The sequence below is a fragment of the Pseudomonas sp. FP603 genome (assembly GCF_030687415.1).
Taxonomy (GTDB): domain Bacteria; phylum Pseudomonadota; class Gammaproteobacteria; order Pseudomonadales; family Pseudomonadaceae; genus Aquipseudomonas; species Aquipseudomonas wuhanensis.
On sequence record NZ_CP117431.1, the window covers coordinates 5,793,812 to 5,909,154 of the forward strand.

Genomic DNA, 115,343 nt, shown 5'->3' on the forward strand with positions numbered 1-115,343 from the left:
CGACCACCGTGGTCTGCTCCATCGTCGAAATGTCCGATGAGCTGCTGGTCAAGAGCCTCTGGAAACGCATGAACCCACCACCACGGGTCAAGCTCGACTTCGTGCGCATTCCCGGCACCGGCAAACGCGATGGCCTTGCCTACGGTTTCCGCGCCATTTCACGCCACCTGCCGGACGATCGCGCCGTGGTTGCCGTGATCGATGGCGACACCGTATTGGCCGAAGGCGTTGTGCTCAAGACCGTGCCGTGGTTCCAGATGTTCGGCAATGTCGGCGGCCTGACCACCAACGAGTTCTGTGAAGTGCGCGGCGGCTACATCATGAGCGAATGGCACAAACTGCGATTCGCCCAGCGCCACATCAACATGTGCTCCATGGCCCTGTCCAAGCGCGTGTTGACCATGACCGGCCGGATGTCGGTATTCCGCGCCACCGTGGTCACCAATCCGGACTTCATCGCCGATGTGGAAAGCGACTCGCTGCAACATTGGCGCCTGGGTCGCTTCAAGTTCCTGACTGGCGATGACAAGTCGAGCTGGTTCAGCCTGATGCGCCTGGGCTACGACACCTTCTACGTGCCCGATGCGGCGATCAACACCGTGGAACACCCGCCGGAGAAGAGCTTCATCAAGGCCAGCCGCAAACTGATGTTCCGCTGGTATGGCAACAACCTGCGACAGAACTCCCGCGCCCTGGGCCTGGGGATGAAACGCCTCGGCCTGTTCACCTCCGTGGTGCTGTTCGATCAGCGCGTGTCGATGTGGACGTCCTTGCTGGGCCTGACCGTGGCAATCCTCGCCACCTTCAAGTACGGCAGCGCGTTCATCCTGGTTTACCTGCTGTGGATCGGCATCACCCGCCTGATCCTTACCGTGCTGCTGTCCTGTTCCGGTCACCGGATCGGCCCGGCCTACCCGGCGATTCTCTATTACAACCAGATCGTCGGCGCGCTGGTGAAGATCTACGTGTTCTTCCGCCTCGATCAACAGTCCTGGACTCGCCAGCCCACTTCTCTGACCCGTGATCTCGCCAGCTTTCAACGTTGGTTCAACACTTGGTCGTCTCGGACCATGACCTTCTCCGCCGGCAGCATTTTTGTCGCCGTGCTGCTGCTGATGGTCTGACCGAACTCGCCTGAATTAACTAGGAAATCGCCCATATGAATACCGCCGTCAACTCCAACGTAGTGCACGAATCCGAAGCCCAGCGCCAACACGCTCGTGTGAAAATCCCGGCCAAGCTGCGTTTCTTCGGTCCAGACCGGACTCCGGTTGAAGCCCGGGTCATCGACCTTTCCGCTGGCGGCCTGGCGTTCAACGCCGGTCAGCTGCCGCTGAAGGTCGGCGATGTGCACAAGGCCCGCCTGCAATTCGTGATCGATAACCTCGGCCTGGCCATGGACGTGGAATTGCAAATCCGCTCCGTCGATCGCCAGACCGGTCGCACCGGTTGCCAGTTCCAGAACCTGGAGCCCCGTGACATTTCCACCCTGCGCCACTTGATCACCTCGCACCTGGCTGGCGACATCGTCAGCGTGGGTGAAATGCTGGCGACCCTGCAGCGCGACAACTTCACCAAGGCGCGCAAGGTCAAGGATGGCGGCCACGGCATGACCCCGCTCGGGCGCCTGAAAGCGGTGACCTTCAGCGCCGGTATTTTCGTGGTCGGCCTGGTGGCATTCGGTTTCATTTTCAAATCGGTGTACGGCATGTACTTCGTCAGCCACGCCCAGGCCGGTCTGGTCAGCGTGCAAGGCATGAACATCACCATGCCCCGCGACGGCACCGTGCAGAGCCTGATCAAGGCTGACGGCGTTGCCGCCAAAGGCGCACCGCTGGCGACCTTCAGCACCAGCATGCTCGACGTACTCAAGGGCCATCTGGACGAAGACCAACTGAAACCGTCCAAGGTTGAAGAGCTGTTCGGCAAGCAAATGACCGGCACCCTGACTTCGCCGTGCGATTGCACCGTGTCTCAGCAACTGGTGGCTAACGGTCAGTACGCCAGCAAAGGCGACGTGATCTTCCAACTGGTGCCGCGCAACACCGAAGCCAACGTTGAAGCACGCTTCTCTTATCGCCAGTTCGACGATGTGCGTCCAGGCACCACCGTCAGCTTCCAGATCGCCGGTGAAGACCAAACCCGTACCGGCAAGATTGTCAGCAGCACCAGCCTGAAAAGTGCCGACCTGTCGTCCGACATCCGCGTGCAGATCAAACCTGACGAGCCACTGGACAGCGCTTTCGCCGGTCGCCCAGTGGAAGTGAACAGCACTCGTGGCCCGAACCTGAACTGGCTGATCAACAAAGCCATGGCCGCCGGTCTTTAAACAGAGGACATGCCCGTGACCCTATTCAGTCTCCTGAAAACACCGCGAACCCTGTGGGAGCGGGCTTGCCCGCGATCGGAACAACGCGGTCTTTCTGAAGTACCGAGTCGCCTGAATCGCGGGCAAGCCCGCTCCCACAGTGGTTATGTGGTGTGCTCACTCGCGCTGGCCGTGAGCCTGGCCGGCTGCGCCGGCCTGCCCGACCAGCGTCTGGCCAATGAAGCCCTCAAGCGCGGCGACACCACGCTGGCGGCGCAGAACTACCAGCAACTGGCAGACCTGGGTTACAGCGAAGCTCAGGTTGGCCTGGCCGATCTGCAAGTCGACAGCCGTGACCCGGCGCAAATCAAAAAGGCCGAGGCGACTTACCGCGCCGCGGCCAGCGTCTCGCCGCGGGCTCAGGCTCGCCTGGGTCGTCTGCTGGTGGCCAAACCCGGCGCCACCGAAGCCGAACATCACGAAGCCGAAGCGCTGTTGAAAAAAGCCTCGGCGAATGGCGAAGGCAACACCCTGATCCCGCTGGCAATGCTGTACCTGCAATACCCGCACAGTTTCCCGAACGTCAACGCGCAGCAGCAGATCAGCCAATGGCGCACCGAAGGCAAACCGGAAGCCGGTCTGGCGCAAGTGCTGCTCTATCGCACCCAGGGCACTTACGACCAACACCTGGATGACGTGGAAAAGATCTGCAAAGCGGCGTTGAACACCACCGACATCTGCTACGTCGAACTGGCCACGGTCTATCAGAAACGCGGCCAGCCAGAGCAACAGGCCGAACTGATCAAGCAGATGCAGGCCGCTCAAAGCCGTGGCGTCGTCTCTGCGCAACGTGTGGACAGCGTGGCCCGCGTGCTGGGCGACGCAAGCCTGGGCAAGACCGACGAGAAAACCGCTCAGTCGCTGCTCGAAGGCATCGCACCTGGCTATCCGGCGTCCTGGGTCAGCCTCGCGCAATTGCTCTACGACTTCCCTGAACTGGGCGACGTCGACACCCTGATGAAGTACCTGGACAACGGCCGCGCCGCTGATCAGCCGCGTGCCGAACTGTTGCTGGGCAAGCTCTACTTCGAAGGAAAAATGGTGCCCGCCGACGCCAAGGTCGCCGAAGAGCACTTCAAGAAAGCCGTCGGCCGTGAGGTCGCCGCCGATTACTACCTCGGTCAGATTTACCGTCGTGGTTACCTGGGCAAGGTCTATCCGCAGAAGGCTCTGGATCACCTGCTGACCGCTGCACGCAACGGCCAGAACAGCGCCGATTTCGCCATTGCCCAATTGTTCTCCCAAGGCAAGGGCACCCGGCCCGACCCGGTCAACGCTTATGTCTTCAGCCAATTGGCGAAGGCTCAAAACACCCCGCAAGCCAATGAGCTTGCGCAAACCATCGAAGCGCAACTGCCGCCTGACCGGCTGGCCGAGGCCCAACGCCTGCTGAAACAAGAGCAGGCCATTCGTAGCGCTGTGAGTTCGGACACGCTGGAACTGCACGCCCTGCAAGAAGAAGACGGCGAGGAATCCCTATGAAGCTCAATCCATTCGTGAAGGCCGGTATTGGCCTGACATTCGCCCTGCTGTGGTCGTGCCCGACCCTGGCAGCCCTGACCGAAGACAAGAACTTCGGCCTCGAAGTCAAAGTTACCGGCCAGTCCGAAGACGACCGTGACCTGGGCACTGCCAGCGGCGGCGACGTTTCCGGCGTCGGCCTCGACCTGCGTCCATGGGTATACGGCGAAAGCGGCGCATGGAGCGCCTACGCCATGGGCCAGGCCGTGACGTCCACCGACATCATCGAAACGGACACCCTGCAACAGTCCGACAGCGACGGTACCCAGACCACCGACAACGGTGATCGCAAAACCAAGAAGAACTACCTGGCGATGCGCGAGTTCTGGGTCGGCTACAGCGGCCTCACGCCCTACCCTGGCGAGATCCTCAAGCTCGGTCGCCAACGCCTGCGCAACGACGATGGCCAATGGCGCGACACCAACATCGAAGCCCTGAACTGGACTTTCGACACCACCCTGTTGCGCGCCAACGTCGGTATCGCCGAACGCTTCAGCGAATACCGCACCGACTTGAAAGAGCTGGCGCCCAAGGACAAGGATCGCCTGCACGTTTTCGGCGACGTTGCCGGCCAATGGTCGCCGGGTAACTGGGTCGGCATTCGCGGTCATCACACCCACGATGACGGCAAGCTCGACTATCCGGAGCCGGGTGTGGCCGGCGATTCGCTGGATAAAAAGCAGAACGGCGACATCAGCTGGCTCGGCCTTACCGCCGACAGCGATGCCTACAACTGGCGCAACACCAACACCGTCAATTACTGGGGCAGCATCACCGGCATGAGCGGCGACACCGACACGGTCAACCCGCTGAACGCCGATGGCACGCGTCCGACCGAAGCCAAACGTGGTGAAGACCTCAATGGCTGGGCCACCGATATCGGCCTGCGTTTGCGCCTTGATCCGCAGTGGCAAGTCGGTGCGGCGTATGCCCGTGCCAGCGCCGAGTACGAACAGACCGGCCTGGAAAGCAATCGCTCGAACTACACCGGTACACGCTCGCGGGTTCACCGTTTCGGCGAAGCCTTCCGTGGCGAAATGAACAACATGCAGACCGCTACCCTGTTCGGCTCGTGGATGCTCAACGACGAATACGACGCCAGCTTGATCTACCACAAGTTCTGGCGCGTCGACGGCAACAAGCCGGTGGGCAGCAATGGCATCAACGCCGTCGAAAACAACACCGACGACGTGACCGGCGCGATCCTCTCCAGCACCTCCCTGCCGCTGGAAGATGGCAACAAGGACCTCGGTCAGGAAATGGACCTGGTGGTCACCAAGTACTTCAAGCAAGGCCTGCTGCCAGCGTCGTTGAGTCAGTCGATCGATGAGCCGTCGGCACTGGTACGGTTCCGTGGCGGTGTGTTCAAGCCTGGCGATGCGTATGGCAAAGAAGTCGATTCGTACATGCACCGCGCGTTTGTCGACGTGGTCTGGCGCTTCTGATGCAAACCGCGAAGGGAGTGCCCGACATGAACAGTGCCAAGAAAGGCTCGATCAGCCTGCTGGCCGGCGCGCTGCTGCTCGCCAGCGCAGCCGCCTTCGCCACCGTCGAACCGGCCAAGCCTGTGCAACAGGGTAAATCGACGACCATGGCCAAAGGGCTGCAACAGGCCAAGACCTACACCGTCAGCAGCGCGCCAACCGCGCCGCTGGACCTGGCCAAGCCGAAACTGCCGGACACCTCTGGCTACACCAGCGACGCCATCGCCGCGAAAATCGTGCGCACCCAGCCCGGCAAAATCAGCGTGCGCCGGATGATGCAGGAAAACGCCCTGAAGGACTTCATCGGCGGCGACAACAAGATGGCCGAGTGGGTGGTGCGTCAGCACGGCATCCCGCAGGCGATCTTCATCGACGACGGCTACATGAACCTCAAGGATCTGACCAAGAAGCTGCCCAAGCAGTACTTCAGTGAAACTTCGCCGGGCGTGTTCCTGGCGAAGCTGCCGATCGTGGTCGGGCAAAAAGGCATCCTCGAAATCGACAAGCAGACCGAGGAGTTGCGCCTGTCCCAAGAGGCCGGTTCGTTCCTGGTCAACGACGGCCAGCTGTTTGTGCGTAACACCAAGATCACCGGTTGGAGCGAGAAGGCCAACGGCCCGGCGGCCTTCAAGTCGCCCAAGGAATTCCGTCCGTTCCTGCTGTCCTGGGGTGGCACCGAGACCTACATCGCCGACAGCAAGATCGCCAGTTTCGGTTACGCCAACAGTAAGTCCTATGGCGTGAGTATTTCCCAATACACGCCGAACATGGCCAAGGTGCTCAAGCGCCCTGAACCGTCCGGCTGGATCATCGGCTCCGAGTTCTCGGACATGTGGTACGGCTTCTACTGCTACGAAACCCGCGACTTCGTGGTCAAGAGCAACACCTACAAAGACAACATCGTCTACGGCATCGACCCCCATGACCGTTCCCACGGTCTGATCATCGCCGACAACACGGTGTACGGGACCAAGAAGAAGCACGGGATCATTATTTCCCGTGAGGTCAACGACAGCTTCATCTTCAACAACCGCAGCTACGACAACAAGCTGTCGGGCCTGGTGATCGACCGTAACAGCGTGAACAACCTGATCGCCTACAACGAGATCTACAAGAACCACACCGACGGCATCACCCTCTACGAGAGTGCCGACAACCTGTTGTGGGGCAACAAGGTGATCAGCAACCGACGCCACGGCATTCGTATTCGTAACAGCGTGAACATTCGCCTGTATGAAAACGTCTCGATGGCCAACGGCCTGACCGGTGTCTACGGGCACATCAAAGACCTGACCGACACCGACCGGGACATCAAGCTCGATCCGTTCGACGCTCAGGTGTCGCTGATCGTGGTCGGTGGTGAACTGGCCGCCAATGGCAGCGGACCACTGTCGATCGACTCGCCGTTGAGCGTGGAGTTGTATCGCGTATCGATGCTCGCACCAACCAAATCCAGCGGCATCAGCTTCTCGGGGATTCTCGGCGAGCGCCAGGATGAAATTCTCGACCTGCTGGTGCGCCAGCAGAAAGCCGTGCTGATCGACCCTGTCGAACGCCAGACCGAAATGCGGGACTGAGGATAATTTTATGCACTCACACTTGATCAAATTACTCAGCCTGTCGGCCCTGACCGCGGGCATTCTCGCGGCCAGTGGTGGCGTACGTGCCGAAGACGCCAAAGCACCCAGCTTCAAGGCCGAGGATTGCTGCAGCCTGTGCCCCGCCGCCCATGACCCGAAGAACTACACCACCCGCTATCAGCAGAACTTCACCACGCTCGTGCAGGCGCAGGGCGATTGGCTATTCCGTACGCAAGAAGACTTGCGCACCGAGTTCGACACCACGCCCGCTGGCTACAAACGCATGAAACAACTGCACGATGCGTTCAAGAGCAAAGGCGTGGAACTGGTCATCGTTTACCAGCCGACCCGTGGCCTGGTGAACCGCAACAAGCTGAACCCGGCCGAGAAGGCGAGCTACGACTTCGACAAGGCGCTGAAGAACTACAAAACCATGCTCGGGCGTTTCGCGCAGATGGGTTACGTGGTCCCGGACCTGTCGCCGCTGACCAACGAATCGTTGCCCGAGACCCTGCCAGCCCACGACTTCTACTTCCGCGGCGACCAACACTGGACGCCGTATGGCGCCCAGCGCACAGCGAAAATTGTCGCCGAGAAGGTCAAGCAATTGCCGGCCTTCGCCGACGTTCCCAAGCGTGAATTCGAGACCCATAAGTCGGGTCGCATGGGCAAGACCGGAACGTTACACAACATGGCTGGTCAACTCTGTGGCACCAGCTACGCGATCCAGTACATGGATCAGTTCACCACCGAGCCAAAGGGCGAAGCGGGCGATGGCGATCTGTTCAGTGATTCCGGCAATCCGGAAATCACCCTGGTCGGCACCAGCCACAGTGGCAAGAACTACAACTTCGCCGGTTTCCTCGAAGAGGCCATCGGCGCCGACATCCTCAACGTGGCATTCCCCGGTGGTGGCTTCGAAGGTTCGATGCTGCAGTACCTGGGCAGCGAAGAGTTCCAGACCAAACCACCGAAAATCCTCATCTGGGAATTCTCGCCGCTTTATCGCCTCGATCAGGAAACCATCTACCGCCAAATGATGGCGCTGCTGGACAACGGTTGCGAAGGTAAAGATGCACAGATGAGCGCCAGCGCCACGCTGAAACCGGGCAAAAACGAATTGATGGTCAACAGCAAGAACCTGGACCTGCGCAACAGCAGCCACCAGGTCGACATCCGCTTCGCCGACACCTCGGTGAAAACCTTGCAAGCCACCCTCTGGTACATGAATGGGCGCCACGAGGACATCAAGATCGAAAAACCGGAAACCTCCGATACCGACGGGCGTTTCGCCTTCGAGTTGCGCACGGACGAAGACTGGGCCTCGCAGAATCTGCTGGCCGTCGAAGTCCAGGGGCCTGAAAAAGCAGGTGCCGCGCCTCAGAAAGTCGAAGCGAAAATCTGCAAACGCAACGTGTTCTCCGGCGCCGGGCAGCGTACCGCTCAAGCCGGGCAATGAGGCTACCTCTTATGAACTGCATGCAAACCCGAACGCTGAAAAAGTTACTCGCGCCCTCCCTGCTGACGCTGGCGATGTTCGCCGGCGCCACCCAGGCCGCCGCGCCACTTCGCCCGCCCCAGGGTTACTTCGCGCCCATTGAAAAAGTCAAAACCGGTGGCAAGAGTGAAGGCTGCGACGCGATGCCGACGCCCTACACCGGCGCCCTGCAGTTTCGCAGCAAATACGAAGGCTCCGACAAGGCCCGTTCGACCCTGAACGAGGCATCGGAAAAAGCCTTCCGCGAGACCACCGCCGACATCACCAAGATTGAGCGCGCGACCAGCAAGCAGGTGATGCAGTTCATGCGTGACGGTCGTCCGGAACAACTGGAATGCACCCTCAACTGGTTGACTGCCTGGGCCAAGGCTGACGCGTTGATGTCCAAGGACTTCAACCACACCGGCAAGTCCATGCGCAAATGGGCCTTGGGCAGCATGGCTTCGTCCTATGTACGCCTGAAGTTCTCTGACTCGCATCCGCTGGCGACCCACCAGCAAGAAGCGCAAGTGATTGAAGCCTGGTTCAGCAAAATGGCTGATCAGGTGGTCAGCGATTGGGACAACCTTCCGCTCGAGCAAACCAACAACCACTCGTACTGGGCCGCCTGGTCGGTGATGGCCACGTCGGTCGCCACCAACCGCCGCGACCTGTTCGATTGGGCCGTCAAGGAATACAAGGTCGGCGTCAATCAGGTCGACGCCCAAGGCTTCCTGCCCAACGAGCTCAAGCGCCAGCAACGCGCCCTCGCCTATCACAACTATGCCCTGCCGCCACTGGCGATGATCGCCAGTTTCGCCCAGGTCAACGGTGTCGATTTGCGCCAGGAAAACAACGGTGCCTTGAAACGCTTGGGTGATCGCGTGCTTGCAGGCGTGGAAGACCCGGATGAATTCGAGGAGAAGAACGGTAAAGAACAGGACATGACCGACCTCAAGGTCGATTCGAAATTCGCCTGGCTCGAACCGTTCTGCTCGCTCTACACCTGCACGCCAGACGTGCTGGCGCAGAAACACAAAATGCAGCCGTTCAAGACCTTCCGCCTCGGCGGGGATTTGACCAAGGTCTACGACCCGGCCAGCGAGAAAGGCAACAAGGGGAGCTGACAAAAATCCCCCTGTGGAGTTCGGTTAAATGTGGGAGCTGGCTTGCCTGCGATAGCGGTTTATCAGTCGACATCAATGCTGAATGTCAGACCGTAATCGCAGGCAAGCCAGCTCCCACAGGGACCCGGTTCCAATAGCGAAAAAGTAATACAACCCACCTGATTTTTCATGGGGGGTTTGGGGGGGCCTTGGCCCTTGACTGTTGGTTAAACATGGAGAGATCGGGATGGTATTTTCATCCAACGTGTTCCTGTTTCTGTTCTTGCCGATCTTTCTCGGCATGTACTACTTGAGCGGAATACGCTATCGCAACTTGCTGCTGCTGATCGCCAGCTACGTGTTCTACGCCTGGTGGCGTGTGGACTTCCTTGCGCTGTTCGCAGCCGTCACGCTGTGGAACTACTGGATCGGCCTGAAAGTCGGTGCGGCAGGCGTTCGGACCAAACCGGCCCAGCGCTGGCTGCTCCTGGGCGTCGGGGTGGATCTGTGCATCCTCGGCTACTTCAAGTACGCCAACTTCGGTGTGGACAGTATCAACGCGATGATGACCTCGGTCGGTCTGTCGCCGTTCATCCTGACCCACGTGCTGTTGCCGATCGGGATCTCGTTCTACATCTTCGAGTCCATCAGCTACATCATCGACGTCTACCGTGGTGATACCCCGGCGACCCGCAACCTGATCGACTTTGCCGCATTCGTGGCGATCTTCCCGCACTTGATCGCGGGCCCCGTGTTGCGTTTCCGTGACCTGGCCGACCAGTTCAACAACCGCACCCACACCCTCGACAAGTTCTCCGAAGGTGCCACGCGGTTCATGCAGGGCTTCATCAAGAAGGTCTTCATCGCCGACACCCTGGCGGTCGTGGCCGACCATTGCTTCGCCTTGCAGAACCCGACCACGGGCGACGCCTGGCTCGGCGCCCTGGCCTACACCGCGCAGCTGTACTTCGACTTCTCCGGCTACAGCGACATGGCGATTGGTCTGGGCTTGATGATGGGTTTCCGCTTCATGGAAAACTTCAAACAGCCGTACATCAGCCAGTCGATCACCGAGTTCTGGCGTCGCTGGCACATCAGCCTGTCGACCTGGTTGCGTGACTATCTGTACATCACCCTCGGCGGTAACCGTAAAGGCACGCTGATGACTTATCGCAACCTGTTCCTGACCATGCTGCTCGGTGGTCTGTGGCACGGCGCGAACATCACCTACATCATCTGGGGTGCCTGGCACGGCATGTGGCTGGCGATCGAAAAGGCCCTCGGCCTGAATACCTCGCCGCGCAGCATCAACCCGATCCGTTGGGCGCTGACCTTCCTGCTTGTGGTCATGGGCTGGGTGATCTTCCGCGCAGAAAACCTGCACGTCGCCGGTCGCATGTATGGCGCGATGTTCAGCTTCGGCGAATGGTCGCTGTCGGAACTCAACCAGGCCAGCCTCACCGGTCTGCAAGTGGCAACCCTGGTGGTGGCTTACGCAACCCTGGCGTTCTTCGGCATCCGTGATTTCTACACCAACCGGCCACCGGTCAAGACCAAGCCTGCTGCCAACGTCGAGGCCGATGGCCCTGCCGCGGCTACTCCTGGAATGATCAAAGCCGTACCGGGTGACAACCCGGCCAGCATCCACGAACCGGGTTACACCGTCGGCGTTGACGCGACTGTGCAACCGGCCTACTGGACCGCTGACTGGTCCCGTTACGTGATGCGCGCCCTGGTACTGCTGCTGTTCATTGCCTCGATTCTCAAACTCTCGGCGCAAAGCTTCTCGCCGTTCCTTTACTTCCAGTTCTGAGGGATCTGACTATGACCCGCTCATTACGCATCTTCTACATCGCCCTGTTCCTGGTGACCTTGCTGGTCCTGGGCGTGTGGTCGGTACGCAGCTTCTTCGGCTTCAGTACCAACGCCGATGCGACCGTGCTCAACGGTCGCTGGAGCAAAGCCGTCGAGACGCACTACGACGACGAGTTCCCGATCAAGCGCCTGGGCACCAATCTTTGGGCCGCGCTGGATTTCAAACTGTTCAATGAAGGTCGTCCGGGCGTGGTGCTCGGTCGCGATCAGTGGCTCTATAGCGATGAAGAGTTCCACCCGATCGTCAACGAAGAGTTGAACCTGCAAGGCAACTACGCGCTGGTCGAAGGCGTGCGCCAGGAACTGAAAAAGCAAGGCGTGCAACTGGTGATGGCGATTGTTCCGGCCAAGACGCGTCTGTACCCGGAACACCTGGGTGAAGCGAAGCCGGCGAGTATCCACGCCAACCTGTACAAGGACTTCCACGCTCGTGTGGCGGCCGACAAGATCCTCGCCCCTGACCTGCTCGGCCCGCTGCAAAAGGCCAAGCAAGACGGTCAGCAAGTGTTCCTGCGTACCGACACCCACTGGACCCCGGAAGGCGCGCAAGTCGCTGCCCAGGCCCTGGCCAAAACCATTGCCGACAAGGCACCGCTCAGCGGCGAACCGCAAAACTTCGTCACCGAACCGGCGGAGAAGGTGACGCACAAGGGCGACCTGCGGTTGTTCCTGCCGCTGGACCCGCTGTTCGAAAACCTGATGCCGGCGCCAGAGCCTTTGCAGAAGCGCAACACCGTGACGGCCCAGGACCAGCCTGCCGGCGATGACGCGTTGTTCGCCAACACTGAAGTGCCGGTGGCCCTGATCGGCACCAGCTACAGCGCCAATCCGAACTGGAACTTCATCGGCGCGCTGAAAGAAGCGCTGCACAGCGACGTGGTCAGTTACGCCGAAGACGGCCATGGCCCGATTCTGCCGATGCTCAGCTACCTCAAAAGCGATGCTTTCAAGAACAGCCCGCCACAAGTGCTGATCTGGGAGTTCCCTGAACGATATCTGCCCGTGAACAACGAAATCGGCGACGCCGACCCGCAGTGGGTCGCAGAGCTTAAACAAGCCGGCGCACGCCAACAAAACGTAGCTGCAAACACTAAATCCGAGACGCCCGACCGGGCGCAAAACTGAAAGAGAGGTACACCATGACTTTCACTACTACTCCTCGCCGTCTCGCCAAGACCTTTGCTCTCGTCGCCGGCATGAGCGTGCTGTCGATGCAAGCCTTCGCCGGTGACGGCGCACTCTACGGCCCGACCGCACCCAAAGGCTCCAGTTTCGTGCGGGTCTACAACGCCGCTAACGCTGAAGTCAGCGCCACTGTTGGCACCACCAACCTGAGCGAAGTCGCGCCGCTGTCCAGCACCGACTTCAGCTTCATGCCGGGCGGCGATTACAGCGCCAAGGTCGGCAGCCAGACCCTGCCGGTGAAACTGGCCGGCGACCACTATTACACCCTGGTCAACAACGCCAGCGGCGCACCGCAACTGATCGAAGAGCCGCCGTTCAAGAACAAGCAGAAATCCCTGGTGCGCGTGCAGAATCTGAGCGATAAGGCCCTGACCCTGAAAACCGCCGACGGCAAGACCGAAGTCGTCCCGTCCGTAGCTGCCAAAGGCCGTGGCGAGCGTGAGATCAACCCGGTGAAAGTCAGCCTGGCGCTGTATGACGGCGCCACCAAAGTCGGCGACGTGAAGCCGGTTGCCCTGGAACGAGGCGAAGCCGCGGTGCTGTACGTCACCGGCAGCGGCAGCAGCCTGTCGCCAGTGTGGGTGAAACGCCCGGTTTCGACGCGCTAACACATTTGTCGGATTGACCCATATCCCTGTGGGAGCCGGGATTGCCCGCGATGCAGACAACTCGGTGCAACAGATACTCCGAGGTGATGCCATCGCAGGCAAGCCAGCTCCCACAGAGGACCGAGGCGTCAATTCGGACACGGAACAAGAACAAGAGTGAAACGACAGAACGCAGTAGCTCTGACCCAATCGATTTAAAGGAGTAACAACATGATTCCGGTGATCTTGTCAGGTGGTAGCGGCTCACGTCTTTGGCCGCTTTCGCGTAAGCAATTCCCCAAGCAATTCCTCGCCCTGACCGGCGAACAAACGCTGTTCCAGCAAACCCTCGAACGCCTGGTGTTCGAAGGCATGGACACCCCGATCGTGGTGTGTAACAAGGAACACCGTTTCATCGTCAACGAACAGTTGAGCGCCCGCAACCTGGACGTGCAGCGCGTGCTGATGGAACCCTTCGGCCGCAACACCTCGCCAGCAGTGGCCCTGACCGCAATGATGCTGGTCAATGAAGGTCGCGACGAGTTGATGCTGGTGCTGCCGGCCGACCACGTGCTGGAAGACCAGAAAGCCCTGCAACGCGCCCTGGCCCTGGCCACCGTAGCGGCCGAGCGTGGCGAAATGGTGCTGTTCGGCGTGCCGGCGACCAAACCGGAAACCGGTTACGGCTACATCAAGTCCACCAACGATGCCCTGCTGCCGGAAGGCGTCAGCCGTGTCTCGCACTTCGTCGAAAAACCCGACGTGAAACGCGCCACCGAGTTCGTCCAGTCCGGTGGTTACTTCTGGAACAGCGGCATGTTCCTGTTCCGTGCCAGCCGCTTCCTCGAAGAACTGAAAAAACACGATCCGGACATCTACGACACTTGCGTGCTGACCCTGGAACGTAGCGCACAGGATGCCGACACCGTCGACATCGACCCCGCCACCTTCGCCTGCTGCCCGGACAACTCCATCGACTACTCGGTGATGGAAAAAACCCAGCGTGCCTGCGTGGTGCCGCTGACCGCAGGCTGGAGCGATGTCGGTTGCTGGTCGTCGCTGTGGGAAGTCAATAAAAAAGATGCCAACGGTAACGTCACCAAAGGCGACGTGGTCATCCAGGACAGCAAGAACTGCATGATCCATGGCAACGGCAAACTGGTGTCGGTGATCGGCCTGGAAAACATCGTGGTCGTCGAAACCAAGGACGCCATGATGATCGTCCACAAGGACAAGGTCCAAGGCGTCAAACAGATGGTCAACACCCTCAATGAGCAGGGTCGCAGCGAAACCCAGAACCACTGCGAAGTCTATCGCCCGTGGGGCTCCTACGACTCGGTGGACATGGGCGGCCGCTTCCAGGTCAAGCGCATCTCGGTCAAGCCAGGTGCGTGCCTGTCGCTGCAGATGCACCACCACCGCGCCGAACACTGGATCGTGGTCAGCGGCACCGCCGAAGTGACCTGTGACGAAAACGTGTTCCTGCTCACTGAAAACCAGTCGACCTACATCCCGATCGCCTCGGTCCACCGCTTGCGCAATCCGGGCAAGATCTCGCTGGAAATCATCGAAGTGCAATCGGGCAGCTACTTGGGTGAAGACGATATCGAGCGTTTTGAAGATATCTACGGTCGCTCCACCCCGATCGAGCGCGGCGTGTCGGTGAAAACCATCGCGCAGTAACGAGCAGCAAAACAAGCCCCCGTCCAGCCCGCTGCGTCTCCTATCCGCAGTGGGTTGGGCGGGGGCTTCTTACATCCGGGTCATCATGGTTGAAAAGATATCCATTGATTGCTCTTCGCCGGCCTGTAAGCAACGATGAAGGCGCTCGGAATTGGAGTAATGAAGGTCATTTCCACCGTCAATGGCGGAATCATCGCAACGAATTTGGACTGATCGAGCGTGTTACCACTCATCAAAAGTCTGGTATCCAACCTTCCTTTGGGAGTGAATTTGAAAGGCGACCCGAGCCCCAGCGTTTGATCATTGACGGCTTGCTCTTTCAAACCCGGAATTTCCATCCGGTAGAGGTAGGCTCTCGTGTCACCGTACCCTCCTGAGTCTTCATCCATGCCGGTGGACACGTAACCCGCAATGGGACTTCTAACGTGCTCCTGGGCCTGGGTGTTAATCCCTTTGGTCACAGCGGCTTGCCTGAACTCTTCTTTGATTTTTGGCCCTCTGTTATCCCTGGGGAAAAAACCACCCGCTGTACGGATCTGGTCGGGGGTACGATCGTCCCCCCTCATAGCCACAATCCCCCCTTGTTGACCAATCAACAATGAATGCGAGCCGACAACCATTGAACCGGTCGCATATGAAGGGAGTGCCCCTGTCGACGGAGACGCCGTGGGTAAGGCAACTGGCGCCGGTGGTCGTGGGGGAGCTTCCTTTTTCGCTGGCGCAGCTACATTCATCTGAACCGGGCTGGATTGCGTGGGCACGGGTGGGCGGGGCGGAGGAGCAGACGGAAGAGTTCCCGGCCTCGACGGGATCGGAGGACGTGCAGGTGCCGGGGCCCCGGATACATTGGCTCCATTAAAAAGCCCGGTCATTCTTGCAACTAAACTGCCATTTGCCTTGTTGGGATTAAGCCCGTTTTCATCAACCAGGCTTACCGGGTTGTTTCGAACCATCCGATACAGGTTCAAACCGTCAACTGTTCCTGCCGGATCCGGATTCAACCATCGCTGCAACCACGAGATGTAAAAGCGGTATCCATAGTAATAAAGCCCGGTCGCATCCCGCTCCTTGCCCGAGTAACGAATGGTTTTGTAGCTCGCTTCAATCATGTCAGTGCCGGCAAACCACGCCGTCTCGCCAAAGGGATAGTAGGTTTCCCAGCTGATGATTCGCGCGTCGCCTGCCAATTCCAGGGTGCAAGAGTTCAGGTGATCAACCAGGCCGTAGCGGTACTGATCGTTGCTGATACCGGACTGTGGAGTTGTTTCCCAATGCAGCACACGCACGCTATTGAGTCCCGCCTGGGCGGTGATGACCTGCAGCACCTCTCCGGTTCCACTCTCGGTACGAAGTTCCAGTCCCGGCAAGTAACGCACTTCAGCCGTCACGGTGCGGGCATTGGTCTGCAACGAGCGAATTTTACGTACCCGCTGGCCACCGCCATCGTAGAGATACGACTCTCGGTCATTGAGCCCGGAAGCGCGTTCCACCGGGCTGACCGATTGCAGTTGATTGCGCAGAGCCCACGCCAAGACGCGTCCCTGATCCAGCTCCAGCAAATTGCCGTTGGTGTCGAACGCGGTAGCGATTTGTTCTTCGGTGGGCGGCACGCCGTTGCGCCAGGGCAAGCAGCGATTACTGTATCGGGCCACTTTCAGGTCGCGCCCGTGGTTTTGCGCGCCAACGTGGGTCAGTTTCAGCAGATTACCGCCTGCATCGTAGCTGTAGGTCTGCCGGTAATTGCTCACCGCCGCCGGATCGACCCGTCCAATCGATGCCGGTCCCTGATTGGCGCTGCCTGCCTCCCAACCAGAGGCTTCGATCAACTGATAGAGGCTGTCATAGTTGAAGCGACTGACCGGCTCGATACGCTGGTTGGCGAAGTAACGCACTGGCAGAGCCTTATCCTCGATGCTCAAGACATTACCCATCCGGTCATAGTCGTAGATCAGATGCTGCAACATCCCCGCACTGGCATCCTGTGACCTGCGTTCCATCAATAAGCCGTCTTCAGGGCGGTAACAGAGGGTTGTTTGCACAGCATTGCCGGCGGTTTCGTGCGCAATTTGTCCCTCTGCGTTGTACTGAATATCGCTGACCAGCATTTGCCAGGTAGTCAGTCCCTGAAGTTGCAAACGCGCCTCACGCAAGCGACCGTCCTGGGTCAGCCTGAAGGCCTGATGGTTTCCCCTGGCATCGATCTGTTCCAGCACATCGCCCACCGGGCCGAAACTCCACGTCGAGGCGGCCCCCACCCCCGGTTCAAGCAGCCGCTGGCGATCGGCTTCCAACTCCGGCCAGTCAGGCGTAACAGGGGCCAGGGTGAAGTGACGAACTTGCTTCACGCATTGGCCGGTGATCGAAAATGCCTCGAACAACACCGTCCCGGCGGGATCATCATGACGGATCAACTGCCCGCATTGATTCTGCTCACCATGATCGGAACCGCCATACACCATGCGTTCAACAGACCTTCGCGGCTCAGTTACGCCCTGCTCAAACACCGCCACCGGACGAAGCTGGTCGTCATATTCAACCTCGCGTCGCGTGCCTCGGCTGTCCCATCCCAATAAAACCTCATCACCCAGGCCAGGCAGGTTGAGCTGCCAACCAGCATCGACGCTGTCAGTGAGCAGCGCGTTACCCGACAACGAAAACGCTGTCGTGAGATTGGCGGGTGTCAGCGGCTCTTCTTGTGACAGCGCCCAAAGCCGTGGATCCCAATGTTTTACCGCACGCCCTGTGGCACCGTAAGCGGTACGGTTGATACGTGCCTCAGCAGGGACGTTTTCGACGGTGCGCCAATAATCGACCGAACGGATCGTCAAGCCGCGCGGATCGACGATCGTCAGTTTGGGTGTTTTATGATGCATTCCCATTGCCACCACCCGCCGAAATACAGCCCTGTTGACCAATGTCTTCTAACGTATCGAGAGCACTACGGACTACTGTCAGAAATTACAGTACCGACCAGCGGTACCCTCCTTTGCACGCCGAATGTCCATTCCTGCGCCCCTTCGGTAGGATGGTGTCCATGAGTTCACGGAGCATTCATTCATGTTCATCGGCGTCCTGCTGGTCATCACCTGGCTGATCCTGCTGCTGCGCTATCCGGCCAAGGCCGTGCCGGTTTCCATGGCCGCCGCGGTTGGATTGGGCCTGGTGGCGGTGTGGGTATTCTGGCTGGACACCCGCGAGGTCAAGCAACTGGCGCGCCTTGAGCTGCGTATCGTCTACGCGCCCGAGCACTGCCCGGCGGATCGCCCCTTGAAGCTGACGATGAACAACGGCAATGATGTGCCGCTGACCGAACTGCGCTGGCGCATCGCCGCTTATGCACCGGGCGATACGGTCAATCTGGCTGACAATCAATACACCGCACCGCGCTATCGCGGGCCCGGCGAATTGCAGGCCGGCGGCAATTGGGAAGACTGCCTGCCAATGCCGCCCCTGCGCCCCGGTTATCGCCCGCAAACCCTGGAGTTTCGCGCCGAGCGTTTGCAGGGTAGTTTCTCCGACTGATCCTCCCTTTTTTTGCACAAGGACCGCGCCATGCCCGTTGCGTTGATTACCGGTTGCTCCAGCGGCATTGGCCGCGCCCTCGCCGACGCTTTCAAAAGTGCCGGTTACGAAGTCTGGGCCAGCGCCCGCAAGGCTGAAGACGTAGCCGCTCTAACCGCCGCCGGTTTCACCACCGTGCAACTTGACGTGAATGATGGTCCGGCACTCGAGCAATTGAGTGAGCGGATCAATCAGCAACGCGGCGGCCTTGATGTGCTGATCAACAACGCCGGCTATGGCGCCATGGGCCCCTTGCTCGACGGCGGTGTGCCGGCCATGCAGCGGCAATTCGAAACCAACGTGTTTGCAATCGTTGGCGTGACTCGCGCGATGTTCCCGGTGCTGCGTCGCGCCAGGGGCCTGGTGGTGAACATCGGCAGCGTGTCCGGGGTTTTGGTCACGCCGTTTGCCGGCGCCTACTGCGCTTCGAAAGCTGCGGTGCATGCCTTGAGCGATGCGTTGCGCATGGAACTGGCACCGTTCGGCGTGCGGGTCATGGAAGTTCAGCCTGGGGCCATCGCCTCCAGCTTCGCCAAAAATGCCGGTCAAGAGGCTGAGCAACTGATCACCGAGCAGTCGCCATGGTGGCCACTACGTGAAGGTATTCGTGCACGGGCCAAGGCGTCTCAGGACAAACCGACGCCGGCCAGTGAATTTGCCGCCGGTTTATTGAAGGCCGTGCAGCAGCATAAACCGTCGCGTCTGGTGCGTTTGGGTAACGGCAGCCGGGCGTTGCCGTTGATGGCGGGGTTGTTGCCCAAGGGGCTGTTGGAGTCGGGGTTGATGAAGCGGTTCGGGTTGCGCGGGCAACTTTGAGACCGGCTTGCCCGCGACGACGTCAGACCAGATGCTTCAGAATTTCAGGAATCAAACATGACCGACTACACCGAATACTTTGACGAAGTGATCCAGGCCCACGTAGCCATCGAGCAATGGTTGGCCGAAGAGCGAGACGAGTCCGAGCTTGAGCTATTGCTGACGCGTTTTTCGCCGCAGTTTTCCATGATCTCGCCGTTGGGCCGGGTGCTGGATTTCGAGGCGTTGAATGAATTGTTTCTGCTGGCGGGCGGGAAGAAACTCGGGTTCAGGATTGAGCTCAGCGAGTTGCGAGGTGTCGCGCTGTACGACGGTGGCGCGGTGGTGAGTTACCGCGAGCAGCAGACTGATGCCACCGGCCTGCACTCGGATCGGCGCTCGACCGTGGTGTTTGAAAAACAGGCGTCCGGTCAGGTGCTGTGGCGGCATCTGCACGAAACTTTTGTTACCCATGGCGCACGTTCTGCCGCTTGAGCAAAATTCCCGCCATCCTCGCTACCTGTTAAATCTGACAGTAGACACCCGTCATATGAGCAGACCAGACTCATTCGGCAGGTAGTCGTCTCCATGAAGTCCCTTTGCCCATCAGTCTGTGGATGACCGGTGCGGTGATGTCGATGGAATACCCAACAACCGCTTCCAACCTTGAAAGCGTTGGGCGCCATCATGGCTCATCCAACTAAGTGGACTTCACTGGACAGAAAAATGAACACATTCGACCGTCAACACGCCGGAGACAGCGACCAGAGTTTTGGCGACAAAGGAAAGATCTCGCTCTCAACTCTACCTCATATCAATGGCACGGATCGTCACGTCAAAGGTCTCTGCGTACAGGACTCGGGGAAAATCATCGTCGGTGCCGTCGTGTCCCATGACGACTCTCGCGACAATGAAACCTTATACAACTCGGCTTATTACGGGCTGGCACGCCTGAATAAAGACGGAAGCCTTGATGAAACATTCGCGGACCAAGGTTTCGGATTCGGAAAATTCAAAGCGCCTTTTGACGCATCAGGCGGGAAAATACTGGAGCAGGATTCACGGACTTACATGCTGGGCTGGACTCATCTGGACGCAGACTCCGGCGAGCCTCCACCTCACTTGGTCATTTGCCGATTCACGGAACAGGGTGACCTGGACGAAGGCTTCGCAGTGCAGGGCAGGCAGATTTTCCGAAATCAAACAGGCGAAATATTCGTGCCCAACTCCGGTAACTGCGCTTTCCAGGGCGACAAAATTGTCATCAGCGCGACCTACCGCTCTTCGGGAAGCGAAACAACCCATTGCGTCCTGTATCGAGTGAACCTAAAAGGCCAGTTGGACACCAGTTTCAACAAAACCGGTCGCCTTGATTTCAGACTCAATGACACTGACCATGCGATAGCACTTCACGCCGTGGATATCCAGAATGATGAGAAAATCCTGTTGGCCGGCAGTGTCAAACAATCTGATCGCATGAAGGGTTTCTTTGCCCGCCTCAATAGTGACGGCAGCACTGACAAGACATTCGGCGATTCCAAAACACCAGGTTCCTACGTGTTGAATGTCGAGGAAGGAGACACCGTTATACAAGGTCTGATTCAGACAACGAATAACGGTTTCATTGGCTTCGGCAATTGTGGGCGCACCGGGAAGTTCATGAAGGGGCTGCTGATGAGAATGATGGCTGACGGTGTTCCGGATTTTCAGTTCAACTTGGGTCAACCTGTCCTGACGGTGTTTGACGAACAGACCGGGGACAACTGGCAGGCTGGCTTTCTGGATGCAGCGGAGAGGATAAATGTCGTCGGCAGTTACCAAAAACTGCATATCGCCCGCTTCCTGAGCAATGGCACTGTCGATAAAGACTTCGGCAACAATGGGTACATCGAAGAGGACACAGCGATCTCGGCTGAACCTGCGCTTCTACAGCCCCGAAGCAACTCGCAGTTTATTTTTGCCGGCAATACCGGCGGAATCGGTGGAGCATTTGGGGTGTTGTGCGCATACCTGAGCTGAAGTTCAAAAAACCCGCCTTCACCGAGGTGAGGGCGAGTCCGGTTCACAGCTTACAAATCGCTTGCCTGCTTCACCACCACCGTACACGTAATCCCCGCCGCCAACAGCACTCCCTCCGGCACTTCATCAATGTGAATCCGCACCGGCACCCGCTGTGCCAGGCGCACCCAGTTAAAGGTCGGGTTCACGTCGGCGATCAGCTCGCGGCTCTCCGGGTTGTCGCGGTCATAGATGCCGCGAGAAATGCTTTCCACATGCCCCTTGAGCACTTCGCCGCTCATCAGTTGCATATCGGCTTTATCCCCTACGCGCACATGCGGCAGTTTGGTTTCTTCGAAGAAGCCATAGACCCAGAACGAGTTCATGTCCACCACGGCCATTTTCGCTTCGCCGATGCGTGCGTAGTCGCCGCGATGGACGTTGAGGTTGGTCACGTAACCGTCCACCGCCGCGCGCACTTCGGTGCGTTTGAGGTTCAGTTCGGCGGCTTCCAGTTGTGCCTGGGCGTGCTGGTAATCGGCCAGGGCCGAGTCGGCGATGTTGCTGGCGTCGTCGCGGTTTTCCCTGGAGATCACCAGGTTGTCGAGGTCGGCGCGGCGGTGGGCGTTGACCTTGCGCATCTCCCACGTGGCTTTGCGCGAGGCCACCAGCGACTGCGCCTGTTTCACCGCAATGCGGTAATGCTCAGGGTCGATGCGCATCAGCAAATCGCCCTTCTTCACTAGCTGGTTGTCACGCACCGGCACGTCCACCACTTCACCGGTAACGTCGGCGGCGACGTTGATGATGTCGGCGCGCACCCGGCCGTCGCGAGTCCAGGGTGTGTTCATGTAATGCACCCACAGGGTCCGGCCGATCCACAGGGCAAGGGCCAACACCAGGAGGGTCGCGAGCAGGCTGAAAAGCTTTTTCATCGGGGTGTTCTCAACGATAAACAGTCAGCGCCAGGGCGCCGAACAGACAGGTAAACAGACTCAGGCGCAGCAGCGCCGGGTGCCAGAAGAAGCGGTACAAATCGAACCCGGACAGGAATCGATCCAGCGCCCAGGCCAGCGCCGCCGCAATGAAAAACATCAGGGTCATGGTCGGCATGTACACGCCGTGGAAGGCGATTTCACGAGGCATGGGCAAGTCCTTCGGGCTTGGCGATGGTGTATGAAGCCAGTGGCGATTGCGGGTCGAGCAGCGAGGTGCGGATGAAGTGCAGGTAGCTTTTCACTCGGCGCAAGGCGGAGGTATCGAAGTGCGGCGCAAAGGGTTCGTCGGTGGCCTGCACGCGGCTGATCGCGTGATCGACCGCGACCAGCGCACGCTCCAGATTGCTCTGGCCCGGTTGCAGAAACATTCGCACCAGCGAACGCCCCATCACCCGGATTGACTGGCGCCACGGCTGGGATTCGGCGTAGGCCGGGTGCACCGGCAGAATCGCCTGTTCCTTGCGCAACTCGATGATCGCGTGGCCGACTTCCAGCACCACGAACATCCAGCGCAGCAAGTCTCGTTGCACCTGCGGCTGTCCCGCTGCCAGACCGTAAGCCTGATGCAAAAGATCGCGAGTGCGGCTTTCGAAACTCGACGCCAGGCCCTTGAGTTTGCCGCTGATGGCATACACCACTTGCCCGCGCAAATCCTGCTCCAGCCGCCGCCACAACCAGCGGCTGTTGGGCGGCAGAATGATCGCCCCGGCCGCCGCGCACACCAGCATGCCCATGATCATGGCGATGTAGTCGTTGATGAACGCGTAAGGGTTGTAAACCGTGAGGTTGTCCGGCACCGAACCGGTGCTGAAGAAGATCAGCAATCCCAGGCCAACCCCGACGTATTGCGGCCGTGAAGTCAGGAACGACCCGAGCACGATCACCGGCGCCAGCATCACGCACAGCAACGGAAAACCGTCGATCCAGGGGAAGATGAAAAACATCTCGACGAAGCCGATCAGCGCCCCGAGCAACGTCCCGCAGGCCATCTGAAACGCCATGCGTTTGGGGTTCGGTGTCGCCGCTGAAAGACCGACGGTGGCGGCAGCGATCAGGGTCATGGTCGCCCCGCTCGGCCACGCGGTGGCCACCCAATAACTGCCTAGTACCACGAGGATGAATGCTGCGCGAATACCCGATGCCGCCGAGGCCAGCCAGTTGGTTTGCGGGGTGAAGGGCTCGTCCCAACGCTCACGTTCGTGGCTGTGATCGGCCAGCGACGCGTGGGTCTGTGCATAACTGTGCAGGTCGTCGACGAAGCGATAAAGCAGCTCGTACGCGGTGTGGAAATCCAACTGCTCGGCGTCGCTCGGATCATTCTCCTGAAAGGTCGCCCGCAGGCTGCGAACTCGCGCCGGCAAGTTTTCCTTATAGGTCGCCAACGCGGTGGCCAGGCGTGCAGCGTCGGGGCTGGTCAAGGCGCGACCGCTGAAGCCGTCGAGCACTTCGGCCAGGTCTTGCAACCCCGGTTTGATCGCCGCGACAACGTGATCGGTGCCGCCGCTACGCAGACGTTCGAGCAACTGATGCAACGCATTGAAGCGCGTAGTAATGCCCATGAATTCGCTGTTCAAGCGACTGAGCCGCCCGTTGCGCCGACGCATGTGCGGGTCTTCGAACACCGTGACGCTGCGCAGCCCTTCCAGGCCCACTGCCTCGGCGATGAACCGAACGTTGCTTGCTTCAAACGCTTCGCGCCGACTGCGACCGCGCAAGCCATCAGTGACGAACAACGCAAACACGCCGAAGCGCTGATACAACGCATTGCGCATCGCCGCACTGGCGGTTTGCGGCAAGATCGCGGCGCTGACCAGCGTCGTGCACAGAATGCCCAGGGAGATTTCCAATACGCGCCAGACTGCTGCCATGAACGCGCCGTCGGGGTGAGCCAAAGCAGGCAGTCCGACCATCGCCGCCGTGTAACCGGCGAGCACAAATCCGTAGGCGCGGAAGTTGCGATAACGTGCCGCGCCGGCCGAGCAGAGGCCGACCCAGATCGCCAGCGAACCGAGGAACAGTTCTGTGTTCTGCGCAAACAAGGCAATCAGCGCGACCATCACCGCCGACCCGGCCAACGTGCCAAGGAAGCGATAGAAGCTCTTGGCCAATACCTGGCCGCTTTGCGGCTGCATAACGATGAACACGGTGATCATCGCGGTGCGCGGCTGGGGCAATTCCAGACGCATGGCCAGCCACAGGGTCAGGAACGCGGCGAACAGCACCTTGAAAATGTACACCCAGGTCACGCCATCGCTGCGTGCCCAGTCGAAGAAACCCCGGCGCCATTCAAGGGAATATAGCCAGCGCAAAGGTGCGGGCAAGGGAGTCATGGAATTTTGCTCACTTGGGAAAAACTTGAGACAAGCGAATGACTGTGGCGAGCGAGCTTGCTCGCGCTGGGCTGCGTAGCGGCCCCAAAATTCTGGCAACCACTGCTAATTTTGTGAGTGCTGCGCACTCAAGCGGGAGCAAGCTCCCTCGCCACAAATGTGGGTGTGCCTGAAACGTCGCGCTCACTGCAAAAGAACCGGGGTTTTCGGAGGCTGGGTTTTCTCGGCATTCGGCACGTCGTTGCCCGCCCCGAGTCCACCACCAAGCGCCGTCACCAGCTCCGCATGAGCACTCAACCGTGCGGCCTGAACCTGCTGCTGCACTTGTTGCTGCTTGAACAACAAGGTCTGCGCATTGAGCACGTTGAGGTAATCGGTGAGCCCACGCTGATACGCGATCATCGCGATGTCGTAGGTCTTCTGCGCCGTGGTCACCGACTCGGCGGCGAAGGCTTGTTGCTTGTCCATCGACTCGCGGCGAATCAACTGGTCGGAGATATTTTTCAGCGCATTGACCAGCGTCTGGTTGTACCTGGCCACGGAGATGTCATAACCGGCCGAGGCTTCGCCCAACTCCGAACGCAAGCGGCCACCGTCGAAGATCGGCAACGAAATCGCCGGGGGCCGACGCTGTAGTTGAGCTTCTTGCCGGTCAAAAACTCCAGCGCCCCGCCGCCGGTGGCCATGTAGCCGAGGCTGCCGACCAGATCGACGTTGGGGTAGAAGCCCGCGTGAGCGACATCGATACCCCGCGCCTGGGCCGCCACTTGCCAGCGACTGGCGACCACGTCCCGGGCGTTGACCGAGCAATTGCGCAGGCAGCGACGAAGGTAACTTTAGCGCCGAGCCCAACGACAGCGTCGGCCGTTGCAACTGCGCGCCCTCCCCCGGTCCCTTACCGGCCAGAGCGGCGAGTTGGTTGCGGCTTAGAGCAATTTCCTCGTCCAGCGCATCGATTTGCCGATGGGTTTCCGGCAATGGTGTTTCGGCCTGGCTGACTTCGAAATGCGTGCCGATGCCACCATCCAGACGTTTCTGTGCCAGGTCGAGAATTTGCTGTTGCTGCTTCAAGGTCGCCGCGACGATGTCCCGTTGCGCGTAATGTAACGAGAGCTCGATGTAGGCGCGCACGATATTGTTCTGCAATTCGAGCTGCGCCTGCCGCGCCTCGGCGGCGCTCATGTGGGCCATGTCCACGACGCGTTCGGTGGCGTTGCTTTCGCGTCCCCAAAGGTCGAGGGCATAGCTGAAGCCCAGCGCGGCGTTGTTGTCCCAAGTGGTGGTGTTGGCCAACTCGCCGGGGCCGTAGAACTGATCGGTGGGCCAGTTGTGGCGCTTGAGGGTGGATTGGCCATTGATCTGCAAGGACTCGGCGGACTCGGCAATGCCGGCCATGGACCGCGCCTGACGCACTCGCGCGGCGGCCATGGCCATGCTCGGGCTGCCTTGCAGGGCGAGGTCGATCCAGCGGTTCAGTTGCGGGTCGCCGTAGGCTTGCCACCATTGGGTGCTGGGCCAATGAGCGTCTTGCTCGGCGCTCTGAATAGCTTCATCGGTGGCCAGTGAATCAGCCTCCAGTGCCTTGCCCTGTGGGGCAATACCTGCGGTGCCGATGCAGCCGCTGATTGCCAGGGTTAAAGCCAAAACACTGAGCGTCTTGAGCGCTCTGTTGATGCGACGCGGCACTGCTGCGATTTCCTGAAAGGGGGGTACGGAAAAACTTGTGGGGAACCGCTTTTTGTGGCGAGGGGGCTTGCCCCCGTTCGGCTGCGCAGCAGTCGTAAACCGGTCACCGCATTCTGATTGAAGATCGCGGTGACCGGTTTTAGGGTCGCTTCGCAACCCAACGGGGGCAAGCCCCCTCGCCACACAAGCCGCTCCCACAATGGCGCAATTCTAGGGGGCGGCCGGAAAGGCGATAAGCCGGGAATCCTGTGAATCTTTGTTACCGTTAACGCGATAATCCATTTGTCGGGGTCACTGTCCCCGTAACTTCGTGTCACAATTTGCCATCGCATTCGAGAGCACCCCATGGACACTTTGCAAAACATGCGCGCCTTCAGTTACGTGGCCGACGCCGGCAGCTTTACCGCCGCCGCCGTGCAACTCGACACCACCACGGCCAACGTCTCGCGCGCGGTCTCCAACCTGGAAGCCCACCTGCAAACCCGCCTGCTCAACCGCACCACCCGCCGCATCGCCCTGACCGAGGCCGGCAAGCGCTATCTATTGCGTTGCGAGCAGATCCTGGCCTACGTCGAAGAAGCCGAAGCCGAGGCCAGCGACGCCCACGCGCGCCCGGCCGGGCAACTCAAGGTGCACACCATGACCGGCATCGGTCAGCACTTCGTGATCGACGCCATCGCCCGCTACCGCAAGACCCACCCGGACGTGACCTTCGACCTGACCATGGCCAACCGCGTGCCGGATTTACTCGACGAGGGCTACGACGTGTCCATCGTGCTCGCCAGCGAACTGCCGGACTCGGGCTTCGTCTCCCAACGCCTGGGCATCACCTACAGCATCGTTTGCGCATCGCCGGCCTATGTAAAAGCCAACGGCTGCGCGCACAAGCCCAGCGATTTGCTGAACCATGCGTGCCTGCGGTTGGTGAGCCCGGTGATTCCGCTGGAGAAGTGGACCTTCGACGGCCCGGAAGGCCAGGAAATGGTCACCATCAACAGCTCACCGTTTTTGGTGAACTCCGCTGATGCGATGAAAACGGCGATCACCAGTGGCATGGGCGTTGGCGTTTTACCGGTGTATGCGGCGATTGAAGGGCTGCGCAACGGCACGCTGGTGCGGGTAATGCCGAATTACCGGTCACAGGAACTGAATCTGTATGCGATCTACCCGTCGCGGCAGTATCTGGATGCGAAGATCAAGACGTGGGTGGAGTACTTGCGGGGGTCGTTGCCGGAGATATTGGCGGCGCATCAGGCGGAATTGGCGGCGTATGAATTGAGTGGGAGTTTGGGTGGGGTTCGGGTGGCGAATTAGCCCATTACGCAGCATTGGCTTATGGCAAAGGAATGCCGAAATAATCTTCTCCAATAGCCAATAGATATAAATTAACTATCAGATCTGACAGTAGACGAACTGTCTCCTCGAATGGAAACTCCATGGGTAATTTAATTTTTCATTCGAAGGAATACGGGTATGAACATTTACTACACGGGTTCAAATAAAAACCTTAGTTCCACTAGCGACAAACTGACTGCTGAAATCCACAACAGCTTTAAATTCTCCACCTACGATGGGACAGCTACTCTTTTTATCACTAATGGAGAGTGGATTATTTTATACACTAGGCATCAAATCAGTGAAACCGAATGGAACACCATCTCCCTACGCTTCCCGGCAAACATTGAAAACAAACGATATGAATTTCAACCGGGCGATATTTTACCCCCTACTTTCAGCGAAAACTGGTCCGTCCCTGACGGATCATGGCACCGACCTTACACCTCTAAAAATAATGTCGGGCACATCACGTTCAATTTCGATCTTAAGGCTGGGACACTCAAAGCCGACTTCAACTTTACGATTCTGAACAATGAAGAAAGTCATCAAGCGATTGGTGGAATTGATGTTAAAGGTCTGGAGCATATAACCGGACAGCGACACTTGGAAAAGCTATTCGAGTAATCGGCAGCCCGTTGAACACTCACCGCCATCCTGGGGGGAGCCGTCGGTTCTTCCCAGAGATCGGGCGACTGTCAGGCCGCTGTTAAGCCAGCAGTCCGGCGTACTTTCCACAGAGCCAATACGCACAAAGGCCAACAACTGAATAGGCAAACATCAGATTGGGAATGACGACCCAGCGTCGTAGGTGTAAAGGGAAGTGCTTTATCTCATCGATACAATGCGGGTCGCTTCTCAGCAGGAATGCATCATCCTCACGAAGCATGGTCGAGAGATGAGTCAAACGGTAATGACGCCCGTACAGACCATCACCCATGACCCAACGGTTGCGACCAATGAAGTAAGAATCGTTGAGGTGAGATTCGAGTTCTTCGAGTTTAAAAAAACTGATGTACACACGCAGCACTGAAACGATAAAAACCAAGGCAAGAAAGCCGATCAGGATGGCTGTGTAGAGTAGTTTCAGGTCACTCATCGGGTTTGAAATGGTTGCACGCAAAGATACAAAGCCACTCCAAAGCAACAGTAGTCCAGCGCTGACGACCGCAATCCGCATCAGTTTTTTTGGAGTTTCAGCCCATTTTTTCAGGCGCTCCGGCAAGATTTCAGCTTCCATAAACGCATACGAATCCAACATCTGATGCTGATAGAAACTCCCCGTTAAAGCGCCAATCAACCTAAGTCTGTTCATCCTTCCAAACGGGCCGTTACCCGCTGTGTTTCGATTGATACTCACCAGGTGAGACGCATTGAAGTGATCTTCAATTTGGTCGAGTTTGAAATAGGCGGCGTACAGCAGGATTACCTGACTGGTAAAAACCAGTAGAAAAATGATCGCAGCAAGAACAAGCACGATATTTTTAGTGTCACTCATCATCATCGGACGGGGTTAAAAATACTTCATACTCGCTCATGGCGATACGCCCTCAAAAAAACCTCCACCACAGACTTAACTCAGTAGGCCGGTATATTTTCCCCAGCCCCATAAAGCCACCATACAAACAATGAAAAACGTTGCGATATGAAATGGAATATTGACCCACAACCTAAGTCCAGCAGGAAATTGTGCTATATCCGAGATCGCCAGCGGGTCAGTTTGCTGCAGGAATGACGTGCTGGCGCAAAGCAATCCGCTGATTCGGCTCAAGCGCATTAATCTGCTAATGGGTCCACTGCCCGTCAAATGATCGTTTTCTAAAACAGCGGAACTCTTAAGAAGTTTTTCAATTTCGTCCAGCTTGAAGAACGCCACATAAAACATAACGATCAAATTTATAAGCATAAAACCCAATAAAAGTAGGGCGCATGCTCCATACAGCATCTTTTCTTGGCTCATGGAGTTGTTACCTCGTAGATCAATTCTCCACCAGCCTCTCCAAACTTCGCCCCGATATTTCCTCCAACTGATGCTGTGCCCCCGCTAAGAATTAACGCGCAAACAACACCGCCTAAGCCGCGGGTCTTCAAAGCAATACCGGCGCAGTACTTCAAGGTGATTTTTCCCGTCACAACTCCTGCGGTAACACCGCCAATTACGTTACCAGACAGCTTACCGCCCTCGGAAAATTGCACCTGCCTGCAGTCTTCAGCACTTCCTGTACGGCAAACCTCGTTGATACGCATGGTAGCCGCACCTGCTGCAAGCCCTATTCCTACATAGCCTCCCAGCCTTCGCCACACCATCAATGTTAGAGGCGTAGCCGGGTAACTGTGTCGGTGCCCCTGCCTTGTTCCAATGATGAATCGCTCTACGAGTAGAAAGGCCCAAGGCACGCTTGAGCTTGGGATGATCCGGGATACCGGTGCCTTTGCGTACAAGCCCCCCCAGACCAACATCGAGTTTGGCCATCAACCGCCTGCGCCGGGAAAAAAACTCAGGGGAATGCAAATGCCCGTGTTCACGGAATTGCTGTTGATGCAACCCATCAAGTTCTTTCAGGGTCGTTTTCAGGCTCTCCAGATGCTGACCGATCATGAACGACGCCACGCCTAACGATCCCGCCGACACCTCCAAAAACGGCTCGATCACTTCATGATGCTCGACTAAAAACGATGCCTCTTCATCACTCAGATCCTTCAATGCTTCGTTCACCTTCTCCGCCACGATCATCATTTGCGCCTCTTCGCGACGGTACATGTAATGCCGTGAATCGCTGAAAATCACCATTTGCCCCGGCTTCACTCGCTCGCCGAGATGCCGATTGAGCGAGCGTAATTCCTGGCGCAGTGCATCGCTTGGCGGGTTTTCGTACAGCGAACGCTCTAGAGCGTCGAGGGTCATGGGCTGCTGAATAATATGGAAACCCGACTCCACGGGTTTGGGCAGGGTGAAGGCGTGTTCTTCGACCAGATGCTGCGCCGGTGGCAGCTCAGGTTTGGGGTTGAAGGCATTCCATGAGGCACCGCCGTTATCGGAATCGATTCGGGGCGTCACCATGACCCAATCACCGTTGCTAACGGCATTGATGAGTTTTTGCTGGTTGGCGGCCTGCATGTAGTTGGAGCTGTTAACGCCGACCGCGCTTAGTAGGTCGTCGAAGCCTTGCAGGTCGTAGGGATAGTTCAGGGCCTGGCGCAAGTCGGCGACGGCTTGGTGGCTGTCTAGCACCTGGCCGTGTTGGCTGGTGAGTTGGTTTTTGGGGATGAGTCTGGTCACGCTCGTGTCCCGTTCCTTGGAAACGTGAGACTTTGGCGAGTGGGCTCAAAGGGGGATGCCGGGCGAATCGTTTTTGCGTGTAGGGGAAGTCCGAGTTTTTTGATGGCGACATTGTGGGTGCAGTCTTCAGCAGTTCCTACAGACGGGGTGATTTTTGAGGGCGTTTCCGACAAGTTTTGACGGTTGTTGCGTCGGAAGCGAAATGGGTAGGCTTTGTGGGTCGCTGCAAAATCAGCGATCAGGTCTGGAAAACCTGGCAAACACTTACCACAGCTCATGGCATGCTGCGGCGCTTTTTTCTGCACGCAATCCTTGTTATGGCGGCTGTGCGCGGGAGACCTTCGGGTCTGCCGGGTTTTGGTGGATGTTCCGGTTTTTCCAGTCCGCGCACAGCTGCCACCCATTTCGTCTGGAAAACGAAAGATGGCAGTTCCACTTCATCTGCCAATGAGTAACTTCCGCATGATCAAAGAAACACCGAACCCTCCGGAAACCGACGACGTTTCCCCCTACGAATCCCCCAACTCCAAGAAACTCAACGAAGCCGCCGAACGCGCGCTGAATCACTACCTCAACCCCGCTGCCCTCAAATCACCGACCATCCGCAAACCCAGCACGATGTATATGCTCGCACCGGCGATCAAAGACGAAGACCTGTTGGCCCACACCTGTGAATCGTTGGCCCAGGCCAGAGTGATGGCCAGCAATTTTGCGACCTATCTGGAAGGTCCGCATCGGAATACGGCCATGGCGATTCAGCAGATCGTCATGCTGGCCGAGCTGGCGGTGAACCGGATGCTGGATAACCTCAACGTACCAAAACCCGCGCCACACAGCTGACCCCTTGTAGGAGCGAACTGTGGTGAGGGTGGCGTACACCCGGCAATCCGAGCGCTCGCATAATGTCCGGGAAGAATGTTAGCGTGCTTGGCATTCTCCAATCCCGACGAGCCGCCTCCAATGAAAAAAACCGTCCTCGCCTTCAGCCGCATCACCCCACCGATGATCGAACGTCTGCAACAAGACTTCGACGTGATCGTGCCGAACCCGAAAAACGGCGACATCAACGCCCAGTTCAATGAAGCCCTGCCCCACGCCCACGGCCTGATCGGCGTCGGTCGCAAACTCGGTCGCGCGCAACTGGAAAACGCCAGCAAACTGGAAGTGGTCTCCAGCGTCTCGGTCGGCTACGACAATTACGACCTCGCCTACTTCAACGAACGCGGGATCATGCTCACCAACACCCCCGACGTACTCACCGAAAGCACCGCCGACCTGGCCTTCGCCTTGCTCATGAGCAGTGCCCGCCGCGTCGCCGAGCTGGACGCCTGGACCAAGGCCGGCCAATGGCAAGCCACCGTCGGCGCGCCGTTGTTCGGTAGCGATGTGCATGGCAAAACCTTAGGCATCGTCGGCATGGGTAACATCGGCGCGGCCATCGCCCGGCGTGGTCGGCTGGGCTTCAACATGCCGATTATCTACAGTGGCAACAGCCGCAAGACCGAACTGGAACAGGAACTCGGTGCGCAGTTCCGCAGCCTCGACCAACTGCTGGCCGAAGCCGATTTCGTCTGCCTGGTGGTGCCGCTCAGCGAAAAAACCAGACACCTGATCAGTCACCGCGAACTGGCGCTGATGAAACCGAGCGCCATTCTGGTGAACATCGCCCGCGGCCCCGTAGTGGACGAACCGGCGCTGATCGAAGCGCTGCAAAACAACCGGATTCGCGGTGCCGGGCTGGACGTCTACGAGAAAGAACCGTTGGCCGAGTCGCCATTGTTCCAACTGAAAAACGCCGTGACCTTGCCGCATATCGGCTCCGCGACTCACGAAACCCGTGACGCCATGGCCAACCGTGCCTTGGCCAACTTGCGCAGTGCCTTGTTGGGTGAGCGGCCGCAAGATCTGGTGAGTCCACAAGTGTGGAAAGGCTGACTAAATAAGGGTAGGCGGTTCAAACGCCTGCCCGCTCTCTACAGATTCGGGCACTTCACGCCAATTTACCGTTTCCTTGCACCATCGACGTCCTGGGTTTACGGAACACCAGCACATTCCCCAACATCACCAACACCAGCCCCACCAGTGCCGGCGCCGTCCATTGATAGCCTTCGGCAAACGCCGACACGTTCAGCGCCACCACCGGAAAGAGTACGGTGCAATACGCCGCCCGCTCCGGCCCCATGCGCCCGACCAGCGTCAGGTAGGCGGTGAAGCCGATCACCGAGCCCGGAATCACCAGGTACAGCAACGAGCCGATGTAGCGGGCATTCCATTCCATGTCGAACGGGATGCCTTTGACCAGGCACCACGCCGACAACATCGCCGCGCCGTAAGCCATGCCCCAAGCATTGGTGGTCAGGGGTTTCAGGCCAGCTTTCTGTTGCAAACTCGACAGCATGTTACCCGCCGAGAAACACAAGGTGCCGAGCAACGCCAAGCCCAATCCGAGCAAGGTTTCGGGGCTGGCGGTATGACCGGCCAGCTCTGGCCAGAACAACAGGCCCAATCCGAGCAACCCCAGTGCACCGCCCATCAGTACATTGCGAGCGATTTTCTGACCGAAAAACACCCGTGCGTTGAAGGCATTCCACAGGGTGGCGGTGGAAAACACCACGGCGACCAGACCGCTGGGGATCCACTGGCTGGCGGTGAGGAAACACATGAAATTGATGCAGAACAGGCACAGGCCCTGAGCCAGGCAAATCAGATGCCCGCGACGGTTCATCACCTGCAAGCGCCGGCTGAGCAGCAACAGCGCGAACAGCACCAACGCGGCGAGGCCAAAGCGATAGACGATCGACACCGGAATCGCCACCACGCCCAGTTGCCATTTCAAGGCAATCCAGGTGGTGCCCCAGATCAGCACGGTCAATAAATACAACGAAAGGTTCATGGCGACAGCTCCGGGATGGGCAATGCTGTTTACTTTGGGGCGAGCGAGCTTGCTCGCGCTTGAGTGCATAGCGCTCACAAAACTGGCGAAATTTGCCAGGACTTGGGGGCCGCTACGCAGCCCAGCGCGAGCAAGCTCGCTCGCCACAGTGCATTGCCTGATTAGGGGGCCAGTGTGCTGCGCCAATCGTGGGCGCACTTGCATAAACTTGCGCTTTTGTCGGCCGGCGGGCTGGCAGGCCAACGTCTACGGAGTAGGATGCAAAGCGTTGGAGAGAACCGATCATGGCCGCACTGGAAACCCTGCAAGTCTTTCAAGCGCTTAACCGCTCGCCCAATGCTCGTCTGGAGCACAGCGCCGAGCTCGGTGACGGCATGGCTGCAGCTTTGTGGAACAACCACCATGATGCCCAGGACTACGAAGCGCCGAGCCATCACACCCTGTCGTGCTATATCGCCGGCGGCACCGGCACCTTTCGCCGCGACCAGCCCGGCACCAAGGGCGGCCCGGACAAGCTGTGCATCTTGCCGGCCGACCATCAGTCAGGCTGGGTGATCAATGGCGATATTCGCCTGGCCCACCTGTATTTCAGCCCCGAACAATTTGCCCTGGGCTGCGTCACGCTGCTGGATCGTGAACCGCGGGAATTGCAGTTGCGCGAGCGCACCTTCCTCGAAGACCCGCAGCAGGCCCGGCGCTTTCGGCAGTTGATCGCCCTCAACTGGGACGAACCGGGCGAACGCCTGCTCACCAGTAGCCTGGCCCATGAAATGCTTAGCCATGCCCTGCTCAGCCAGGTTGGCGTGCGCCAGGGCTTGCGCCTCAAGGGTGGGTTGGCGGCGCATCAGCGGCGGCAGTTGGTGGAGTTCATCGACCATCAAATGGCCGAAGCGATCAGCCTCGGGCAGTTGGCGGCGTTGTGTGCGCTGTCGGAATACCACTTTGCACGGATGTTTCGTGTGAGCTTCGGTTTGCCGCCGCATCAGTATGTGCTGGCGCGGCGGTTGAGCCGCGCGCGGGAGCTGTTGCGCGGGACGTCGCAGCCACTGGGGGATATTGCGTTGGCCTGTGGGTTTGCCAGTGCGAGCCATTTCACCAATCGGTTTCGCCAGGCGCTGGGTGGCACGCCTGGGGAATATCGGCAGGCGTTTTTGCGCTAGCGCTGCAATCCATTGGTTTTCGGTGCCTGTGCAGCCGCCTTCGCGAGCAAGCCCGCTCCCACAGGTGACCGCGTTCTCTCAGAGGAATGCGGTTGAATATGGGAGCGGGCTTGCTCGCGAAGAACGATGACGCGGCTTCCGGACCAGAAAAACCGACCAAGAGCCGATTGCCGGATCCAGCCCCCGCCCCTACAATGCGAACAATTCTTGTTCTCTAACGTATCGAAATACGTCCGGAGCGGTTCCGTTGTCGTCAGCCTCTACCGTCGAAGTCCTTTATCACGCCCATCACAACTGGCTCACCGGTTGGCTGCGGCGCAAACTCGGCTGCCCTGACAGCGCCGCGGATCTGGCTCAGGACACATTCATTCGAGTGCTGACGGCACGGGAAACGCCCCATATCATCGAGCCGCGGGCGTTCCTCACCACCATCGCCAAGCGCGTGCTGTTCAATCATTACCGTCGTCAGGATCTGGAGCGCGCCTACCTCGATGCGCTGGCGCAGATGCCGGAAATCGTCGCGCCGTCGGAGGAGGACCGGGCGATCATCCTGCAAACGTTGATGGAGCTCGACCAGCTGCTAGACGGCCTGCCACGCCTGGTCAAACGCGCCTTTTTGTTGGCTCAGCTCGATGGTTTGACTTATCCACAGATCGCCACCGAACTGGGCATTTCCATTGCCACCGTCAAACGGCACCTAAACAAAGCGGCGATGCGCTGCTACTTCGCACGATGAACAGCCCTGCGGATTTTTCCTCTCAAGTCGCCGAGCAGGCCGTGCACTGGTGGATGGAAATCCAGCAAGGGCCGTTGAGCCCGCGCCAGCAAATCGCCTGGCAGCAATGGCTCGATGCTCACGGTGAACATCGACGGGCCTGGGAACACATTCAGCGGGTCAATCAACGCTTGCGCGGGTTGTCTTCACCACTGGCCCATGCCGCCCTCAACGCACCAAAATCCGCCGGCCGTCGTCAGGCGTTGAAGCTGTTGCTGATTCTCGGTGCGGGTTCGGCGGTCACCTGGGCCATGCGCGAGCACAATCCGCTGACGCCGTTGCTGGCCGACTACCGCAGCCCGATCGGCCAGCGACGTAAAGTGTCGCTCGGTGATGGCAGCCAAGTGCAGCTCAACACCGCCAGTTCGGTCGATGTGCGAGTCGACGGTCAGCAGCGGCTGATCCGCTTGTTTGAGGGCGAGATGTTGCTGACCGCCGCCCAAGCGTTTCAAGTACAGACCGCACAAGGCCTGTTGAAAACCCAAGGCGGACGGCTGAACGTGCGGCAGTTTGCCGATCACACTCACGTGGCGGTGTTCGAAGGCAGCATCGAATTGACGCCCCATGGCGGCGCACCGCTGATGCTGCAAACCGCCCGACAGTTGAGCTTCGGCGCACGCGGCATCAGCGCTCCCTTGCCACTGGACGCCAACAACGGCGCCTGGGTCGACGGCATGCTGGTGGCCGCGCACATGCGCCTGGGAGATTTCCTCGATGAACTCGGTCGCTATCGCCGGGGGCAGCTCAAGTGCGCGACGAATGTTGCCGATCTGCTGATCTCCGGGACTTATCCACTGGACAACAGCGAGCGGATTCTTGATCTGCTGGAAATCAGTTTGCCGGTGAAGGTGAGGCGTTTTACCCGGTATTGGGTGACGGTTGAGGCACGGGCCTGAATCTTGATCAACGCACATCACCTGTGGCGAGGGAGCTTGCTCCCTCGCCACAAAAGCCAACCTGCGTCACCCCAGCGTGAGCCGTTTTTCAGATCTGGCGTGACAGAGAAGGAAAGCCCCCTTGATTCAACCTTCTCAGGATCGCCCTCCATGCAACTCACCCGCGTCACACCGCTGACCCGCACCTTGCGCCAACTCTTGCTGGGCGTCAGCCTGAGCTTCGGCGTTCTGCCACTGGTGCACGCCGCTGATGCCAAGCCGTATCACATCGCACCGTCCTCGCTGGAGAGTGCACTTAACCAATTCGGCCGTGAAGCCGGCGTGCTGATCTCCTTTGGCTCACAAGTCACCAGCGGTGTGCAAAGTCGCGGCCTGGAAGGCAACTACACCCCTTCGCAGGGCTTGAACGCGCTGCTCGAAGGCACCGGCCTGCAAGCCCGCGCCGAGGGCGATAATGCCTTCAGCCTGCAACCGGCGGGTGATGCGACGCTGGAGCTGGACACCTCTAAAGTGGTCGGCGACTGGCTTGGCGATGCGGCGCAAACCAACGTCTTCGAACACCCCGGCGCTCGCGACGTGATCCGCCGCGAAGCATTCGAACGCCAGGGCGCGACTCAGGCCAGGGATGTGCTCAACCGCATGCCCGGGGTCAATGCGCCGGACAACAACGGCACTGGCAGCCATGACATGGCACTGAACTTCGGCATTCGCGGGCTCAACCCACGGCTGGCTTCACGCTCCACGGTATTGATGGACGGCATTCCGGTGCCCTTCGCCCCTTATGGTCAGCCGCAGCTTTCATTCGCGCCGATCAGCATGGGCAACATGGACGCGGTCGACGTGGTGCGCGGCGGCGGTGCGGTGCGCTACGGTCCGCAGAACGTCGGCGGTGTGGTCAACTTCGTGACCCGCGCCATTCCCGATGAGCCGACGGTCAAGGGCGGCTTCCAGACCGAAACCAGCCCATCGTCCAGCCATGACGGCTTCAAAACCACCGGCAATTTGCTGGCCGGCGGTACGGCCGATAACGGTCTGGGCGGCGCGATTCTGTACTCGGGCACCCGCGGTGGCGACTGGCGCGAACACAGCGACACCGAAATCGACGACCTGATCCTCAAGGGCAAATACCAGCTTGATGACGCCAACAGCTTCAACGCCATGGCCCAATATTACGAAGGCAAGGCCGACATGCCCGGCGGCCTGAACGTCGCCGATTACGACGCCGATCCGTACCAGTCGACCCGCCCGAAAGACCAGTTCTGGGGCCGCCGCACGATGTTCAACTTCGGCTATCGCTATCAGGAAGATCGCCGCGAGTTCACCGCCAATACCTTCTTCACCAAGACCCTGCGCAGCGGTTATCTGGACCAGGGCACGTTCCTTTCACTGTCGCCACGCGAGTATTGGGTACGTGGCCTGGAAACCCGTTTCGCCCAAGGCTTCGATCTCGGCCAGACCAGCCATGAAGTCGGCGTCGGCTATCGCTACATCAACGAAGCCGGCCACGAACTGCGCTACCGCACGCCGATCGCCAGCAACGAATATCCGACCACCAACAGCCGCAACGACCGCGATACGCGGGGCGGCACCGAGGCCAATGCGTTCTTCGTCGACGACCGGATCGATATCGGCAAGTGGACGATCACGCCGGGCATCCGCTACGAAATGATCGAGTCGCAGCAGACCAACAACCTGACCAACGTGAAATACAAGGGTGACTACAACACCGCCCTGCCGGCGCTGAACGTGCTCTATCACCTGACCGACAGCTGGAACCTCTACGCCAACACCGAAGGCTCATTTGGCAGCGTGCAGTACAGCCAGATGCCCAACCGGGTGACCAGCGGCGAAGTCAAACCGGAGAAGGCGCGCACCTGGGAGCTGGGTACCCGGTACGACAACGGCGCCTTGCGGGCAGAGATTGGTGCGTTCCTGATCAACTTCGATAACCAGTATGAAAGCAATCAAACCAACGACTCGGTGATCGCCCGAGGTGAAACACGTCATCAAGGCATCGAAACCAGCATCAATTACGCCCTCGACGACTTGAGCCCGGCGCTGGCCGGTTTCGATGTGTACGCAACTTACGCCTATGTTGACGCGAGCATCCGCGAAGACGGGCCGAACAAGGGCAATCGCGTGCCGTTCTCTTCGAAACACAAAGGCACGCTCGGCGTCGGTTATACCGAAGGCGCGTGGAAACTGAATCTGGACAGCAGCTATCAGAGTGATCAGTTCGCTGACAACGCCAATACCTCGGCCGAAAGCGCCGATGGCAGCACCGGCAAGATTCCGGGGTATATGTTGTTCAGCAGCCGTGCGGCGTATGACTTCGGGCCGAAGTTGTCGGACCTGAACGTGGCGGTGGGGGTGAAGAACATCTTCAACCACCAGTACTTCACCCGCTCGTTCGATGACAACAATAAAGGCAAGTACGTGGGGGAACCGCGGACGGTGTATGTGCAGACTTCAATCGCGTTTTGATTACTGACCACGGGTCTGAGGTCGGACCTATTGTGGCGAGGGAGCTTGCTCCCGCTCGGCTGCGAAGCAGTCGTAAAACCTGCTGACGAGATTTGCCTGACACACCGCACTGGATGGTTTGGGGGCCGCTTCGCACCCCAGCGGGAGCAAGCTCCCTCGCCACAGGCTCCATGGCACCACAGGAGCCGGCGAATACCAGAAACAAGAACGGGCCTGCATAAGCAGGCCCGTTTTTTAGGTGGAGAGAAAGTAGGAAGGTAAAAAGTGAATCAGGCCTCAGCCGTTTTGTGCAGCCTGTTCGTTCTCGAGAAACTCGTCTTCCAGCAGCGCATCGGCAGTAGGCCTTTCGAACGGCACCACAGCGGCACGTGGTTTGCCCCGCAGTTTGCCGAACAGATGTTCAAGCGCATGTTCGAGTTTTTCGGCCGCACCGTCGATCGCCAGTTCCAGGTTAGCGGCTTTATGGGTGACAGAAATCGGTTGGTGGCCTTTTGGCCTCGCTTCCAGCTGGCAGCGTATATCGTGGGGACCGAGCTTGTCGCCGTTCTCGTCCCGCAGATGGACCTCGACGCGGGTCAGGTCCTCCTCATAACGTTCGAGCGTGCTCTCAATGGTAGTACGTACCCACTCCTCCAGTCGGATGCTGCTTTGAATATGGTTATCGCTATTGACTTGGATTTGCATAGTTCCATCCCTTATTTCAGCTAGCTCGCGAGAGGCCCTTCGGCTGGCCCTTGGGCTTCATCACCGTGACCTCTTGGTTACACAATCGGTGTGTGCGCAGAACATTTCAACCCCTAAAGAAAGATAAATTCTCATACGCAAAAAAAGCCGGACAAGAAGCAAAAGCGCTGTTAAGGTCGGGAGTTGGGTCGCCTCGCTCTTTTGTCATAATTGCTCACATCTGCCGCTCCGCCAGCGGGTGCAGGCTACGAAATATCCCCGCCTCCTCCACCAGCCAGTCATGCACCGCGCGTACACCCGGATGACTCAGCGCGCCCGGCGCATAGAGCAGCACGTAACGCTTGTGATTGGGCACCGCCAGGCCAAACGGCACGATCAACGTCCCGCGCTCCAGTTCATCGTTGAGCAGCGTTCGCCGCGCAATCGCCACGCCCATCCCGGCAATCGCCGCTTCGATGGTCAGGTGATTGCGATTGAAGGTATGCCCGCGCCGTACATCCGCGCCCTCGAAGCCGATGGCGTTGAGATAAAACTCCCATTCCGCGTACTCGTAACTGCCGCGCCAGGCGGTGATGTCGTGCAGCAACGGAAAATGCACCAGGTCCGCCGGGCCATGCAGTGGCGGCCTTCCGCGCAACAGGTTGGGGGCACACACCGGAAAGATCTGCTCATCCAGCAAGGCTGTGGATAACAATCCGGGGTAGCTGCCGTCGTTCAGGTCAATCGCCAGATCGAAGTCGCCTTCGTGCAACGGAACACTGCTGTCCTCAGCCACCAGCCGCAGCTGAATATCCGGAAAGCGCTGCTGCAAACGCGGCAACCTGGGGGTCAGCCATTTGCTCAGGAACGAGGGAATTGAGCGCAACCGCAAAATCCCGCTGATCATTCCCGCATCCAGTCGTCGCAATTCCGCATCAATGCTGCCGTAGGCCTCGTTGACGGTGATAGCCAATCGCTGGCCTTCGGCGCTCAATTCCACGCCCCGGGCGCGACGATGAAACAGGCGAAAACCTAGCCGCTCTTCCAGTTGGCGAATTTGCTGACTGACCGCCCCCGGCGTGATGTGCAGTTCTTCGGCGCAACGGGTGAAGGACAAGTGCCGCGCGGCACACGAAAACACGTGCAGCCAGACGTAGGTCTGGGCGTGCAATTGGCGACTCATTGTTTAGTCCTGCTAAAGGCTGTCTTAGGAAGTTTCGTTGGTCACGTAGGACCGAGGTAGGCAGTATCGCCGACATTGCGCTTGGCCTACAAAAATGGCGGCGATTCCTCTTCCATTGCTTGTATAGGCTTTAGCATGGCTATCAGTGTTTTCGATCTCTTCAAAGTCGGCATCGGTCCGTCCAGTTCCCACACCGTCGGCCCTATGCGTGCCGCCGCGACCTTCGCCCAGGCACTGATTGACCAGGGTTTACTGGCCGACGTACGGCGGGTAGAAATCCGCCTTTATGGTTCGCTTTCGGCCACCGGCGTCGGCCACGCGACCGACCGTGCCTGCATCATGGGCCTGATGGGCGAATGGCCAGACAGTATTGATCCGAACTCAATCGACAGCCGAATCCAGCATCTGCGCGAAACAGGCGAATTGTCCCTGGCCGGCAAATCGACCATTGCGTTCAACTGGCAGCACGACCTCCTGCTGCTCGACGAGAGCCTGTCCTACCACCCAAACGCCATGTCCCTGACAGCCTTCGGCGAAACCGGTGAGCTGTTCGAGCAGACGTACTACTCGGTAGGCGGTGGTTTCATCATCGAGGCGGCCGAAGCCGAGTCTGGCATTGCCCCTTCCAGCGACGTAGTGCTGCCGTACGATTTTTCCAGCGCCGCCGAGTTGCTCAAGCTCTGTAACCAGCACGGTCTGCGGGTTTCCGAGCTGATGATGGCCAATGAACGGGCCTGGCGCAGCGACGCCGAGATCCGCCAAGGGTTGCTGCATATCTGGTCGGTGATGCGCGAGTGCGTCGAGCAAGGTCTGCGTCACGAAGGCATCCTGCCCGGCGGTCTGAATGTTCCGCGCCGCGCCGCGAAATTGCACCGCAGTCTGTTGGAAATCGGCAAACCGAATGTCATCAGCTCCACCCTGTCGGCCATGGAGTGGGTCAACCTGTTCGCCCTCGCCGTAAATGAAGAAAACGCGGCTGGCGGACGCATGGTGACCGCGCCTACAAACGGGGCGGCGGGGATCATTCCGGCCGTGCTGCACTACTACATGAAATTCAACCCGGATGCGTCGGACGATGACGTCGTAGCGTTCTTTTTGGGCGCTGCGGCCGTAGGCATTCTCTGCAAGAAAAACGCCTCGATCTCTGGCGCCGAAGTCGGCTGCCAGGGTGAGGTCGGTTCCGCGTGCGCCATGGCCGCCGCAGGTTTGGCGGACGTGCTCGGCGCCACCCCGGAGCAACTGGAAAACGCCGCCGAAATCGGCTTGGAACACAACCTCGGCCTGACCTGCGATCCGGTCGGCGGCCTGGTGCAAGTGCCGTGCATCGAGCGCAACGCAATTGCTGCCGTGAAGGCAATCAACGCCACGCAAATGGCCCTGCGCGGCGACGGCAAACACTTCATTTCCCTGGACCGGGTGATCCGCACCATGCGCGATACCGGCGCCGACATGCACGACAAATACAAAGAAACTTCACGGGGCGGCCTGGCGGTGAGCTGGGTGGAGTGCTGAGGAGCACTCCCTGATCGTCCGCAATACGTGAGCCCGAGCAAGAATAATAACGAGGCCAAAACGATGACCGAAATACGTACACCTGCTGCCGATAATCCTGCTGTAGACCTGACACGCAATAGCGAAATAACCCACAAAGGCTGGAGCAAACACGACACCACCTGGATGCTTGGCCTCTATGGCACGGCGATTGGTGCCGGCACGTTATTCCTGCCAATCAACGCCGGTGTCGGTGGTTTCTGGCCGCTGCTGCTCCTGGCGGTACTGGCCTTTCCGATGACCTTCTTCGCCCACCGTGGCCTGACGCGCTTCGTGTTGTCCGGCCGTTCCGGGGACATTACTGAAGTGGTGGAAGAACACTTCGGCATCGGTGCCGGCAAGCTGATCACGCTGCTGTATTTCTTCGCGATCTTCCCGATTTTGCTGGTGTACAGCGTGGCGCTGACCAACACGCTGAGCAGCCTCATGGAGCACCAATTGCACATGACACCGCCCCCTCGGGCGATCCTGTCGCTGGGGCTGATTCTCGGCTTGATGGCCATCGTCCGTTGCGGTCAGGGCGTCATCGTCAAATGCATGAGCGTGCTGGTTTATCCGTTCGTCGCGGCATTGCTGTTGCTCGGTGTCAGCCTGATTCCAAATTGGAACGGCGCGTTCTTCGCCACCGCCAGTGAAGGCATGCCACTGCCGCTGTTCTTCAAGACCTTGTGGCTGGCGATTCCGGTGATGGTGTTCTCGTTCAACCATTCGCCGATCATCTCCGCCTTCGCCGTCGATCAGAAACAGCGCTACGGCGAACAAGCCGAACGCAAAAGCAGCGGCATTCTGGCGATCGCTCACGCCATGATGGTCGTCACGGTGATGTTCTTCTGCTTCAGCTGCGTGCTGGCGTTGTCCCCGGCTGATTTGGCCGCCGCGAAGGCGCAGAACATTTCGATCCTGTCGTACCTGGCCAACCACTTCCAGACACCGGTCATCGCTTACGCCGCACCGTTGATTGCGCTGGTGGCAATCACCAAATCCTTCCTCGGCCATTACATCGGCGCCAGCGAAGGCTTTCAGGGCCTGATCGTGAAAAGCCTGCGTGGCCGTGGCCGCGTCATGTCCGCCAGTTGGCTGAACCGCGTCACTGCGCTGTTCATGATCCTCAGCTGCTGGGCCGTGGCGACCTTCAACCCGAGCATCCTGGGCATGATCGAAACCCTCGGTGGGCCGATCATCGCGTGCCTGTTGTTCCTGATGCCGATGTACGCCATCCGCCGCGTGCCGGCCTTGCGCCAGTACTCGAATCAGGCCTCGAACGTGTTCGTGGTGTTGATCGGTTTGGTTGCACTGTCTGCGATCATTTACTCGTTCATGCCCTGAAACGGGCAGGCAAAAAGAAGGCGGGCCAGAGTGCCCGCCTTCTTTTTGCCATGTTCATTGCCCCATCGTTTTCCCGGCATGCACCTTGCTTTGCCTCCTGCGTTGCACGGATGAAAGTTACATGAACAGGGAAAGCCGATGGTCTGGTGTTACGAACTAATCCCGATCACGGCTGGTCAACAACTGCACGTTCAATCAGGCGGTGACGCATCATGGACAACCCCTTTCAACTCATTACCGATGCCTTTGCACCGGATTATCAAGTCAACCTGAGCATTCAGGGTCTGGACGGCAGCATCATGCTGACCCTCTCCAAAAGTGGCCGTGTGGTGGCCAAACGGATGATCAGCGCCGAACAGCGCAATGATCCCAAGCGCCTCAAACGCCTGGTGCAAAGCATTCAATTCGGCATCGCCATCGAACAGGGCCACAGTGCCGTGGCCATCCTTGAAGCCATGACCGACGGCGACAATCGCAATCCGCCGCCGCCCTTGGTCAAATCCCGGCCTCGGCCTTCAATGGGGCTTTAAATCTCACCCTTCTCCACCTCGGGATGCTCACCGGAACCCGCACCGATCTTGCGTTGCGGGTGTTCGATCTTCACCGAAGGAAACTGCGACGAGGCGTAACGCACCACCAGAATCGCAAACGCCAGCAGCAGAATCCCGCCGCACAGGTAGATGATCCCCAAGTCTGGCGGATTGTGGTGCGAGACATTGGAGATGAGCAGCCGTGTCAGCGCAGTGATCGCCACGTAGATCAGAAACCGCACCGGCATGTGGTTGGTCTTGAAGTAAATCCCGACCATCGCACCCAGTTCCAGGTAAATGAACAGCAGCAAGATGTCATCGATCTTGATGTGCCCCTGTTCGAGCATCCCGAGAAATTCCATCACCGCCGCCCAGGCGGTCACCGCACCGATGGCGAACAGCGCCAGGTAGTGGAAGGTCTCGACGAACAGGTTGCCCAGGGACTCGGCCAGTTGGTGCACGTTCTGCCGCAGTTTCTCGGCCCAGTTGATTTTCACGATGGTTATTCCTTAGCTCGGTTCGAGCGGATGATGCGGGTTGGACGTGACGGTTGTTCTGCATGCAGAAAAAAGGCCAGATACTGTTGGGTGAGATGATGGCTGCGTGATATGAGACACGTTGGCGGTGATTGGACGGACGCCATCGCGGACAAGCCCGCTCCCACAGGGTCCGGCGGTGATCCTTGTGGGAGCGGGCTTGCCCGCGAATGGAGCGACACGGTTCACCTGACAAACGCCGATTACGGTCTACATTAAAAAGCCACTACCCAAAGCGCAGGGATTCGCTTATCCTTTTCGCTGTATATAGATACAGTAGTCGAAACAGACAACTAATGTGAAGGCATGTGAGGTGGTGAATGGCCGTCGAAGTGGTATACCGCAGCAGCCGAGATCTGGAGCGCTTGTTCATGGATAAAGCCGAAGCTGACCGTCATGACAAAATGCTCGAACTGGCCGAATTGCTGGCTGAAGTGTTGCAAAAAGCCGTTCCGTCCCTGACCGAACAGCAAGTGGAAGAAGCCGGGATCTACATGGCGAAGAACCGCGATGTGTTCGCCAAGGCATTCAAGAGCCAGCCGGATGCGCTGTCCGAACTGCTGAATGCGCCTGCCGAAGTGGTTGAACCTGTTGCAGTCGCTGCACCTGTTGAAGTGGCCCCCGCTGAGCCGACCAAGCCAGCCAAAGCCGCGAAGACACCCAAGTAAGCAATGCCCGAATTGAATAGGCCCTGAGTCCAAATGGCTCAGGGCCTTTTTCATGCCTGCGGGAAACCTAGATCTCAGGTTGTTCCAGCGCCTCGACCAACGCTTTGAAGAACCGCGCCGCCTCGCCGCCGGTGACCACCCGGTGATCAAAGGTCAGGGACAGCGGCAGGATCGGGTGCACCACCACCGTTCCTTCGACCGCCACCGGTTCATCGCGGATCGCCCCGGCAGCGAGGATCGCCACTTGCGGCGGCACTACCACCGGGTTGGCGTAGCGGCCGAACAAGGTGCCGAAGTTCGACAGGGTCAGGGTCGCGCCCATCATTTCCTGGGGCGGGATCGAGCGTGCCTGCACATCGGCCCGCAGACGCATCACACCTTCTTTCAAATCCGCCGCCGTGCGCTGACCGACATCGCGCAGCACCGGCACGAACAAGCCATCCGGCGTATCCACGGCAATGCCCAGATCGAGCCGTTCGTGCTGTTTGAGCGCCAGGGTTTTACCATCGAAGGCGCTGTTGAGCACCGGCTCTGCGGCGCAGGCTGCCGCCATGGCCTTGGCCAGACGAATCAGCGGTTCTCGCGCCTGGCCCCAGCGATGCAGATCGGCATCCCCGAAAATCGTCACTGGCACCACTTCGGCATGGGATCTGGCCATGTTCAGTGCCATGCTGCGTCGCACGCCACGCAGCTTCTCACCGCCGAAGCGTTCGCGTTCGGTCTGGGCCGCGTTTTCTACGTCGCTGCGGGTGATCTGGCCGTCCTGGCCCGAGCCGACCAAGGTGCTCAGTTCAACGCCAAGCTGGCGAGCCAATTGACGCACCGCCGGCGTGGCGCGGTTCGCCAGGTGTTCACGAGTCGAAGGCGCAGCGCCGATAAAAAATGCATCTTCCTGATTTGTGCTGCCGCCCTCAAGCCGCCCCACCACAGTGCCCGCATCCGCTTCGCCTTCGTAACCGAGCAGAGGTTCGCCAACGTGAAGGATGTCGCCCTCGCCACCGAATGTTTTCGCCACCACGCCGTCGTAGGGTGCGGGAATGTCCACCAGCGCCTTGGCGGTTTCCACCGACACCAATAGTTGGTCGGCCTTGACGGTATCGCCGACCTTGACGTGCCAACGAACGATTTCCGCCTCCTGCAAGCCTTCGCCCAGATCCGGCAGTTTGAAATATTTCATCGCAACCTCCTCGGCTTCAGGCGTTCCTCAGGGGTGATGCAGCACGGTGTCGCAGGCATGAAGAATGTCTTCGACCCCAGGCATGTACAGCGATTCCAGTCGATACAGCGGCGGCGGAATGTCTGGCGCGGTGACTCGCTGGATCGGTGCCTGCAAATCCAGAAATACCCGCTCATAAAGGCTCGCGGCGATTTCCGCGCCGACCCCGCAGGAGCGTGGCGCTTCATGCACGATCACACAGCGACCGGTCTTGCGCACCGAGGCCTCCATCGTGTCGAAATCCAGCGGTTTGATACTGGCGACATCAATAACTTCCGCCGAGACGCCCTGCTCGGCCAGTTGCGTGGCGGCTTGCAGGGTTTCCATCACACTGGCGCCCCAACTGATCAGGGTAATGTCGCTGCCTTCGCGCAGGGTGAAGCAGCTGTCCAGCGGCAGGCGCTTGCCGTCATCCAGCAGCGGTTGCGGGTTCATTCGGTAGAGTCGGGTGGGTTCGAGAAATATCACTGGATCCGGGTCGTCGATGGCCGCGAGCAGCAAGCCATAGGCCCGAGCCGGCGAGGACGGGATCACCACCCGCAGCCCCGGAATATGCGCGAACAGGGCTTCGGTGCTTTCGCTGTGATGCTCCGGCGCGCGAATCCCCGCGCCCATCGGCGAGCGCATCACCATCGGGCAGGTGAGCCGCCCGCGGGTGCGATTGCGCATGCGGCTGGCGTGGGACACCAAGTGCTCCATGGTGGCGTAGATGAAGCCCATGAACTGGATTTCCACCACCGGTTTCAGGCCTTGGGCCGCCATACCCACCACTAGCCCACCGAGCATGGTTTCGGCCAGCGGTGAGTCGATCACCCGCTTGAATCCAAAGCTGTCGCGCAGGCCCAGCGTCGCGCGAAAAACCCCACCGTTCACCCCGACGTCTTCACCCAGGACGATGACGTTTTCGTCCTCGCGCATGGCCCGATGCAACGCCAGATTCACTGCTTCCAGCAGCGTCACCTTACCGTTACTCATGGCCCGAACCTCCCGTGCGGCGCGCCACCCGTTCGAGAAATTCTTCGCGCTGTTCAGCCAAGGCTTGCGGCCACTGGGCGTAGACATGATCAATCACTGATTCCGGTGACTGCATACCCGCCGCTTCGAAGTTATCCACAGCACCCTGAATCAAGCCCTGGCATTCGCTGATCAGTGCCTGTTCGCGGCTTTCGTCCCACACGCCCTGACCGGCCATGAAGCGTTGTAGCCGCTTGATCGGTTCTTCGAGCCAGGCCTGCTTGACCTCGTCCGCCGACCGGTAGCGCGTGGCATCGTCGGCAGTGGTGTGATCGCCGAGGCGATAGCTCAGGCATTCGAGTAACACCGGGCCTTTACCGTGACGCGCCCGTTCGAGGGCCGCTTGCATGCGGTCATAAACGGCGAGCATGTCATTGCCGTCGACTTGCTCGCCGTGGAAGCCGGCGCCAATGGCTTTCTGCGCCAGGGTCGGGGCACCACACTGAATGCGCCGCGGCACCGAGATCGCCCATTGGTTGTTGTTGATCACAAACACCACCGGCAACTGCCAGGCGCCCGCAACATTGAGGGCTTCGAGGAAATCACCTTTGCTGGTTCCGCCGTCGCCGCAAGTGGTGACGGCGACCCGATGCTGGCCACGGATTTTGAAGGCGCTGGCGACACCGCAGGCATGCAGGGCCTGGGTGGCAATCGGCACGCAGATCGGAAAATCCTCAGCGACCGCGGGGTCGGCAAAGTCGCTGCCACGCTCATCGCCGCCCCAATACAGAAGGATTTCTTCCATGCGCACACCGCGCATCAATTGCACAGCGGTGTCGCGGTAATACGGGATCAGTACGTCTTCGGCGTGCATCAGGCTGCCAACCGCGACGCCAATGGCTTCCTGGCCCAAGGTTGGTGCGTAGGTGCCGATGCGCCCGGTGCGCTGCAAGGCGACAGCTTTCTGATCGAAAAGGCGGGTCAGGACCATCTGCCGATACAGGCGCGTCAGCAGATTGAAGTCGTCGGCCCAGGAGGGAAGATTGCCGAGTAAATGGCCGTCAGGGGATAAAAAACGGGTGTAGGGCAGCTCAACCTTGTGAAGCATCACAGGGCTCCTGGCACGCGGGGTCGGCGTGCAATGGTCAGCCCCCACGCTTGTGGCGCAGGGTTTGGGGAGCGAGTTGGCCGGATAGGCACTCGCTCCTTTATCGATTCAAACTGTTCACTCGTGCTGCATCACCGGTACAGCACTTTCTCCGCCAACTCATCCGCCACCCGGGCCGGGGAACGCTTTTCCGCTTGGGCATGGGCGAAGACTTCGGTTAGCCGTGAACTGATTTTCGACAGGTGCGCGGTGATGGTCGTCAGCTCTTCCCCGCGGTGTTTGAGCGACACGTAGATCAGCCCGCCGGCATTGATCACGTAATCGGGTGCATACAGAATGCCCCGGCGCTCCAGCTGATCGGCGATTTCCAGATGGATCAATTGATTGTTTGCCGAACCTGCGACCGCAGCGCAGCGCAGTTGCGACACACTGTTGCTGTTAAGCACAGCGCCCAGGCCGCAGGGCGCGAGTATGTCGCACGGTGTGCTGAGCAGCGCATCGTTGGCGATCGGATGAGCACCCAACTGCTCCATGGCCAGCTGCACCTTGCCGTGATCGATGTCGCTGACCAGCAGCTCGGCACCGGCCGCGTGTAGCTGTTCGGCCAAGGCATAACCGACATTGCCCAGGCCTTGAATGGCTATGCGCAGTCCTTCGAGATTATCGCTGCCCAAGCGGGCCATGGCAGTGCTGCGAATACCGGCAAACACGCCCATGGCGGCATGCGGTGCGGGGTCGCCCGCGGCAGTGGTACTGGTGACGAATTGGGTCTGTTGGGCGATGCAGTCCATGTCCGCCACGGAGGTGCCGGCGTCGATGGCGGTAATGTAGCGACCGTCGAGTTCGTTAATGCAGCGCCCGAAGGCTTCAAATAGCGCGGCGCGGTTTTCCACATGGGCCGGGCGAAGAATCACCGCAACGCCACCGCCCTGAGCCAGGCCGGCCAGGGCCGCCTTGTAACTCATGCCTTGGGCAAGGCGCACAGCATCCTCGATCGCGGCTTCATCGCTGGGGTAAGCAAGGTAACGACACCCGCCCAGGGCAGGTCCCAGACGGCTGTTGTGGATGGCAATCACCGCCTTCAATCCGGTGACCGGATCGACGCTCAGGTGCAGCGATTCAAGGCGAGTGCTTTGCATGAGAGCGAACATCGTAGGGCTCCCGAATCACTTCTTGTAGTCGCCAGTATAGGCTTGCGCACAAAAATTGCAGAAGCGCACCGGAATAAGCGACGCCGCTTTGAACGCTTTCAGACATAACCTGTTACCGCCTGTGTGCAGCACTGGACGAAAGCCTGCGACGGGGCTAAAACGAGGCATTCCCCGGAGATTTTGATGACCCCGCGCCAACGTTTTTTCGACTGTCTGCAACGATCACCGCCCGCGCTGTTCGAGGCGGCGCTGTGGATGGCCGTCGAACACGATAAAGAGCTGGATCCCGAGGCCGTGCTGGCGGACTTCAAGGACCTGCAACAGCGGGTCAGCTACGGGTTGCCGATGCTGCCGGTGAGCGAATTGGCTCAACCATTGTTGCGGCGAATGAATGACCTGGGGTTCGCTCAGGACGACTTCACGCCCATGCGTCCGCAAGTGGCGTTACTCAATAAAGTGTTGGAACGTCGGCGGGGCCAGCCGCTGGCGCTGGGCCTGATTGCGCTGGAACTGGCCAGAAGGCTGGAGATTCCCATGGTCGGGGTCAACTTTCCCGGGCATTTCCTGCTGCGGGTGCAAGGCGCCGATCACCTGCTAGACCCGTGCGGCGGGCGACGGCTGTACCCCAATGATTGCCGCGAACTGCTGCAACGTCAGTACGGCCCGAACATGCAGCTCAGTGCCGAGCATTTACTCACTGCCGAACCGGTGCAGATGCTACAACGCCTGTCGCGCAACCTGCGCCAGTTGTACCTCACGAACGATGACTACATCGACGCCCTGATCGACGCCGAGCGCGTGCTTGAATTGGGCAACGCCAGCGCCTCCGACTATCTGGCCCGAGCCAGCCTCTACCAACGACTGGACTGCCCGAATGCCGAGCGCTTTGACCTGGAGCATGCGCTGCTGCTCAGCGACGACCCGATCCAGCGGATTCGCCTGACTGAACGATTAGGGCACCTACCGCCTAACTCAGTGGTTCACTGACTTCATGTGGGAGCGGGCTTGTTCGCGAAGAACGATAACGCGGTGCGTCAGAAATACCGCGGTGCCTTCTTCGCGAGCAAGCCCGCTCCCACATTGGGTCTATGTGAAGCCATTAAGGGGTATCGGGCTGATTCGCCGGATGGGCCAGGAAGAAGGCTGGATGTGTCGCCGCCAGCGCCGCCACTCGCCGAATTCGCGGGTAGGCTTCCAATGAAATATTGAAGCGCTCGGCCGCATACAACTGCGGGATCAAATAGACGTCCGCCAGCCCCGGTTGATCGCCAAAGCAATAACCGGTGTCACCGATCAATTGCTCCACCGTCGCCAACCCTTGGCTGATCCAATGACCGATCCACTCAACCACCTGCGGCTCATCGTGCCCCAATTGGCGCAGTTTATTGAGCACGCTGACGTTATGCAGCGGGTGAACATCGCAACCGATCACCGCTGCCACGCCACGCTCATGAGCGCGGGCGGCCAAGTCTTTGGACAGCAGCGGCACCTGTGGATAACGTTCCTCCAGGTACTCGATGATCGCCGGTGACTGGATCAGCAATTCTCCCTCATCAGTGCGCAAGGCCGGCACCCGGCCTTGCGGGTTGATGCTCAGGTACGTCGGCTGCCGATGTTCGCCACCTGGCGGCGCGATCAGGTTGATCGGCAGCGCCTGGTAATCCAGCCCCTTGAGCGCCAACGCAATACGCACCCGGAAAGACGAGGTCGAACGGTAGTAGGTATAGAGTTCCATGACCCGATCCTCTTAGCGCGCTGGCAGTACTTTGCCGCGGCATTCGCCGAAACCGATGGACGCAAAACCTTCGCGGCTGCAACGCGCCCGCAGGATGATTTCGTCGCCGTCCTCGAGGAATTTACGCACCTCGCCCGAGGCCAGTTCGATCGGCTTCTTACCGCCCTCGGTGATTTCCAGCAGGCTGCCGAACTGACCGCTCTCAGGACCGGACAGCGTGCCCGAACCGAACAGATCACCGGCCTGCAACTGGCAACCGTTGACGCTGTGGTGCGCAACCAGTTGCGCGACGGTCCAGTACATGTGTTGGGTGTTGCTGAGGGTCAGACGATGGGCTGGCAGATTTTGCTCGCGCATCGACTCGGTCAGCAGCAGCACTTCGAGTTCGATGTCGAAGGCTCCGGCGGCCTGATCACGTTTGTCGAACAGGTAAGGCAGCGGCTGCGGGTCACCTTCCGGACGCGCCGGCTGCGCACGACGGAACGGTTCCAGCGCTTCGGCCGTCACCACCCACGGCGAAATGCTGGTGATGAAACTCTTGGACAGGAACGGCCCCAGCGGCTGGTATTCCCAGGCCTGGATATCCCGCGCCGACCAGTCGTTGAGCAGGCAGAAACCGGCGATGTGCTCGGCGGCGTCACCGATGGCGATCGAGTCGCCCATGGCATTGCCCGGACCGATCCAGATGCCCAGTTCCAATTCGTAGTCCAGGCGTGCGCACGGACCAAACGTCGGCTCGGTCTGGCCGGCCGGCAGGGTCTGGCCTTTCGGCCGACGTACGTCGGTGCCGGACGGGCGAATGGTCGAGGCGCGGCCGTGGTAACCGATCGGCACGTACTTGTAGTTCGGCAGCAACGGGTTATCCGGGCGGAACAGTTTGCCGACATTTTGCGCATGCTCGATGCCCACGTAGAAGTCGGTGTAGTCGTTGATCTTCGCCGGCAGGTGCATCTGGCAATCCGCCGCCAGCGGCAGCAGTTTGGCGCCTTGGGCTTCGATCTTGCCGCGTAGGGTGCTGCCTTCGGCAAACAATTCCAGCAGACGTTCGCGCAAAGCGACACGAGCATCGCGGCCCAATTCGAAGAACGCATTCAGCTGACCACCACGGGTGGCTTCGACTGCTCTCTTCGCAATGCCATCGAACAGGCCGGCATCCAGTGCCGCCTCCAGATCAAAGATATGGTCGCCGATTGCCACGCCACTGCGCGGCGTGGAGCCCTTCACGCTGAATATGCCCAACGGCAGGTTTTGCAGCGGAAAATCCGCGTGGCCGTTGGCGGAGGCAACCCAGCTACGAGTGATGGAAGTCTGAGTCATGGGTTATCTCCGGGTCGGGTCGAAAGTGGCGGGCAACGTGGCCCAGCAGGCGTCGTAATTGTTTTGCAGTTGTGGGCAATCCAGGGCGAATCGGCTCGGGCGCAACACTTGGCTGGTCTCGAACATGAAGGCCATGGTGTTATCGATTTTAGCCGGCGCCAGTTCAGCGTTGATCGCCTTGGTGCAGGTCTCGCCGTCGGGGCCGTGGGCGCTCATGCAGCTGTGCAACGACGCACCGCCAGGCACGAAACCTTCGGCCTTGGCATCGTATTCGCCCTGGATCAGGCCCATGAATTCGTTCATCAGGTTGCGGTGGAACCACGGCGGACGGAACGTCTTCTCCGCGACCATCCAGCGTGGAGGGAAGATCACGAAGTCCAGATTGGCCAGACCATGCACGCTGGTCGGCGAGGTCAGGACGGTAAAAATCGATGGATCCGGGTGATCGAAACTGACCGTGCCGATGGTGTTGAAACGGCGCAGGTCATATTTGTATGGCACGTTATTGCCGTGCCAGGCGACCACGTTCAGCGGCGAATGATCAAGCTCGCAACCCCACAACTGGCCGAGAAATTTCTGTACCAGAGTGGTCGGTTGCTTGAGGTTTTCGTAATGGGCCACCGGGGTCATGAAGTCGCGGGGGTTGGCCAGGCCATTGCTGCCAATCGGCCCCAAATCCGGCAGGCGCAATGGCGCGCCGTGGTTTTCGGCGATGTAGCCGCGGGCTTGCGGATCGAGCAGTTCGACGCGGAATTTCAACCCGCGCGGCAGAACGGCGATTTCCAGCGGTTCCAACTCCAGCACGCCCAGTTCGGTGGCGATGCGCAAGCGGCCCAGTTCCGGCACCAGCAACAGTTCGCCGTCGGCGTTGAAGAACACGCGCTCCATGGAGCGATTGGCGCGGTAGTTATAGATACTGATCCCGGCCGGTTTTTCCGCGCCCGAGTTGGCGGCCATGCTCACCAGCCCGTCAATGAAATCGGTGGGTTCGGTCGGAATGTCCAAGGGGTTCCAGCGCAGGCGATTGGGGGTCACTTCACCCAGTGGGCCGCCGGCCAGCTGCCGATCCAGTTTGACGAATGCCGGGTGGTTGGCCGATGGCTGGATGCGGTACATCCAGGTCCGTCGTGCTTCGCTGCGGGGCATGGTAAAGGCCGTGCCGGAGAACAGTTCGGTGTACAAGCCATATGGAGTTTTTTGCGGAGAGTTCTGGCCGACGGGCAGTGCGCCGGGCAACGCTTCGCTGCTGAATTCGTTGCCAAAGCCTGACTGATAAGCCAGCGCTGGCGCCGTTGAATCGAGGTTCATGGAGCCTCCTGAACGGGAGTAGGCAATGGCCGGTCACTCTGCTGAAGAGGTCTTGGCACGCCTGGGTTATTTTTATCGTAATTCGATTACGCATAACGTAATTTGATTGGTATTGACCGTCAAGCTATAAAGACGCCCATTCGTCCCGGGATCACACCGCCTCCATGACCAGCGAAAGCAACGGTAAACAGAAAGTCCGCTCGGCCGAAGTCGGTACCGACATCCTCAAGGCGCTTGCCGAGCTGTCGCCCTCGACCTCGTTGTCGCGCCTGGCCGAACACGTGCAGATGCCGGCGAGCAAGGTTCACCGCTATTTGCAGGCGCTGATCGCCAGCGGTTTTGCCGAGCAGAACACCGCCACCAACCATTACGGCCTCGGCCGTGAAGCGCTTCGGGTCGGTCTGGCTGCGTTGAACAGTATGGACGTGCTGAAAGTCGCCGCCCTGCCCTTGGCCGAGTTGCGTGACGAGCTGAATGAGACCTGCTTTATAGCGGTGTGGGGGAATCAGGGCGCGACGGTGGTGCACATCGAACCGGCGGTGCGCGCGGTGACGGTGGTCACGCAATTGGGCTCGGTTTTACCGTTGCTCAGCTCGTCGACAGGGCTGGTGTTCAGTGCCTATTTGCCCCATCGCGAAACCGATGAGTTGCGCGATCTCGAAGTCCGCGCCGTCGATGTTCATCCGTTGGCCGATGAGCAGGCTTACACCACATTGTGCGAACAGATCCCGTGAACGCGGCTTGCACCATGTTCACGGCTTGCTGATGCCGCCCGGCGTGGATGCGTTGTCGGCGCCGGTGTTCAATGCGGTCGGCCAAGTGGCGGCGGTGATGACCATCGTCGGCCCGACCTCGTTGTTTCACGCCGATGAAAACGGCCCGGCGGCGCAGCGTTTGCTGGCAGCGACCCGGGCTGTGAGTTGGCGGATGGGGTATCAGCCGGAATAACGGATAACCGGTGCAGAATCAACCTACGATTCGAGTTTTGCTGTCCTGGATCGAATACGCAGACGTGACTGCCGTTATGTACTCGATGCCCATTGGAACCCCGGTCACGGTCGATACAATCTCGGAAATATCTTTCACTTGCGATAGCAGGCCCACCGCTGACACGGATACACCGACTCCTGCAATCTTGCCCGCATAAAAGGTGATGGCGCTTCTCCAGGCAGAGGCAAAATGCGCATTGGCGGCGCGTTCATTGCCCTCACTATGGGCAATGAAGCCTTGTACGATCGAGCGCGTTATCCTCAAGAGACTCGCCGCCAAGCCAACGGGCGGAACAAACAAGGAAACAACGTCAACGGCCAATTCGGTAACGATCATCACGTCGCGCCAGAAGGATTCCGAACTGCTCGTTGTCTGGTAATCGACATCCTTGATGAGGCGCCAAACCATTCTGTCGTACTCGGAATTGAAGTGAGACACCGGTGCGCTGCCTAGTAACATTGGGGCTGGTAATGCGGACCCATTCGCAGTCTCTCGGCACTTGTCGACATAACGTTGGATGACGCCCCGATCACTCAACTTGGCAAGGCCAACGACATGCTCGCCAAGAGTGTAATTTTTCAGGTCCTGGGTCAGCGTACCGATGGGGCGGAACTCCAACCCATCCGGAGCTTTGGGTAGGTAAATCAGGAACTCGAGTTTCCCTGCCACTACGCGGCCGAAAACGTACCCCCCCTCTATACGCTTATTCTCCAGCACGAGCTCACAGATACCCGCACGCGGTGGACTCCCGTTCAAGACCAGCCCCGTGTCGAGACCCACTTCGCGATCCAGATCTTCGATCAGCCCCTTCAACCATTGAAAGTGTTCGTTGGGCAGAGAACCCCGCATTTTTTGTACCAGTGCAGCCCTAAGCATTTCATTTTGCTTGGTCTTGCAATAGAGCTTGGCCTTGAGATTGTGGGAGGGCGTATTCAGGAAATTCAGTTTTAAATATTCCTCATATTTCTCACCTGGCAACAAATCAATCAGTGCGTTGATGGTAGACACACCCAGTCGTCCCAGGGAGGTGTTGTCGAGGGATTGGAATGTCGCGGTTCTATTCGCTTCCTTGATTTTTATCAGAATGTCGCCTGACGGGGTGAGATAGGAAAACAACTTTTCGAACACTGAAACATCGCTGCGCCAGTACTCCCATTGAATGAAAAGGTTCGTGAGCGTCATCCAGTCCTGTCCCTGCAGCTTGACAGTCACTCGATCGGGATCGATTTCGGGATGAGCACCGGATTGACGGAGGTAATCGTTCAGCGCGTTCATCACCAGTTTTCGGGAGAAACCGGCAAACGATTCAATATGCAGCGGCTCTTTGGATACTTCGTAGATGGCCTTGTAATCGGTATTTAACCGGGTAAAAAGCTCACGATCCTCGCGGCCAGCGCTCCTGTACCAGTCGGGAGTGACGACCTTTTCTTCGACAATTTCCCAGTCGATGATTTTCTCGATAGCGCCCATTAATGGACCGAGGTCCATGCCGGACGACCATTCCACCAGACTGATACCGTCCCACCACCAACTTTCGAACACAGTCCTCGATTTAACTTCAGAGAGATAGTCCTCCACAAGTTTCGCGCGATCTACGCTGTGAGCCTGCCCGATCAGAAAATCGCGACCCTGTTTTTCAAAACCCCAATTAATGAACTGACGCTTCAAGGCTGTCAGATCAGAAAACTCATACCATTCCTGGCCGGTCGGTGCACCGGGGGCATACAACACATGGGGCAAGCGATCAGGTGTGGCACTTTTTGTGCGATAGACAATCATGTCTTTGAACGGTCGAAACCAACTGCGGAAAGCAACACTGAATGCCTCTTGCGTCGTATCACCAAACTGATAGCGCATAACGATATCCTGTGCTTTCGGGCTGATGTGCTTTTGAAGAATCGCTGCAAAGTTACTGAGCGCGGTCTGCCTCCCCAGAACTTCTCGCATTGCCTCTTTAACTTGCGGATCAAGATAGCGATTGTTTCGTTCACTGGCGTACTTCAAACGAAGATCAAACTGCTTGATGGCGTACTCGATATTCGAAAGCGTCAATCTTGGATTGTTATGAAAAGCTTCGAACTGAAGCTCGAGCCGTCCGACTGCATCATGCAAACCATACATGAACACCTGCGTTAAGTTTTTACGCTCAACATGCTCGATTACTTTACCCCCCATACGTACCGAGTGCTTCACTGACACCCAAACGGTATCGGGGTCGACACGCTTGTCATCACCACCAGAAAGATGCTCCTCCACGACTCGCCGAACATACTCCTTAAATGAAGTCAGACCGTTCATCGCATGATGAAGATTAACCTGACTCCTCAGTAACTCCTGCTCCAAGGAGACATAAATTTCCTGATTTTCTGGGTAACTATTCTTCACCCATTGCGGCCAGGCGTTTCTGGAAATCAACTTTATCAGTTTGGTCGTCCGCCTCTTCGCATCCTGGGTCAACTCATCCAGATGCTGTACCGACTCTAACGAATGAAGAACATTTTCTACATCAGCATTCGGCGCCTGCATCTGACGAAGATAGGAGGCAATGTTATTTCGCTGCTTATCAAGCAGTTTCAAGGTGAACGGTTGAAAAATCCCTTCATGATTTTTCAAATAACGGATGGCCGGAGCACCTCTGACTTGCTCAGCCTCATCCAGCGACACATTCTTGAGCAAGTCCGCACGAGTATCCGCCTCGCCCAGGCGTTTTTCCAAGGCCCGATGCAGCGCCGACGAAGTCTCAAATGCTTCTACCCCTTGGCCCGGGGTATAAAGAACGACCGGATAATCATTCTCAGGAATGAGTTCGTTAAGGGATTGGCCATTCAGATACATGACGAAACAGCATGCCAGCGTTGCGAATCGGCCATCCTCCAGTTCCACCGAAACACCGTAAGAAGATCCCCGACCATCACTATCGATAAATCTATTGATGTCTTCTTCTACTTCTCGCTTCAGCCCGCCCTCTTGTACATAGGCTGCCAACTCCTGCCAGAAAAGTGTTGCCTGCAGGTTTTGAAAGCTCGTGCTGCGTGGAGGCAGCGCCCCCCCCCTTGGCGTCGGAGCCAGGGGACGCTGACCAGTATTGATCCAGAGTCGCTGTGTATTTTTGCGCCAAAGTCTTTAACACGTCACTGATCAGGTTACCCAACGCCACCACGTCCAAACCGTGGATTCGACTCTGTTCATCTGTCGAGTCGAGCCAGTCATAGACGCCATATTGACTCTCGTCATAAACCGGAGCGCGCCCGCGAATCAGGCACGCCATGAATACATTCATCAACGAGCCTGTTGGTTCCTGACTATTACTGCCAACACGACTGTTAATGAAAACCCTGCTGATGTAGACCTCCGGCAACAAACGCTGAAGTTCTTTCAGTACACAGTCCTGCAGCACAACTTTGAACGACGGGATTTTTTTCTGATATTCCGTCAACGACGCCAGAGCCTCATTGATCTTGATCAGGTTCTTCTGCGCAACCAACGATCCTTCGTTAATCATATTTGCTTTCCATTAATGCACTTTTAAAAAGAAGTGACCAGACTCACCACTTCACCAGTGCTATTAACTTAAACCAGAAGAAAACCACAAAGACACTTCAACTTCTTTTCAACCCATGTAGAAACAATCCGACATCAAAGCTATAAAATAAAATACACCCCTACTTTAAAAACACACTATCAGCACAACCCCAGCAATCTAGCCTTGGCGACAGCATGAGTTCTACGCTCCACTCTTAACTTTCCATAAATTCGCCGCACATGTGTTTTGACTGTATGTAATGATATGAATAGCATCTCGGCTATTTGCTGATTTGAATTGCCCGACGCAATCAATGCGAGCACTTCCGACTCTCTCAGGCTCAGTGGACTCTCGCGAAGTCCTTCTTGAGGTCCCTGCTCGCCCTGATCGATAACGTGCAATTCTGCTAGAAGGTTGGGGCAACGCATACGTAACTGGAACAACATCTGTAGCAAGTTACAACGGCAAGCTTTGTCTTTGCCTTTCTCGAAATACTGCCGGGATAACAGAGGTTCGCCCAATATGAAGGCCGCCTCGGACATCGCCAGAAATAACTCGGCCTCCAAGCTAATCATCCCATTCATTTGTGCTTGCTCAAGCAGGATGGAGAGCCGAGCCAGAGGATCCTCCACCCGCTGCAGTTTGACCTCAGCCAGAATCAACAAATACTCAATTCGCGGAATCAACTCCAGTGTCGCCGGCGGTGCCTGCCGTGCCTGTGGCCCCTGATAGTGTCTGAGCACCCTGCTCAACGCCTCGCGGGCCAGTTCGGGACGCCCCTGTTGCAACCAGCACTGACTGCTGACCTGCAACAGGGCACCACGGTAGACCGTGTCCGGAATCTGCCGCTGCTGCATCAATCGCTCGGCATCGCGCAGGCGGACGAAGGCTTGGGCGTAGTCGCCCTGATTGGCGGCCAGTTGTGCCTGCCCGAGAAAACCGTACAGCGCACGCTTGTCTTGATTGCGAACGCAGTCCTCCAACCCGGCCTGAAAAAAATCTGCTGCCCGCTCATCCAGTCCCTGACACAAGGCCAGGCGCCCGCGACGCAAGGCGATTCGCCCCAGTAGAGGCGCAGCGCGGTCAGATTGCAGGCAAAGCAGTTCATGAATATTGGCGAGCAGACTTTCAGCGCGCCCGGGGGCTCCACGCTGCTCCAGCAACTGCGCATGATCGAGTTCCATCAAGCCCTCGAACACCAGCGAACCTTGCGCCCGCGCCAGGCACAGCGCCTCGCGGTTATGGGCTTGCGCCACGTCGAGTTCGCCCCTTAGCAATGCCTGTTGCGTCAAACCGGACAAACACATCAGGCGCGCCGTCCAGCATTCGGGATCGAGCGCGCTCAACGCGTCAAGGAAGTGCGCGCGCGAAGCCTCCATTCGTCCCTGCAAATGCAGCAACCAACCCTGCAATGCCTGCCAGCGTGCAATCAATTGACGCTGAAGCACCGCCGAGGGTTGAGGCGTGAAATGCGCCAAGTGAGCGATGCTGGCGGTCGCCTGTTCGAAACGTCCGGCGAACAACAGCGCAGCTGTAATCAATCCGACCAATTGCGGACTGCCCAGCGTCAGTTCCCCTCCTTGCTGCTCATGCAAACGCAACAACAGCACCACCGTCTGCTCCTCGAACAAATGCTCGAAACTGAAGTGCTGCAACAGGCTGACCGCCACTTCGTACTCCTCGGCAAGCAATGCCTGTTCGAAGGCCGATTTCCAGTCCTGTTCGGTACAGAACCATTGGCAGGCACGCCGATGCCAGGAGCGTCCCGCCGGCCATGGCTCATCGCGCAACAACTGGGTGAACGGGGTGAATATCTGCAGCCAATCGGTGGAGTCCCCCCAAGGTTCGATAAAACAGCCCAGCGTTTGCAAGGTCCGCAAGTACTGAGCGCCCTCTCCTGCCCCGAACAGGTGATCGCACAGGCGGGCATTGAAGCGGGGCAAGTGGGCCAGTACGCGCCAGGCCTCGCTCAACTCCGGTGTCAGCGAACTGAATAACTCGTGCTCCAGGTAATCGAGTAAGGTGTCCGCCCGCCCCTGGGGTTTGTCCTGGCGCGACCAGTCGCATTTCTGCAGCAGCGCAATGCGCACACCGGCACACCAACCGCCGGTGCGCTGAATAACCCGACTGGCCACCTTGCTCGCCTGATCCGGCACCCAGGGGCGCAATAGCTGCTCGACTTCATCTGAGGTAAAAGCCAGCGAAGCACTCTCGCACTCGTACAATTCATCATCGAGCAACAGCCGTGGCCAGTTGCATGGCGGCCGGCGACGGGCGCCCAGCCACCAGGTCAGCATCGGGCTGCTGATCGCCAGCATACGATCCAGTAACAGATCCAGCTCCGGGTTCGGCAGGCGGCAGTAGTCATCGAGAAACAGCCAGGTCGGCGTCTGCAATCGCGCCAGACAGCCCAGCAACCCGGTTTCATCCGATGAGGCCAGCCCCAGGGTTTCTGCCAGACGATGACGAAAATCCGCCGCGCTCGACGCCACGCCAGATAATGGCAACCAATGCACTCGACACTGGCTGGGCGCCTGCAACAGGCATTCGGCGAGCAGCGCGCTCTTGCCACTGCCGGCGGGTGCGCAGAGTAATTTCACCCGTGCCGTTGAGGCCAGTAACGGTTCGCTCAAGCGAGCCCGCGACAGGTGATGAGAGGACAGGCGGGGCAGGAATCCAGAACGGTCCAGACACGGAGTCATGGCGGTCATTGCGGCGTGCCTTTTTATAATTGTCCGGCCACCCTAGCCCTCTCCAACCCGCTTGTTGAGAAGTATTCAGGACGCTGATTGGCGCCCATAAAAAAGGCGACCCGCAGGTCGCCTCTGGTGATGTCGATGTATCAAAACCCTTACCGAACGCCCTCGGCGCGCAGGGCCGACGGGGTGTAGTCCGCAGACTTGGCCTCGAAGCCGAATTCGAAACTGTGCTTCTCTTCGTTCTTCATTCCCAGGGCAATGTATCGGCCGGCGATGATGTCGTAGAGCGCCTCGAGGGTGTAGGCCGGCGTCTGGTGATCGTAGTAATACTGGGCATGACCTTCGCCCACCCGCCACAGTTGACCGCGACCGTCGTAATGATCCGCCAGCGCCACTTGCCAGCTGTCTTCATCGAGGTACATGTGGCGCTTGGCGTAGATGTGCCGCTCGCTCGGCTTGACCGTGCCGACCACTTCCCAGACCCGGTGCAACTCGTAGCGGGTCAAGTCCTGGTTGATGTGCCCGGCCTTCACCACGTCATCGTACTTGAGGCTCGGCGAGTCAAGTTTGTAGCTGTTGTAGGGGATGTACATTTCCTTTTTGCCGATCAGTTTCCAGTCGTAGCGATCCGGTGCGCCGGAGAACATGTCGAAGTTATCCGAGGTGCGCAGGCCGTCAGCGGCGGTGCCCGGACCGTCGTAGGCCACTTGCGGCGCACGACGTACCCGACGTTGACCGGCGTTGTAGATCCACGCCAGCCGCGGCTCTTTCACCTGATCAAGGGTTTCGTGCACCAGCAGCACGTTCCCCGCCAGCCGCGCCGGCGCGGTCACCGACTGCTTGAAGAAGGTCAGCACGTTGGCGGCTTTGTCCGGGTCCAGGTCCTTCATCAGTTGCGGTACGGCGATTTCTTCCTCGAAGCGGATCGACGTGTAGCTGCCGTTGGTCTGCGGGGTCACCTGGGTGATGATGCGTCGCTGATTGCCGCCGTGGTAACGGGTGATGTGGTTCCACAGCACCTCGACGCCGTTCTTCGGAATCGGGAATGCGTAGTAGCGGTTGCCGGTGAAATTGGCCAGACCGTTACCGTCGTTGATGCTGGTCACGTTCAGCGCGCTGCGCTTGGCCGATTCGTAGATCTCCGGCGGCAGGGCGACGGTACGGTGGGTCGTGTAGACCGGGATCTTGTAGGTTTGCGGATAGCGCTTGAACATCGCTATCTGACCGTCCGAGAGTTTGTCTTTGTACTTGTCGACGGTCTCGGCAGTGATGGTAAACAGCGGTTTTTCACTGGCGAACGGGTCGGCCAGAAAGCCTTTGCCGTCGACCGCGCCGGCGTTTTTCGGGATGCCGCCGGTCCAGGCCGGGATCGAGCCATCGGCATTGCCGGCCTTCTCGGCGCCCAGCGGCGTGAGGGTCGCACCGAGCTTGTTGGCTTCTTCCGGCGAGACCGCCGCCATCACGTTGGCGGCCAGCAGACTCAGGGCCAGGGCGCCGCATTGCAGAATCATCTTGCGCATTGAAATCATCCTTCTCAGCCAGATCAGAAGTTCACGCCAAAGCTCAGCGCCAGGAAGTCACGGTCTTCCAGGACGTTGTAATCACCGCCGAAGAAATCGGTGTAACTGAGGCTCGCGGTATAGGTGTTGCGATAGTCGGCATCGACACCGACGCTGACCGCCTTGGCGCCTTCGTTGAACAGCCCGTTGGGGCCATAGCCGGCGACGTCATGGGACCAGGACAGGTTGGGTTTGAGGTTGATCCCGCCAATCACGTTGGCGTAATCGAGGATCGCCCGGGCGCGGTAGCCCCAGGAGGTAGAAGTGACGAAGCCGTCGGTATCGCCACCGAAACCGTACTGGCCGTAGACCGAATCACGGCCATAACGCAGCTTGCTCCGCGACTCCAGACCACCGACTCGTACCACCGCAGCTTCACCGACCAGGGTCAGTCGTTGGGCGCCCAACACTTGGTCGAAGAAGTGCGTCAGGGTACTTTGGACCTGGGTCACTTCCTTACGGCGATAACCCGTGTTGTCGGCACCTGGCCGAGTCGCGACAGGCGATGCGGCGCCGCCAGCGATCGGGTTAAGCAACGCCAGGGTCAGGTCGTTGGTGTTGACCTGCACCGGAGCGTTGGGCCGGTAGCTGATTTCGCCGGTCCAGGCAGTGCCGGTGGGCAAAGTGGTGGAGAAGCTCGCACCGTACAGACGAATGTCTTCCGGGTATTCGAGGTAGTACTGGCCGCGCCCGAGCATCACGCTTTGGGCCAGGCCCGAGCCGCTGCCCGGGGCTAGACGGTTGGCGGCGCGGACCATGCCCGGCAGGCTGGCCAGTGTCGACAGCCCGGCGGTAGTGGTGCCAACGGTTGGTGTACGACTGTGGTAATTCATAAAGTAGAGGCCGTATTCGGTGTCGTCACCGAGCCAGCGCAAGGCTGTGCCCCACTGCCCAGAATCCCGGGCATCACGGTCGCCGCCACGGGGCACGATCACGCCCTCGCGGGTGACCTGAATAGGTTGGCCAAAGGCTGCCGCGAGCGGCGCCAACGGGGCAATCGCCGGGCTGCCGACGGTGTAACCGTTGTTGCAACCGTCCGCCGCCACGTCGACACCGAAGAAGGTGCCGCAATTGTCGAGAACGGTCTGATCCCACTCCAGTTGGTAGAAACCTTCCACCGTGAGCTGGTCGGTCAGGCCCTGGGAGGCGAACAGCATGTTCACCGGAATCAGGCCTTCCTTGATCTCGGCGCCAGGACGTCGGAACGCGGAAACGTCGACCGGGTTGATGCTGTTGATCGAGTTGCCAATGAAGGTGCTTTCACCCCAACTGACCACCTGCTTGCCGGCGCGCACGGTGCCCGGCAGATCGGCGATGGAATAGTTGTGATAGACGAACGCATCGAGGATCTGTGCGCCCGAAGACTTGGCGCCCTCTTTGCGACCGCTGTCGCTGATCTGCTTGAACTCGCGGTCTTCGTCCTTCAGCTCGAAGTCGTACCAGTACTTGCCACGGACGAACACACCGGTGTCGCCGTACTTCAATTCGAGGTCGTGGATGCCCTTGAAGATCTTGGAGAAGGTTTCGCCTTTCTTGAAGTTCAGGCGCCCGTCATCACCGGTTGAAGACTGGCCAGTACCGCCGTTGACGGTGCCCACCAGTGACTTGTCGGCATCGCGCATGCCCCAGCTCGCGCCGACCGACAACGAGGAATCGAACTGCCCCTCGATTTCGCCGATGTTGAATGAAACGGCCTGCGCCTCGGCGCAGCAACCCAAGGCCACCGCAGCGGCCAGCGCTTGCGGTTTGAAGATGGCGCGCATTGTTGTTTTTGTCATGCGTCTTCCCCGGTGAGTGACAGAAGGCCCCACCCTACTGCCGCGCGCCGGGAGCGATAAGCGCACCAAGGAGGTATTCGCGTTGTACCTCCAAAGGATGAATGCCCGCATGGGACGGGGGTTTGCGCGGGGTATGGATGGGCTGGATGGAGGGTTATCAGCGGGACGCATGGAAGGGCGTGTAGCAGATGGCGCAGCTTCGTTTGCTTGTAGCAGCTGCCGAGCTCGCGAGGCTGCGTTCGGCAGCTGCTACAGGGGTCAGCCTGCGACTGTTGCTAAGACTGCAACAGTGCATGTCTGGAATCGCTATTTTTCCTTTGCGCTCAAGCCCTTATTCTTGCCGGGCTTTCACGGCAAACGGCCTGAAAGCACGAAGCGACGGGGATGATAGACCCACCCCGTTGGCGACAGAATCCAGATGATTTGAAGCGTATTTTTTCGACTCATCGCCCCCTGTTCACTGACGTTGTTTTGTTGCTCCTTGATCCAACGTCTTACTTTGGCCGCTGCGTTTGCAGCGGCCTTTTTTATGGTGCGCCCAGCATGGGCGCAATCTTGTGGGTGAAAGTCCCGCCGTAAGCTGGCCACAGCGAACGAAGTGAAGCGCAACTGCATGAGGGCGACCGAGTGTGGGGAGGAAGCGTGAATCGAAACCGTGAGCCGATGAACAAGAACCGGATACAAGGCGAAGCCGATCAGGGCGAGCGGGCCGTAAACCGCGAAGCTCTTGTGGTCAAGGATCAGGCTGCGTAAATCCGGCGGTTGTGCGGGGAAGGATTGTGTTCTTACCTGGGGAGATCTCGCCTTGTGCCTGAAAGGGCGACGGTGCAAGCCGGAGCGAGAAGTCAGCAGAGGCCGTAGTAGTCATCTTTTTTTGACGAAGGGCCGAACGAGAGAAAGCGTTATAGGCCATGTTGATGCGAAAGACCGGAAGTCAGATGCCTGCCAAACGCGGGGCGGATGGAGATAACGAGCGGTGAAGCCGTGAGAAGTCCTGTCAGCGACGAGGTCGATCGCCCGCAAGATGAATCCGACAATGCAGGGCAAGGGCTGCTGGAACGGGCCTTTGCGAGAGAAAACCTGAAGCGGGCGTGGAAGCGGGTCAAGGCCAACAAAGGTGCAGCGGGAGTCGACGGTCTGGACATTGAACAGACCGCCGAATATCTGCTGACTCAGTGGGCGGCGATTCGTGAACAGCTTCTATCAGGTGTCTACCGGCCCAGTCCGGTACGCCGAGTGGTCATTCCCAAACCTGACGGCGGTCAGCGCGAGTTAGGCATCCCGACGGTCACCGACCGTCTGATCCAACAAGCCTTGCTGCAAATCCTGCAACCACTGCTCGATCCAACCTTCAGTGAACACAGCTATGGCTTTCGCCCGGGACGCTCTGCGCAGGATGCCGTTATGGCGGCTCAGCGCCATGTGTCCTCGGGACGCAAGGTGGTGGTGGATGTTGATCTGGAGAAGTTCTTCGATCGGGTCGACCACGACATCCTGATGAATCGCTTGCGCAAACGGATTGCGGATCGGGCGGTTATCCGGCTGATTCGGGCCTATCTGGATGCCGGAACGCTGATCAATGGCATGGTCGAGAAAAGCCGCGTCGGGGCGCCGCAAGGCGGCCCGCTGTCGCCATTGTTGGCGAATGTGCTGCTGAACGAAGTGGATCGGGAGCTTGAACGTCGAGGGCATTGCTTCGTGCGCTATGCCGACGATGCGAATGTGTACGTTCGCAGCCGCAGGGCTGGGCAGCGGGTAATGACTTTGCTGAAGCGCCTGTACGAAAAGCTGCACTTGAGCGTCAATGAGAGCAAGAGTGCGGTGGCGAGTGCGTTTGGTCGCAAGTTTCTTGGGTATGCCTTTTGGGCATCGCCCAAAGGCGTCAAAAGAGCCGTGGCGATCAAGGCGCGCAAGCAGTTCAAGCAACGGATACGCGAACTGACCCGCCGCTCAGGTGGCCGCAGTATGCGACAAGTAGTCGAAAATCTACGCCCTTACCTCTTGGGCTGGACAGCTTACTTTGGGTTGTCACAAACCCCGAAAATCTGGCGAGAGCTGGATGAATGGATACGACACCGACTGCGAGCGATCCAACTGAAGCAATGGCGGCGTGGACCGACGATCTACCGCGAACTGAGGGCGCTGGGAGCCAGCAGCCAAACGGCCCGCAGAGTGGCGGCCAACTCGCATAGTTGGTGGCGTAACAGCCGATTTGAGCTGAATCGAGTGTTGGATATAGCGTGGTTCGACAGACTGGGTCTGGTACGACTCTCATAACCTCAATCTCTCGAACCGCCCGGTGCGGACCCGCATGCCGGGTGGTGTGGCAGGGGAGCGGCCTGTGAAGGCCGTCCCCTATGCCGATTGGGTTTGTTTCCGAGATAAAACTTCATGTTTCCTACATCACTGTCGGAAACACTCACCTGCCCGGCTTTTACGATGGAATTTATAGTCTTTCTCGGCGCCCTGGATGGCGCTGACACACAGGACCATAAACGGCCGTCATCATTGGATGCCGGCATGGCTATTCCAGTATTGGAATCGAAAGGAATTCGATATGCCGCAAGAAAAAAACATCCTTGTTAATAGAGGTATACCTCGCAAGCCTTCATCGCCTTTTGGCTTCGGATTTGGCGCCGGGGGCGCGTCAGGCCCCGACCACTCCGATCGTGGATATGACTTAATGGATTCCGCCACTGATTGGCTGAATGACAACAATGCTTATACCGAGGAACTCTTCAACGAAAACTTCAAGAACATCATTCATATAACCAATGCCGAACTCGCAAATACAAGAGCGGCTGTTGCGGCTGTTGTCCCCCCTGGAACCGATGTTCTTGAGATTGAGTTACGGACGCTTGAGCTGCAACTTTTCAAAGCAAGGACAGATCATCAAGAACAGATAAGAGTAGCCAATCTTTATTATGGCCATGACCCACTGACCAAGGGTTTCGAGGCCCCCGCGGGTCGTCGCTCAGGGCAAATAGGTTATTACAGAGCAGTAGAAAAATGGAATATCTCTTACGCCGCAGCTTACGAGGCGAAGTTCCTGGCTGAGCAGATAAAGCTGTTGGACGCCCGCTTAGCCACACAAAACAACGCCATTGCCGACGCCAATGAAAAAGCGGCGGCAGCGGCTCAGGGAAGAGCCCAGGCTGAAGCCCGACGCGTGGCCGAGGAACAGGCGCGAATGGCCGCGGAAGCAGCACGCAAAGCCAAAGAGGCGAAAGAACAAGAGGAGATTGCTGCAAAAAGGCGTACGAAAACGGATGCCCAGCTCAAAAAACTGTATGCATTTATCGCGGCCATGGACGCAGCCAGAGCCAATCGACCGTTTCCCGTATCGGGATCGGCTGTGGCACTTGGCCCGGTTTTCACCTTGGCAACGGGTCGTCTCGCCACCAATCCAGCCACTACCCAGGCAATCAGGGGCGCGCTGCAAAGCGCAGTAGCCGTCGTGATTGCGGCGGGTACCGCGTCGGCAGGTGCGATGATGGTCGGATTCGCCGCACTGCTGTTTCCCTCGCCACTAGGTAACAGCGATCGGCGCGAAATGAGCATCCCGCCGATTTCGGATCTGGTGCCCGACAACCTCCACAACTGGAGCCTCTCACTCTCGACATCCGAGCCTGACGATCTCCACGCCTTGAGCGTCCCGCTCTCGGATCTCGTGCCCGGCGGCCTCCCTGACTTGCACGCCATCGCCGAGGCCAATGGATACATTGAACTGCCGGTTGCGATGGGCTCAAGGACTGTGGGCAATACCACCGAGTTTTTTGTTGCGGCCACCCACGGAACGGCGGCTCCTTCCAAAATGCCGGTGCAGCTCGCCACGCTCGACACGACACTGAACGCCTACAGGTCCTACAATCCGGATGCCCCATCCATCGGCATGACCTGGACGCCGATAGTCAAGCCGAACAACGCGTCAACCTCCCTCCCGGCGAGCGAACGGAATGTCGTCGTTTACGACGGCACTACGGTGACCGCTCTCGAAGGAAGGGTCGATACGTTCCCGGAGCTGGATCTCTACAGTTTTGGGGGCTTCATCACGGTGTTTCCGGCTGAGTCGGGTATGCCGCCTGTTTACACGATGTTCAGGGATCGGCGGAATGAGCCTGGTGTGGCTAGCGGATTCGGACAAAAAATTTCAGGGACATGGTTATCCTCAGCATCACAAAGAGAGGGAACGCCTATCCCGTCGCAGATTGCAGATCAGTTGCGAGGGCGCCAATTCAAGACGTTTAGAGCCTTTCGGGAGACATTTTGGAAAGCTGTAGCAAATGATCCATTCTTGATTGCTCAGTTCACCTTATTCAACAAATTTGATATTAGAAATGGTCTATCACCAAGCGCCCCGCCTTCGGAGCAAGTGGGTAGACGTACGAAGTTTGAGATTCACCATGTTACGCTTATCAGTGAGGGTGGCTCAGTCTACGACATAGACAATCTTCGTCTACTGACACCAAAGCAACACATTGAAACCCACTCCAAAAATGGAGAACTATGAGATGAAACTTAAAGATAAATTCGAAGATTACACAGAGTCAGAATACATTGCCCTTATAGACCGTTTGGTTCAAGGGGATTACAAATCAGAGAAAGAACACGATGAAATCGTGGACAACATAGTAAGCACTTCAGAACACCCAAACGGCACAGGAATTTTGTATTACCCAGAAGAAGGTGTTGAAGACAGCCCCGCTGGCGTATTAAAAGCCATTAAAGATTGGCGAGCCGCCAACGGAAAACCAGGCTTCAAACCCGAGCAATAAACTTTAGTGGGAACTGACTATAGGTGCCTGCTCCCTCATACTGCTTAATCGACAAAAGTCGTGAAAGCTACGTCCTGCCGTTCTGTACGAAACATCCTTTATTTGGCCAACAATATTCTGACTGAAATCTATCCCTTCAATTATTCACACAATAATGCAGGCATACGCTTACTCACCTACCAGACACGTCTCTTCGCAAGCTGGTGTACGTTAATTACTCGGCAAAAACTAAAAACTCTTTGCAGCGAGCACAACGTATGACGGATAGAGACAAAGCTGAATCGGAAGAAATGTATGCCATTGCAAGAAGTGGCTCGGGTGCTGACAGCATCATGGTTCAGCGTCTGAAGGACACTCTGGAGGGCAAATTTGAGATGACCGATACCGACCGGCGCTTCTATGCACATACTCTTCGTGTGATGGAAAGACTTAGAGCCATGGGCATTCCTGATGATTTTATACCGAAGAAAAATGCTTCCCTCTGGAACGATGTTCATACTGCAGCGCTTGAGGATTTCAAACTCGGCAACGACGAAAGACTTCGTTATACGGACGAAGCCATTGAGGCCGCCAAACGGCAGGAAATTCTGGCTTTCGAAGGAGGTTGTGGATCGAAAACATCATTAGCGAAACTCGAACAAGCTATCCGAAACGAATCTGTAAGAGATCTGCTATCAGTGCTGGCTATCGGCTTGGCATTTCCCTCGATTGACATGCTGTTTGGGCGTTATCGCTTCGAAGTGATCGCCCGTGGTGAGCTGTGCAAGACTTACGAGGAGCTATTCGAGGAGGGCATATTGGCTGAGGGCGATTTGGCTATGGCTCTCAAAGGCCCACACTGGAAAGCGCCAAAATTCGTGACTGAAAAACAATACGAGCGATAGCCAAATAGGCCACTCAATCACCTACCGTCGACTGGGTGGCCTCAAACCTCATTACGAATACTTCTGCAAGTTCTCCATCATTTCCTTCAACGCCTCAATATTGTCCTTCGGATGCGCCGCGCCTTCGAAATCACAGATCTGCTCCCAATGCGCCGCGACATCTTCCGGCGAGAAACCCACCCGCGGATCAAATCCGGCGCCCAGGCTGCGCTCCCAGCGCACCTTGCCCATCCAGCCGCCACCCACTTCGAACAGCCCGGACGTTTCCTGGCAATGCTCACTGGCCAGGTACACCACCAGCGGGCTGACCAGTTCCGGTTTGAGTTGCTCGAACATTTGTGGCGGGATCAGGCCTTCGGTCATTCGGGTGCCGCCGGTGGGGGCGATGGCGTTGACCAGGATGTTGTTCTTGCGACCTTCGATGGCCAATGTGCGGGTCAGGCCATAGAGGCCCAGTTTGGCCATGCCGTAGTTGGACTGACCGAAGTTGCCGTAGATACCCGAAGTCGATGCGGTGAAGATCACGCGGCCATAGTTTTGCTCGCGCAGGTGGGGCCAGGCGGCGCGGGTGACCTTGTAGGCGCCTTCGACGTGGACGCGGTAAACCAGATCCCAGTCGCTGTCGTCCATTTTGTGGAAGGTCTTGTCCCGCAGGATGCCGGCGTTGTTCACCACGACATCGACACGACCGAATGTATCGAGGGCATTCTGGACAATTTTGTCACCGTCGGTGACGGAGTCATGGTTAGCCTCTGCGGTACCGCCCGCTTCACGAATTTGCGCGACCACACGATCGGCTGCCGAGGCATTGGCGCCTTCGCCCTGAGCCGAGCCGCCGAGATCATTGACCAGCACTTTGGCGCCCTGTTTTGCGAACAGTAACGCATGCGCCCGACCCAAGCCGCCGCCCGCACCGGTGACGATCACCACTTTATCTTCGAAGCGCACAGACTCATTCATGGGGAACTCCAGCAGGCCAGGGGACAATGAGTGCGAGTGTCAGCCACGGGGCTGCCGGTCACAATGAACACGGGGGCGGCTGAATGGTGCGCGATAAGGCAGCGGGATAGTCAGGAACACGCCAACTTGAGCGGCGGTGAAATTAACTGGTCGCGAAACTCCAGGTAGTGCTCGAGCACCTGCGCCGGCGCTTCGATCTGCGGGTAGTGGCCGATCTCAGGCAGCAGGACGGTGTCCGGGTCGGGAATCAGTTGCCGATAGCGCGCCACCATGTGCGCGCCGGAAACCGGATCGACCTCGCCATCGATGACCCGCAACGGCACCTCGCCACGCTGCATGGCGCTGACCCAACGTTCACGCTGGACACGGCGCTGCGGGATATAGCTGATCAATTTGTGCATGATCCGTTGCCCGCGATTGCTGTCGACCAGGCTCCAGAAATCATCCAGTTCACTTTCCGTGGGCCGGGTCTTCGGACCGAACACCTGCTGAAAACTCTTCACCAGCGCGTCACGGGTAAAGGCTCGCCCGATCATCCAGCCCAAGGGGCTGAGCAGGAGTTTTTGCATCAACACCGGGCGATGGGTTTCAGGGAACAGCCCGCCATTGAGAAACACGCAACTGGCGATATCAGCGCGCGCTTCATAGTGCCGGGCCAACAATTCCTGGGCCACGCTGTCGCCATAATCGTGCGCCAACACGTGAACGGGGTGCTCAACGTTCAGATGCGCCAATAAAGCCTGTTGCAGATCGGCCTGTTCCAGCAGGCTGTAGTCGTGGTTCACCGGTTTGGCCGAATCGCCGAAGCCGAGCATGTCGCAGGCAATCACCCGATAGCGCTGCGCCAGCGGTTGCCACAGGTAATGCCAGTCCCAACTGGCGGTCGGGAAGCCATGGATCAGCAGCAGCGGCTCGCCCTGCCCCGCAGCCCAATAGCGGATAGTCTGATCACGGAATACGAACGTCTGGCTGCGTTTGCGCCAGACACGCAGAGGAATCTCGGCGAGGGCCATTTAGAGTTTATAACCCGGGGCTTGTTTATCGAGTTTGCGCAGCAGCGCCGGCCAGGCCAGCGCGCCGCCCATCCCTTGAGCACTTTTGGTGACACCGGCGATCATCGCCTTGGCGCCCGCCAGAATCTGCGGCTCGATGGCGATCAGCTCCGCACCACCGTTCTGCGCCAGCACCTGAATCTCGCAGGCGCGCTGAAAGGTAAACATCATCAGGAACGTGTCGGCGATGGTGCCGCCACAGGTCAGCAGACCGTGGTTGTGCAGCATCAGGAAATTGTTTTCTCCAAGGTCGGCTTGCAGTCGCGCCTTTTCTTCATGGTTCAGCGCAACACCTTCATAGGCGTGATAAGCCAGGCTGGACAGGACGAACAAGGACTGCTGACTGATCGGCAAGATGCCCTGCTTTTGCGCCGATACCGCCACCCCCGCCGCAGTGTGGGTGTGCAATACACACGCGACGTCATGACGGACTTCATGCACGGCGCTGTGGATGGTGTAACCCGCCGGGTTGATCTCGTAAGGGCTGTCCATCAACTTGTTGCCGGCCTGATCGACCTTGACCAGGCTCGACGCGGTCATTTCATGGAACATCAGCCCGAACGGGTTGATCAAGAAGTCTTCAGTGCCCGGCACTTTGGCGGAAATATGCGTGAAGATCAGGTCGTCCCAGCCATGCAGGGCGACCAGACGATAACAGGCAGCCAGATCGACGCGGGCCTGCCATTCGGCGGCACTGACTTTGTCTTTGATGCTGTGTGGCGATTGGACGGGGGCTACGCTCACGGCAAGAATTCCCTTTTTATTCTTCTGGTTTTTTATTGTTTTTTGCTGCGTTACAGCAGTCTAGTCAGCCCTCGGACTTCGGGTAGTTGCATTGGCAGCCAGCTTGATGGCCGAGCGAGTCAGTGCGCGGGTGAGTCTGGATCCATGTCGAAGCATCGCCGCCAATAAAAACGCGAGCGGCTGGTCAGCCCCGCAAAACGCTGACCAGTTCCGCCAGCCAAGGCTCAGCGTCGGTTTCCGGCGTCACGGTTTCGCTGGCGTCCAGGCGCAGCATCGGCAGGACTTCGCGCACGCCCAGTTCGCCGAACAACTCACGCATTTGCTCACCGCCGCCGCAGAACGTATCGCCATAACTGGAGTCGCCCAAACCGATCACCGCGCCCGGCAAACCACGCCAGGCGGCGGGCAATTGATCGCGGATGGCGAAATACAGCGGTTGCAGGTTGTCCGGCAACTCGCCCATACCGGTGGTCGAGGTCACCGCCAGAAATGCTTCGGGGCCAAATGCCAGAACATCGGCGAGTGTCGCGCGTGGGTTATGCCAGATTTCAAAACCGGCGGCGTTCAAAATACTTGCAGCGTGACGGGCGACTTCTTCAGCCGTGCCGTACACCGAGCCGGAAAGGATGGCGACTTTCATCAATCTGATCCTGAATCTAAATAAAAGTAGGAGATATTAACAGCACCGTCCTCATTGATCTTTTAGAATGCAACGTATCAATCCATATGCAAAGGACTCTGCGATGATCAATGCCTCTCTGCTGCACATGGTGATCGACGCGTCCAACGACGGCATCGTGATTGCTGAAAAGGAAGGCGAGCAAGACAACATCCTGATTTACGTAAACCCGGCGTTCGAACGCCTGACCGGTTATAGCAGCGAAGAAATCCTCTACCAGGATTGCCGCTTTTTGCAGGCAGGAGACCGGGATCAGGCAGCCCTCGCCTCGATTCGGCAGGCGTTGGGCAGTGGTGGCTCCTGCCGGGAAATCCTCAGGAATTACCGCAAGGACGGCACCCCGTTCTGGAATGAACTGTCGCTTTCCACGGTAAAAAACCCGCACGACGGGCAGACCTATTTCGTCGGGGTGCAGAAAGACGTCACGGTTCAGGTCAAGGCGCAGCAGCGAGTCGCGCAGCTGGAAGCGCAATTGGCCGAGGCACAGGCAGAAATTGTCGCACTCAAAGCGACGAACGGCTCAAACCAATCAGCGAATTAGTGGTCATTTACTACAATCACCGATGACTTTGTAATTATTCCTTTCGAGCAAAATCATGCAGCGCGACGCACTCCTGACGCAGGATGAGCTGGATTTTATCCAGAACATGCAACACAACCCGCAACTCAATGTGCGGGATGCGACGTCGAGCCTGCTCGTCAACGGTGGTTCGCAGATTCGTGATTTGCTCACACGCCTGGCCGCTCATGAACAAGTCACCATCCAGGCCACTTTCGAAAATCAGCAAATGACCTTCCCGCTGCACTTGGTGGAAGATGAATTTCACGCAATGCATCTACGCCTCGGCGTCCCCAGCATCTATGAAGACGGACCGATGATTCGGCCATGGCGCCTGGCGCTCGAAGAGCCCGTGGCGCTGGAAAATGCCAAGGGGCAACCCGGCACGATGTGGGTGCATGAAATATCGTTCAAAGGGGTGTTGCTGGAAGTTCGCAACAAGACCAAGGCGCCAAAGCACTTCGCGTTGTGGTTCAGCCCGTCAGGCTATGAGCGGATTGCGTTGCGCGGCACCTTTGAGCGTGAAACCGAGCAGGGTTTCTACGCCTATGAGTTGAGCCAGAGCGACACGGACGAAACCGAACGTCTGCGTCAGTACATCCTTCAGCAACATCGCCTGACCCATCCCGCACTGCATATCTGATCTCTGCGTCTACCTACGTTCAGGTATCCAGGTTTCCCGCCAGGAACTGTTTCAGACGCTGGCGCATTAACACTCCCTCGTTTCCCAGACAACCGACCGATGATCCGGCCAGGCTCTCCTGTGCCAGGTCCGATGCATCCCCGGCCAGCAACACCTGACAATCCAGGCTCATGGCCAAGCGTTTCAAACGTCGAGGCAATTCGCCGGCCGGCGCGTGATTGGAAACCAGCACCAGTGCCTTGGGCCTGATCTTCTCACAGACCAGGATCAACTCGTCGAAAGGCTGACCGATCGCCAACAACTGAATAGCCGAATCGACACTGCTCAGATACAGCGCCGTGACCAGCACATCGAGCTCACGACATTGATCGGCCAGGGCGCAGACAATCACACGTCGCGGTTGCATGACTCGCACCAGCAGCAGGCGTTGCAACACTCGAGAACGTAGAAAACCATCCAGAAAAAGCCATTCGCTGGTCTGACCGAACGCGTCATGGCGTTGTAGCAATAGCTTCCAGACCGGAATCAGAATGTCCTGAAATACCACCGTCAGCGGGTAACTGGAAAAAATCTGACCGTAGACTTGCTCCAGTTGAACTTCGTCAAAAACACTCACCGCCGCCTTGACCTGCTGCTGCCATTGGCCGTAGTCGGCTTGAACGAATTCGTTGGGGATGACCTGCGCCAGCACCTTGAGCGGTTCGGTCTTGGCCAGTATCTTGCCGACCTTGCTGACCGCGACGCCGCGTTCTATCCAGCCGAGGATGCTGTGAACACGCTCGATATCGGTCATCGAATACAAACGGTGCCCGCTTTCGGTGCGCGTGGGTTGTATCAGACCGTATCGCCGTTCCCATGCGCGGAGCGTGACCGGATTCACCCCCCGTCAGGCGCGCTACCTCACGAATCGGAAACAGCTCTTCTCGAATCAGGGAGGTGATGGGTGGCAACCCAGGCGCAACATCAGTCAGCACAGGCATTCGATGTCCACATATGAATTGGATCCCATTTTAAACCTCATATTCCATGAGAATTCAAGACGTTGATCTGCGACGAACGTCGCTGACGTTATCAGCAAAATCAGGAATAATCCTTGCTTGTTCCGAGACGCAGCCCACCACCCCGGCGTTGTGTCCAGCGAAAGCTCCTACCCGGAGCGACGCATTTGTAATACGGAGATACAAAATGTCTACCTCCCCCGTCACGCTGATGGTTGCGCGCCGCGTCGCCAATGGGCGTTATCAGGACCTCATGGCCTGGTTACGCGAAGGCGAACAACTGGCCACCGACTTCCCCGGTTACCTCGGCTCCGGCGTGCTCGCTCCGCCGCCCGACGATGACGAATTCCAGATTATCTTCCGCTTCGCCGACGAGCAGACCATGCACGCCTGGGAGCATTCCGCATCGCGCACTGCCTGGCTGGGACGCGGCAGTGATCTGTTTGCCAACCCGTCAGAACATCGGGTCAGTGGCATCGATGGCTGGTTCGGTGCGGTCGGTCAACGTCCACCACGCTGGAAACAGGCTGTGGCCATCTGGCTGGCGTTCTTTCCGGTGTCCCTGTTGTTCAACTTTGTATTGGGGCCTCTACTGGCTGAGACAGGTTTGCTGACCCGCGTGTTTGTCAGCACCCTGTGCCTGACACCATTGATGGTGTATTTCTTTATTCCGCTCTCGACTCGTCTGCTGGCCGGCTGGCTGCATACCCCCCCGCAACGACCGTTGCCCGGGGAACCATCCACTCAAAATCAGTAACCCCTGAGCGAGGCTTGCCCGCGAAGAACGATGACGCGGTTTGACAGATAGACCGAGTCGTTCCCTTCGCGGGCAAGCCTCGCTCCTACAAAGGCAAGGCCATCGCAGGACGTAGGTGAACAACTCCCGTCGCTGGTATAGTTTTGCTCTTACCGCGACGCGAGCCGTTCATGACCTCTACCGCAGCCCCAATCCTCATCACCGGTGCCGGCCAGCGTGTCGGCCTGCACTGTGCGCAGCGTTTGCTCGAAGACGGCCATCCGGTCATTTTCAGCTACCGCAGCGAACGGCCTGGTGTGCAAGCCCTGCGCGATCTGGGGGCGACCGCGGTGTTTGCGGATTTTTCCAGCGAGACCGGAATCCTCGCGTTCATCGGCGAACTGAAAAACCACACCGACAGTTTGCGGGCGATTGTCCATAACGCCTCCGAATGGCTGGCCGAAACCCCGGGCACCGAGGCCGCAGCCTTCACCCAAATGTTCAGCGTGCACATGCTGGCGCCTTACCTGATCAACCTGCACTGTGCCGACTTGCTCAAACGCTCGAGCCCCGCCGACATCGTGCACATCAGCGATGACGTGACCCGCAGGGGCAGCAGCAAGCACATCGGCTACTGTGCCAGCAAAGCCGGGCTCGACAGCCTGACCCTGTCCTTTGCCGCGAAATACGCGCCCGGCATCAAGGTCAACGGTATCGCCCCAGCCCTGCTACTGTTCAATCCCGACGACGACGCGGCATATCGCGCCAGGGTTCTGGCCAAATCGGCACTGGGCATCGAGCCCGGCAGCGAAGTGATTTACCAGAGCCTGCGCTATCTGCTCGACAACCCTTATGTCACCGGCACGACCCTGACCGTCAACGGCGGACGGCACGTCAAATAAGCCGCTCCCGCGAGGATGTCCCATGACGTTATTCCTGCCTCAAAACACCCTGTCCCAGAGCTATCGCGAGATCCTGATCGGCCTCGGTGAAAACCCCGACCGCGAAGGACTGCAAGACACCCCGGTTCGCGCCGCCAAGGCGATGCAATACCTGTGTCATGGTTACGAGCAAAGTGTCGAAGAAATCGTCAACGGCGCACTGTTTGCCTCCGACAACGATGAAATGATCATCGTCGACAACATCGAGCTGTACTCGCTTTGTGAACATCACATGCTGCCCTTCATCGGCAAGGCTCATGTGGCTTATATTCCAACGGGCAAGGTGCTGGGCCTGTCGAAGATTGCACGGCTTGTGGATATGTTCGCCCGCCGACTGCAAATCCAGGAAAACCTCACCCGGCAAATCGCCGACGCCGTGCAGCAAGTGACCGACGCCGCCGGTGTCGCGGTGGTCATCGAAGCCCAGCACATGTGCATGATGATGCGCGGCGTCGAAAAACAGAATTCGACCATGAACACCTCGGTGATGCTCGGCGCCTTCCGCGAGTCGAGCAACACCCGCCAGGAGTTCCTGCAATTGATTGGACGGAGCAAGTAGCAATGCCACAACTTCAACCAGGAATGGCACGCATCCGGGTCAAGGACCTGTGTTTGCGAACTTTCATCGGGATCAACGAGGACGAAATCCTCAACAAGCAGGATGTGCTGATCAACCTGACCATCCTGTATGCCGCCCAGGATGCAGTGCGTGACAACGATATCGATCACGCGTTGAATTACCGCACCATCACCAAGGCGATCATCGCCCACGTGGAGGGCAATCGCTTTGCCCTGCTCGAACGCCTGACCCAGGAATTGCTGGACCTGATCATGGTCAACGAGTCGGTGCTGTACGCCGAAGTCGAAGTCGACAAGCCCCATGCCTTGCGCTTCGCCGAGTCGGTATCGATTACCCTGGCCGCAAGCCGCTGACCGCGTCTGGCGCATCGGTCGCCAGGCTTCTATCATCCGCGCCACGATTTGATTGCACAGAGCCCATCATGAACGATCAACAACGCCTGGAACTTGAAGCCGCCGCCTTTCGCCGGCTGGTTGCCCACCTGGACAGCCGCAAGGACGTGCAGAACATCGACCTGATGAACCTCTCGGGTTTCTGCCGCAACTGCCTGTCCAAGTGGTACAAGGCCGCCGCCGATGAACGCCAGATCGACGTCAGCCTCGACGAAGCCCGCGAAGTGGTTTACGGCATGCCGTACGCCGAGTGGAAAGCCCAATACCAGAAAGAAGCCAGCGCCGACCAGCAAGCGGCGTTCGCCAAAGGAAAACCCAATGAGTGATTTGAACACCCTGCGCGCCAGCCTCAAGAGCGGCGAACATGCTTTCGCCGATACCCTGGCATTCATCGCTGCCGGTTACGACTATCAGCCCCAGTCGTTCAATAACGGCGGCGTGGAAAACGCCGCAGGGCAGAACGAAGGTTCGTGCAAGACCCTGGGTCTGGCATTGCTGGAAGGCCTGAGCGATGAAGAAGCGCTGTTGGCATTTGGCGAGCATTACCGCTCGGTGGTTGCGACGCCGGAAGGCAGCGATCACGGCAATATCCGGGCGCTGATTACCCATGGTCTGGCGGGAGTGAAGTTCGCGCAGCAGCCGCTGACTCGCCGCTGACTGAAGCCCGCCTGTGGCGCCATCGATCGGTATCAGGGCACATCCCGACTTTTAAGATTGACCCGGCAACTTTATTTCGTTTGCCGGGCACCTCTGCTCGCGGCTTAGATAAAAAGAAGCATCCCTTCTTCTGAGTCCGGTATCCATGAGCAGCGAAAACATCAGTCGGTCAATCAACATCGTTCATCCCGTCACGCTCAGCCACGGTAAAAACGCCGAGGTCTGGGACACCGACGGCAAACGCTACATCGATTTTGTCGGTGGTATCGGCGTGCTGAACCTCGGTCATTGCCATCCGCGCATCGTCGAGGCCATTTGCGAACAGGCCACCCGACTGACCCACTACGCGTTCAACGCCGCCCCGCATGTGCCTTACCTCGAACTCATGGATCGCCTGACGGCGTTTATTGCGGTGGATTACCCGGTCAGCGGCATGCTCACCAACAGCGGCGCGGAAGCGGCGGAAAACGCCCTGAAGATCGTCCGTGGCGCTACCGGGCGCACGGCAGTCATCGCCTTCGACGGCGCCTTTCACGGCCGTACGCTCGCCACCCTCAACCTCAACGGCAAAGTCGCGCCCTACAAACAGAAAGTCGGTGTGCTGCCTGGGCCGGTGTTTCACCTGCCCTTCCCCAGCAAAGACAATGACGTGACCTGCGCCGAGGCCCTGAAAGCCATGGAACGGCTGTTCAGCGTCGAGATCGATGTTGATGACGTGGCCTGTTTTATCGTCGAACCGGTGCAGGGCGAGGCGGGTTTCCTGGCGATGGACGTGGAATTTGCCCAGGCGCTGCGACGCTTCTGTGATGACAAAGGCATCCTGCTGATCGCCGATGAAATCCAGTCCGGCTTCGGCCGCACCGGCCAGCGGTTTGCGTTCTCGCGACTGGGCATTGAACCGGACCTGATCCTGCTGGGCAAAAGCATTGCCGGCGGCGTGCCGCTGGGTGCGGTTGTCGGGCGCAAGTCGCTACTCGACAACTTGCCCAAGGGCGGATTGGGCGGTACCTATTCGGGCAATCCCATCGCCTGCGCCGCCGCGTTGGCGACCCTGGACGAAATGACTGACACGCATCTGCACGCCTGGGGCACGCAACAGGAAGAGGCGATTGTCAGCCGCTACGAATCCTGGCGAGCCCGCGAACTGTCACCGTATCTGGGCCGCTTGACCGGCGTCGGTGCCATGCGCGGCATCGAGCTGATCAATACCGACGGCACACCGGCCTCGGCGCAACTGACACAACTGCTGGCTCTCGCGCGCGATTCGGGTTTGCTGCTGATGCCCAGCGGCAAGTCGCGACACATCATTCGGCTGCTGGCGCCATTGACCACTGAGGCCGCCGTGCTGGAGGAAGGGCTGGATATCCTTGAGGCATGCCTGGCGAAGCTTTCCTGAACCGCAAACTGCGATCCGGGACTGACGTAGCGAATTATGTTCGCTTGTAGTCCCCGATTTTGCGTCGCAATACTCACCAGATACACCTAACGCTGATCGGTTAAGACGAACCGGACTCGTAGGAGCCAGGCTTGCCGGCGAAGGCGTCCTCAAGATCGCCTTCGCCGGCAAGCCTGGCTCCTACAAAAGCATCTACCAAATACCCCTTTTATCTAGCGAGATCACTACCACCTACAAGCCTGAGGCAGTCATGTATCACGACAATATAATTTATAAGAAAAAGTCCAATGATCCTCAGTTCCTGCTTGGCGTAGCCGTGGTGCTGTTCCTCGGTTCCTACCTGATGAACCTGGGTAACAGCGCCCTCAGTCATTTCCTGCATCCGCTGTTGGGCAATGCCCCGGACGGCCTGACCGCTCGCAATATCGCCATCGGTCTGGCGATTGCCACACTGGGCACGCTGAACTTCCACGTCCTCGGGCGCTTGAAGTTCAAGGTGCAGACCACCGTGGTCTGGATCGAATTGCTGATCCTGTTCCTGGCCTTCTTCGACACGTTCGACCTCTCCTACAGCTTCATCCTCGACAAGATCGGTTTCCTGATCATCCAGGGTGCTGCCACCACGCTGTACATCTCCGCCATCGCGATTGTGATTGCCTTCGTGCTGGCGTTGATCGGTGCCGTGGCCAAGCTGTCGAACAATGGCTTGGCCAATGCCATCGCCTCGTTTTACACGTCGTTCTTCCGCGGTGTTCCGCTGCTGATCCAGATCTATCTGATTTACCTGGGACTGCCGCAACTGGGCTACGTGGTCGACGCGGTGCCGGCCGGCATCCTGGCATTGTCGCTGTGCTACGGCGCCTACATGACAGAGATTTTCCGTGCGGGTATCCAGAGTATTCCGGTGGGCCAGTGGGAAGCCTCACGGGCGCTGGGCATCAACCCGTTCAAGACCCTGAGCCGGGTGATCATGCCGCAAGCCTTGCGGGTGATTATCCCGCCCACCGGCAACCAGTTCATCGCCATGCTCAAGGACAGTTCGCTGGTGTCGGTGATCGGCGTCTGGGAACTGATGTACCTGGCCAAGACCCAGGGCCGTGCGGACTTTCGCCACCTGGAAATGCTGATCACCGCCGCCATGATCTACTGGGCCCTGTCGTTCATCCTTGAACGGGTGCAGGCGCGAATCGAAAAACGGGTCAACCGATCCATTGCAAGGGGTTGATGCGTGATGACTCGAACCAATACCGCTGAACGACTCGACCTGGCACCTGCTGCGCAGACCAGCCCCTCGATGATTTCCATCACTGGCCTGAACAAGTGGTATGGCAATTTTCACGCCTTGCGCGATGTCGACCTGAACGTCGCCACGGGTGAAATTCTGGTGGTGTGCGGGCCATCGGGCTCGGGCAAGTCGACGATGATTCGTTGCATCAACCACCTGGAGAACTTCCAGAAAGGCCACATTCAAGTCAACGGCATCACCCTCACCAGCGAGGCAGACAGTGTCAGTGCCGTACGCCGGGAGATCGGCATGGTGTTCCAGAGTTTCAACCTGTTCCCGCACTTGAGCGTGATGGACAACCTGACCCTGGCCCCGCAACTGGTGCAAGGCGTGTCGTCTGCCGAGGCGAAAAAGCGCGCACAGGTTTATCTGGAGCGCGTGCGAATTGCCGAGCATGCGCACAAATACCCGTCGCAATTGTCCGGCGGTCAGCAGCAGCGAGTGGCGATTGCGCGAGCGCTGTGCATGAACCCCAAAGTCATGTTGTTCGACGAGCCGACCTCGGCGCTGGACCCGGAAATGGTCCACGAAGTGCTGGACGTGATGGGCGAGTTGGCCACCGACGGCATGACCATGATTTGCGTGACCCACGAAATGGGTTTTGCCAGCAAGGTCGCCGACCGCGTGCTGTTCATGGACCAGGGCCAGGTCATCGAACAAGCCACCCCTGACGAATTTTTCAACAACCCGCAGACCGAACGCGCGCAGCAATTCCTGTCGCAAATCATCGGTCACTGAGAACTGCTTTACCCCGCATAACAATAACGAGAAGTGGAGATGAACATGCTCAGTAAAAAACACGTACTAACTCTCGCAGCCACCCTGTCGCTGTTGTTCGTCGGCGCCGCCAACGCCGGAGCCGTACTGGACAAAATCCAAAGCAGCAAAACCATGACCGTCGCCACTTCGGCAACCTGGCCACCCCAGGGTTTTATCAACGACAAGAATGAAATCGACGGGTTCGACATCGACGTTTCCAAGGAGATCGCCAAGCGTCTCGGCGTCTCGGTCAAGTTCATCACCCCCGACTGGGACGTGATCACCGCCGGCAAGTGGAACGGGCGCTGGGACATGTCCGTGGGCTCGATGACCGCCACCAAAAGTCGCGCACGGATCCTCGACTTTCCCGCGACCTATTACTACGTGCCCTACGTGTTTGCAGTTCACAACAAATCCACACTCACCGACCACAAAGCCCTCAATGGCAAGACGATCGGTGTCGAAGGCGGCACCACTTCCGAGGATTACCTGAACCAGGCGCTGGCCATCGAAGCGACGGACATGCCGCCCGTCGCCTACGACGTACAGACCAAAAAGGTGAAGACCTATGCCGGTTCCCTCGGGCCGCTGGATGACTTGCGCCTGGGCGATGGCGTTCGGCTCGATGGCATCCTCACTCAGCGCAGCACGCTGGAAGCTGCCATCAAGAAGAATTATCCGCTGCGGGCTGTCGACAACGGTGTGGTGTTCTACGAACCACTGGCCGTCGCCACCGACAAGGGTGACCCGGAGTTGAAAGCCAAACTCGGTGAAATCATCGGCGCGATGCACAAGGACGGGACGCTGACCAAGCTGTCGACCAAGTGGTACGGCGTGGACTACTCGACGGTCAAGTAACCGACCTCGATCACACCGCCCACCTGTGGGAGCGAGCCTGCTCGCGATGAGGCCATAACATTCAGTATCAATGTTGAATGTTCGACCGCCATCGCGAGCAGGCTCGCTCCCACAAAAGCCAGGCGTTCGCTTCATTGACCGGCAACTTGTCAAGGATTCAGCATGTCCTTCCCCACCACCTGGTACTCCCAAACCTCGTTGCCCCGCGCGGCCAGGTCCGAACTGAATACTCACGAAACCTGCGACGTCTGCATCATCGGCGCCGGGATCGCGGGCCTTACCGCCGCCCTGGAACTGACCCGGCGCGGTAAACGCGTGGTCATCCTCGAAGCCCATCAAGTCGCTTGGGGCGCGTCTGGTCGCAATGGCGGCGTGGTCTCGCCGGGTTGGGCTGAAGGGTCCGGGGCGATCCGCAAAAAACTTGGACTGGAACAGGCCAGGGCGCTGTTTAAAATGTCCGTCGAAGGCGTGGAAATAGTGCGGCACAACATCGCCGAACTGGCTCTGACCGGCTGCGATCCGTCCGCTGGCACGATTCGAGTCAAGCGTTACGACGACAGCGCTGGCGTGAAAAACCACATCGACACTATGCGCCGCGACTTCGGCTATGAACTCAACTACCTCGACACCGCCCAGGTTCGCGAACGGGCCCACACCCCGCGCTATTTCCAGGGCATCGAGGACCCGAACGCCTTGCACTTTCATCCGCTGAATTATTGCCTGGGCCTGGCCCTCGCCATCGAAGCGGCTGGAGGCAGGATTTTCGAACACTCAAAAATGCTGGCCTGGCGTCGCGAGGGCACCGATAAAATTGTCCAGACTGCTCACGGCTCCGTGCGCTGCCAGGACCTGGTGTTTCTGCGCCGGCGGTTACGGCGGCCCGGAATTGCAGAAACTCAGCCGCGCCTACCTGCCCATCGCTACCTACGTGGTACTCACCGAACACCTGGGCGACTCGATCAAAAACGTCCTCGATTCCGGCGCCGCCTTCTCCGATGATCGCCGCGCTTCGGACTACTACCGTGTGGTCGAAGGCGACCGCCTGCTCTGGGGCGGACGCATCACCACCCGCAACGAACAGAATGAAAAGGCCTTGGCGGCCATGCTCAAGGCGGACATGGTCTCGGTGTATCCACAACTGGCGCCGGTAAAAATCGAACTGGCCTGGTCGGGCCTGATGGGCTATTCCACCAACAAAATGCCTAACCTGGGGCTGTTGGAACCGGGCGTCTGGGCCTGTACCTCGTTTGGTGGCCATGGTCTGAATACCGGTTCGATTGGTGGCAGGGTCATTGCCGAAGCCGTGTGCGGGGAAAGTGCGCGGTATCAGTTGTTCAAACCGTATCTGCTGGACTGGAATGGTGGGCCGTTCGGGCGGGTTGCAGCCAATGCCATCTACCAGTCGTTTGAAGGTCATGGATTTTGTTCAGGAACGGTTTCGCGGTTGATCGCAATCGACTTCGGGTAACACAAAAACCTGTGGGAGCTGGCTTGCCTGCGATAGCGGTGTATCAGTCGACATCAATGTTGAATGATCAATTGCTATCGCGGGCAAGCCACGCTCCCACAGGTTTTTTGATCAGCCTCTAAATCGTGGGCACAAAAAAACCGGCCGAAGCCGGTTTTTTTGCTTTCTACGAAATCAGAATCAAGCGTTCTGCAGATCGTCGAGGTAGCGCTCGGCATCCAGTGCCGCCATGCAACCGGGCGCCGGCCGAGGTGATGGCTTGACGGTAAACGTGGTCAGCCACGTCACCGGCGGCGAAGATGCCTTCGAGGTTGGTTGCAGTGGCGTTGCCGTCACGGCCGCCCTGCACAACCAGGTAGCCGTCTTTCAACGTCAGCTGGCCTTCGAACAACGAAGTGTTCGGGGTGTGGCCGATGGCGATGAACACGCCGTCGACTTTCAGCTCGTCGAAGCTGCCGTCGTTGTTCTTCAGGCGAGCACCGGTCACGCCCATGTTGTCGCCCAGCACTTCGTCCAGGGTCGAGTTCAGCTTCAGGACGATCTTGCCTTCGGCAACCCGGGCATTGAGCTTGTCGATCAGGATCTTCTCGGCGCGGAACGTTTCGCGACGGTGGATCAAGGTTACGGTGCTGGCGATGTTGGCCAGGTACAGGGCTTCTTCCACAGCCGTATTACCGCCACCCACCACAGCCACTGGCTTGTTGCGATAGAAGAAACCGTCGCAGGTCGCGCAGGCCGAAACGCCTTTGCCCATGAACGTTTCTTCCGACGGCAGGCCCAGGTAACGAGCGCTGGCGCCGGTGGCGATGATCAGTGCGTCGCAGGTGTAAGTCGCGCTGTCGCCAATCAGGGTGTAGGGCTTGGCGGCGAAGTCCACGGCATTGATGTGATCGAACACGATCTCGGTTTCAAAGCGCTCGGCGTGCTCTTTCATTCGCTCCATCAGCGCCGGGCCGGTCAGGCCGTGGACGTCGCCCGGCCAGTTGTCGACTTCGGTGGTGGTGGTCAGTTGACCGCCGGCCTGCATGCCAGTGATCAGCAGTGGCTTGAGGTTGGCACGGGCGGCATAGACCGCGGCGCTGTAACCGGCAGGGCCGGAACCGAGAATAATCACTCGCGAATGACGAACTTCAGACATGACCTGCTCCTGTTGACCGGGCCCGAAACACTGGGCGCGGAACGCCGGATTGCCGGCGGGAATAAAAAAGGACCGTTGAAAGCACTTGGGGAAGGCTTGGGCTCGACAGTCCTGTAAAAGAATGGGTGCAGCGTATCGAGGTGGCGAAGATTAAGGAAATACGGTTTAACAATCCAGCTCATAGGCGGTCTCTATCCCATCGAGGTGAATACATAGACGCCTTTGTTACAGTTAATGTCGATGCCGCTACCGCGCTTTCGCCCGTCAGGCAAAGCCGGTAAGGTCGGCGCGTTTACCCTTTGCTCGGAGCACGTTATGCCCGCCCCCGTTCTGTCTGGCCCGCAATACCTGCGCGAGGGCCTCAAGCTGGTCCTGAGCCCAAGCCTGCGCTTGTTCGTGTTATTGCCGCTGGCGATCAACCTGGTGCTGTTCGTCGGATTGATCTATCTGGCCGGCCATCAGTTCAGTATGTGGGTCGATACGCTGATGCCGTCCCTGCCCGATTGGCTGAACTTCCTCAGCTACATCCTCTGGCCGATATTCGTCGTGTTGGTGGTGTTGATGGTGTTCTTCACCTTCACCATGCTGGCCAACGTCATCGCCGCGCCATTCAATGGCTTCCTCGCGGAGAAAGTCGAAGTGGTGGTGCGCGGCACCGACGACTTCCCGGCCTTCAGCTGGGGCGAACTGATCGCCATGATCCCTCGCACCCTGTCCCGGGAAATGCGCAAACTCGGCTACTTCCTGCCCAGGGCCATCGGGCTGTTCATCCTGTCGTTCATCCCGGTGGTCAACATCATCGCCGCGCCGCTGTGGCTGTTGTTCGGGGTGTGGATGATGGCGATCCAGTACATCGACTACCCGGCGGATAACCACAAACTCGGCTGGAACGAAATGCTCGCCTGGCTGCGGCAGAAACGCTGGCAGAGCCTCGGCTTCGGCGGGAGCGTGTATCTGGTGTTGTTGATTCCGGTGGTCAACATTCTGATGATGCCGGCGGCCGTGGCTGGGGCAACGCTGTTCTGGGTGCGTGAGCGTGGCGCGGAAAATCTGGTGGCAGAGCGCCGTTAATCGCGTCATAAATCCATCATCTCCCACCGTCACAATGACGACATGGCCTCAGCCGACACTGAGGTCATGACGACAACTCTGCATATCACCCTGATCACCGAAACCTTCCCTCCGGAAATCAACGGCGTGGCCAATACCCTTGGCCGCTTGTTCGACGGTTTGCGCGCGCGTGGGCATCAGGTCGAGTTGGTGCGGCCACGTCAGGGTGGCGACCCACTCATGGGCAGCAACGATGAGTTGCTGTTGTGTCGAGGCTGGCCGTTGCCGGGTTATCCTGGCCTGCAATGGGGTCAGTCGTCGATGCACAAGCTGCTGCGGCGCTGGAAACGGCATCGCCCGGACGTGTTGTACATCGCCACCGAAGGACCGCTGGGGTTGTCGGCGTTGCGCGCGGCACGGCGCTTGGGGATTTCGGTGGTCAGCGGCTTTCATACCAATTTTCAGCAGTACTCCAGCCAGTACGGCCTCGGGCTGCTGACGCGCTTACTGACTCACTACCTGCGCTGGTTTCACAACCGCTCGACCCTGACCCTGGTGCCCAGCGCCAGCCAGCGACTGGAACTGGAACGCCGCAGTTTCGAGCGCTTGGCGCTGCTCTCTCGAGGCGTCGACAGCCAGTTGTTTCATCCAGCCAAACGGTTGAAGCCACTGCGAGAGCAATGGGGACTGGCCGAGGATGATATTGCTTTCATCCACGTAGGACGTCTGGCCCAGGAGAAGAATCTTGGCTTGCTCAAGCGCAGCTTCGACACGCTGAAAATGACTTATCCACAGCGAAAAATGAAATTGATTGTGGTCGGTGATGGTCCGCAACGATCGATGCTGGAGAAGGAATTGCCCGAAGCGATTTTCTGCGGCTCACAACGCGGCGAAGCCTTGGCCAGTCACTATGCGTCGGGGGATGTTTTTCTATTTCCGAGCCTGACCGAAACCTTCGGCAATGTGGTGCTTGAGGCATTGGCCTCGGGGCTGGGGGTGGTGGCGTACGATCAAGCGGCGGCGGCCCAGCATATTCGCCATGGCTACAACGGCGTACTGGCCATGCCCGGGGATGAAGAGGCGTTCTGCGATGCGGCACGCTGGCTGCTGGAGGAGCGCGAAACCTTGCGCTGCGTACGTCTTAATGCGCGCCAGCATGCGAGTCGTCAGGGGTGGGCGGCGATTATCGAGCAGTTTGAGGGGCAGTTGCGCGGGGCTTGTGTTGGGGAGTTGGCGATTCCGAATGCGCCGACCGTCCCCTGAGATCTTTAGTTATGTTGAGTCAGTCTTCGCGGGCAAGCCCGCTCCCACAGTGTTGCGGGGTGTTCACAGATCATGTGACCGCCACAAAACCTTGTGGGAGCGGGCTTGCCCGCGAAGGGGCCCTTCCAGACTCTACTTAAACCAGCGTCATCAACGCCTCACGGCTGAACGGCAGAATGTCCTGTTCACGACCGTCCCGCACTTTCTGCGCCCAGTCCGGGTCCACCAGCAACGCACGGCCCACTGCCACCAGATCGAACTCATCGTTGTTCAAACGCTCCAGCAGTTTTTCCAGGCTGGCCGGCTGCGCGATCTTGTCGGTGTTGACCATGAATTGCAGGAACTCGCCGTCCAGGCCGACGCTACCGACGGTGATGGTTGGCTTGCCGGTGAGCTTGCGAGTCCAGCCTGCCAGGTTGAGTTCGGAACCATCAAATTCCGGCTCCCAGAAACGCCGCGTCGAGCAGTGGAAAATGTCCACGCCGGCGTCGGACAATGGCTTGAGGAACTCACCCAAGGCTTCCGGGGTTTGCACCAAACGCGCGGTGTAGTCCTGCTGCTTCCACTGGGAGAAACGGAAGATGATCGGAAAACCCTCACCGACCGCTGCACGCACCGCCTGAATCAGTTCGATGGCGAAGCGCGAACGGTTCGCCAGGCTGCCACCGTATTCGTCAGTGCGCTGATTGCTGCCTTCCCAGAAAAACTGGTCCACCAGATAACCGTGGGCACCGTGGATTTCCACGCCGTCCATGCCGATGCTCTGAGCATCCTTGGCGGCTTGGGCGAACGCGGCAATCACACGTCCTGGATATCTTCCTTGGTCATGCCGTGAACCACGACCTGACCGTCCTTCAATTTTTCTGACGGGCCGTAACCCGGCACGCTGGCATCCGGCTCGGTACCGATGCGGCGAACGCTGCCCACATGCCACAGCTGCGGAACGATCTTGCCGCCTTCGGCATGCACCGCATCGACGACTTTCTTCCAGCCGGCCAATGCCGCGTCACCATAGAAGTGCGGCACGTTCGGATAGCCGTTGGAGGCCTTGTGACCGACGGTGGTGCCTTCGGTAATGATCAGCCCAACCCCGGCAGCGGCGCGACGACGGTAGTACTCGATCACTTTGGAATTGGGCACCCCGCCCGGCGAAAACGAGCGGGTCATCGGCGCCATGACGACGCGGGTCGGCAGTTCGAGAGCACCGAGGTGAAAGGGCTTGAACAGGGCTTTGACGGGCATGGGACGCTCCACGGGGACATAAACTATATGACGCCGATAATATGGAGAGTATCCAGCCTTGAACAGCACTATTGATTTGGGTGATTAAGAGTCAAAAGACAGAACGGATTGTAGGAGCGAGGCTTGCCCGCGAAGGCGTCATGTCTGTCAGCAATGATGTCGACTGACATGACGCCTTCGCGGGCAAGCCTCGCTCCTACAAGGGGACATCAGCTCAACGCTTTTTCGATAGCCTGGATCACAGAAGGATCATCCGGCGCCGTACGCGGCGAGAACCGCGCCAATACGCGACCGTCCTTGCCCAGCAGAAATTTTTCGAAGTTCCAGGTGATGTCGCCCGGGAATTCCGCGCCCTCACCCGCCAGCAGACGATACAGCTGATGACGATCGTGACCGTTGACTTCCAGCTTGCTGGACAACGGAAAGCTCACGCCATAGTTGAGGCTGCAAAACTCCTGGATCTCTTTCTCCGTGCCCGGTTCCTGCCCGGCAAACTGGTTGCACGGCAAGCCCAGCACACTGAACCCCTTGTCCTTGTATTGCTGGTAGAGGTTTTCCAGCGCCGCGTATTGTGGGGTCAAGCCACATTTGGAGGCGACGTTGACCACCAGCACGACACGCCCCTTGAAGGGCGCCAGAGGTAGCTCCTGACCATCCAGGGCTGTCAGTTTAAGGTCGTGAAAAGCACTCATGACGAACTCCAAATTCCTGTGTTCTTCTCAAAACAGCCACTTGGCGGTGCCACCAGAGGACAGCCGCGGACTAAAAAGGCGCCCTAGGGCGCCTCTCCAGTTCTCGAAAGCTTAGCGCAGAAAATCAGTGGTGATGGCCACCTTCGCCATGGACGTGACCATGAGCGATTTCTTCCTGGCTGGCATCACGGATGGCAACGATCTTGACCTGGAAATTCAGGCGCTGACCGGCCAACGGGTGGTTGCCGTCGACGGTGACATCGTCGCCGTCCAGATCGCGAATGGTGACGATCTGCATCTGGCCGTCCGGAGCGGAAGCGTGGAACTGCATGCCCACTTCCAGCTCGTCAACGCCTTCGAACATGCTGCGGCTCAGGGTGCTGACCAGTTCGGCAGCGTATTCGCCGTAGGCATCTTCAGGTTCTACGGCGACAGTCAGTTCGTCACCGACTGCTTTGCCTTCCAGTGCCTTTTCCAGGCCCGGAATGATGTTACCCGCGCCTTGCAGGTAGACCAGCGGCGCGCCGCCGGCGGAGCTGTCGATGACCTCACCAGCGTCGTTGGTCAGGGTATAGTCGATGGAGACAGCCTTATTGGCGGCGATCAGCATGGGGCGAGACCTTTTGCATAAGAAAGATGAATGTCCAAGTTTAGCGAAGCAATCGCCCGAAAGCGAACACAACCCGGACAGACGGGGCGCGACGAAAGCCTCGACCGTCACAGGCTTTCATCAGGACGAGGATGGCCACTGGGTAGCCGAGCTTTCCTGCGGCCATACTCAACACCTGCGGCACCAACCCCCGTGGCAATCCCGGGCCTGGGTGCTGGACCCTTCGCTGCGCAATGAGAAAATAGGCCAGTCCTTTGATTGCGGATGGTGCGCACAAGGCTCGGTTAGCGATAACCTTGGCGACTGATTTGGGCAGATCGTCAGTTATAGATGATCGCCACTGCCATGCACCTCTAGAGAATTCGCATGCAAACTTTTTTTATCGCGCCCACCGATTTTGGTGTGGGTCTGACCTCCATCAGCCTCGGGCTGGTGCGCACCCTTGAGCGGGCCGGCCTGAAAGTCGGCTTTTTCAAACCGATTGCCCAGCCGCACCCGGGCGACACAGGCCCTGAACGCTCCACTGAACTGGTGGCCCGCACCCACGGCTTGAAACCGCCTCAGCCGCTTGGCCTGGCCCACGTTGAGCGGATGCTCGGCGACGGTCAGCTGGACGAACTGCTTGAAGAAATCATCACCCTTTATCAGCAAGCCGCTGTCGGCAAAGACGTGCTGATCGTCGAAGGCATGGTCCCGACCCGCAGCGCCAGTTACGCGGCGCGGGTCAACCTGCATTTGGCCAAGAGCCTCGACGCCGATGTGATTCTGGTCTCGGCACCGGAAAACGAAGTGCTGACCGAATTGTCCGGCCGGGTGGAGTTGCAGGCGCAATTGTTCGGCGGGCCGAAAGACCCGAAAGTCCTGGGCGTGATCCTCAACAAGGTCAAGACTGACGAAAGCATGGAGGCCTTCGCCTCGCGCCTGAAGGAACACTCGCCATTGCTGCGCAGTGGCGACTTCCGCCTGCTCGGCTGCATCCCGTATCAACCGGAACTGAACGCACCGCGCACCCGCGACGTGGCCGACCTGATGGGCGCTCAGGTGCTCAACGCCGGCGACTACGAAACCCGGCGCATGACCAAAATCATTATCTGCGCTCGTACCATGCGCAACACCGTGGAGCTGCTCAAACCCGGTGTGCTGGTGGTAACCCCCGGCGATCGCGACGACATCATCCTCGCCGTCAGCCTCGCGGCGATGAACGGCGTGCCTTTGGCCGGCCTGTTGCTGACCAGCGACACCCTGCCCGACCCGCGCATCATGGATTTGTGTCGTGGCGCCTTACAAGCCGGCTTGCCGGTGTTGTCGGTCAGTACGGGTTCCTACGACACCGCCAACCAGTTGAACGGCTTGAACAAGGAAATCCCGATCGACGACCGCGAACGTGCGGAAATCATCACCGATTTCGTCGCCAGCCACCTCGACGCCAACTGGCTGCACCAGCGCTGCGGCACGCCACGGGAAATGCGCCTGTCCCCAGCTGTGTTCCGTTATCAACTGATCCAGCGCGCCCAGGCCGCCAACAAGCGCATCGTGTTGCCCGAAGGCAGCGAGCCGCTGACCGTGCAGGCCGCAGCTATTTGTCAGGCCCGCGGCATTGCCCGCTGCGTGTTGCTGGCCAAACCGGCGGACGTCGAAGCCGTGGCCCGCGCCCAAGGCATCGAGTTGCCGCCGGGGCTGGAAATCCTCGACCCGGACCTGATTCGCGAGCGTTACGTCGAGCCGATGGTTGCGCTGCGCAAAACTAAAAGCCTCAACGCGCCGATGGCCGAGCAGCAACTGGAAGACACCGTGGTGATCGGCACCATGATGCTGGCGCTGGATGAAGTCGACGGGCTGGTGTCCGGGGTCATTCACTCCACCGCCAACACCATCCGCCCGGCGCTGCAGCTTATTAAAACGGCGCCGGGCTGCACGCTGGTGTCATCGGTGTTCTTCATGCTGTTTCCGGAAGAAGTGCTGGTTTACGGCGACTGCGTGATGAACCCGCACCCTAGCGCCAGCGAACTGGCCGAGATCGCCTTGCAAAGCGCCGATTCGGCAGCGGCGTTCGGCATCACTCCGCGCGTGGCGATGATCAGCTACTCCAGTGGCGAGTCGGCCAGTGGTGAAGAAGTCGAGAAGGTTCGCGAGGCCACCTTGCTCGCCCACGAACAGCAACACTCGCTGTTGATCGACGGCCCGTTGCAGTACGACGCCGCCGCCAACGAAACCGTGGCCCGACAACTGGCGCCGAACAGTCAGGTGGCCGGTCGTGCCACGGTGTTTGTGTTCCCCGACCTGAACACCGGCAACACCACCCACAAAGCCGTGCAGCGCAGCGCCGACTGCGTCAGCCTCGGGCCGATGCTGCAAGGCCTGCGCAAACCGGTGAATGATCTGCCGCGCGGCGCGCAGGTCGACGACATCGTGTACACCATCGCGTTGACCGCGATCCAAGCTGCCAACCGACCTATGGATCTTTAAATGCTGGATTTTCTACCTGCCCCCCTGCGCGGTGTAATCGCCTCGCTGTTGTTGGCGCTGAACACGATTGCCTGCTGCACGCCGCTGTTCGTGGTGGCGATTTTCAAACTGCTGCTGCCCTTCCCCGCCGCCCAGCGTTTCACCGACTGGCTGATGGGCCACATCCACGAAACCTGGATCAGCAACAACAAGGCCTGGATGGACCTGCTCGGGCATACGCGCTGGCAGCTCAGCGGGCTGGAAGGCCTGGACTATCAGCACTCGTACCTGATCACCAGCAACCACCAGAGCTGGGTCGACATCATGGTGTTGCAGTACGTGCTCAATCGGCGCATCCGCCCGCTGAAGTTCTTCCTCAAACAGCAACTGATCTGGGTGCCGGTAATTGGTCTGGCGTGGTGGGCACTCGGTTTTCCTTTCATGAAACGTTACTCCAAGGCCTATCTGGAGAAGCATCCAGAGAAGAAAGGCAAAGATCTGGAAACCACCCGCAAGACCTGCGACAAGTTCCGCGATAACCCGGTGGGGATTTTCAACTTCGTCGAAGGCACGCGCTTCACCGAGGGCAAACACGCCCAACAGAGCTCACCGTTCCGCTACCTGCTCAAGCCAAAAGCCGGCGGTATTGCCTTCGTGCTGGATGCCATGGGCGACCAACTGGAAGCCATCGTCAACGTGACCATTCACTATCCGGCCGGGCGTCCGGGTTATTGGGATTTGCTCTGTGGGAACGTGAGGGATGTGGTGGTGCACTTTCAGGAACTGAAGATTCCACCGCAGTTCGTCGGCAAAAACTACGATCAGGATGGGGTGTATCGCCTGGAGTTTCAGGGTTGGATCAATCAGCTCTGGAATGACAAGGATGCGCTGCTGGGGCAGATGCACCGTGAGTACACCGCCAAGGTTTGAGGTGCCTGTACCGGCGCCATCGCGGGCAAGCCCGCTCCCACAGTGGTTCTCTGTGGAACGCAAATTTTGTGTTCACTAAAGATCCCTGTGGGAGCGGGCTTGCCCGCGATGGCGATTTCAAGGACACAAAAAAACCCGCAGACGATCACTCGTCCGCGGGTTTTTCATTTGCAGCTAACGCTTAGATCGCGCCACGCTTGCGCAGCAGATCCAGCACTTGCTTGACGCTTTCTTCCAGCGACAGCGACTGGGTGTCGATCACCAGATCGGCATCCAGCGGCACGTCGTACGGGAAGGATTCGCCCGGGATGTTGTCGCCACCCGCCGCGTACAGACCTTGCGGATCACGCTCGGCACAGACCGTCGGAGAGGCCTGGACGTAGACCGTCAGCAGACGCTCCTTGCCGATCAGGTCCCTGGCCTGCTCACGACCTTCGGCACTCGGTGCAACGAACGCTGCCAAGGTCAACAGACCGGCTTCGTTGAACTGACGCGCAACGTGCGCCGCACGACGCCAGTTTTCAGTACGCCCGGCGCGATCATTTGGCAGACCTTTGTTCAGGTCGTGACGCAGGTTCTGGCCATCGAGCACAAACACCGCGCGGCCCAGGTCGAACAGCTTGCGTTCAACGGCGTAGGCCAGGGTGCTTTTGCCGGCGCCCGACAGGCCGCTGAACAACACGGTGGCCGGTTGCTGGCCAAAGCGCTGGGCACGCTCTTCGGTAGCCACGTGAGCCAGTTTGCCGTGGTGGGTGCTGCTGCCATGCGCCAGCGGCTGAGCGATGATCATGCCGGCCGCAACTGTGCCGTTGGTCAGTCGATCGATGACGATGAACGAACCGGTGGTGCGGTTGCTGTCGTAACCGTCCAGCGCGATGGCTGCGTCGAGGCTGATCTTGACCCGACCGATCTCGTTCAGTTGCAGCGAGCTGGCGGGACCTTCGGCCAAGGTGTTCACGTCCACGCGATTGACGATGCTGGTGATCGAACCCGGCACGTAAGTCGTGGCGCGTTTGATGTCGTACTTCTTGCCCGGCAGCATCGGCTCTTCGGCCATCCACACCAACATGGCGTCGAAGGCGTCGGTCACTTGCGGCTGGTTGTCGGCATGCACCAGCAAGTCACCGCGGGAGATGTCGATTTCGTCTTCCATGGTCAGCGTCACCGCTTGACCAGGACCTGCGTGCTCCAGCTCACCTTCGAAGGTGACAATGGATTTCACGCGGCTGCTCTTGCCCGACGGCAACACAACGACTTCATCGCCCTTGTGCACGATGCCGCTGGCCAGGGTGCCGGCGAAACCACGGAAGTTCAGGTTCGGACGGTTGACGTACTGCACCGGGAAACGCAGGTCGGTGTAGTTGCGGTCGCTGGCGATTTCGACGGTTTCGAGGATTTCCATCAGCGACTGGCCGGTGTACCACGGCGAGCGCTCCGACTTGTTCACCACGTTGTCGCCCTTGAGCGCGGACATCGGCACGAACGCCATGGTGGTCGGCTTGAACGCGATGCCTTCGGCGAACTTCAGGTAATCGGCCTTGATCGACTCGAACACGCTTTCGTCGAAGCCGTTGAGGTCCATCTTGTTGATGGCGACAACGATGTGCTTGATGCCCAGTAACGAGGCAATGAAGCTGTGGCGACGGGTCTGGGTCTGCACGCCGTAACGGGCGTCCACCAGGATGATCGCCAGGTCACAGGTGGAGGCACCGGTGGCCATGTTGCGGGTGTACTGCTCATGGCCGGGGGTGTCGGCGATGATGAATTTGCGTTTGGCGGTGGAGAAATAACGGTAGGCGACATCGATGGTGATGCCTTGCTCACGCTCGGCCTGCAGGCCGTCGACCAGTAACGCCAGGTCGATGTCTTCGCCGGTGGTGCCGACTTTTTTCGAGTCGCGGGTGATGGCTTCCAGGTGATCTTCGTAGATCATTTTGGAGTCGTGCAGCAGGCGCCCGATCAGGGTGCTCTTGCCGTCGTCGACGTTGCCACAGGTCAGAAAGCGCAGCATTTCCTTGCGTTCGTGCTGGCCCAGGTAGGCGAGGATGTCCTCGCTGATCAAATCAGATGCGTGCGACATGACAACCCCTTAGAAATAACCCTGACGTTTCTTTTCTTCCATGGAACCGGCGCCATCGTGATCGATGACTCGGCCCTGGCGTTCGGAAGTTCGCGTCAGGAGCATTTCCTGAATGATGTCGGTCAGGCTGGTGGCCTCGGACTCGACCGCACCGGTCAACGGGTAGTCGCCCAGTGTACGGAAACGGACCTTCTTCTTGACGATGCGTGCCTTGTCTTCATCGCTCAGGTGATTGAGCAGGCGCTCGTCGTCGATCATGATCCAGGTGCCATTCATCTCGATAACGTCGCGTTCAGCGGCGAAATACAGCGGCACGATCGGGATGCCTTCGAGGTAGATGTACTGCCAGATGTCCAGCTCGGTCCAGTTCGACAATGGGAATACGCGGATCGATTCGCCCTTGTTGACCTTGCCGTTGTAGACGTTCCACAACTCGGGACGCTGGTTTTTCGGATCCCAACGGTGCTTGGTGTCACGGAAGGAATACACGCGCTCTTTGGCCCGGGATTTCTCTTCGTCGCGACGGGCGCCACCGAATGCCGCATCGAAGCCGTACTTGTCGAGTGCCTGTTTAAGGCCTTCGGTCTTCATGATGTCAGTGTGCTTGGCACTGCCGTGGGTGAGCGGGTTGATGCCCTGCGCAACACCCTCGGGATTGACGTGCACCAGCAGGTCCAGGCCGAGCTCTTCGACCATGCGGTCGCGGAACGCGTACATTTCCTTGAACTTCCACTGGGTGTCGACGTGCATCACCGGAAACGGAAGTTTGCCCGGGAAGAATGCCTTGCGTGCCAGGTGCAGCATCACGGCGGAGTCTTTACCGACGGAGTACAGCATCACCGGGTTATCGAACTCGGCGGCGACCTCGCGGATGATGTGGATGCTTTCGGCCTCCAGCTGTTTCAGATGCGTCAGTTTGTCGACCATGGCTACTCACGAAAACGATCTTATGGACGGCCTGCGGGCCGTGTTCGAGCGGGGAATCCTAGCACAGCGCCCCCTTCTAATCAGGACGCTGGCTAGATCGAAAGGGTATATGAATATACCCCCTCGTTTGGGCTCCAGCCCTGTAGTCAAATCGGGTTCGGGCAATCGATGAAGATGTGCTCGAGGGCGAAACGTCGCGCCAAGTAATCACCCAAAGCCTGCACACCGTAACGCTCGGTGGCATGGTGGCCGGCGGCGATGAAGCTGATGTCGTTTTCCCGGGCGCTGTGGAACGTCTGCTCGGAGGCCTCGCCGCTGAGGTACAGGTCGACACCGGCCAACACTGCCTGGTCAATGTACCCCTGGCCGCCACCGGTGCACCAGCCGACCCGACGAATCATCTCGCTGCCTTCGATCAGCAACGGCTCGCGCCCCATGACTTCCTGCACGCGCCGGGCGAAATCGCGAGGGGTCATCGGTTCGTTCAACGAGCCGACCAGGCCAACGACTTTCAGATTGTCCGGATCCAGCGGGCCTTCGACGGTGATATCCAGTTGCCGCGCAAGCTGTACGTTGTTGCCGACTTCCGGGTGCAGATCCAGCGGCAAGTGATAAGACAGCAGGCTGATATCGTGCTTGAGCAAGGTTTTCAACCGGCGCTGCTTCATGCCGGTGATGCACGGGTTCTCGCCTTTCCAGAAATAGCCGTGATGTACCAGCACCAGATCGGCCTGGGCCTCTACCGCAGCGTCCAGCAACGCCTGGCTGGCGGTAACACCGCTGACGATGCGCATCACCTGCGGCCGGCCTTCGACCTGCAAACCATTGGGGCAGTAATCGGCGATCTTCGCACTTGCCAGGTAGCGGTCGGCTTCTTCGACCAGGGTGCTCAGGGCGACGGCCATAAAAGACTCCTAAATATCCCGTTCAGAGGCGCGCGCGGCCTCGTATAATGCGCGACATTATGGGCGGTCTCATACCGCCTGCAACCTTTCAGGACGTGCTTAATGCTCAAGGCGCTGCGTTTTTCCGGCTGGCCGCTGTTGGCCGGCGTGCTTATCGCTCTATTGATTATGCAGCGTTACCCGGAGTGGGTCGGGCTACCGAGCCTGGACGTCAATCTGCAGCAAGCCCCGCAAACCCTCGGTCTGCAGCAGGGTCCGGTGTCCTATGCCGACGCGGTGACCACGGCCGCGCCGTCGGTGGTCAATCTGTACACCACCAAAGTGGTCAACAAACCCAGCCATCCGCTGTTCGAAGATCCACAGTTCCGCCGCTTCTTCGGCGACAACTCGCCCAAGCAGAAGCGCATGGAGTCGAGCCTCGGTTCGGGTGTGATCATGAGCCCGGAAGGTTACCTGCTGACCAACAACCATGTGACCAGCGGTGCCGACCAGATCGTGGTGGCGCTCAAGGATGGTCGTGAAACCCTGGCCCGGGTCATCGGCAGCGACCCGGAAACCGACCTCGCGGTGTTGAAGATTGACCTGAAAAACCTGCCGTCGATCACCGTCGGCCGTTCCGACAATATCCGCATCGGCGACGTGGCCCTGGCCATCGGCAACCCGTTCGGCGTCGGCCAGACCGTGACCATGGGCATCATCAGCGCCACCGGGCGCAATCAGCTCGGGCTGAACAACTACGAAGACTTCATCCAGACCGACGCCGCGATCAACCCCGGCAACTCCGGCGGTGCGCTGGTGGACGCCAACGGCAACCTGACCGGCATCAACACAGCGATCTTCTCCAAGTCCGGCGGTTCTCAGGGCATCGGCTTCGCGATCCCGGTCAAATTGGCCATGGAAGTGATGAAGTCGATCATCGAACACGGCCAGGTGATTCGCGGCTGGCTCGGCATCGAAGTACAACCGTTGAGTCAGGAACTGGCGGAATCGTTTGGTCTGTCCGGGCGTCCGGGGATTGTGGTCGCGGGGATTTTCCGTGACGGTCCGGCGCAGAAGGCCGGCCTGCAACTGGGCGACGTGATCCTCAGCATCGACGGTGAACCGGCTGGCGACGGCCGCAAGTCAATGAACCAGGTGGCGCGAATCAAGCCGACCGACAAGGTCACCATTCAGGTGATGCGCAACGGTAAAGAGCTCAAGCTCACGGCAGAAATCGGTCTGCGTCCGCCACCCGCGCCGATCAAGGAAAAAGAAAAAGAGTAAGCCGGTAGGAGCTGCGCCCTCAGCAGCTCCGTAACTCCGAATCTGTTAACAGCAGACATTCTCATTAGGCATGTTATATTGTTTCAATAACACTATTGGAACAACATAACATGTCGTCTCGAACAATGGCTTCCCTCGCAGGTCTGGCCCTCGGTTTGCTGGGGGATCCGGTCTTCGCCGAAGAATCGCAAACCGTTGAACTGGACGCCATCAGCGTCACCTCCGACTACGAATCCCCCACCGGCCCGGTCAAGGGTTACCGCGCCACCCGCTCCTCCAGCGCAACCAAAACCGACACGGCCATTCGCGATATCCCGCAATCGATCAGCGTGATTCCCGTCAGTGTGCTCAAGGATCTGGGCAGCACCAGCGTCGAGCGCGCACTGGAATACGCCGGCGGCGTGTCGAAGCAGAACAACTTCGGCGGCTTGACGCTCTACGAATACAGCGTGCGCGGCTTCACCACTTCGGAGTTTTACAAGGACGGTTTCAGCGCCAACCGCGGTTATCCAAGCACGCCGGACGTGGCCAACATCGAACGCATCGAAGTGCTCAAAGGCCCGGCCGCCAGCCTCTATGGTCGTGGCGATCCGGGCGGTACGGTGAACATCGTCACCAAGAAACCCCAGCCCGAAGCCTTCACCACACTGCAAACCAGCGCCGGCAATTGGGATCGCTATCGCACCGCCGTGGACGTCAACACACCGCTGGATGATGACGGCAATGTCCTGTCCCGGGTGAACCTGGCCGTCGAGGACAACCACAGCTTCCGCGATCACGTCGACAGTCAGCGAGTGTTCGTTGCGCCTTCCTTCAGCTGGCAACTGAACCCGGACACCAGCCTGTTGGTGGAGAGCGAATTCGTACGCCACAGCTCGACATTCGATCGCGGTATCGTCGCGCCGAACAATAAATGGAGCGGCGTCTCCCGTTCGACCTTCCTTGGCGAACCCAACGACGGCAACATCGACAACCACAACAATCTGCTGCAAGCCGCCCTCGAACATCAGCTCAACGACAGCTGGAAACTACGCCTCGCCAGTCATTACAAGGAAGGCAAACTCTGGGGCTTCGCCTCCGAAAATCGTCCCTTGAACGCCGACGGCCACACCGTCAACCGTCGCTACCGCGAACGCGATACCAACTGGCACGACAGCATCACCCAACTCGAACTGCGCGGTTTGTTCGACATCGGCAGCTGGCAACACGAACTGCTGATCGGCAGCGAATACGAGAACTTCCGCAAGAACGAACGGGTCACGACCATTGCCGGCGGCCCGTACGCCATCGATATCTATCGACCGATCTACGGCCAGCCGAAACCCAATGGCGCGCGCTCCGGGACCGACTTCTTCGAGCATGTCGAAAGCCAGGCGCTGAACCTTCAGGACCAGATTGTCTTCACCGACAAACTGCGCGGCATGCTCGGTGCGCGCTTCGAACATTTCGAACAAAGCATCGACGATCACAGTCGCAACGCAACCAGCCGCCAGCGCCATGATGCACTGACCCAACGGGCCGGCCTGCTCTACCAAATGACACCCGAAGTGGGGCTGTTCGCCAACGCCTCCACCTCATTCAAACCGAACAACGGGCTGGACGCCGCCGGTAAATCCTTCGACCCGGAAGAAGGCGTCGGTTATGAAGTCGGGATCAAGAGCGAGCTGTTCGACGACCGCTTGAGCACCACCCTCGCCGCCTTCCATATCGAAAAGGAAAACGTCCTGGCACTCGATCCGAGCACCGACTCCAGCCGCGCCATGGGCAAGGCCCGCAGCCAGGGTGTCGACCTGCAACTCACCGGGCAAGTGACCGACGCCGTGCGAGTGATGGGTGCTTTCGCTTACATCGACGCCGAAGTCACCCAAGGTGACAAGGTGATTCCCACCGGTAGCCGAATTCTCGGCGTGGCCAAACGCAGCGGCAGTCTGTTGGGCGTTTATGAGTTTCAGGATGGCCATTTGCGCGGTTCCGACCTTGGTGCGGCGTTCACCTATGTCGGTGATCGCTCGGGTGAAGCCGGCAGCGATTTCGAACTGCCGGCCTACCACACCGTCGACCTGCTGGCTCATTACAAGGCCAGCGAAAACGTCACCGTGGGCCTGAACCTGAACAACCTTTTCGACGAGAAATACTTCGAGCGCTCCTACAGCAACTACTGGGTCAACCCCGGCGAGCCGCGCAATTTCACTGTCAGCCTGACACTCAATCTGTAAAAGGACGTCCACCATGCAACACTTCAAATCTTTGGCGCTACCCGGCTTGCTGCTCGGTCTGTTAAGCGCCAGTCAAGTCTCGGCCCACGGTCTCTGGACCGAAGAACGTCGCGGCAACATCGAAGTCATCTACGGCCACGGCGCCGAAGACAACGCCTTCAAGGCGCAGAAAATCAGTGGCGCCTGGGCTTATGACGTCGGCGGCAAAATGATCCCGGTGAACGTGCAACGGCTGACCGACCACGCCCGTCTGCAACCGCTGAAACCGCCGGCGGTAGTGGCTGTGGCGCTGAACAATGGCATGTGGTCGCAAACGGCGGATAAAAAATGGATCAACGAAGGGCGCAGCAAAGTACCGGGGGCCATTGAGTCGACCCAAACCTTCAAGTACAGCCTGGCGATATACCAGCCGGGGGCGAAGTTGCCGAAGCTCGATCAGATGAAATTGCTGATTCTGCCGGAGGTTGATCCGCTTACCGTTGGGCCGGGTAAATCGTTGCCGGTTCGAGTGCTATTGGACGGTAAGCCGGCGGCGGGCGTGAAGTTGGTGGGCGACTATCGCAGCGCGCCGAATACCTTGAGCACCGAAACCGACAAGGACGGCCGCGCCCAGGTACTGGTGCGCAATGAAGGGCTGAATGTGATTGCGGCGCAGGTGGAAATCCCGCTAAAAGACAATGCTGATGTAGCGACGCGCGGGCTGTTTACGTCGCTGACATTCGTGGGCGAACCGCATCACGAGTAACACACAAAACCTTGTGGGAGCGTGGCTTGCCCGCGATGGGGACACCGCGGTGCAATAGGTAGACCGCGTTATCGTTTATCGCGGGCAAGCCACGCTCCCACAGGATTGGGGATGCCTTACAGGTCGCCGAGGCCGTCGATTAGTGCCTGATTCTGCTCCGGCGCGCCGATGGAAATCCGCAGGAACTGGGCAATCCGCTCCTGCTTGAAGTGCCGAACAATCACGCCCTGTTCGCGCAACTTCGCCGCCAGCCCTGCCGCATCATGCTTCGGGTGACGAGCGAAAATGAAGTTTGCCGCCGACGGCAACACCTCAAACCCCTTCGCCTCCAGCTGCGCGACCATCTTCTCACGACTCTCGATGACCAACCGGCAGGTCTTGTCGAAATACTCGCGATCCTCGAACGCCGCCGTAGCCCCCACAATCGCCAGACGATCCAGCGGGTAGGAGTTGAAGCTGTTCTTGATCCGCTCCAGCGCCTCGATCAGGTCCGGATGCCCTACCGCCAGACCAACCCGCAGGCCCGCCAGCGAACGGGACTTGGACAGGGTCTGAGTGACCAACAGGTTCGGATAACGGCCCACCAACGTGATCGCCGTTTCACCGCCGAAATCAATGTAAGCCTCATCCACCACGACCACGGAATCCGGGCTGGCCTTGAGAATTTGTTCAACAGCGTCCAGCGCCAACAGGCAACCGGTCGGCGCATTCGGGTTAGGGAAAATGATCCCGCCGTTCGGCTTGGCGTAGTCTGCCGGGTTGATCTGGAATTGTTTATCCAGCGGCACTGCGTCGAATGCGATGCCGTACAACCCGCAATAAACCGGGTAGAAGCTGTAGCTGATATCCGGGAATAACAGCGGCTGATCGTGTTGCAGCAAACCGTGGAAAATGTGCGCCAGGACTTCATCTGAACCGTTGCCGAGGAACACCTGATTGCCCTGCACCCCGTAGTACTTGGCAACAGCCTGCTTGAGCAGGTCGCTGTTCGGGTCCGGGTACAGACGCAGGTTGTCGTTCAGCTCGGTTTGCATCGCCGCCAGGGCTTTAGGCGATGGACCGTACGGGTTCTCGTTGGTGTTGAGCTTCACCAGTTTCGCCAACTTTGGCTGCTCGCCTGGCACGTAAGGCACCAGATTCTTGACGAAGGGACTCCAGAATTTACTCATGCTCAGTTGCCCTGCCCTTGAAGAAAGTCTTCGTCAACGATGCGGTATTCGGCGCTCCTCGCGTGAGCGGTCAGCGACTCGCCACGGGCCAGCACGGAAGCGGTTTTGCCCAGTTCGGAGGCACCCTGCTCGGAGCAGAAGATGATCGACGAACGTTTCTGGAAGTCGTAAACACCCAGCGGCGAAGAGAAGCGCGCGGTGCCGGACGTCGGCAACACGTGGTTAGGACCCGCGCAATAGTCGCCCAGGGCCTCGGACGTGTGACGTCCCATGAAGATCGCCCCGGCGTGACGAATCTGCGGCAACCAGGCCTGCGGATCGGCAACCGACAACTCCAGGTGTTCTGGCGCGATACGGTTGGCGACTTCGATGGCTTGTTCCATGTCGCGAACCTTGATCAGCGCACCACGACCATTGATCGAGGTTTTGATGATTTCGGCGCGTTCCATGGTCGGTAGCAGTTTGGCGATGCTGGCCGCGACCTTGTCGAGGAACCCGGCGTCCGGGCTGACCAGAATCGCCTGGGCGTCTTCGTCGTGCTCGGCCTGGGAGAACAGGTCCATGGCAATCCAGTCCGGATCGGTCTGACCGTCACACACCACGAGGATCTCGGAGGGGCCGGCGATCATGTCGATGCCGACCTGACCGAACACGTGGCGCTTGGCGGTGGCGACATAGATGTTGCCAGGGCCAACAACCTTATCGACCTTCGGCACGCTTTCGGTGCCGTAAGCCAGCGCTGCAACGGCCTGGGCGCCGCCGATGGTGAACACCCGGTCAACCCCGGCAATGCAGGCCGCGGCCAGCACCAGCTCGTTGATTTCGCCGCGTGGAGTCGGCACGACCATGACCACTTCGGTCACGCCTGCAACCTTGGCCGGAATGGCGTTCATCAGCACCGAGGACGGGTACGACGCCTTGCCGCCCGGCACATACAGACCGGCGCGATCCAGCGGCGTGACCTTCTGGCCCAGCACCGTGCCGTCGGCTTCGGTGTAGCTCCAGGAGTCCTGTTTCTGTTTTTCGTGATAGCTGCGCACGCGGGCCGCGGCTTTTTCCAGCGCTTCACGCTGAGGCACGGTGATGCGGGTCAGGGCCAGTTCCAGGCGTTCGCGCGGCAGGATCAGGTCTGCCATGGAGGCGACTTGCAGGCCGTCGAACTTCTGGGTGAATTCCACCAGCGCCGCGTCGCCACGTTCGCGCACAGCCTTGATGATGTCCAGCACCCGCTGATTGACCGAGTCGTCAGACACACTTTCCCAGCTCAGCAGATGATCCAGATGATGTGCGAAATCCGGGTCAGCAGCGTTGAGTCGGCGAATTGCAGTCGGTGCGGTCATAGCGAGAGCCTCATAGGATTGGCAAAAACTCGGGCGCCCTAAGCTAGCCGTTGATCCGCTTGGGCACCCGAGAATTCTGGCTATGAGGCGGATAGACGGGCGCGACTCAAGGTCGCGCAGGTGAATCAGCCGCGGTGTCGAGACTCCACTGCCTTGCGCAGGGTGTCGATCAACGCCTGGATACGGGCGTGTTGCATTTTCATCGATGCTTTGTTGACGATCAGTCGGGAGCTGATGTCGGCAATGAAATCCTGGGGTTCCAGGCCATTGGCGCGCAGGGTGTTACCGGTGTCGACCACATCGATGATCTTGTCCGCCAGACCGATCAGCGGCGCCAGCTCCATCGAGCCGTAGAGCTTGATGATGTCGACCTGACGGCCCTGCTCGGCGTAGTAACGCTTGGCGACGTTGACGAATTTGGTCGCCACTCGCAGACGGCCCTTGGGCTCGACATCGCCGACACGGCCGGCGGTCATCAGCTTGCAGAGGGCAATTCGCAGATCCAGAGGCTCGTACAAACCCTGGCCGCCGTATTCCATCAGCACGTCTTTACCGGCGACGCCCAGGTCGGCGGCACCATGCTCGACATAGGTCGGCACATCGGTGGCGCGCACGATCAGCAGGCGCACATCGGCCTGGGTCGTGGGGATGATCAGCTTGCGGCTCTTGTCCGGATTCTCGGTCGGCACGATGCCCGCTTCAGCCAGAAGCGGCAGGGTGTCGTCAAGGATGCGGCCCTTGGACAGTGCGATAGTCAACATGGGAAACGTCAGTCCTTATCAAGGTACTCATGCCCGGTCGCAAATGGCGCCGGACACACATCGAGCCTGAAACAGGCTCGACTTCAACAAATCAACGGACACGTCCCTGTGCCCATGCAGCAGAAACTAGCCCGGTACGCGGCGGATTTTCGCGCCGAGCATCTGCAGTTTCTCTTCGATGCACTCGTAACCACGGTCGATGTGGTAGATGCGGTCGATCAGGGTATCGCCCTCGGCGATCAGCGCCGAGATCACCAGGCTGGCCGAAGCACGCAGGTCGGTAGCCATGACTGGCGCGCCCTTGAGTTTTTCGATGCCGGTGACGATGGCGGTGTTGCCTTCGACCTGGATGTGAGCGCCCATGCGGTGCAGTTCGTAAACGTGCATGAAGCGGTTTTCGAAGATCGTCTCGATCACCGCACCAGTGCCTTCGGCAATGGCGTTGAGGGAGATGAACTGCGCCTGCATGTCGGTCGGGAACGCCGGGTATGGAGCGGTCCGCACGTTGACGGCTTTCGGCCGCTTGCCGTGCATGTTCAGTTCGATCCAGTCTTCGCCGCAGGTGATTTCAGCACCCGATTCGCGGAGTTTTTCCAGAACGGCTTCCAGGATGGTCGGATCAGTGTCCTTGACCTTCACGCGACCGCCGGTCACCGCTGCCGCCACCAGGTAGGTGCCGGTCTCGATACGGTCAGGCATCACCTTGTAAGTGGTCGGGTGCAGACGCTCGACGCCATCGATGGTGATGGTGTCGGTGCCAGCGCCGGAAACCTTCGCGCCCATGGCGTTCAGGAAGTTCGCCAGGTCGACGACTTCAGGCTCGCGAGCGGCGTTGGCCAGAACGCTGCGGCCCTTGGCCAGGGCAGCGGCCATCATGATGTTCTCGGTACCGGTCACGCTGACGGTGTCGAAGAAGAAGTGCGCACCGCGCAGGCCACCCTCAGGGGCCTTGGCCTTGATGTAGCCACCTTCTACGTCGATGACCGCGCCCATGGCTTCGAGGCCACGGATGTGCAGGTCGACCGGACGCGAACCGATGGCGCAACCGCCAGGCAGTGCGACTTCGGCTTCGCCGAAACGGGCAACCATCGGGCCCAGCACCAGGATCGAGGCACGCATGGTTTTCACCAGTTCGTACGGCGCGATCAGGGTCTTGATGGTGCGCGGGTCGATTTCGACGCTGAGCTTCTCGTCGATCACCGGCTCGATGCCCATGCGACCGAACAGCTCGATCATGGTGGTGATGTCGTGCAGGTGCGGCAGGTTGGCCACGGTCACCGGGCCATCACACAGCAAGGTGGCAGCCAGGATCGGCAGGGCAGAGTTCTTTGCCCCGGAAATGCGGATCTCGCCATCAAGACGAGCGCCACCGGTAATAATCAATTTATCCATAAGAATCTCGACGCCCTTGGGCTCAGGTGCGCTCGGCCCAGGCCGCGCTGCTGAAAAATTTCATAGTGACCGCATGGATGCTGCCATCGGTGATCCATGGGTTCAAATGGGCATAGATCTGCTGCTGACGCTTCACCGGGCTCAACGCCGCCAGTTCATCGCTAATCACGTTCAGCTGAAAGTTGCAGCCTTCGCCCTCAACTTCTACCTGCACTTGTAAAAGAGTCTCGGACAGCTTTCCTTCAAGAAAGCTCTTCACTTCGGTGGCCTGCATGCTCAACCTCAATCGGCGCTCTGTGCGCGCGGGTCGGACATCATACAAAAAAGCCCCGCGCCTGCGAACCCCGCGAAGCAGGACTCTGACGGGGGGCTTCTTTATAGATGCGGTTCAGGGATGCGCCAACAGCTCGGTCAACTCGCTGACCTGAGCGATTTCACGCATATCGTCGGGCATCGCACGAATGCTCAGGGCCTTGCCGGCCGCCTGGGCATCGCGCATGAAGCACAGCAGCAGCGACAAGCCGACGCTGCTGGACTTCTCCACCGAGGAGCAATCAACCACCAGCGCAGCCGCGTTACTGGACTTGATCAGCGCCTGCCCCTGCTTGCGCAGGTTCGGGCCTGTCCGGTAATCCAGCACGCCACTGAGCAGCAGCTCGCCGGATTCGCTCATGCGAATGGCCGATTCACTCATTGGGGTTTGGTTCTCGGTAGATTTTTCGGTGGCTTCCTTGGCTTTGGCGACTTCCCCGGCCCAACCATTGATGGTTTTGTCCAGATCGTTGCCATTGCGCTGCATCGCATCAGCGAACTGATCGCGGAACAGTTTGCCGATATTGATGCCATTGATGATCACGTTGCGCAGCTTCCACTCGCCATTGATCTTTTCGAGTGTGTACGACACAGGATAGATCGCGCCACTGCTGCCTTTGACCGTCATGCCAACGCTGGTACGGTCTCCCGACTCATCCTTGGCAGGATCGACGACGATGCCCTGGTTGTCGTACTCAAGCAAAGCATTGCCATAGAACTGGAACAGGCCTTTTTTGAAGTTTTCCTGAAATGTGCGCATTTGTTCAGGCGTGGCTTTGCGCGAGTACTTGACCGTCATGATGCTCTTGGAAATACCCTCGGCATCCACAACGGGCCCCACGATGCTGTTCAGCGCCGCATAAAAGTCTTGCGGATCCTGCTTGTACTTTTCTTTGTTGGCGGCTAGATCCGCCAACAACCGGGTGGTGGTGTCCTGTACCAGATCATGCGCGGAAGGCGCCGCCACGGCGTTAGCCATCAACGGCAAGGCCGCGAGTAATACCAACAGGCCACGTCGCAAGATAGAGATCATTCAAAAGCTCCTCATTTGGCGTCTTTGCTAACGGTATTGAGCAGGAATTTACCGATCAGGTCCTCAAGCACCAGCGACGACTGCGTGTCATGGATGGTTCCACCATCCTTGAGTGGAGTTTCTTCACCGCCCACGCTGATGCCGATGTATTTCTCACCCAACAGGCCAGCGGTCAGGATAGATGCAGTGGAGTCGGTCGGCAGGTTATCTACGCGCTTTTCCAGTTGCATGGTCACCCGGCCGGTGAAGCTGTCGCGGTCCAGATCGATCGCCGTGACCTTACCAATGGTCACACCGGCCATGGTCACTTTAGCTCTGACAGTCAAACCGGCGATATTGTCGAAATATGCATAAAGTTTATAGGTGTCGGTGCTCGGGCTTGGGGACAGACCACTGACCCGCAACGCAAGCAACAGCAAAGCCAGGATGCCAGCCAGCAAGAAAAGGCCGACACCGATTTCCAGGGTGCGGTTTTGCATCAGAAATCTCCAAACATCAAGGCGGTCAAAATAAAGTCCAGGCCGAGTACAGCCAAAGAGGCATACACCACGGTCTTGGTAGTGGCACGACTGATCCCCTCGGAAGTGGGCTCGCAGTCATAGCCTTGGAATACGGCGATCCAGGTCACGACGAAGGCAAAAACGATGCTTTTGATAATGCCGTTGAGCACATCGTCGACGAACGTCACGCTGTTTTGCATGTTCGACCAGTAGGAGCCTTCATAGACACCCAGCCAGTCGACAGCCACCCACGAACCGCCCCAGATACCCACCACGCTGAAAATCATTGCCAGCACCGGCAGGGAAATGAAACCGGCCCACAGGCGCGGGGCAATGATGTACTTGAGCGGGTCGACCCCGATCATTTCCAGGCTGGACAACTGCTCGGTGGACTTCATGTTGCCGATTTCGGCGGTCAGCGCCGAACCCGCACGCCCGGCGAACAGCAAGGCTGTGACCACCGGCCCCAGCTCACGCAGCAGCGTCAGCGCTACCATCTGCCCGACGGCCTGCTCCGAGCCGTAGCTGGACAGAATGTTGAAGCCTTGCAGCGCCAGCACCATGCCGATGAACACCCCGGAGACCACGATGATCACCAGGGACATCACGCCCACCGAATGCAGCTGCTTGACCAGCAGGCCAAAACCGCCGCCGATGCCACCACGACCGAGCAAGGCATGAAACAGGAACAGCGCCGAACGCCCGAACACCGCCAGCACCTCGATACCGGCAGAGCCGAACCGACGCACTCTCTCTATTAATGAAATCTTGCGCATCAGCGCTTCCCCAGAAGATCTGCGCGGTAATCCGTCGCTGGAAAGTGGTAGGCGACCGGGCCGTCGGGTTCGCCTGTCATGAATTGACGGATACGTGGCTCATCGGAGGTCATCAACTCCTTGGGCGTGCCCTGCCCCAACACTTGCCCATCGCCCACCACAATGAGGTGGTCGGCGATGCTCGCGGTCTCGGCCAGATCGTGGGAAACCACGATGCTGGTGATGCCCAGCGCATCGTTGAGCAGGCGGATCAGGCGCACCAGAACGCCCATGGCGATCGGATCCTGGCCGACAAAGGGCTCGTCATACATGAGGATTTGCGGGTCGAGGGCAATCGCCCGCGCCAGCGCGACGCGACGCTTCATGCCGCCGGACAATTCGTCAGGCATCAGATCGATGGCGCCCCGCAAGCCCACGGCCTGCAATTTGAGCAGGACAATGTCGCGAATCATTTCTTCCGGCAGCGAGGTATGAACACGCAATGGAAAGGCGACGTTCTCGAACACATCGAGATCGGTAAACAATGCGCCGCTCTGAAACAGCACGCCCATGTGCTTGCGCGCATCGAACAGATCGCTGCGCGACAACGTTGGCAGGTTCTGGCCATTGACCCAGACTTCGCCGCTGGTTGGGCGCAATTGTGCGCCTATCAGCCGCAACAGCGTGGTCTTGCCACACCCGGAAGGCCCCATGATGCCGGTGACCTTGCCGCGTGGTATGCGGATATCGACGTTATTGAAAATGCTGCGCGCACCGCGCTTGAAGGTCAGTCCCTTCAGCTCGACCGCGTAGGCGTTATCGGCACTCATCTAAACTCCTTGCGATGCAGCCTCTCACTCGGACGCCTGGCTTTCTGGCGAAAGCACATACCTCCCCGGGCAGGCCGAACTGGCGGCGAACTATATCACTGCAAAGCTCAAGCGCCCAAGGCCCAAGCCGGGCATGTTCAGCAACATGACCTCCTGAAATCATCTATTTAGAGAGGATTCGGTAACAAGTAATGACAAACCGTGACGAACTTGCGTGAGGGTTTTGATCATTACCGTTATAATCGCCGCCTTTTCATCAGGCTATTCGATTTCCGACATGAACCAATCCAGCGACCTAATTCAATCAGCACAACGTACCATCCGCCTCGAACTGGAAGCCGTGCAAGGCTTGCTACCCCATATCGATGCAGATTTCGTACGTGCTTGCGAGATGATTCTGGCCAGCAAAGGCCGCGTGGTCGTGGTCGGCATGGGCAAATCGGGGCACATCGGCAACAAGATTGCCGCCACCCTGGCCAGCACAGGCACCACGGCGTTCTTCGTGCACCCGGCCGAGGCCAGCCATGGCGACATGGGCATGATCACCCGTGATGACATCATTCTGGCGCTGTCGAACTCCGGGTCGACCAACGAAATCGTCACGTTACTGCCGCTGATCAAGCGCCAGGGCATTCAAATGATCAGCCTGACCGGTAACCCCGAGTCGCCGCTGGCCAAGGCAGCGGAAGTCAACCTCAATGTAAGCGTCGAACACGAAGCCTGTCCGCTGAATCTGGCACCTACCTCGTCGACCACCGCGGCGCTGGTCATGGGTGACGCTCTCGCCGTTGCCTTGCTTGAAGCTCGCGGCTTTACCGCTGAAGATTTCGCTTTTTCCCACCCGGGTGGTGCCCTTGGCCGCCGCTTGTTACTGAAAGTGGAAAACGTCATGCATGCCGGCACCGAGTTACCGCAAGTGATATGCGGTACGCTGCTCAAGGATGCCTTGATGGAAATGACCCGCAAGGGGTTGGGCATGACCGTCGTACTAAGCACAGATGGAAAACTCGCCGGGATCTTCACCGACGGCGACCTGCGCCGCACCCTGGACCGCACCATTGATATTCATAGCACGACCATTGACGAAGTGATGACCGCCCACGGCAAGACCGCACGCGCCGAGATGCTCGCCGCCGAGGCGCTGAAAATCATGGAAGACCACAAGATCAATGCGCTGGTAGTAGTCGACAGCGAAGACCGCCCGGTCGGCGCCTTGAACATGCACGACTTGCTGCGTGCGGGAGTAATGTAATGAGCACGGACCTGCTGCAACGTGGCAAACAGATCAAACTGGCGGTATTCGACGTCGACGGCGTACTGACCGACGGGCGCCTGTATTTCCTCGAAGACGGTAGCGAATTCAAGACTTTCAACACCCTCGACGGCCAGGGCATCAAGATGTTGATGGCCGCCGGTGTGCAGACCGCGATCATCAGCGGCCGCAAAACGCCGGTGGTCGAGCGGCGAGCGAAGAACCTCGGCATTCCACATCTGTTTCAGGGCCGAGAAGACAAACTGGTGGTACTCGACGGGCTTCTTGCCCAACTCAACCTGAGTTATGAACAAGTGGCCTATCTCGGCGACGACCTGCCTGATCTGCCGGTGATTCGCCGCGTCGGTCTGGGCATGGCGGTGGCCAGCGCTGCCAGTTTCGTGCGCGAACACGCCCACGGCATCACCCAGGCCCGTGGTGGCGAGGGTGCCGCTCGCGAATTCTGCGAATTGATCCTGCGCGCCCAGGGCCGCCTCGATGCGGCCAACGCCGCGTACCTGTGAGCCCATCATGCTGAGCAAAAAGATCCGCAACATCCTGATGTTCGGTTGCATCGCAGCGATTTTTGCAGCGGTCGGCTACTGGAACATCAGCCCGGAACGCTTCCTCGACAAACCGGTGGTGAAGGTCGATGAAAGCGCGATCGACTATTACGCCGTCAACGCCCACAGCGTGCAGTACCTGCCCGACGGCAAACTGCAATACGAAATGACGTCGGACAAGGTCGAGCACCTGAAAGCGACCGAAGTGACGTTGCTGACCAATCCTGACCTGAACATGTTTCGTGGCACCGAATTCCCCTGGCACGTCCAGAGTGAGCGCGGCGAAGTCAACCCGGACGGCACTCAGGTCGAGCTGATTGATTCGGTACGTATCACGCGTTTCGACGAAAAAAATCGCAAGACCCTGATTACCACAACCCGTATGACAGTGTTCCCGCAGCAGGAATATGCGCAGACCGATCAACCCGTTAGAATCGACGGCGCTGGCGGTGTATCGACAGGCAACGGAATGAAAGCGTACTTGAAAGAAAGCAGGATACACCTGCTATCGAACGTAAGAGGACAGTATGAGGCTCGTTAAAACTCTCCCTATTTTGCTCAGTCTGGGCGCAGCACTGGGAAGCGTGAGCGCCTGGGCTCTGCCGAACGATCAAGAGCAGCCTATCCGCATTCAGGCCGACGATGCCCAACTGGACGACAAGAATGGCGTTGCCACCTACAAAGGCGACGTGATCATCACCCAAGGCTCGATGAAGGTCACCGGCAATACCGTGACCATCACCCGTACCCCGGCCGGCGACATCGACGTAGTGACTTCGGTGGGCAACCTCGCCTACTTCGAGCAACTGCAAACGGCGGGCGACACCAAGCCGGTTCAGGGCTACGGCGTAACTATTCAGTACCACGCCTCGCAAAACCGCGTCGTGCTGATCGATCGCGCCAAAGTCATCGACAAGGACAACAACGTCACCCAAGGCGAGAAAATCGTCTACGACACGGTCAAAAAGCTTGCGAGCGCCGGTCGCGCCACGGGTAACAAGGTCACCGAGTCGCGTCCTCGCATCGACATGGTGATCCAGCCGAAGAAGAAAACCGACGAGCAAAAGGCCCAGTAATGGCAACTCTGAAAGCTCAGCATCTGGCCAAGAGCTACAAGAGCCGTCAGGTCGTGCGCGACGTCAGCCTGTCTATCGACAGCGGTCAGATCGTCGGCCTGCTTGGTCCTAACGGCGCCGGTAAAACCACGTGCTTCTATATGATTGTCGGCCTGGTACAGGCCGATCAGGGCCGCGTACTGATCGATGACCTGGACGTCAGCCACCAGCCGATGCACGGTCGTGCGAAGGCGGGTATCGGCTATCTTCCGCAAGAAGCGTCGATCTTCCGCAAACTGTCGGTGGCCGACAACATCATGGCCATCCTCGAGACTCGCAAGGAACTCGACAAGGCCGGTCGTCGCCAAGAGCTGGAAAGCCTGATGCAGGAATTCCACATCCACCACATCCGCGACAACCTCGGCATGAGCCTGTCCGGTGGTGAACGCCGCCGAGTGGAAATCGCCCGAGCGCTGGCCACCAATCCGAAATTCATCCTCCTCGACGAACCCTTCGCCGGTGTGGACCCGATTTCGGTAGGCGACATCAAGCAGATCATTCATCACCTCAAGGCCAAAGGCATTGGCGTGCTGATCACGGACCACAACGTCCGCGAAACCCTGGATATCTGCGAAACCGCCTACATCGTCAACGATGGTCAACTGATCGCCGAAGGTGACTCTGCCACCATCCTGGCCAATGAACTGGTCAAGGAAGTGTATCTGGGCCATGAGTTCCGCCTGTAAGCACTGAGGTGCCCGGGTCGCCGAGAGGGCGCTCGCTTCAATAAAAAAATCAATAACCTTTTATTGTTACAGCGCTCTAGGCAAACACTTCAGTTTCGGGCATATAATTTGCTTATGTTTGGCGCTTCGGCGCCCTGTAGTGGATGGCGCATGTGCGCCGGCGAATAAGGTGTTAAGCCCCTGCCATGAAACCATCGCTAGTCTTGAGAATGGGCCAGCAGCTGACGATGACACCGCAGCTGCAACAGGCCATACGCCTGCTCCAATTGTCGACCCTGGACCTGCAACAGGAAATCCAGGAGGCCCTGGAGTCCAATCCGATGCTCGAACGCCAAGAAGAAGGCGACGACTTCGATAACGCAGACCCCTTGGCCGATAGCGCCGAACAGAAACCCAACGCCGACGTTCAGGAACCCTCCTACCAGGAAACCGCCCCGACGGTGGATAACCTAGAGGAAGGCGACTGGAACGAGCGAATTCCCAACGAATTGCCCGTCGACACCGCCTGGGAGGACGTCTACCAGACCAGCGCCAGCAGCCTGCCGAGCAACGATGACGACGAGTGGGATTTCACCACCCGTACGTCGGTCGGTGAAAGCCTGCAAAGCCATTTGCTCTGGCAGCTGAACCTTGCACCGATGTCCGACACCGATCGCCTGATCGCCGTAACCCTGATCGATTGCATCAACAATCAGGGCTACCTGGACGAAACCCTCGAGGAAATCCTCGAAGCGTTCGACCCGGAACTGGACATCGAACTGGACGAAATCGAAGCCGTCCTGCACCGCATCCAGCAATTCGAACCCGCTGGCATCGGCGCCCGCAATCTCGGTGAGTGCCTGCTGCTGCAACTGCGCCAGCTGTCCGCCAAGACCCCCTGGCTGGCAGAGGCCAAGCGTCTGGTCACCGAT

Annotated in this window: 100 protein-coding genes and 8 pseudogenes (2 of these 108 running past the window's edge); 60 read left to right on the top strand and 48 right to left on the bottom strand. The window is 58.8% G+C overall.

Translation table 11 applies throughout. The features are described 5' to 3' along the window. The 11 genes from alg8 to PSH65_RS26905 all read left to right on the top strand — a co-directional run. Window positions 1–1,124, top strand: partial view of a mannuronan synthase gene (gene alg8, locus PSH65_RS26855; protein WP_370694671.1) — the 3' portion only. The gene continues 358 nt to the left of window position 1, outside the view; only the last 1,124 of its 1,482 coding nucleotides appear in the window; its start codon lies beyond the left edge, outside the window; the stop codon is at window positions 1,122–1,124. Window positions 1,125–1,159: 35 nt separating this feature from the next. Continuing rightward, on the top strand, window positions 1,160–2,329 hold the full coding sequence (locus tag PSH65_RS26860; protein ID WP_305423379.1) for an alginate biosynthesis protein Alg44: 1,170 nt from the start codon (window positions 1,160–1,162) through the stop codon (window positions 2,327–2,329). Window positions 2,330–2,338: 9 nt separating this feature from the next. After that, the gene (gene algK, locus PSH65_RS26865) at window positions 2,339–3,850 is read left to right on the top strand and encodes an alginate biosynthesis TPR repeat lipoprotein AlgK (RefSeq protein WP_305423381.1); all 1,512 of its coding nucleotides are present in this window, start codon (window positions 2,339–2,341) and stop codon (window positions 3,848–3,850) included. Continuing rightward, window positions 3,847–5,334, top strand: a complete 1,488-nt coding sequence (locus PSH65_RS26870) for an alginate export family protein (RefSeq protein WP_305423383.1) — start codon at window positions 3,847–3,849, stop codon at window positions 5,332–5,334. Before algK ends, PSH65_RS26870 begins: the two co-directional genes overlap by 4 nt. 26 nt (window positions 5,335–5,360) lie before the next feature. Further along, window positions 5,361–6,950: a mannuronan 5-epimerase AlgG gene (gene algG, locus PSH65_RS26875; protein ID WP_305423384.1), complete on the top strand. Its 1,590-nt coding sequence runs from the start codon at window positions 5,361–5,363 to the stop codon at window positions 6,948–6,950. Window positions 6,951–6,960: 10 nt separating this feature from the next. Continuing rightward, entirely contained in the window at window positions 6,961–8,412 is a 1,452-nt protein-coding gene (locus tag PSH65_RS26880) for an alginate O-acetyltransferase (protein WP_305423386.1), read from the top strand. An 11-nt stretch (window positions 8,413–8,423) separates the two neighbouring features. Then, on the top strand, window positions 8,424–9,557 hold the full coding sequence (locus tag PSH65_RS26885) for a mannuronate-specific alginate lyase (RefSeq protein WP_305423388.1): 1,134 nt from the start codon (window positions 8,424–8,426) through the stop codon (window positions 9,555–9,557). A 226-nt stretch (window positions 9,558–9,783) separates the two neighbouring features. Then, window positions 9,784–11,349, top strand: a complete 1,566-nt coding sequence (locus PSH65_RS26890) for an MBOAT family protein (protein ID WP_305423389.1) — start codon at window positions 9,784–9,786, stop codon at window positions 11,347–11,349. An 11-nt stretch (window positions 11,350–11,360) separates the two neighbouring features. Next, a complete protein-coding gene (locus PSH65_RS26895; protein ID WP_305423390.1) occupies window positions 11,361–12,536 on the top strand; it encodes an alginate O-acetyltransferase in 1,176 nt (391 codons plus the stop codon). A gap of 14 nt (window positions 12,537–12,550) precedes the next feature. After that, window positions 12,551–13,204: an alginate O-acetyltransferase AlgF gene (locus PSH65_RS26900; RefSeq protein ID WP_305423391.1), complete on the top strand. Its 654-nt coding sequence runs from the start codon at window positions 12,551–12,553 to the stop codon at window positions 13,202–13,204. 210 nt (window positions 13,205–13,414) lie between these two features. After that, window positions 13,415–14,866 (top strand): mannose-1-phosphate guanylyltransferase/mannose-6-phosphate isomerase, encoded by a 1,452-nt coding sequence (locus tag PSH65_RS26905; protein WP_305423393.1) that lies wholly within the window; start codon window positions 13,415–13,417, stop codon window positions 14,864–14,866. Between the two features lie 83 nt (window positions 14,867–14,949). Here PSH65_RS26905 and PSH65_RS26910 read toward each other — a convergent pair whose 3' ends face one another. Further along, window positions 14,950–17,745, bottom strand: coding sequence for an RHS repeat-associated core domain-containing protein (locus PSH65_RS26910; RefSeq protein ID WP_305423395.1), 2,796 nt, complete (start codon window positions 17,743–17,745; stop codon window positions 14,950–14,952). A gap of 178 nt (window positions 17,746–17,923) precedes the next feature. On the opposite strand from PSH65_RS26910, the gene PSH65_RS26915 reads away from it, so the two are divergent. The 4 genes from PSH65_RS26915 (at window position 17,924) to PSH65_RS26930 (ending at window position 21,241) form a co-directional block, all read left to right on the top strand. Next, complete coding sequence (locus PSH65_RS26915) at window positions 17,924–18,388, top strand: multidrug transporter (protein WP_305423396.1); 465 nt, start codon at window positions 17,924–17,926, stop codon at window positions 18,386–18,388. Window positions 18,389–18,418: 30 nt separating this feature from the next. After that, on the top strand, window positions 18,419–19,243 hold the full coding sequence (locus tag PSH65_RS26920; protein WP_305423398.1) for an SDR family oxidoreductase: 825 nt from the start codon (window positions 18,419–18,421) through the stop codon (window positions 19,241–19,243). A gap of 57 nt (window positions 19,244–19,300) precedes the next feature. Next, window positions 19,301–19,717, top strand: coding sequence for a DUF4440 domain-containing protein (locus PSH65_RS26925; protein ID WP_305423400.1), 417 nt, complete (start codon window positions 19,301–19,303; stop codon window positions 19,715–19,717). A 231-nt stretch (window positions 19,718–19,948) separates the two neighbouring features. Further along, on the top strand, window positions 19,949–21,241 hold the full coding sequence (locus PSH65_RS26930) for a hypothetical protein (protein WP_305423402.1): 1,293 nt from the start codon (window positions 19,949–19,951) through the stop codon (window positions 21,239–21,241). Between the two features lie 50 nt (window positions 21,242–21,291). On the opposite strand, the gene PSH65_RS26935 is transcribed toward PSH65_RS26930, so the two are convergent. The 4 genes and pseudogenes from PSH65_RS26935 to PSH65_RS26950 all read right to left on the bottom strand — a co-directional run bounded on the left by PSH65_RS26935 (window position 21,292) and on the right by PSH65_RS26950 (window position 26,234). Beyond that, window positions 21,292–22,155 carry an HlyD family secretion protein gene (locus PSH65_RS26935; RefSeq protein WP_305423404.1) on the bottom strand — a complete coding sequence of 288 codons (864 nt, stop codon included), beginning with the start codon at window positions 22,153–22,155 and terminating at the stop codon, window positions 21,292–21,294. A gap of 10 nt (window positions 22,156–22,165) precedes the next feature. Beyond that, window positions 22,166–22,366, bottom strand: coding sequence for a DUF1656 domain-containing protein (locus PSH65_RS26940; protein ID WP_007896379.1), 201 nt, complete (start codon window positions 22,364–22,366; stop codon window positions 22,166–22,168). Beyond that, window positions 22,356–24,548, bottom strand: a complete 2,193-nt coding sequence (locus PSH65_RS26945) for an FUSC family protein (protein ID WP_305423405.1) — start codon at window positions 24,546–24,548, stop codon at window positions 22,356–22,358. The genes PSH65_RS26940 and PSH65_RS26945 overlap by 11 nt, the downstream gene beginning before the upstream one ends. A 183-nt stretch (window positions 24,549–24,731) precedes the next feature. Continuing rightward, window positions 24,732–26,234 (bottom strand): annotated as a pseudogene (locus PSH65_RS26950) (efflux transporter outer membrane subunit). A 345-nt stretch (window positions 26,235–26,579) separates the two neighbouring features. Between PSH65_RS26950 and PSH65_RS26955 the strand changes: the two are divergent. Together PSH65_RS26955 and PSH65_RS26960 are read left to right on the top strand one after the other, a co-directional pair. Then, complete coding sequence (locus PSH65_RS26955; protein WP_305423406.1) at window positions 26,580–27,548, top strand: LysR family transcriptional regulator; 969 nt, start codon at window positions 26,580–26,582, stop codon at window positions 27,546–27,548. A 159-nt stretch (window positions 27,549–27,707) separates the two neighbouring features. After that, on the top strand, window positions 27,708–28,196 hold the full coding sequence (locus PSH65_RS26960; RefSeq protein WP_305423408.1) for a hypothetical protein: 489 nt from the start codon (window positions 27,708–27,710) through the stop codon (window positions 28,194–28,196). Window positions 28,197–28,278: 82 nt separating this feature from the next. Here the strand turns inward: PSH65_RS26960 and PSH65_RS26965 are convergent, their stop codons facing one another. The 4 genes from PSH65_RS26965 to PSH65_RS26980 all read right to left on the bottom strand — a co-directional run bounded on the left by PSH65_RS26965 (window position 28,279) and on the right by PSH65_RS26980 (window position 30,849). Next, complete coding sequence (locus PSH65_RS26965) at window positions 28,279–29,067, bottom strand: hypothetical protein (protein ID WP_305423409.1); 789 nt, start codon at window positions 29,065–29,067, stop codon at window positions 28,279–28,281. A 75-nt stretch (window positions 29,068–29,142) separates the two neighbouring features. Then, complete coding sequence (locus PSH65_RS26970; protein ID WP_305423411.1) at window positions 29,143–29,529, bottom strand: hypothetical protein; 387 nt, start codon at window positions 29,527–29,529, stop codon at window positions 29,143–29,145. Further along, window positions 29,526–29,816 (bottom strand): hypothetical protein, encoded by a 291-nt coding sequence (locus tag PSH65_RS26975; RefSeq protein WP_305423413.1) that lies wholly within the window; start codon window positions 29,814–29,816, stop codon window positions 29,526–29,528. Before PSH65_RS26975 ends, PSH65_RS26970 begins: the two co-directional genes overlap by 4 nt. Then, window positions 29,779–30,849 (bottom strand): hypothetical protein, encoded by a 1,071-nt coding sequence (locus PSH65_RS26980; RefSeq protein ID WP_305423414.1) that lies wholly within the window; start codon window positions 30,847–30,849, stop codon window positions 29,779–29,781. The genes PSH65_RS26975 and PSH65_RS26980 overlap by 38 nt, the downstream gene beginning before the upstream one ends. Window positions 30,850–31,311: 462 nt before the next feature. Between PSH65_RS26980 and PSH65_RS26985 the strand changes: the two genes are divergently transcribed. Together PSH65_RS26985 and PSH65_RS26990 are read left to right on the top strand one after the other, a co-directional pair. After that, window positions 31,312–31,689: a DUF6124 family protein gene (locus PSH65_RS26985; protein WP_305427059.1), complete on the top strand. Its 378-nt coding sequence runs from the start codon at window positions 31,312–31,314 to the stop codon at window positions 31,687–31,689. Between the two features lie 120 nt (window positions 31,690–31,809). Beyond that, window positions 31,810–32,784: a D-glycerate dehydrogenase gene (locus PSH65_RS26990; RefSeq protein WP_305423415.1), complete on the top strand. Its 975-nt coding sequence runs from the start codon at window positions 31,810–31,812 to the stop codon at window positions 32,782–32,784. A gap of 55 nt (window positions 32,785–32,839) precedes the next feature. Here the strand turns inward: PSH65_RS26990 and PSH65_RS26995 are convergent, their stop codons facing one another. After that, window positions 32,840–33,742, bottom strand: a complete 903-nt coding sequence (locus PSH65_RS26995; protein WP_305423416.1) for a DMT family transporter — start codon at window positions 33,740–33,742, stop codon at window positions 32,840–32,842. A 284-nt stretch (window positions 33,743–34,026) separates the two neighbouring features. Here PSH65_RS26995 and PSH65_RS27000 point away from each other — a divergent pair, with 284 nt between their 5' ends. The 4 genes from PSH65_RS27000 (at window position 34,027) to fecA (ending at window position 39,057) form a co-directional block, all read left to right on the top strand. Beyond that, the gene (locus PSH65_RS27000; RefSeq protein WP_305423418.1) at window positions 34,027–34,902 is read left to right on the top strand and encodes an AraC family transcriptional regulator; all 876 of its coding nucleotides are present in this window, start codon (window positions 34,027–34,029) and stop codon (window positions 34,900–34,902) included. Window positions 34,903–35,149: 247 nt separating this feature from the next. Further along, window positions 35,150–35,638 carry a sigma-70 family RNA polymerase sigma factor gene (locus PSH65_RS27005; protein ID WP_305423419.1) on the top strand — a complete coding sequence of 163 codons (489 nt, stop codon included), beginning with the start codon at window positions 35,150–35,152 and terminating at the stop codon, window positions 35,636–35,638. Then, window positions 35,635–36,573 (top strand): FecR domain-containing protein, encoded by a 939-nt coding sequence (locus tag PSH65_RS27010; RefSeq protein ID WP_305423420.1) that lies wholly within the window; start codon window positions 35,635–35,637, stop codon window positions 36,571–36,573. The genes PSH65_RS27005 and PSH65_RS27010 overlap by 4 nt, the downstream gene beginning before the upstream one ends. 150 nt (window positions 36,574–36,723) lie before the next feature. After that, window positions 36,724–39,057, top strand: coding sequence for a TonB-dependent Fe(3+) dicitrate receptor FecA (fecA, locus tag PSH65_RS27015; protein WP_305423421.1), 2,334 nt, complete (start codon window positions 36,724–36,726; stop codon window positions 39,055–39,057). A gap of 276 nt (window positions 39,058–39,333) precedes the next feature. Here fecA and PSH65_RS27020 read toward each other — a convergent pair whose 3' ends face one another. Next, a complete protein-coding gene (locus PSH65_RS27020; protein WP_305423422.1) occupies window positions 39,334–39,741 on the bottom strand; it encodes an HPF/RaiA family ribosome-associated protein in 408 nt (135 codons plus the stop codon). Window positions 39,742–39,955: 214 nt separating this feature from the next. Beyond that, a complete protein-coding gene (locus tag PSH65_RS27025) occupies window positions 39,956–40,903 on the bottom strand; it encodes a LysR substrate-binding domain-containing protein (RefSeq protein ID WP_305423424.1) in 948 nt (315 codons plus the stop codon). 135 nt (window positions 40,904–41,038) lie between these two features. Between PSH65_RS27025 and PSH65_RS27030 the strand changes: the two genes are divergently transcribed. The 3 genes from PSH65_RS27030 to PSH65_RS27040 all read left to right on the top strand — a co-directional run bounded on the left by PSH65_RS27030 (window position 41,039) and on the right by PSH65_RS27040 (window position 44,310). Further along, a complete protein-coding gene (locus PSH65_RS27030; protein ID WP_305423426.1) occupies window positions 41,039–42,415 on the top strand; it encodes an L-serine ammonia-lyase in 1,377 nt (458 codons plus the stop codon). Between the two features lie 63 nt (window positions 42,416–42,478). Further along, window positions 42,479–43,780 (top strand): serine/threonine transporter, encoded by a 1,302-nt coding sequence (locus PSH65_RS27035; RefSeq protein ID WP_305423428.1) that lies wholly within the window; start codon window positions 42,479–42,481, stop codon window positions 43,778–43,780. Between the two features lie 212 nt (window positions 43,781–43,992). Further along, window positions 43,993–44,310, top strand: a complete 318-nt coding sequence (locus PSH65_RS27040) for a DUF3509 domain-containing protein (RefSeq protein WP_123496706.1) — start codon at window positions 43,993–43,995, stop codon at window positions 44,308–44,310. On the opposite strand, the gene PSH65_RS27045 is transcribed toward PSH65_RS27040, so the two are convergent. Then, window positions 44,307–44,807, bottom strand: a complete 501-nt coding sequence (locus PSH65_RS27045) for a phosphate-starvation-inducible protein PsiE (RefSeq protein ID WP_305423430.1) — start codon at window positions 44,805–44,807, stop codon at window positions 44,307–44,309. The genes PSH65_RS27040 and PSH65_RS27045 overlap by 4 nt on opposite strands. A gap of 359 nt (window positions 44,808–45,166) precedes the next feature. Between PSH65_RS27045 and PSH65_RS27050 the strand changes: the two are divergent. Then, a pseudogene (locus tag PSH65_RS27050) lies at window positions 45,167–45,421 on the top strand (YebG family protein); the annotation flags it as partial. 160 nt (window positions 45,422–45,581) lie between these two features. Here the strand turns inward: PSH65_RS27050 and PSH65_RS27055 are convergent. The 4 genes from PSH65_RS27055 to PSH65_RS27070 form a co-directional block, all read right to left on the bottom strand. Further along, entirely contained in the window at window positions 45,582–46,691 is a 1,110-nt protein-coding gene (locus tag PSH65_RS27055) for a dihydrolipoamide acetyltransferase family protein (RefSeq protein ID WP_305423431.1), read from the bottom strand. 27 nt (window positions 46,692–46,718) lie between these two features. Next, a complete protein-coding gene (locus PSH65_RS27060; RefSeq protein ID WP_305423432.1) occupies window positions 46,719–47,705 on the bottom strand; it encodes an alpha-ketoacid dehydrogenase subunit beta in 987 nt (328 codons plus the stop codon). Further along, window positions 47,698–48,792 carry a pyruvate dehydrogenase (acetyl-transferring) E1 component subunit alpha gene (pdhA, locus tag PSH65_RS27065; RefSeq protein ID WP_305423434.1) on the bottom strand — a complete coding sequence of 365 codons (1,095 nt, stop codon included), beginning with the start codon at window positions 48,790–48,792 and terminating at the stop codon, window positions 47,698–47,700. The genes PSH65_RS27060 and pdhA overlap by 8 nt, the downstream gene beginning before the upstream one ends. A gap of 131 nt (window positions 48,793–48,923) precedes the next feature. Next, complete coding sequence (locus PSH65_RS27070) at window positions 48,924–49,943, bottom strand: Glu/Leu/Phe/Val dehydrogenase dimerization domain-containing protein (protein ID WP_305423435.1); 1,020 nt, start codon at window positions 49,941–49,943, stop codon at window positions 48,924–48,926. A gap of 183 nt (window positions 49,944–50,126) precedes the next feature. Here PSH65_RS27070 and PSH65_RS27075 point away from each other — a divergent pair, with 183 nt between their 5' ends. Continuing rightward, on the top strand, window positions 50,127–50,930 hold the full coding sequence (locus PSH65_RS27075; protein ID WP_305423436.1) for a SirB1 family protein: 804 nt from the start codon (window positions 50,127–50,129) through the stop codon (window positions 50,928–50,930). 112 nt (window positions 50,931–51,042) lie between these two features. Here PSH65_RS27075 and maiA read toward each other — a convergent pair whose 3' ends face one another. Genes maiA through hmgA form a run of 3 tightly spaced genes read right to left on the bottom strand, consistent with a single transcriptional unit; the run spans window position 51,043 to window position 54,303 of the window. After that, a complete protein-coding gene (gene maiA / locus PSH65_RS27080) occupies window positions 51,043–51,678 on the bottom strand; it encodes a maleylacetoacetate isomerase (RefSeq protein WP_305423437.1) in 636 nt (211 codons plus the stop codon). Between the two features lie 12 nt (window positions 51,679–51,690). Next, complete coding sequence (gene fahA / locus PSH65_RS27085) at window positions 51,691–52,995, bottom strand: fumarylacetoacetase (protein WP_305423439.1); 1,305 nt, start codon at window positions 52,993–52,995, stop codon at window positions 51,691–51,693. Between the two features lie 3 nt (window positions 52,996–52,998). Beyond that, a complete protein-coding gene (hmgA, locus tag PSH65_RS27090) occupies window positions 52,999–54,303 on the bottom strand; it encodes a homogentisate 1,2-dioxygenase (protein ID WP_305423440.1) in 1,305 nt (434 codons plus the stop codon). Window positions 54,304–54,467: 164 nt separating this feature from the next. Here hmgA and PSH65_RS27095 point away from each other — a divergent pair. Beyond that, window positions 54,468–55,251, top strand: a pseudogene (locus PSH65_RS27095) (IclR family transcriptional regulator). Between the two features lie 18 nt (window positions 55,252–55,269). Here PSH65_RS27095 and PSH65_RS27100 read toward each other — a convergent pair. The 6 genes from PSH65_RS27100 to PSH65_RS27125 all read right to left on the bottom strand — a co-directional run bounded on the left by PSH65_RS27100 (window position 55,270) and on the right by PSH65_RS27125 (window position 65,467). Next, window positions 55,270–58,278, bottom strand: a complete 3,009-nt coding sequence (locus PSH65_RS27100; protein ID WP_305423441.1) for a dermonecrotic toxin domain-containing protein — start codon at window positions 58,276–58,278, stop codon at window positions 55,270–55,272. Continuing rightward, window positions 58,220–58,795 carry a hypothetical protein gene (locus tag PSH65_RS27105; protein ID WP_305423443.1) on the bottom strand — a complete coding sequence of 192 codons (576 nt, stop codon included), beginning with the start codon at window positions 58,793–58,795 and terminating at the stop codon, window positions 58,220–58,222. Before PSH65_RS27105 ends, PSH65_RS27100 begins: the two co-directional genes overlap by 59 nt. Window positions 58,796–58,974: 179 nt before the next feature. After that, the gene (locus PSH65_RS27110) at window positions 58,975–61,527 is read right to left on the bottom strand and encodes a LuxR C-terminal-related transcriptional regulator (protein ID WP_305423444.1); all 2,553 of its coding nucleotides are present in this window, start codon (window positions 61,525–61,527) and stop codon (window positions 58,975–58,977) included. A gap of 140 nt (window positions 61,528–61,667) precedes the next feature. Continuing rightward, window positions 61,668–63,035 (bottom strand): DUF1329 domain-containing protein, encoded by a 1,368-nt coding sequence (locus PSH65_RS27115; RefSeq protein ID WP_305423446.1) that lies wholly within the window; start codon window positions 63,033–63,035, stop codon window positions 61,668–61,670. Between the two features lie 23 nt (window positions 63,036–63,058). Continuing rightward, a complete protein-coding gene (locus tag PSH65_RS27120) occupies window positions 63,059–64,852 on the bottom strand; it encodes a DUF1302 domain-containing protein (protein ID WP_305423448.1) in 1,794 nt (597 codons plus the stop codon). A 348-nt stretch (window positions 64,853–65,200) separates the two neighbouring features. Beyond that, entirely contained in the window at window positions 65,201–65,467 is a 267-nt protein-coding gene (locus PSH65_RS27125) for a hypothetical protein (RefSeq protein WP_305423449.1), read from the bottom strand. A gap of 345 nt (window positions 65,468–65,812) precedes the next feature. On the opposite strand from PSH65_RS27125, the gene ltrA reads away from it, so the two are divergent. The 4 genes from ltrA to PSH65_RS27145 all read left to right on the top strand — a co-directional run bounded on the left by ltrA (window position 65,813) and on the right by PSH65_RS27145 (window position 70,511). Further along, the gene (gene ltrA / locus PSH65_RS27130; protein ID WP_370694672.1) at window positions 65,813–67,129 is read left to right on the top strand and encodes a group II intron reverse transcriptase/maturase; all 1,317 of its coding nucleotides are present in this window, start codon (window positions 65,813–65,815) and stop codon (window positions 67,127–67,129) included. A gap of 280 nt (window positions 67,130–67,409) precedes the next feature. Continuing rightward, window positions 67,410–69,362: an S-type pyocin domain-containing protein gene (locus PSH65_RS27135; protein WP_305423451.1), complete on the top strand. Its 1,953-nt coding sequence runs from the start codon at window positions 67,410–67,412 to the stop codon at window positions 69,360–69,362. A gap of 1 nt (window position 69,363) precedes the next feature. Beyond that, on the top strand, window positions 69,364–69,627 hold the full coding sequence (locus PSH65_RS27140; RefSeq protein WP_305423452.1) for a bacteriocin immunity protein: 264 nt from the start codon (window positions 69,364–69,366) through the stop codon (window positions 69,625–69,627). 257 nt (window positions 69,628–69,884) lie between these two features. After that, entirely contained in the window at window positions 69,885–70,511 is a 627-nt protein-coding gene (locus tag PSH65_RS27145) for a hypothetical protein (protein ID WP_305423453.1), read from the top strand. A 51-nt stretch (window positions 70,512–70,562) separates the two neighbouring features. On the opposite strand, the gene PSH65_RS27150 is transcribed toward PSH65_RS27145, so the two are convergent. From PSH65_RS27150 to PSH65_RS27165, 4 genes are all read right to left on the bottom strand, one after another. Continuing rightward, on the bottom strand, window positions 70,563–71,471 hold the full coding sequence (locus PSH65_RS27150) for an SDR family oxidoreductase (RefSeq protein WP_305423455.1): 909 nt from the start codon (window positions 71,469–71,471) through the stop codon (window positions 70,563–70,565). Window positions 71,472–71,581: 110 nt separating this feature from the next. Then, complete coding sequence (locus tag PSH65_RS27155; protein WP_305423456.1) at window positions 71,582–72,484, bottom strand: alpha/beta fold hydrolase; 903 nt, start codon at window positions 72,482–72,484, stop codon at window positions 71,582–71,584. Then, on the bottom strand, window positions 72,485–73,267 hold the full coding sequence (locus PSH65_RS27160; RefSeq protein ID WP_305423457.1) for a class II aldolase/adducin family protein: 783 nt from the start codon (window positions 73,265–73,267) through the stop codon (window positions 72,485–72,487). 184 nt (window positions 73,268–73,451) lie between these two features. Further along, a complete protein-coding gene (locus PSH65_RS27165; protein WP_305423459.1) occupies window positions 73,452–73,907 on the bottom strand; it encodes a flavodoxin in 456 nt (151 codons plus the stop codon). Between the two features lie 103 nt (window positions 73,908–74,010). On the opposite strand from PSH65_RS27165, the gene PSH65_RS27170 reads away from it, so the two are divergent. Both PSH65_RS27170 and PSH65_RS27175 read left to right on the top strand, forming a co-directional pair. Next, entirely contained in the window at window positions 74,011–74,487 is a 477-nt protein-coding gene (locus tag PSH65_RS27170) for a PAS domain-containing protein (RefSeq protein WP_305423460.1), read from the top strand. A 55-nt stretch (window positions 74,488–74,542) separates the two neighbouring features. Continuing rightward, window positions 74,543–75,148, top strand: a complete 606-nt coding sequence (locus PSH65_RS27175) for a hypothetical protein (RefSeq protein ID WP_095055669.1) — start codon at window positions 74,543–74,545, stop codon at window positions 75,146–75,148. 19 nt (window positions 75,149–75,167) lie between these two features. Here the strand turns inward: PSH65_RS27175 and PSH65_RS27180 are convergent. Continuing rightward, window positions 75,168–76,128: pseudogene (locus PSH65_RS27180) on the bottom strand (MerR family transcriptional regulator). A 205-nt stretch (window positions 76,129–76,333) separates the two neighbouring features. Between PSH65_RS27180 and PSH65_RS27185 the strand changes: the two are divergent. The 11 genes and pseudogenes from PSH65_RS27185 to PSH65_RS27235 all read left to right on the top strand — a co-directional run bounded on the left by PSH65_RS27185 (window position 76,334) and on the right by PSH65_RS27235 (window position 85,198). Continuing rightward, window positions 76,334–76,903, top strand: a complete 570-nt coding sequence (locus tag PSH65_RS27185) for an antibiotic biosynthesis monooxygenase (RefSeq protein WP_305423463.1) — start codon at window positions 76,334–76,336, stop codon at window positions 76,901–76,903. 170 nt (window positions 76,904–77,073) lie between these two features. Then, window positions 77,074–77,784, top strand: coding sequence for a dihydromonapterin reductase (gene folM, locus PSH65_RS27190; RefSeq protein ID WP_305423465.1), 711 nt, complete (start codon window positions 77,074–77,076; stop codon window positions 77,782–77,784). A gap of 22 nt (window positions 77,785–77,806) precedes the next feature. Continuing rightward, the gene (gene folE, locus PSH65_RS27195; protein ID WP_095055672.1) at window positions 77,807–78,382 is read left to right on the top strand and encodes a GTP cyclohydrolase I FolE; all 576 of its coding nucleotides are present in this window, start codon (window positions 77,807–77,809) and stop codon (window positions 78,380–78,382) included. A gap of 2 nt (window positions 78,383–78,384) precedes the next feature. Beyond that, window positions 78,385–78,756, top strand: coding sequence for a dihydroneopterin triphosphate 2'-epimerase (gene folX, locus PSH65_RS27200; protein ID WP_007901645.1), 372 nt, complete (start codon window positions 78,385–78,387; stop codon window positions 78,754–78,756). A gap of 68 nt (window positions 78,757–78,824) precedes the next feature. Next, entirely contained in the window at window positions 78,825–79,121 is a 297-nt protein-coding gene (locus PSH65_RS27205; RefSeq protein ID WP_018927179.1) for a DUF1244 domain-containing protein, read from the top strand. Beyond that, a complete protein-coding gene (locus PSH65_RS27210; protein ID WP_305423468.1) occupies window positions 79,114–79,452 on the top strand; it encodes a HopJ type III effector protein in 339 nt (112 codons plus the stop codon). Before PSH65_RS27205 ends, PSH65_RS27210 begins: the two co-directional genes overlap by 8 nt. 145 nt (window positions 79,453–79,597) lie before the next feature. Continuing rightward, window positions 79,598–80,848, top strand: coding sequence for an aspartate aminotransferase family protein (locus PSH65_RS27215; protein WP_305423470.1), 1,251 nt, complete (start codon window positions 79,598–79,600; stop codon window positions 80,846–80,848). 250 nt (window positions 80,849–81,098) lie between these two features. Next, window positions 81,099–82,073 carry an amino acid ABC transporter permease gene (locus PSH65_RS27220; RefSeq protein WP_305423472.1) on the top strand — a complete coding sequence of 325 codons (975 nt, stop codon included), beginning with the start codon at window positions 81,099–81,101 and terminating at the stop codon, window positions 82,071–82,073. A gap of 69 nt (window positions 82,074–82,142) precedes the next feature. Next, complete coding sequence (locus tag PSH65_RS27225; protein ID WP_370694718.1) at window positions 82,143–82,871, top strand: amino acid ABC transporter ATP-binding protein; 729 nt, start codon at window positions 82,143–82,145, stop codon at window positions 82,869–82,871. A gap of 45 nt (window positions 82,872–82,916) precedes the next feature. Then, window positions 82,917–83,750, top strand: coding sequence for a transporter substrate-binding domain-containing protein (locus tag PSH65_RS27230; protein WP_305423476.1), 834 nt, complete (start codon window positions 82,917–82,919; stop codon window positions 83,748–83,750). A gap of 162 nt (window positions 83,751–83,912) precedes the next feature. Beyond that, a pseudogene (locus PSH65_RS27235) lies at window positions 83,913–85,198 on the top strand (NAD(P)/FAD-dependent oxidoreductase). A gap of 200 nt (window positions 85,199–85,398) precedes the next feature. Here PSH65_RS27235 and trxB read toward each other — a convergent pair. Then, a pseudogene (trxB, locus tag PSH65_RS27245) lies at window positions 85,399–86,356 on the bottom strand (thioredoxin-disulfide reductase). Window positions 86,357–86,671: 315 nt separating this feature from the next. Between trxB and cysZ the strand changes: the two are divergent. Beyond that, the gene (cysZ, locus tag PSH65_RS27250; protein WP_305423481.1) at window positions 86,672–87,427 is read left to right on the top strand and encodes a sulfate transporter CysZ; all 756 of its coding nucleotides are present in this window, start codon (window positions 86,672–86,674) and stop codon (window positions 87,425–87,427) included. Between the two features lie 42 nt (window positions 87,428–87,469). Further along, on the top strand, window positions 87,470–88,669 hold the full coding sequence (locus tag PSH65_RS27255) for a glycosyltransferase family 1 protein (RefSeq protein ID WP_305423482.1): 1,200 nt from the start codon (window positions 87,470–87,472) through the stop codon (window positions 88,667–88,669). Between the two features lie 136 nt (window positions 88,670–88,805). On the opposite strand, the pseudogene PSH65_RS27260 reads toward PSH65_RS27255, so the two are convergent. The 3 genes and pseudogenes from PSH65_RS27260 to PSH65_RS27270 form a co-directional block, all read right to left on the bottom strand. Continuing rightward, window positions 88,806–89,911: pseudogene (locus PSH65_RS27260) on the bottom strand (NADH:flavin oxidoreductase). A gap of 209 nt (window positions 89,912–90,120) precedes the next feature. Next, window positions 90,121–90,603, bottom strand: coding sequence for a glutathione peroxidase (locus PSH65_RS27265; RefSeq protein ID WP_305423484.1), 483 nt, complete (start codon window positions 90,601–90,603; stop codon window positions 90,121–90,123). 124 nt (window positions 90,604–90,727) lie between these two features. Beyond that, the gene (locus tag PSH65_RS27270; RefSeq protein WP_007942189.1) at window positions 90,728–91,213 is read right to left on the bottom strand and encodes a peptidylprolyl isomerase; all 486 of its coding nucleotides are present in this window, start codon (window positions 91,211–91,213) and stop codon (window positions 90,728–90,730) included. On the opposite strand from PSH65_RS27270, the gene PSH65_RS27275 reads away from it, so the two are divergent. From PSH65_RS27275 to PSH65_RS27285, 3 genes are read left to right on the top strand one after another with little or no spacing between them, the layout of a single operon-like run. Beyond that, the gene (locus PSH65_RS27275) at window positions 91,182–91,520 is read left to right on the top strand and encodes a DUF3565 domain-containing protein (protein WP_305423486.1); all 339 of its coding nucleotides are present in this window, start codon (window positions 91,182–91,184) and stop codon (window positions 91,518–91,520) included. The genes PSH65_RS27270 and PSH65_RS27275 overlap by 32 nt on opposite strands. A 59-nt stretch (window positions 91,521–91,579) precedes the next feature. After that, a complete protein-coding gene (pta, locus tag PSH65_RS27280; protein ID WP_305423488.1) occupies window positions 91,580–93,679 on the top strand; it encodes a phosphate acetyltransferase in 2,100 nt (699 codons plus the stop codon). Further along, window positions 93,680–94,588: an acyltransferase gene (locus tag PSH65_RS27285; RefSeq protein WP_305423490.1), complete on the top strand. Its 909-nt coding sequence runs from the start codon at window positions 93,680–93,682 to the stop codon at window positions 94,586–94,588. Window positions 94,589–94,769: 181 nt separating this feature from the next. Here PSH65_RS27285 and cysN read toward each other — a convergent pair whose 3' ends face one another. From cysN to PSH65_RS27300, 3 genes are all read right to left on the bottom strand, one after another. After that, entirely contained in the window at window positions 94,770–96,668 is a 1,899-nt protein-coding gene (gene cysN / locus PSH65_RS27290; protein ID WP_305423492.1) for a sulfate adenylyltransferase subunit CysN, read from the bottom strand. Between the two features lie 9 nt (window positions 96,669–96,677). Next, window positions 96,678–97,595: a sulfate adenylyltransferase subunit CysD gene (gene cysD / locus PSH65_RS27295; RefSeq protein WP_008008639.1), complete on the bottom strand. Its 918-nt coding sequence runs from the start codon at window positions 97,593–97,595 to the stop codon at window positions 96,678–96,680. 146 nt (window positions 97,596–97,741) lie between these two features. After that, window positions 97,742–98,500 carry a Nif3-like dinuclear metal center hexameric protein gene (locus tag PSH65_RS27300; protein ID WP_008008638.1) on the bottom strand — a complete coding sequence of 253 codons (759 nt, stop codon included), beginning with the start codon at window positions 98,498–98,500 and terminating at the stop codon, window positions 97,742–97,744. A gap of 102 nt (window positions 98,501–98,602) precedes the next feature. On the opposite strand from PSH65_RS27300, the gene algW reads away from it, so the two are divergent. From algW to PSH65_RS27315, 3 genes are all read left to right on the top strand, one after another. Further along, window positions 98,603–99,763 carry a Do family serine endopeptidase AlgW gene (gene algW, locus PSH65_RS27305; protein ID WP_305423494.1) on the top strand — a complete coding sequence of 387 codons (1,161 nt, stop codon included), beginning with the start codon at window positions 98,603–98,605 and terminating at the stop codon, window positions 99,761–99,763. A gap of 110 nt (window positions 99,764–99,873) precedes the next feature. Further along, complete coding sequence (locus tag PSH65_RS27310) at window positions 99,874–101,979, top strand: TonB-dependent siderophore receptor (protein ID WP_305423496.1); 2,106 nt, start codon at window positions 99,874–99,876, stop codon at window positions 101,977–101,979. 13 nt (window positions 101,980–101,992) lie between these two features. Continuing rightward, window positions 101,993–102,724, top strand: a complete 732-nt coding sequence (locus PSH65_RS27315; RefSeq protein ID WP_305423497.1) for a DUF4198 domain-containing protein — start codon at window positions 101,993–101,995, stop codon at window positions 102,722–102,724. Window positions 102,725–102,840: 116 nt separating this feature from the next. Here PSH65_RS27315 and hisC read toward each other — a convergent pair whose 3' ends face one another. From hisC to PSH65_RS27365, 10 genes and pseudogenes are all read right to left on the bottom strand, one after another. Continuing rightward, window positions 102,841–103,893 carry a histidinol-phosphate transaminase gene (gene hisC / locus PSH65_RS27320; protein ID WP_305423499.1) on the bottom strand — a complete coding sequence of 351 codons (1,053 nt, stop codon included), beginning with the start codon at window positions 103,891–103,893 and terminating at the stop codon, window positions 102,841–102,843. Window positions 103,894–103,895: 2 nt separating this feature from the next. Beyond that, window positions 103,896–105,233, bottom strand: a complete 1,338-nt coding sequence (hisD, locus tag PSH65_RS27325; protein ID WP_305423501.1) for a histidinol dehydrogenase — start codon at window positions 105,231–105,233, stop codon at window positions 103,896–103,898. 125 nt (window positions 105,234–105,358) lie between these two features. Next, window positions 105,359–105,994, bottom strand: coding sequence for an ATP phosphoribosyltransferase (hisG, locus tag PSH65_RS27330; RefSeq protein WP_007901570.1), 636 nt, complete (start codon window positions 105,992–105,994; stop codon window positions 105,359–105,361). Window positions 105,995–106,120: 126 nt separating this feature from the next. Further along, window positions 106,121–107,386 (bottom strand): UDP-N-acetylglucosamine 1-carboxyvinyltransferase, encoded by a 1,266-nt coding sequence (gene murA, locus PSH65_RS27335; RefSeq protein WP_305423503.1) that lies wholly within the window; start codon window positions 107,384–107,386, stop codon window positions 106,121–106,123. A gap of 22 nt (window positions 107,387–107,408) precedes the next feature. Continuing rightward, window positions 107,409–107,660: a BolA family protein gene (locus PSH65_RS27340; protein WP_305423505.1), complete on the bottom strand. Its 252-nt coding sequence runs from the start codon at window positions 107,658–107,660 to the stop codon at window positions 107,409–107,411. 114 nt (window positions 107,661–107,774) lie between these two features. Then, entirely contained in the window at window positions 107,775–108,080 is a 306-nt protein-coding gene (locus PSH65_RS27345) for a lipid asymmetry maintenance protein MlaB (RefSeq protein ID WP_305483405.1), read from the bottom strand. A 6-nt stretch (window positions 108,081–108,086) separates the two neighbouring features. After that, window positions 108,087–108,731, bottom strand: a pseudogene (locus PSH65_RS27350) (phospholipid-binding protein MlaC); the annotation flags it as partial. An 11-nt stretch (window positions 108,732–108,742) separates the two neighbouring features. Continuing rightward, complete coding sequence (gene mlaD / locus PSH65_RS27355; RefSeq protein ID WP_205888811.1) at window positions 108,743–109,210, bottom strand: outer membrane lipid asymmetry maintenance protein MlaD; 468 nt, start codon at window positions 109,208–109,210, stop codon at window positions 108,743–108,745. Further along, complete coding sequence (gene mlaE, locus PSH65_RS27360) at window positions 109,210–110,007, bottom strand: lipid asymmetry maintenance ABC transporter permease subunit MlaE (protein ID WP_305423508.1); 798 nt, start codon at window positions 110,005–110,007, stop codon at window positions 109,210–109,212. Before mlaE ends, mlaD begins: the two co-directional genes overlap by 1 nt. After that, window positions 110,007–110,816 carry an ATP-binding cassette domain-containing protein gene (locus PSH65_RS27365; RefSeq protein WP_305423509.1) on the bottom strand — a complete coding sequence of 270 codons (810 nt, stop codon included), beginning with the start codon at window positions 110,814–110,816 and terminating at the stop codon, window positions 110,007–110,009. The genes mlaE and PSH65_RS27365 overlap by 1 nt, the downstream gene beginning before the upstream one ends. 277 nt (window positions 110,817–111,093) lie before the next feature. On the opposite strand from PSH65_RS27365, the gene PSH65_RS27370 reads away from it, so the two are divergent. The 6 genes from PSH65_RS27370 to PSH65_RS27395 form a co-directional block, all read left to right on the top strand. Then, window positions 111,094–112,068 carry a KpsF/GutQ family sugar-phosphate isomerase gene (locus PSH65_RS27370; RefSeq protein WP_305423510.1) on the top strand — a complete coding sequence of 325 codons (975 nt, stop codon included), beginning with the start codon at window positions 111,094–111,096 and terminating at the stop codon, window positions 112,066–112,068. After that, a complete protein-coding gene (locus PSH65_RS27375) occupies window positions 112,068–112,592 on the top strand; it encodes an HAD family hydrolase (RefSeq protein ID WP_030128008.1) in 525 nt (174 codons plus the stop codon). The genes PSH65_RS27370 and PSH65_RS27375 overlap by 1 nt, the downstream gene beginning before the upstream one ends. A gap of 7 nt (window positions 112,593–112,599) precedes the next feature. After that, on the top strand, window positions 112,600–113,172 hold the full coding sequence (lptC, locus tag PSH65_RS27380; RefSeq protein ID WP_305423513.1) for an LPS export ABC transporter periplasmic protein LptC: 573 nt from the start codon (window positions 112,600–112,602) through the stop codon (window positions 113,170–113,172). Continuing rightward, window positions 113,159–113,707 carry a lipopolysaccharide transport periplasmic protein LptA gene (gene lptA / locus PSH65_RS27385; protein WP_038978968.1) on the top strand — a complete coding sequence of 183 codons (549 nt, stop codon included), beginning with the start codon at window positions 113,159–113,161 and terminating at the stop codon, window positions 113,705–113,707. Before lptC ends, lptA begins: the two co-directional genes overlap by 14 nt. Further along, a complete protein-coding gene (gene lptB, locus PSH65_RS27390) occupies window positions 113,707–114,432 on the top strand; it encodes an LPS export ABC transporter ATP-binding protein (protein WP_095634839.1) in 726 nt (241 codons plus the stop codon). The genes lptA and lptB overlap by 1 nt, the downstream gene beginning before the upstream one ends. A gap of 185 nt (window positions 114,433–114,617) precedes the next feature. Then, window positions 114,618–115,343, top strand: partial view of an RNA polymerase factor sigma-54 gene (locus PSH65_RS27395; protein WP_052965570.1) — the 5' end (the start) only. It continues 768 nt past the right edge of the window; only the first 726 of its 1,494 coding nucleotides appear in the window; it begins with the start codon at window positions 114,618–114,620; its stop codon lies off the right edge, out of view.

Bases quoted from the DNA above. Each gene is read 5' to 3' on its own strand.
- PSH65_RS27035 (WP_305423428.1), top strand. From the start codon at position 42,479: ATGACCGAAATACGTACACCTGCTGCCGATAATCCTGCTGTAGACCTG.
- algW (WP_305423494.1), top strand. From the start codon at position 98,603: ATGCTCAAGGCGCTGCGTTTTTCCGGCTGGCCGCTGTTGGCCGGCGTG.
- PSH65_RS27340 (WP_305423505.1), bottom strand. From the start codon at position 107,660: ATGCAGGCCACCGAAGTGAAGAGCTTTCTTGAAGGAAAGCTGTCCGAG.
- PSH65_RS27115 (WP_305423446.1), bottom strand. From the start codon at position 63,035: ATGCGCAAGATGATTCTGCAATGCGGCGCCCTGGCCCTGAGTCTGCTG.
- PSH65_RS27150 (WP_305423455.1), bottom strand. From the start codon at position 71,471: ATGAATGAGTCTGTGCGCTTCGAAGATAAAGTGGTGATCGTCACCGGT.
- PSH65_RS27220 (WP_305423472.1), top strand. From the start codon at position 81,099: ATGTATCACGACAATATAATTTATAAGAAAAAGTCCAATGATCCTCAG.
- PSH65_RS26995 (WP_305423416.1), bottom strand. From the start codon at position 33,742: ATGAACCTTTCGTTGTATTTATTGACCGTGCTGATCTGGGGCACCACC.
- PSH65_RS27020 (WP_305423422.1), bottom strand. From the start codon at position 39,741: ATGCAAATCCAAGTCAATAGCGATAACCATATTCAAAGCAGCATCCGA.
- PSH65_RS27205 (WP_018927179.1), top strand. From the start codon at position 78,825: ATGAACGATCAACAACGCCTGGAACTTGAAGCCGCCGCCTTTCGCCGG.
- algK (WP_305423381.1), top strand. From the start codon at position 2,339: ATGCCCGTGACCCTATTCAGTCTCCTGAAAACACCGCGAACCCTGTGG.
- PSH65_RS26960 (WP_305423408.1), top strand. From the start codon at position 27,708: ATGAACATTTACTACACGGGTTCAAATAAAAACCTTAGTTCCACTAGC.
- PSH65_RS27300 (WP_008008638.1), bottom strand. From the start codon at position 98,500: ATGGCCGTCGCCCTGAGCACCCTGGTCGAAGAAGCCGACCGCTACCTG.
- PSH65_RS26955 (WP_305423406.1), top strand. From the start codon at position 26,580: ATGGACACTTTGCAAAACATGCGCGCCTTCAGTTACGTGGCCGACGCC.
- PSH65_RS27230 (WP_305423476.1), top strand. From the start codon at position 82,917: ATGCTCAGTAAAAAACACGTACTAACTCTCGCAGCCACCCTGTCGCTG.
- hmgA (WP_305423440.1), bottom strand. From the start codon at position 54,303: ATGAACCTCGATTCAACGGCGCCAGCGCTGGCTTATCAGTCAGGCTTT.
- PSH65_RS26920 (WP_305423398.1), top strand. From the start codon at position 18,419: ATGCCCGTTGCGTTGATTACCGGTTGCTCCAGCGGCATTGGCCGCGCC.
- PSH65_RS27000 (WP_305423418.1), top strand. From the start codon at position 34,027: ATGGCCGCACTGGAAACCCTGCAAGTCTTTCAAGCGCTTAACCGCTCG.
- PSH65_RS26860 (WP_305423379.1), top strand. From the start codon at position 1,160: ATGAATACCGCCGTCAACTCCAACGTAGTGCACGAATCCGAAGCCCAG.
- PSH65_RS27175 (WP_095055669.1), top strand. From the start codon at position 74,543: ATGCAGCGCGACGCACTCCTGACGCAGGATGAGCTGGATTTTATCCAG.
- PSH65_RS27075 (WP_305423436.1), top strand. From the start codon at position 50,127: ATGACCCCGCGCCAACGTTTTTTCGACTGTCTGCAACGATCACCGCCC.
- PSH65_RS27125 (WP_305423449.1), bottom strand. From the start codon at position 65,467: ATGCAGTTGCGCTTCACTTCGTTCGCTGTGGCCAGCTTACGGCGGGAC.
- PSH65_RS27265 (WP_305423484.1), bottom strand. From the start codon at position 90,603: ATGAGTGCTTTTCACGACCTTAAACTGACAGCCCTGGATGGTCAGGAG.
- fecA (WP_305423421.1), top strand. From the start codon at position 36,724: ATGCAACTCACCCGCGTCACACCGCTGACCCGCACCTTGCGCCAACTC.
- PSH65_RS27070 (WP_305423435.1), bottom strand. From the start codon at position 49,943: ATGTTCGCTCTCATGCAAAGCACTCGCCTTGAATCGCTGCACCTGAGC.
- cysD (WP_008008639.1), bottom strand. From the start codon at position 97,595: ATGGTCGACAAACTGACGCATCTGAAACAGCTGGAGGCCGAAAGCATC.
- PSH65_RS27310 (WP_305423496.1), top strand. From the start codon at position 99,874: ATGTCGTCTCGAACAATGGCTTCCCTCGCAGGTCTGGCCCTCGGTTTG.
- PSH65_RS26910 (WP_305423395.1), bottom strand. From the start codon at position 17,745: ATGGGAATGCATCATAAAACACCCAAACTGACGATCGTCGATCCGCGC.
- PSH65_RS26975 (WP_305423413.1), bottom strand. From the start codon at position 29,816: ATGCGTATCAACGAGGTTTGCCGTACAGGAAGTGCTGAAGACTGCAGG.
- PSH65_RS27185 (WP_305423463.1), top strand. From the start codon at position 76,334: ATGTCTACCTCCCCCGTCACGCTGATGGTTGCGCGCCGCGTCGCCAAT.
- PSH65_RS27105 (WP_305423443.1), bottom strand. From the start codon at position 58,795: ATGATTAACGAAGGATCGTTGGTTGCGCAGAAGAACCTGATCAAGATC.
- PSH65_RS27375 (WP_030128008.1), top strand. From the start codon at position 112,068: ATGAGCACGGACCTGCTGCAACGTGGCAAACAGATCAAACTGGCGGTA.
- PSH65_RS26890 (WP_305423389.1), top strand. From the start codon at position 9,784: ATGGTATTTTCATCCAACGTGTTCCTGTTTCTGTTCTTGCCGATCTTT.
- PSH65_RS27210 (WP_305423468.1), top strand. From the start codon at position 79,114: ATGAGTGATTTGAACACCCTGCGCGCCAGCCTCAAGAGCGGCGAACAT.
- PSH65_RS27285 (WP_305423490.1), top strand. From the start codon at position 93,680: ATGCTGGATTTTCTACCTGCCCCCCTGCGCGGTGTAATCGCCTCGCTG.
- maiA (WP_305423437.1), bottom strand. From the start codon at position 51,678: ATGGAACTCTATACCTACTACCGTTCGACCTCGTCTTTCCGGGTGCGT.
- PSH65_RS27030 (WP_305423426.1), top strand. From the start codon at position 41,039: ATGGCTATCAGTGTTTTCGATCTCTTCAAAGTCGGCATCGGTCCGTCC.
- mlaD (WP_205888811.1), bottom strand. From the start codon at position 109,210: ATGCAAAACCGCACCCTGGAAATCGGTGTCGGCCTTTTCTTGCTGGCT.
- PSH65_RS27315 (WP_305423497.1), top strand. From the start codon at position 101,993: ATGCAACACTTCAAATCTTTGGCGCTACCCGGCTTGCTGCTCGGTCTG.
- cysZ (WP_305423481.1), top strand. From the start codon at position 86,672: ATGCCCGCCCCCGTTCTGTCTGGCCCGCAATACCTGCGCGAGGGCCTC.
- pta (WP_305423488.1), top strand. From the start codon at position 91,580: ATGCAAACTTTTTTTATCGCGCCCACCGATTTTGGTGTGGGTCTGACC.
- PSH65_RS27055 (WP_305423431.1), bottom strand. From the start codon at position 46,691: ATGAAATATTTCAAACTGCCGGATCTGGGCGAAGGCTTGCAGGAGGCG.
- lptC (WP_305423513.1), top strand. From the start codon at position 112,600: ATGCTGAGCAAAAAGATCCGCAACATCCTGATGTTCGGTTGCATCGCA.
- PSH65_RS27370 (WP_305423510.1), top strand. From the start codon at position 111,094: ATGAACCAATCCAGCGACCTAATTCAATCAGCACAACGTACCATCCGC.
- PSH65_RS26935 (WP_305423404.1), bottom strand. From the start codon at position 22,155: ATGAAAAAGCTTTTCAGCCTGCTCGCGACCCTCCTGGTGTTGGCCCTT.
- PSH65_RS26915 (WP_305423396.1), top strand. From the start codon at position 17,924: ATGTTCATCGGCGTCCTGCTGGTCATCACCTGGCTGATCCTGCTGCTG.
- murA (WP_305423503.1), bottom strand. From the start codon at position 107,386: ATGGATAAATTGATTATTACCGGTGGCGCTCGTCTTGATGGCGAGATC.
- PSH65_RS26870 (WP_305423383.1), top strand. From the start codon at position 3,847: ATGAAGCTCAATCCATTCGTGAAGGCCGGTATTGGCCTGACATTCGCC.
- PSH65_RS26880 (WP_305423386.1), top strand. From the start codon at position 6,961: ATGCACTCACACTTGATCAAATTACTCAGCCTGTCGGCCCTGACCGCG.
- lptA (WP_038978968.1), top strand. From the start codon at position 113,159: ATGAGGCTCGTTAAAACTCTCCCTATTTTGCTCAGTCTGGGCGCAGCA.
- fahA (WP_305423439.1), bottom strand. From the start codon at position 52,995: ATGACTCAGACTTCCATCACTCGTAGCTGGGTTGCCTCCGCCAACGGC.
- PSH65_RS27255 (WP_305423482.1), top strand. From the start codon at position 87,470: ATGGCCTCAGCCGACACTGAGGTCATGACGACAACTCTGCATATCACC.
- PSH65_RS26985 (WP_305427059.1), top strand. From the start codon at position 31,312: ATGATCAAAGAAACACCGAACCCTCCGGAAACCGACGACGTTTCCCCC.
- PSH65_RS27040 (WP_123496706.1), top strand. From the start codon at position 43,993: ATGGACAACCCCTTTCAACTCATTACCGATGCCTTTGCACCGGATTAT.
- hisD (WP_305423501.1), bottom strand. From the start codon at position 105,233: ATGACCGCACCGACTGCAATTCGCCGACTCAACGCTGCTGACCCGGAT.
- PSH65_RS27060 (WP_305423432.1), bottom strand. From the start codon at position 47,705: ATGAGTAACGGTAAGGTGACGCTGCTGGAAGCAGTGAATCTGGCGTTG.
- PSH65_RS27145 (WP_305423453.1), top strand. From the start codon at position 69,885: ATGACGGATAGAGACAAAGCTGAATCGGAAGAAATGTATGCCATTGCA.
- PSH65_RS27365 (WP_305423509.1), bottom strand. From the start codon at position 110,816: ATGAGTGCCGATAACGCCTACGCGGTCGAGCTGAAGGGACTGACCTTC.
- PSH65_RS26895 (WP_305423390.1), top strand. From the start codon at position 11,361: ATGACCCGCTCATTACGCATCTTCTACATCGCCCTGTTCCTGGTGACC.
- ltrA (WP_370694672.1), top strand. From the start codon at position 65,813: ATGGAGATAACGAGCGGTGAAGCCGTGAGAAGTCCTGTCAGCGACGAG.
- lptB (WP_095634839.1), top strand. From the start codon at position 113,707: ATGGCAACTCTGAAAGCTCAGCATCTGGCCAAGAGCTACAAGAGCCGT.
- PSH65_RS27270 (WP_007942189.1), bottom strand. From the start codon at position 91,213: ATGCTGATCGCCGCCAATAAGGCTGTCTCCATCGACTATACCCTGACC.
- PSH65_RS26900 (WP_305423391.1), top strand. From the start codon at position 12,551: ATGACTTTCACTACTACTCCTCGCCGTCTCGCCAAGACCTTTGCTCTC.
- folM (WP_305423465.1), top strand. From the start codon at position 77,074: ATGACCTCTACCGCAGCCCCAATCCTCATCACCGGTGCCGGCCAGCGT.
- folE (WP_095055672.1), top strand. From the start codon at position 77,807: ATGACGTTATTCCTGCCTCAAAACACCCTGTCCCAGAGCTATCGCGAG.
- PSH65_RS26885 (WP_305423388.1), top strand. From the start codon at position 8,424: ATGAACTGCATGCAAACCCGAACGCTGAAAAAGTTACTCGCGCCCTCC.
- PSH65_RS27135 (WP_305423451.1), top strand. From the start codon at position 67,410: ATGCCGCAAGAAAAAAACATCCTTGTTAATAGAGGTATACCTCGCAAG.
- mlaE (WP_305423508.1), bottom strand. From the start codon at position 110,007: ATGCGCAAGATTTCATTAATAGAGAGAGTGCGTCGGTTCGGCTCTGCC.
- folX (WP_007901645.1), top strand. From the start codon at position 78,385: ATGCCACAACTTCAACCAGGAATGGCACGCATCCGGGTCAAGGACCTG.
- PSH65_RS27140 (WP_305423452.1), top strand. From the start codon at position 69,364: ATGAAACTTAAAGATAAATTCGAAGATTACACAGAGTCAGAATACATT.
- PSH65_RS27275 (WP_305423486.1), top strand. From the start codon at position 91,182: ATGGAGACAGCCTTATTGGCGGCGATCAGCATGGGGCGAGACCTTTTG.
- PSH65_RS27225 (WP_370694718.1), top strand. From the start codon at position 82,143: ATGATTTCCATCACTGGCCTGAACAAGTGGTATGGCAATTTTCACGCC.
- PSH65_RS27345 (WP_305483405.1), bottom strand. From the start codon at position 108,080: ATGAGTGAATCGGCCATTCGCATGAGCGAATCCGGCGAGCTGCTGCTC.
- PSH65_RS26925 (WP_305423400.1), top strand. From the start codon at position 19,301: ATGACCGACTACACCGAATACTTTGACGAAGTGATCCAGGCCCACGTA.
- PSH65_RS27110 (WP_305423444.1), bottom strand. From the start codon at position 61,527: ATGACCGCCATGACTCCGTGTCTGGACCGTTCTGGATTCCTGCCCCGC.
- PSH65_RS27010 (WP_305423420.1), top strand. From the start codon at position 35,635: ATGAACAGCCCTGCGGATTTTTCCTCTCAAGTCGCCGAGCAGGCCGTG.
- PSH65_RS27215 (WP_305423470.1), top strand. From the start codon at position 79,598: ATGAGCAGCGAAAACATCAGTCGGTCAATCAACATCGTTCATCCCGTC.
- PSH65_RS26970 (WP_305423411.1), bottom strand. From the start codon at position 29,529: ATGAGCCAAGAAAAGATGCTGTATGGAGCATGCGCCCTACTTTTATTG.
- PSH65_RS26940 (WP_007896379.1), bottom strand. From the start codon at position 22,366: ATGCCTCGTGAAATCGCCTTCCACGGCGTGTACATGCCGACCATGACC.
- cysN (WP_305423492.1), bottom strand. From the start codon at position 96,668: ATGTCGCACGCATCTGATTTGATCAGCGAGGACATCCTCGCCTACCTG.
- PSH65_RS27025 (WP_305423424.1), bottom strand. From the start codon at position 40,903: ATGAGTCGCCAATTGCACGCCCAGACCTACGTCTGGCTGCACGTGTTT.
- hisG (WP_007901570.1), bottom strand. From the start codon at position 105,994: ATGTTGACTATCGCACTGTCCAAGGGCCGCATCCTTGACGACACCCTG.
- PSH65_RS26930 (WP_305423402.1), top strand. From the start codon at position 19,949: ATGAACACATTCGACCGTCAACACGCCGGAGACAGCGACCAGAGTTTT.
- PSH65_RS26990 (WP_305423415.1), top strand. From the start codon at position 31,810: ATGAAAAAAACCGTCCTCGCCTTCAGCCGCATCACCCCACCGATGATC.
- PSH65_RS27155 (WP_305423456.1), bottom strand. From the start codon at position 72,484: ATGGCCCTCGCCGAGATTCCTCTGCGTGTCTGGCGCAAACGCAGCCAG.
- PSH65_RS27170 (WP_305423460.1), top strand. From the start codon at position 74,011: ATGATCAATGCCTCTCTGCTGCACATGGTGATCGACGCGTCCAACGAC.
- PSH65_RS26965 (WP_305423409.1), bottom strand. From the start codon at position 29,067: ATGAGTGACACTAAAAATATCGTGCTTGTTCTTGCTGCGATCATTTTT.
- algG (WP_305423384.1), top strand. From the start codon at position 5,361: ATGAACAGTGCCAAGAAAGGCTCGATCAGCCTGCTGGCCGGCGCGCTG.
- PSH65_RS27120 (WP_305423448.1), bottom strand. From the start codon at position 64,852: ATGACAAAAACAACAATGCGCGCCATCTTCAAACCGCAAGCGCTGGCC.
- PSH65_RS26945 (WP_305423405.1), bottom strand. From the start codon at position 24,548: ATGACTCCCTTGCCCGCACCTTTGCGCTGGCTATATTCCCTTGAATGG.
- pdhA (WP_305423434.1), bottom strand. From the start codon at position 48,792: ATGCTTCACAAGGTTGAGCTGCCCTACACCCGTTTTTTATCCCCTGAC.
- PSH65_RS27165 (WP_305423459.1), bottom strand. From the start codon at position 73,907: ATGAAAGTCGCCATCCTTTCCGGCTCGGTGTACGGCACGGCTGAAGAA.
- hisC (WP_305423499.1), bottom strand. From the start codon at position 103,893: ATGAGTAAATTCTGGAGTCCCTTCGTCAAGAATCTGGTGCCTTACGTG.
- PSH65_RS26905 (WP_305423393.1), top strand. From the start codon at position 13,415: ATGATTCCGGTGATCTTGTCAGGTGGTAGCGGCTCACGTCTTTGGCCG.